General features: G+C 33.7%; 85 protein-coding genes, 1 tRNA gene and 1 pseudogene (2 of these 87 cut by a window edge). 52 read left to right on the top strand and 35 right to left on the bottom strand.

What is annotated here, in order from left to right:
- The 6 genes from Q7C23_RS02215 to Q7C23_RS02190 form a co-directional block, all read right to left on the bottom strand.
- Positions 1-18,355, bottom strand: partial view of a T9SS type B sorting domain-containing protein gene (locus Q7C23_RS02215; RefSeq protein WP_375030972.1) — the 5' portion only. The gene continues 71 nt to the left of window position 1, outside the view; 18,355 of the gene's 18,426 nt are visible here — the first part of the coding sequence; the start codon lies at positions 18,353-18,355; its stop codon lies beyond the left edge, outside the window.
- Positions 18,356-18,487: 132 nt separating this feature from the next.
- Positions 18,488-22,822, bottom strand: a complete 4,335-nt coding sequence (locus Q7C23_RS02210; protein ID WP_375030971.1) for a PorP/SprF family type IX secretion system membrane protein — start codon at positions 22,820-22,822, stop codon at positions 18,488-18,490.
- Position 22,823: 1 nt separating this feature from the next.
- Positions 22,824-24,296 carry a gliding motility protein SprC gene (gene sprC, locus Q7C23_RS02205; protein WP_375030970.1) on the bottom strand — a complete coding sequence of 491 codons (1,473 nt, stop codon included), beginning with the start codon at positions 24,294-24,296 and terminating at the stop codon, positions 22,824-22,826.
- On the bottom strand, positions 24,293-24,715 hold the full coding sequence (locus Q7C23_RS02200; protein ID WP_375030969.1) for a hypothetical protein: 423 nt from the start codon (positions 24,713-24,715) through the stop codon (positions 24,293-24,295). Before Q7C23_RS02200 ends, sprC begins: the two co-directional genes overlap by 4 nt.
- A 101-nt stretch (positions 24,716-24,816) precedes the next feature.
- A complete protein-coding gene (locus Q7C23_RS02195; RefSeq protein WP_375030968.1) occupies positions 24,817-26,109 on the bottom strand; it encodes a hypothetical protein in 1,293 nt (430 codons plus the stop codon).
- Between the two features lie 191 nt (positions 26,110-26,300).
- Entirely contained in the window at positions 26,301-26,753 is a 453-nt protein-coding gene (locus Q7C23_RS02190) for a hypothetical protein (protein WP_194656450.1), read from the bottom strand.
- A 435-nt stretch (positions 26,754-27,188) separates the two neighbouring features.
- On the opposite strand from Q7C23_RS02190, the gene Q7C23_RS02185 reads away from it, so the two are divergent.
- From Q7C23_RS02185 to recA, 4 genes are all read left to right on the top strand, one after another.
- On the top strand, positions 27,189-28,337 hold the full coding sequence (locus Q7C23_RS02185) for an ATP-binding protein (RefSeq protein ID WP_375030967.1): 1,149 nt from the start codon (positions 27,189-27,191) through the stop codon (positions 28,335-28,337).
- A gap of 7 nt (positions 28,338-28,344) precedes the next feature.
- A complete protein-coding gene (locus Q7C23_RS02180; protein WP_026982373.1) occupies positions 28,345-28,728 on the top strand; it encodes a DoxX family membrane protein in 384 nt (127 codons plus the stop codon).
- Between the two features lie 117 nt (positions 28,729-28,845).
- Positions 28,846-29,355, top strand: coding sequence for an acyl-CoA thioesterase (locus Q7C23_RS02175; RefSeq protein WP_194656448.1), 510 nt, complete (start codon positions 28,846-28,848; stop codon positions 29,353-29,355).
- A gap of 165 nt (positions 29,356-29,520) precedes the next feature.
- The gene (gene recA, locus Q7C23_RS02170; RefSeq protein WP_086065163.1) at positions 29,521-30,528 is read left to right on the top strand and encodes a recombinase RecA; all 1,008 of its coding nucleotides are present in this window, start codon (positions 29,521-29,523) and stop codon (positions 30,526-30,528) included.
- A 556-nt stretch (positions 30,529-31,084) separates the two neighbouring features.
- Here recA and Q7C23_RS02165 read toward each other — a convergent pair.
- Positions 31,085-31,840, bottom strand: coding sequence for a lysophospholipid acyltransferase family protein (locus tag Q7C23_RS02165; protein WP_375030966.1), 756 nt, complete (start codon positions 31,838-31,840; stop codon positions 31,085-31,087).
- Between the two features lie 285 nt (positions 31,841-32,125).
- Between Q7C23_RS02165 and trpS the strand changes: the two genes are divergently transcribed.
- The gene (gene trpS, locus Q7C23_RS02160; RefSeq protein ID WP_375030965.1) at positions 32,126-33,100 is read left to right on the top strand and encodes a tryptophan--tRNA ligase; all 975 of its coding nucleotides are present in this window, start codon (positions 32,126-32,128) and stop codon (positions 33,098-33,100) included.
- Between the two features lie 80 nt (positions 33,101-33,180).
- Here the strand turns inward: trpS and Q7C23_RS02155 are convergent.
- Positions 33,181-33,757, bottom strand: a pseudogene (locus Q7C23_RS02155) (DNA-processing protein DprA).
- Between the two features lie 309 nt (positions 33,758-34,066).
- On the opposite strand from Q7C23_RS02155, the gene Q7C23_RS02150 reads away from it, so the two are divergent.
- Both Q7C23_RS02150 and Q7C23_RS02145 read left to right on the top strand, forming a co-directional pair.
- On the top strand, positions 34,067-35,029 hold the full coding sequence (locus Q7C23_RS02150; RefSeq protein ID WP_375030964.1) for an SPOR domain-containing protein: 963 nt from the start codon (positions 34,067-34,069) through the stop codon (positions 35,027-35,029).
- Positions 35,030-35,155: 126 nt separating this feature from the next.
- Entirely contained in the window at positions 35,156-35,590 is a 435-nt protein-coding gene (locus Q7C23_RS02145; protein WP_375030963.1) for a hypothetical protein, read from the top strand.
- Between the two features lie 34 nt (positions 35,591-35,624).
- Here Q7C23_RS02145 and Q7C23_RS02140 read toward each other — a convergent pair whose 3' ends face one another.
- From Q7C23_RS02140 to Q7C23_RS02100, 9 genes are all read right to left on the bottom strand, one after another.
- Positions 35,625-36,386: a hypothetical protein gene (locus Q7C23_RS02140; protein ID WP_375030962.1), complete on the bottom strand. Its 762-nt coding sequence runs from the start codon at positions 36,384-36,386 to the stop codon at positions 35,625-35,627.
- A 165-nt stretch (positions 36,387-36,551) separates the two neighbouring features.
- Complete coding sequence (locus Q7C23_RS02135; protein ID WP_375030961.1) at positions 36,552-37,310, bottom strand: hypothetical protein; 759 nt, start codon at positions 37,308-37,310, stop codon at positions 36,552-36,554.
- A gap of 70 nt (positions 37,311-37,380) precedes the next feature.
- Positions 37,381-39,660 carry a helix-turn-helix domain-containing protein gene (locus Q7C23_RS02130; protein WP_375030960.1) on the bottom strand — a complete coding sequence of 760 codons (2,280 nt, stop codon included), beginning with the start codon at positions 39,658-39,660 and terminating at the stop codon, positions 37,381-37,383.
- 99 nt (positions 39,661-39,759) lie between these two features.
- Positions 39,760-40,329 (bottom strand): OmpH family outer membrane protein, encoded by a 570-nt coding sequence (locus tag Q7C23_RS02125; protein ID WP_375030959.1) that lies wholly within the window; start codon positions 40,327-40,329, stop codon positions 39,760-39,762.
- 247 nt (positions 40,330-40,576) lie between these two features.
- The gene (locus tag Q7C23_RS02120; RefSeq protein ID WP_375030958.1) at positions 40,577-41,425 is read right to left on the bottom strand and encodes a class I SAM-dependent methyltransferase; all 849 of its coding nucleotides are present in this window, start codon (positions 41,423-41,425) and stop codon (positions 40,577-40,579) included.
- Between the two features lie 53 nt (positions 41,426-41,478).
- Complete coding sequence (locus Q7C23_RS02115; protein WP_375030957.1) at positions 41,479-41,943, bottom strand: hypothetical protein; 465 nt, start codon at positions 41,941-41,943, stop codon at positions 41,479-41,481.
- Between the two features lie 172 nt (positions 41,944-42,115).
- Positions 42,116-43,987: a tRNA uridine-5-carboxymethylaminomethyl(34) synthesis enzyme MnmG gene (mnmG, locus tag Q7C23_RS02110; protein ID WP_375030956.1), complete on the bottom strand. Its 1,872-nt coding sequence runs from the start codon at positions 43,985-43,987 to the stop codon at positions 42,116-42,118.
- Between the two features lie 410 nt (positions 43,988-44,397).
- A complete protein-coding gene (gene ybeY, locus Q7C23_RS02105; RefSeq protein ID WP_072970009.1) occupies positions 44,398-44,817 on the bottom strand; it encodes an rRNA maturation RNase YbeY in 420 nt (139 codons plus the stop codon).
- Positions 44,814-48,167, bottom strand: a complete 3,354-nt coding sequence (locus tag Q7C23_RS02100) for a hypothetical protein (protein WP_375030955.1) — start codon at positions 48,165-48,167, stop codon at positions 44,814-44,816. Before Q7C23_RS02100 ends, ybeY begins: the two co-directional genes overlap by 4 nt.
- 164 nt (positions 48,168-48,331) lie before the next feature.
- Here Q7C23_RS02100 and gltX point away from each other — a divergent pair, with 164 nt between their 5' ends.
- Positions 48,332-49,837 carry a glutamate--tRNA ligase gene (gltX, locus tag Q7C23_RS02095; RefSeq protein WP_375030954.1) on the top strand — a complete coding sequence of 502 codons (1,506 nt, stop codon included), beginning with the start codon at positions 48,332-48,334 and terminating at the stop codon, positions 49,835-49,837.
- Between the two features lie 32 nt (positions 49,838-49,869).
- Here the strand turns inward: gltX and Q7C23_RS02090 are convergent, their stop codons facing one another.
- On the bottom strand, positions 49,870-50,847 hold the full coding sequence (locus tag Q7C23_RS02090) for a hypothetical protein (protein ID WP_375030953.1): 978 nt from the start codon (positions 50,845-50,847) through the stop codon (positions 49,870-49,872).
- A gap of 141 nt (positions 50,848-50,988) precedes the next feature.
- Between Q7C23_RS02090 and Q7C23_RS02085 the strand changes: the two genes are divergently transcribed.
- A complete protein-coding gene (locus Q7C23_RS02085; protein WP_375030952.1) occupies positions 50,989-51,975 on the top strand; it encodes an SPFH domain-containing protein in 987 nt (328 codons plus the stop codon).
- A gap of 18 nt (positions 51,976-51,993) precedes the next feature.
- Here Q7C23_RS02085 and Q7C23_RS02080 read toward each other — a convergent pair whose 3' ends face one another.
- From Q7C23_RS02080 to Q7C23_RS02060, 5 genes are all read right to left on the bottom strand, one after another.
- Entirely contained in the window at positions 51,994-52,248 is a 255-nt protein-coding gene (locus tag Q7C23_RS02080; RefSeq protein ID WP_072970013.1) for a DUF6327 family protein, read from the bottom strand.
- Between the two features lie 3 nt (positions 52,249-52,251).
- Positions 52,252-52,602: a hypothetical protein gene (locus tag Q7C23_RS02075; RefSeq protein WP_026982394.1), complete on the bottom strand. Its 351-nt coding sequence runs from the start codon at positions 52,600-52,602 to the stop codon at positions 52,252-52,254.
- 77 nt (positions 52,603-52,679) lie between these two features.
- Positions 52,680-53,006, bottom strand: a complete 327-nt coding sequence (locus Q7C23_RS02070; protein ID WP_375030951.1) for a YtxH domain-containing protein — start codon at positions 53,004-53,006, stop codon at positions 52,680-52,682.
- 91 nt (positions 53,007-53,097) lie between these two features.
- Positions 53,098-53,574, bottom strand: a complete 477-nt coding sequence (locus Q7C23_RS02065; protein ID WP_375030950.1) for a hypothetical protein — start codon at positions 53,572-53,574, stop codon at positions 53,098-53,100.
- A gap of 880 nt (positions 53,575-54,454) precedes the next feature.
- Positions 54,455-56,572: a glutamine--tRNA ligase/YqeY domain fusion protein gene (locus tag Q7C23_RS02060; RefSeq protein ID WP_375030949.1), complete on the bottom strand. Its 2,118-nt coding sequence runs from the start codon at positions 56,570-56,572 to the stop codon at positions 54,455-54,457.
- 107 nt (positions 56,573-56,679) lie between these two features.
- On the opposite strand from Q7C23_RS02060, the gene folB reads away from it, so the two are divergent.
- Together folB and Q7C23_RS02050 are read left to right on the top strand one after the other, a co-directional pair.
- The gene (folB, locus tag Q7C23_RS02055) at positions 56,680-57,039 is read left to right on the top strand and encodes a dihydroneopterin aldolase (RefSeq protein ID WP_375030948.1); all 360 of its coding nucleotides are present in this window, start codon (positions 56,680-56,682) and stop codon (positions 57,037-57,039) included.
- Between the two features lie 94 nt (positions 57,040-57,133).
- Positions 57,134-57,204: transfer RNA gene (locus tag Q7C23_RS02050), tRNA-Cys, on the top strand.
- 220 nt (positions 57,205-57,424) lie between these two features.
- Here the strand turns inward: Q7C23_RS02050 and Q7C23_RS02045 are convergent.
- The 3 genes from Q7C23_RS02045 to rnr are packed head-to-tail and all read right to left on the bottom strand — an operon-like array spanning position 57,425 to position 60,988.
- A complete protein-coding gene (locus Q7C23_RS02045) occupies positions 57,425-58,102 on the bottom strand; it encodes a LysE family translocator (RefSeq protein WP_194656427.1) in 678 nt (225 codons plus the stop codon).
- A gap of 13 nt (positions 58,103-58,115) precedes the next feature.
- Positions 58,116-58,784, bottom strand: a complete 669-nt coding sequence (locus Q7C23_RS02040) for a head GIN domain-containing protein (protein ID WP_375030947.1) — start codon at positions 58,782-58,784, stop codon at positions 58,116-58,118.
- A gap of 23 nt (positions 58,785-58,807) precedes the next feature.
- The gene (gene rnr / locus Q7C23_RS02035) at positions 58,808-60,988 is read right to left on the bottom strand and encodes a ribonuclease R (protein WP_375030946.1); all 2,181 of its coding nucleotides are present in this window, start codon (positions 60,986-60,988) and stop codon (positions 58,808-58,810) included.
- Positions 60,989-61,095: 107 nt separating this feature from the next.
- Here rnr and Q7C23_RS02030 point away from each other — a divergent pair, with 107 nt between their 5' ends.
- Together Q7C23_RS02030 and rpiB are read left to right on the top strand one after the other, a co-directional pair.
- Complete coding sequence (locus Q7C23_RS02030) at positions 61,096-61,329, top strand: DUF2007 domain-containing protein (protein WP_026982402.1); 234 nt, start codon at positions 61,096-61,098, stop codon at positions 61,327-61,329.
- 874 nt (positions 61,330-62,203) lie between these two features.
- The gene (gene rpiB / locus Q7C23_RS02025) at positions 62,204-62,635 is read left to right on the top strand and encodes a ribose 5-phosphate isomerase B (protein ID WP_194656423.1); all 432 of its coding nucleotides are present in this window, start codon (positions 62,204-62,206) and stop codon (positions 62,633-62,635) included.
- Positions 62,636-62,785: 150 nt separating this feature from the next.
- On the opposite strand, the gene Q7C23_RS02020 is transcribed toward rpiB, so the two are convergent.
- Positions 62,786-63,055 (bottom strand): DUF1294 domain-containing protein, encoded by a 270-nt coding sequence (locus Q7C23_RS02020; protein ID WP_375030945.1) that lies wholly within the window; start codon positions 63,053-63,055, stop codon positions 62,786-62,788.
- 174 nt (positions 63,056-63,229) lie between these two features.
- Here Q7C23_RS02020 and Q7C23_RS02015 point away from each other — a divergent pair, with 174 nt between their 5' ends.
- Together Q7C23_RS02015 and Q7C23_RS02010 are read left to right on the top strand one after the other, a co-directional pair.
- Positions 63,230-64,528 carry a Fic family protein gene (locus tag Q7C23_RS02015; RefSeq protein WP_375030944.1) on the top strand — a complete coding sequence of 433 codons (1,299 nt, stop codon included), beginning with the start codon at positions 63,230-63,232 and terminating at the stop codon, positions 64,526-64,528.
- 58 nt (positions 64,529-64,586) lie between these two features.
- Positions 64,587-66,710: a Tex family protein gene (locus tag Q7C23_RS02010; RefSeq protein WP_375030943.1), complete on the top strand. Its 2,124-nt coding sequence runs from the start codon at positions 64,587-64,589 to the stop codon at positions 66,708-66,710.
- Between the two features lie 56 nt (positions 66,711-66,766).
- Here the strand turns inward: Q7C23_RS02010 and Q7C23_RS02005 are convergent, their stop codons facing one another.
- Both Q7C23_RS02005 and Q7C23_RS02000 read right to left on the bottom strand, forming a co-directional pair.
- Positions 66,767-70,228: a T9SS type A sorting domain-containing protein gene (locus Q7C23_RS02005; protein WP_375030942.1), complete on the bottom strand. Its 3,462-nt coding sequence runs from the start codon at positions 70,226-70,228 to the stop codon at positions 66,767-66,769.
- A 127-nt stretch (positions 70,229-70,355) separates the two neighbouring features.
- Positions 70,356-70,535, bottom strand: coding sequence for a twin-arginine translocase TatA/TatE family subunit (locus Q7C23_RS02000; RefSeq protein WP_194656418.1), 180 nt, complete (start codon positions 70,533-70,535; stop codon positions 70,356-70,358).
- Positions 70,536-70,746: 211 nt separating this feature from the next.
- Between Q7C23_RS02000 and Q7C23_RS01995 the strand changes: the two genes are divergently transcribed.
- The 9 genes from Q7C23_RS01995 to Q7C23_RS01955 all read left to right on the top strand — a co-directional run bounded on the left by Q7C23_RS01995 (position 70,747) and on the right by Q7C23_RS01955 (position 80,683).
- Positions 70,747-71,247: a peptidase gene (locus tag Q7C23_RS01995; protein WP_375030941.1), complete on the top strand. Its 501-nt coding sequence runs from the start codon at positions 70,747-70,749 to the stop codon at positions 71,245-71,247.
- Between the two features lie 11 nt (positions 71,248-71,258).
- On the top strand, positions 71,259-72,743 hold the full coding sequence (locus Q7C23_RS01990; RefSeq protein ID WP_375030940.1) for a GH3 auxin-responsive promoter family protein: 1,485 nt from the start codon (positions 71,259-71,261) through the stop codon (positions 72,741-72,743).
- A 10-nt stretch (positions 72,744-72,753) separates the two neighbouring features.
- Positions 72,754-73,143 carry a hypothetical protein gene (locus Q7C23_RS01985; RefSeq protein ID WP_375030939.1) on the top strand — a complete coding sequence of 130 codons (390 nt, stop codon included), beginning with the start codon at positions 72,754-72,756 and terminating at the stop codon, positions 73,141-73,143.
- A 119-nt stretch (positions 73,144-73,262) separates the two neighbouring features.
- A complete protein-coding gene (locus Q7C23_RS01980) occupies positions 73,263-74,942 on the top strand; it encodes a hypothetical protein (protein ID WP_375030938.1) in 1,680 nt (559 codons plus the stop codon).
- An 8-nt stretch (positions 74,943-74,950) separates the two neighbouring features.
- Entirely contained in the window at positions 74,951-75,940 is a 990-nt protein-coding gene (locus Q7C23_RS01975) for a hypothetical protein (protein WP_375030937.1), read from the top strand.
- 5 nt (positions 75,941-75,945) lie between these two features.
- A complete protein-coding gene (locus Q7C23_RS01970) occupies positions 75,946-77,250 on the top strand; it encodes an MATE family efflux transporter (RefSeq protein ID WP_375030936.1) in 1,305 nt (434 codons plus the stop codon).
- Positions 77,251-77,257: 7 nt separating this feature from the next.
- On the top strand, positions 77,258-78,343 hold the full coding sequence (locus Q7C23_RS01965) for a glycosyltransferase (RefSeq protein ID WP_375030935.1): 1,086 nt from the start codon (positions 77,258-77,260) through the stop codon (positions 78,341-78,343).
- Positions 78,343-79,407, top strand: coding sequence for a hypothetical protein (locus tag Q7C23_RS01960; protein WP_375030934.1), 1,065 nt, complete (start codon positions 78,343-78,345; stop codon positions 79,405-79,407). The genes Q7C23_RS01965 and Q7C23_RS01960 overlap by 1 nt, the downstream gene beginning before the upstream one ends.
- Before the next feature lie 37 nt (positions 79,408-79,444).
- The gene (locus Q7C23_RS01955) at positions 79,445-80,683 is read left to right on the top strand and encodes an O-antigen ligase family protein (protein ID WP_375030933.1); all 1,239 of its coding nucleotides are present in this window, start codon (positions 79,445-79,447) and stop codon (positions 80,681-80,683) included.
- Here Q7C23_RS01955 and Q7C23_RS01950 read toward each other — a convergent pair.
- The gene (locus Q7C23_RS01950; protein ID WP_375030932.1) at positions 80,652-81,728 is read right to left on the bottom strand and encodes a glycosyltransferase; all 1,077 of its coding nucleotides are present in this window, start codon (positions 81,726-81,728) and stop codon (positions 80,652-80,654) included. The two genes, Q7C23_RS01955 and Q7C23_RS01950, sit on opposite strands and share 32 nt — an antisense overlap.
- A 181-nt stretch (positions 81,729-81,909) precedes the next feature.
- Between Q7C23_RS01950 and Q7C23_RS01945 the strand changes: the two genes are divergently transcribed.
- Together Q7C23_RS01945 and Q7C23_RS01940 are read left to right on the top strand one after the other, a co-directional pair.
- On the top strand, positions 81,910-82,893 hold the full coding sequence (locus Q7C23_RS01945) for a UDP-glucuronic acid decarboxylase family protein (RefSeq protein ID WP_347051453.1): 984 nt from the start codon (positions 81,910-81,912) through the stop codon (positions 82,891-82,893).
- 12 nt (positions 82,894-82,905) lie between these two features.
- Positions 82,906-83,673: a glycosyltransferase family 2 protein gene (locus tag Q7C23_RS01940; RefSeq protein ID WP_375030931.1), complete on the top strand. Its 768-nt coding sequence runs from the start codon at positions 82,906-82,908 to the stop codon at positions 83,671-83,673.
- A 195-nt stretch (positions 83,674-83,868) separates the two neighbouring features.
- On the opposite strand, the gene Q7C23_RS01935 is transcribed toward Q7C23_RS01940, so the two are convergent.
- Positions 83,869-84,240: an ORF6N domain-containing protein gene (locus tag Q7C23_RS01935; RefSeq protein ID WP_375030930.1), complete on the bottom strand. Its 372-nt coding sequence runs from the start codon at positions 84,238-84,240 to the stop codon at positions 83,869-83,871.
- A gap of 43 nt (positions 84,241-84,283) precedes the next feature.
- Positions 84,284-85,594 (bottom strand): phenylacetate--CoA ligase family protein, encoded by a 1,311-nt coding sequence (locus Q7C23_RS01930; RefSeq protein WP_375030929.1) that lies wholly within the window; start codon positions 85,592-85,594, stop codon positions 84,284-84,286.
- 135 nt (positions 85,595-85,729) lie between these two features.
- Between Q7C23_RS01930 and purD the strand changes: the two genes are divergently transcribed.
- Entirely contained in the window at positions 85,730-87,004 is a 1,275-nt protein-coding gene (gene purD, locus Q7C23_RS01925; protein WP_375030928.1) for a phosphoribosylamine--glycine ligase, read from the top strand.
- A 39-nt stretch (positions 87,005-87,043) separates the two neighbouring features.
- On the opposite strand, the gene Q7C23_RS01920 is transcribed toward purD, so the two are convergent.
- On the bottom strand, positions 87,044-87,274 hold the full coding sequence (locus Q7C23_RS01920; RefSeq protein WP_017496855.1) for a hypothetical protein: 231 nt from the start codon (positions 87,272-87,274) through the stop codon (positions 87,044-87,046).
- A 141-nt stretch (positions 87,275-87,415) separates the two neighbouring features.
- On the opposite strand from Q7C23_RS01920, the gene Q7C23_RS01915 reads away from it, so the two are divergent.
- Positions 87,416-88,345, top strand: a complete 930-nt coding sequence (locus Q7C23_RS01915) for a DUF6427 family protein (protein WP_375030927.1) — start codon at positions 87,416-87,418, stop codon at positions 88,343-88,345.
- Here Q7C23_RS01915 and upp read toward each other — a convergent pair.
- Positions 88,340-88,993, bottom strand: a complete 654-nt coding sequence (upp, locus tag Q7C23_RS01910) for a uracil phosphoribosyltransferase (RefSeq protein ID WP_375030926.1) — start codon at positions 88,991-88,993, stop codon at positions 88,340-88,342. The two genes, Q7C23_RS01915 and upp, sit on opposite strands and share 6 nt — an antisense overlap.
- 111 nt (positions 88,994-89,104) lie before the next feature.
- On the opposite strand from upp, the gene Q7C23_RS01905 reads away from it, so the two are divergent.
- The gene (locus Q7C23_RS01905) at positions 89,105-89,710 is read left to right on the top strand and encodes a DUF4254 domain-containing protein (protein WP_375030925.1); all 606 of its coding nucleotides are present in this window, start codon (positions 89,105-89,107) and stop codon (positions 89,708-89,710) included.
- 39 nt (positions 89,711-89,749) lie between these two features.
- Positions 89,750-90,763, top strand: coding sequence for a glycosyltransferase family 9 protein (locus Q7C23_RS01900; protein WP_375030924.1), 1,014 nt, complete (start codon positions 89,750-89,752; stop codon positions 90,761-90,763).
- A gap of 82 nt (positions 90,764-90,845) precedes the next feature.
- On the opposite strand, the gene Q7C23_RS01895 is transcribed toward Q7C23_RS01900, so the two are convergent.
- On the bottom strand, positions 90,846-91,898 hold the full coding sequence (locus tag Q7C23_RS01895; protein WP_375030923.1) for a 2Fe-2S iron-sulfur cluster-binding protein: 1,053 nt from the start codon (positions 91,896-91,898) through the stop codon (positions 90,846-90,848).
- Between the two features lie 128 nt (positions 91,899-92,026).
- Between Q7C23_RS01895 and Q7C23_RS01890 the strand changes: the two genes are divergently transcribed.
- From Q7C23_RS01890 to Q7C23_RS01785, 22 genes are all read left to right on the top strand, one after another.
- A complete protein-coding gene (locus Q7C23_RS01890; RefSeq protein WP_375030922.1) occupies positions 92,027-93,487 on the top strand; it encodes a DUF5687 family protein in 1,461 nt (486 codons plus the stop codon).
- Between the two features lie 84 nt (positions 93,488-93,571).
- On the top strand, positions 93,572-94,267 hold the full coding sequence (locus Q7C23_RS01885) for an ABC transporter ATP-binding protein (protein ID WP_375030921.1): 696 nt from the start codon (positions 93,572-93,574) through the stop codon (positions 94,265-94,267).
- Between the two features lie 172 nt (positions 94,268-94,439).
- Positions 94,440-96,971 (top strand): tetratricopeptide repeat protein, encoded by a 2,532-nt coding sequence (locus Q7C23_RS01880; RefSeq protein ID WP_375030920.1) that lies wholly within the window; start codon positions 94,440-94,442, stop codon positions 96,969-96,971.
- Between the two features lie 3 nt (positions 96,972-96,974).
- Entirely contained in the window at positions 96,975-97,385 is a 411-nt protein-coding gene (locus tag Q7C23_RS01875) for a polymer-forming cytoskeletal protein (protein WP_375030919.1), read from the top strand.
- On the top strand, positions 97,351-97,578 hold the full coding sequence (locus Q7C23_RS01870; protein WP_375030918.1) for an AtpZ/AtpI family protein: 228 nt from the start codon (positions 97,351-97,353) through the stop codon (positions 97,576-97,578). Before Q7C23_RS01875 ends, Q7C23_RS01870 begins: the two co-directional genes overlap by 35 nt.
- A gap of 566 nt (positions 97,579-98,144) precedes the next feature.
- Positions 98,145-99,296: a F0F1 ATP synthase subunit A gene (gene atpB, locus Q7C23_RS01865; RefSeq protein WP_375030917.1), complete on the top strand. Its 1,152-nt coding sequence runs from the start codon at positions 98,145-98,147 to the stop codon at positions 99,294-99,296.
- Between the two features lie 99 nt (positions 99,297-99,395).
- Complete coding sequence (gene atpE, locus Q7C23_RS01860; protein ID WP_053472986.1) at positions 99,396-99,587, top strand: ATP synthase F0 subunit C; 192 nt, start codon at positions 99,396-99,398, stop codon at positions 99,585-99,587.
- A 128-nt stretch (positions 99,588-99,715) separates the two neighbouring features.
- On the top strand, positions 99,716-100,216 hold the full coding sequence (locus tag Q7C23_RS01855) for a F0F1 ATP synthase subunit B (protein ID WP_026982438.1): 501 nt from the start codon (positions 99,716-99,718) through the stop codon (positions 100,214-100,216).
- A gap of 4 nt (positions 100,217-100,220) precedes the next feature.
- Complete coding sequence (atpH, locus tag Q7C23_RS01850) at positions 100,221-100,754, top strand: ATP synthase F1 subunit delta (RefSeq protein WP_375030916.1); 534 nt, start codon at positions 100,221-100,223, stop codon at positions 100,752-100,754.
- Positions 100,755-100,792: 38 nt separating this feature from the next.
- A complete protein-coding gene (gene atpA, locus Q7C23_RS01845) occupies positions 100,793-102,370 on the top strand; it encodes a F0F1 ATP synthase subunit alpha (protein WP_026982440.1) in 1,578 nt (525 codons plus the stop codon).
- 91 nt (positions 102,371-102,461) lie between these two features.
- Positions 102,462-103,322, top strand: a complete 861-nt coding sequence (gene atpG / locus Q7C23_RS01840) for an ATP synthase F1 subunit gamma (protein WP_375030915.1) — start codon at positions 102,462-102,464, stop codon at positions 103,320-103,322.
- Positions 103,323-103,598: 276 nt separating this feature from the next.
- Positions 103,599-104,273: a hypothetical protein gene (locus Q7C23_RS01835; RefSeq protein ID WP_375030914.1), complete on the top strand. Its 675-nt coding sequence runs from the start codon at positions 103,599-103,601 to the stop codon at positions 104,271-104,273.
- Positions 104,273-105,394: a hypothetical protein gene (locus Q7C23_RS01830; RefSeq protein WP_072970054.1), complete on the top strand. Its 1,122-nt coding sequence runs from the start codon at positions 104,273-104,275 to the stop codon at positions 105,392-105,394. The genes Q7C23_RS01835 and Q7C23_RS01830 overlap by 1 nt, the downstream gene beginning before the upstream one ends.
- Before the next feature lie 28 nt (positions 105,395-105,422).
- A complete protein-coding gene (locus Q7C23_RS01825; RefSeq protein ID WP_375030913.1) occupies positions 105,423-107,237 on the top strand; it encodes an OmpA family protein in 1,815 nt (604 codons plus the stop codon).
- An 83-nt stretch (positions 107,238-107,320) separates the two neighbouring features.
- Positions 107,321-108,052, top strand: a complete 732-nt coding sequence (locus Q7C23_RS01820; protein WP_375030912.1) for an ABC transporter permease — start codon at positions 107,321-107,323, stop codon at positions 108,050-108,052.
- Between the two features lie 2 nt (positions 108,053-108,054).
- Positions 108,055-108,885, top strand: coding sequence for an ATP-binding cassette domain-containing protein (locus Q7C23_RS01815; protein ID WP_375030911.1), 831 nt, complete (start codon positions 108,055-108,057; stop codon positions 108,883-108,885).
- Positions 108,886-108,893: 8 nt separating this feature from the next.
- Positions 108,894-110,435, top strand: a complete 1,542-nt coding sequence (locus Q7C23_RS01810) for an AAA family ATPase (RefSeq protein WP_375030910.1) — start codon at positions 108,894-108,896, stop codon at positions 110,433-110,435.
- A gap of 489 nt (positions 110,436-110,924) precedes the next feature.
- Positions 110,925-111,371, top strand: a complete 447-nt coding sequence (locus Q7C23_RS01805; protein WP_375030909.1) for a GNAT family N-acetyltransferase — start codon at positions 110,925-110,927, stop codon at positions 111,369-111,371.
- Positions 111,372-111,465: 94 nt separating this feature from the next.
- Positions 111,466-112,926 carry a lipopolysaccharide biosynthesis protein gene (locus tag Q7C23_RS01800; RefSeq protein ID WP_375030908.1) on the top strand — a complete coding sequence of 487 codons (1,461 nt, stop codon included), beginning with the start codon at positions 111,466-111,468 and terminating at the stop codon, positions 112,924-112,926.
- A 28-nt stretch (positions 112,927-112,954) separates the two neighbouring features.
- Positions 112,955-113,389 (top strand): dUTP diphosphatase, encoded by a 435-nt coding sequence (dut, locus tag Q7C23_RS01795; RefSeq protein ID WP_375030907.1) that lies wholly within the window; start codon positions 112,955-112,957, stop codon positions 113,387-113,389.
- A 165-nt stretch (positions 113,390-113,554) separates the two neighbouring features.
- Entirely contained in the window at positions 113,555-114,571 is a 1,017-nt protein-coding gene (locus tag Q7C23_RS01790; RefSeq protein ID WP_375030906.1) for a sugar phosphate nucleotidyltransferase, read from the top strand.
- A gap of 30 nt (positions 114,572-114,601) precedes the next feature.
- Positions 114,602-115,343, top strand: the 5' portion of a protein-coding gene (locus Q7C23_RS01785; protein ID WP_375031158.1) for a tetratricopeptide repeat protein. The gene runs 608 nt beyond the window's last position; 742 of the gene's 1,350 nt are visible here — the first part of the coding sequence; it begins with the start codon at positions 114,602-114,604; its stop codon lies off the right edge, out of view.

Genomic DNA, 115,343 nt, shown 5'->3' with positions numbered 1-115,343 from the left:
AGTAATCACCAGATGGCAATTCTTCACCGTTGTATTTTCCATCCCATTTTTGACCTACTCTGTAAGTAGCAACGGCTCTACCGTATCTATCAAAGATTTTAAATGTAAGGTCTTTGTATGCTAATGCTCCACAATCTGGACCAATCTCAGGATTAGCTCCACCAGGGGTGAAATAATTTGGCATACAGATGTTAACATATTCACCTGGTACATCTAAATAAACCTGACATCCATTTTTATCTCTAACAATTACTTTATAAACATCTGTTTTATAGATCTGATAACTATTAGAAGATGTAAATGCTTCACCGTTGAAACTGTATTCATAAGGTTTCACACCACCAGAAGCTTTCACGACAATTGTGTTGATCTCTTTGCTTTCCAGAGTAGCATCAATTGCTACTAAAGGCTGAACTGCAACAATAGTAATTGTGTTAGAAGGTTTTGTACAACCTGCAAATGTCACCTCTACTGAGTAATTACCTGAAGGAAGGTTTCTAAATACAGGATTTCCTGTTTGAGAAATTCCTGTTGACACACCATCTAATAACAATGTATAAACAACCTGAGGATAATTTGCTTCTGCGATATTACCTTCAAGAGATACTGTAATTGAATTGACCGGAAGATCGTTTTCACAAGTATAATTCTCTACTATCGTTGGAATCACTTTAACTGGCTCCGGTAGATTAATATACACTTCCTGCGTACATTCGTTGGCATCTTTCACTGTTACTACGTATTCAACACCTCCTGAAAGACCTAAGAAACTAAATGTATTAGCATCAATATCTGGAGCTCTGAAATCTATGGTAACTCCGTTACCAACTATACTTGCAGTATAAGGACCTTTTCCTCCTTCTACTTCAACATAAGCCGCTCCATCTTTATCTCCAAAACATAATTCCGGAACTTGTGATGCTGTAATTTCCTGAGCCACTAAAGGAATAGCATCATTAATTACTACAGGATAATCTTCATAACATAAACCTTTTTGAACTCTTACCGTGTATGGTCCTGGTTTCAGATTCTCGAAAAGAGGCACATCAAAGAATTGCTCAATTTCAGGCGTTATGGCATAAGTATATTCACCATCACCACCACCGCTGGCAACGATTGTTATTCTTCCGTTATTAAATCCAGCACATGTAACATCAAATGGTGTAACCTCTGCAGTTAGATTCAATTCTGGCTCTGTAATTTCAATTAATTCAGAAATCTTCTCACAATCTCCACTAGTTACTTCAACATAGTATTTACCAACCGGAAGATTAGAGAAAGTTCCAGGTGTCAACTGCGTTGGAGTTGGAGTAAATGGCAGTTTAGCTTCATTTAGCAATACATACACATAGTTTCCAAATCCGCCTTTTGCTGCAGCATAGATTGAACCTGTTGCTCCACCTTTACAAGGAACGTTGTTAGATTCTAATTTCTCGAATTCTAAAGCAGGAACCACAAACATAGGAACCTTACCAGAAAGTACACTTGCACAATTGTTTGAATCCTTAACGTAATATTGATAATCACGGTCTGCTGTCGTTTGTGGTAATTGAATATCAACATAACTAGCAAATGATACTGGGTTATATGTAATTCCGTCAACACTATAGAAGTAAGGACCCGTTCCGCCTGAAGCTGTTAATCTAAGTACAGGTGTAATTTGACAAGTCTCACTTCTCTCTATTGCTAATAACGCTTTAACTACATCTGGCTGACCAATTGTAATTTTGTTAGAATCACCTGAACAAGTCCAGTCATCTGAAACTGTTACATAGTATGTTCCAGCAGCTAAATCTGTAAATACTTTATCAAGCTGTGCGTCTCTTGTAATAACAGTACCATCTGCTAAAACTCCATGCAATGTATACTTATAATTCGCTGAACCTCCAGCAACAGTAGTTACTGTTATCGTCGCATCCTGATTGTTATAACAAGTAAGAAGCGTTTTATCAGCAACAATCGTCGCAGTTATTGGTGTTGGGTTATTCAAGATTACTGTGTCGAAATCTTCACATCCACTAACATCCTTAACCCAAACTCTATAAGTTCCAGCTATTAAATTCTTGAAATTATTTGCTGCACCATATGGAACAGAAACCGGACCTTCTAATTTATATTGATAGTCACCGATCCATCCTCCAGTTGCTAATGCTGTAATTTCACCATTGTTATTTGCCGCACAAGTAATTTCTTGTTTAGCAGCTTTAACATCTAATTCTGCATCTGGTCCATCAATTGTGAACTCAGTTGTAACCTGACAATATGGTGAGTTAACCAAATTCGCAACTACAGCATATTTACCTGCAGTAAGATTTGCAAGTTTTAATTCAACAGATGTTGAACGGCCAGTACGTACATTACCTAATTGATCTGTAATTACGTAATCAAATATACCTGCATTGTCTGCTGGTATAATTTCATCTACCAATGTTAATGTAATACTTCCGTTAGCAGCATTAAAACAAGTTATGTTTTTAACATCCGAAGCTACTATATCAAAAGTATTTGGATTATTAACAGTATGGAATCTCTCAACACTACATCCTGTTACCGTATTTGTTACAATAATTTTATAACTACCGATTTGTAATCCAGTAAATAATCCTGTTGGACTAGATGTAAGAGGATATACAGTAGGACTAACTCCTTCAATTGTGTATGTTAAAGTTGGTAATGTTCCGCTTGTAGCGATTGCAGTAACCTGAACAGACTCACCATCTCTACAGTTAATTAGCGTAACATCAAGATCAAGATCAGCAATACCTACATATGGATTAATTATAGCAGCAACAGATGAACCTTGACAATTGTTAGTGTCAAATACATTTACCACATAACTTCCACCTAAATTATCAACTTCAGTATAAGTATTTCTATCATCTTTTTGAACTGTTATACCATCTCTTACAAATTCATAGATAATATAATTGTTAGAACCACCTGTTACAGAGCCAGGAGCTACAGTAATAGTTGCACTTAATGGTGTATTCGTTCCAACATTACAAAGATATTGAGTAACTGTTGGTGCACCAACTGCAATAGGGTTTGGCTGCGCTACTACAGCAGTTGCAGTGTTAGAACATCCTTTTCCTGAAGTTACCGTTACAGTATAAGTACCGAAAGGTAAATCATTGAAAATTGGCGATTCCTGAGCCACTCTGTTTACAGGTCCAGCAAGACTGTACATGTAAATAGGATTATCATTTGTACCAGTTAAAGTTACAGCAATACTTCCGTCTGTTCCTCCATTACAAGATACAGGTGATGGTGTTGCCACAATTCCTGTTACAGGTCTTGGATCTTCAATTTTAACCGTAACTTCTTTTTCACAAGATGGTGTTGTTCCAGTATCTCTTACCTTAAAGGTATAAATACCAGGAGCTAAACCACTAAATATTGGAGACACACTAGTTGTTGTCCAGTTATCTCTCGTATAAACATAACTTACAGGAGCAACTGTTCCGCCGCCAGCAGTTAAGGTAACTGTTCCATCAGCAGCTGTACACGTTGGTGTTTTTGTAACCTCTGCAAGTAATGTTAATGGCTCTAAGATTGTAACAGGAGCAGTTGCTTTAACTTCACACTTGTTTTTATCTCTTACTGTTACTGTGTAATCTCCAGGAGAAGACACTATAAAGAAATTATCATCCTGGAATTCTACTCCGTCTAAACTATATTGTAACGGAGCAACACCCGTTGCGGCAACGTCTATTCTGTATCCGGCTGCACTATAACATTGACTAGCCACGCTTACATTTGTAATTGCCGGCATAGGGTCTAATGAAATATTTACCGTAACATGTTGGAAACAGCCGTTTGCATCTTTTACATAAACATCCCAAGCATCAAAAGCCGGAGCTATTTTCGTCGTCGCAATTGTTTTAGTATTCTCATCCTGATAATCTCCAGCTGTTGGAGTCGTTCCGGCAGGAACAAAAGCATAAGTATAATCAGGAGTTCCGCCAATAATAGTCGTTTCATCAATTGTCAATACCGCACCTGCAGTTTTACAGTTTTGGTTTACGTTAGCAATTACCAAAGCAGATAAATCTAATACTGGAGGCTGTGTAATAATAACATTACCTGAAATTATAGTACAGAATGGGTAAGCTGTTTCAGTAATACTTACTGTATAAGCTTTTCCTTCAATCAAATCAAAAGGAATTGTAAACGGATTCACCGTATTAGAATTTCCTGTTCCTGAAGCACCAGGTACGGCAACGCCACCATTTAAAATTTGGTAAGTATATGGACCTTTATAATCTGTAATATTGATCGCGATTTTTCCTTCATTACTTCCAAAACATTTTACCATCGAAGAAGCAGTAGCCACAACTTCTGCTGTATCGAATAATGGCACTTTGTACGCGTCAGAAATAATGAAACATCCTGTTGTTTTATCAGTCACTTTAAACTGATAAAGATGACCAGGCACTGTAGCTGTATAATCGAACGTATTTGTTCCGGCAGTAACTGGTATTGCTGGTGTGCTATAAGCTGCACCATCAACTGAAACCTGATATTCAAAATTATAAGGAACTGCACCTCCTGCAATAGTCACTCTGATCACTTCACCAGCATTATTACAAGCTGCTTTGGTAACTAAAGCTGTTTTTGCTGAAATTAATCTTGGGAAAGGACTAATTGGTACTATAACATCATCAATACATCCGTTAGCATCTTTCACATAATAAGTTAAGTTTTGCGCAGATCCGTTATCAATCACATTAAATTTATTTGTTGTTTCCCAAACTGTTCCATTTTCACTATAAGTGTAATCACCCACTGCACCTGTGCCTGCACCACCAGCACCAGTAACGGTAACTACAGTTGCATTTAAGGTATTTGCCGGACTTGAACATGTAAATGGGCTTGCAGAAGCGCTAGCCACTACTAAAGATGGGCTATCAATAACCACCGTAGTTGGAGCACCACAATTTCTTCCTGATGTAACATTTACTGCATAAGTACCCGCAGATAAATTACTAAATAATGGAGTGTCCTGAGTTATTAGAGCACCGCCCGCAGGTATAGTACGCTGAATAGAGTACGTATATTTAGGGTTATCATTTGATGGTGCTAAAGTAAATAAGATTGAACCATTGTTTACGTTTCCTTGTGAAGGAGAACAATATGGAGATGTCGGATCCGCAGTATATATAACCGGAGTTGGAGCTGTCATTATAACAGCAGGTACTGGATACGAACATCCTTTTGAATCATATACTACGAATGTATAAGTTCCAGGAGTTGCAGCATTAACACTGTAATCTACAAAAGTTGCACCAGGAGCAAATGGAATAGGAGCAGATACCGCACCAGTACCGATTTTAACGGTATAGCTGTAATCTGGGTAACCTCCAAGTGCACTTACTCTAATTGTTCCGTTAAGAATACCTGTACAATAAATGTCTTTTGTGTTTTCTGCTGAAGCAAAAAGACGTCCATTAATTGTAGTACTTACTGCAGTCGAAACACAACCGAAATTATCTCTCACCATAACTGAATAGGCACCTGGAGTTAATTTGTCGAATGTATTTGATGACTGCCAAGACTGACCATTATTAATCGAATATTCGAACGTTACCGGATATGGAACTGCTTTTGTTGCAGTTACAACCAATGTCGTAGAATTTGTATTATAATAACAATAGTCAGATGTCGCTGCAATTGTAGCCACAGGTAGAGGCGCAGTTACCAAAGTAAACGCAGCTGCTACCGCCACTGTACAGCTATTCGAATCTTTTACTGAAACAGTATATGGTCCCGTTTGCGTAAGATTTTCAAAAACACCATCTGCATTAGTCAAAATAGTTCCATTTGGCTGTATTAATGTATAAGTATAATCACCCCATCCACCACTTGCGGTTAATGTAACAGCACCAGAAGTTGTACAGCCTAATGGTGTAACAACAGGTGTTGCTAAAATTAACGCTGAAGCTGGCGATGCAATATTAAATGTTATTACAGGCGTAAAGCAATTTGTTACATTATCAAATATTTGAATTGTGTGAGCTCCTTTTGCTAATCCAGTTAAATTAATTGTTGAACTTGTAAAAGGACCAGCAAACGCCACGCCATCAAGTGTATAACGATATGTACCTGCGAAACCAGAAACAAGGAAACTTGCTTTTCCATCTGCTGCTGTTGAACATGTAATACCTGTCGTATACTGCTCTACTGCTTTAATATTGATAACATTAGCAATTCTAAATGGTTTTTGAACCGTACATTTATTAACATCTGTTACCTGGAATACATAATCAACATCTGGCAATAAACCTGTAAATGTTGCATTCGTTCCCTGATCTGAGAATGCTGGAGAAATCATCTGATACGTTTTAGTACCAATACCACCTATTACAGCTGAAATAGTAGCACTTGTATTTAATGTTGTACAAGTGATTACCGCTCCTTGCGTAATTGTGAAATTTGTAGGAGGTACTAGTTTCAAGATAGTAACCGAGCTACTAACTGAACAGCCATTAGCATCTTGAATGGTATATGCAATAGTCTGATCATTTTTAGTATCATCAACAGTATAGGTCGTTTTAGTTGTAAAAGCACTGCCTTTAAAGCTATATAAATAGTCTTTTGTACCGCCAGTAGCTCCTAAAACAACCGTTGCAGATTGTGCCACATTACCAGTACCACATTGAAGCGGCGTAATAATTGGTGTAACCAAAGCCAATGCAGAAGGCTGTAATAAAGTTCCTGTACCAGATGCTTCACAACCTAAGGCATCTCTAACTATATAGGTATAGGCACCTGCAGTTACAGGATAGATAGTTTTTGAAGTAAATGCCGAACCTTTAAATGAATAGGTAAATGGTCCCTGACCGCCAGTCGCAACTAATTCTACAGAACCTGTTCCTCCAAAACATTTTGGCTGAACATCTAAAGATGAAACTATGATTGGTTTAATTGGGTCAACAGTAACCTCAATAGTTTCTATTTGACACCCATTTGCATCTGTAATTCTGAATTTGTATACATCTGCATTTGCTGCCGCAACTGAGTAAGTAAATGTCGTTACACCGGCCGCTACAGTAGTTGTAGGTGTAATAACCGCATAAGCAGCACTTCCTTTCTTAACTTCATATTTAGCATAAGGTAATGTTCCTTTTTCTATTTTAACCGTTATCGTAGCATTTACAATAGTAGTACCAGGAGAACAGTTTAACACTTTAGTTACCGTAGCTGTTGCTGTAGGTGTAGGTGTAATTGGAGCCTGCATTAATGGTGTTTCACAATTATTAGCATCTCTAACTGTTACATCTACAGGGCCAGAATTTAATCCAGTAATTTTATATGGTAACGGCGTAGTAATTGGTTGGTAACTACCAGAATTTACCTTAATGTAATACGGAGGAATACCTGCAGTAACCTGACTTACTGTTACTGAAAATTCACCTTCTTTAGCACATTTGTCATCAATACTTAAAGCAAATACCGGACTTGGGTCTAAAGCAATCTGAACTGGTGCAGGTTCAATACATCCATACGCATCTTTTGCCCAAACAAGATAATTTCCTGAGTTAACATTAAATGTATTTGAAGTATAAGTTGATAAGAATGATGTCGCTAGTGGTTTTGTATCTCCAGCGCCAAAACCAATCGCACCATTATCAGTCACTATTTGGTATAAATAAGGTCCCGTTCCACCAGATGCCTGAGAGGTAACAATACCGGCATTTGGTTTACAGTTGTCATTTTTAAGTGATGAAGCAACTACTGTTAAAGGAGTTGAAGACTGTTTGATTTCAAATGTACCTGAAGAAGCCTGACACCCTTTAATAGCACCATTATATTCAGTATATGCGATATAATATCTTCCCGGAGCTAGTGTTCCCGGTAAAGCCGCCGGATAAGTTCTTGTAAATGGAGTTGTACTACCAGCAACATTAACTTTTATCGGAGCAGCCATAATCGGTAAATTATCCTGTTCTCTAAAAATTTGATATGCTACATCAGTTGTAGTTGCTAACCAACCTGAAACTCTAAATGATACGCTTCCATTATTGGCGCCACTACAAGTTACATTTGTTGGTGTAGCAGGACCTACTAAAGAAGATGCTGCCGGAATAGGACCGTTTGCCGATTTTAAGAAGTAGCATTGCGTTGCCTTATCATGTACCACAAACGTATACGTTACACCTGGTATTAAATTATTAAATGTTTTAACCGTTCCACCTACAACATCCGGACCAGAAAAGTTAAGTGAATATGGTGAAGTATTAAACTCCAAAATAGCAAACTCATAATCTGCACTAGGAATAACAACCTTAACAGTAACAACTGCGGTTCCTCCAGTGGTACAGTTTGACGGTGTTGTAGCAATATCTATATCTAAATCCTCCGGAGGAGAAGCCATAGTAATTTCTTTAGATGCCGGACAGCTATTCGCGTCTCTAACTTCTACCGTATAAATTCCAAAATCAATGATATCAAATTTATGAGGTGAACCAGTTGGTGCGTTAAAAGTATCTGAGTAACCAAAATTATTACTAATATGGTATACATATGATCCTGTACCACCTGTAACATTTTTAACTGTAATCGACCCAAGATTTGAACCTGTACCTCCTGTTTTATCACATTCAATATTTTCTTGTTCAGTTTCAAAAGCGACCGGATCTGGCGATACTACAAAAGCTTGTGCAACACCTGATTTCAAACAACCTTTAGCGTCACGAACCTGGTACGTATAACCTTTACCTCCTCCTACTGCTCCAGTAAGACCTGAAAAGTAACCAGTATCATTGCTTGTAGCCCAGTTATCAATTGTGTAAGTAAATGGCGGAGTTCCACCAGTTACACTAATTTGAATAGTTCCTTCTGCAGAAGCTGTACATAATGTACCCGTCGCTACTGCTGTCGGTGTTGGAGCAATTGGAGTCGTTACTGTAAATGGAACAGTCGATTCCTCTTCACATCCCGCAGATTTTACTTTAAAGTAATAATCTCCAGGCACTGAAGTGGTAAACACATTAGTACCAGCAGGTAAAATAGCGGTGTAAGTTCCTCCTAAGCCGTTTTTAACCTCATAAGTGTAGGTGCTGTTACCACCAGCTGCTGATAAAGTCACTTGTGCATTTACAGTAGTAAATGGTGGAATTACCGTACATGTTACATCTTTATTTGGAGTAACTGTTAATTTTAATTGGTTTGTTATAACTAAATCAAAAGCAGCAGATATACAACCATTATCATCCTTAACCGTTAATTTATATGTACCTGGTCCAGTGATCGTTTTAGTTGCATTCGAACTGTAATTACCATCTACTCCATATTGTTTTCCTGAACCTGCAAAAACGGTTCCAGACATGGTAATAGTAAGATTTCCTCCTGTATAACAAGTAGTTGCTATTGGATCAACTGTTGGAACAGCATCTCTGGTAATTTTAACATCTTTTGTTATTGGACATCCATTAGCATCTCTTACGTATGCAACATAATCAAGGCCATCAGCAACTGTATTTTTGTCAAATTTATTATCAGTAGTATATCCTGCAGGGTAAGTTGGTGCAGCAGCTCCTAATTTTACCACAGCGTAATATAATGTTCCTGTTCCTCCACTCGCGTTTACAGTGATCACACTGTTATTTCTGCTACAGAAAACCTTAGGACCGCTTGCGCTTATAATGGTAACTGCAGTAGGATTATCAAGTACTATAGTTTCAGAATCATTACATGTTGTAAGATTATTTGTTACAGTAAAAGTATATGAATCTCCTTTTAAGCCTGAGTATGTTATAACATCTCCAACTTTTGAAATACCTGTAGTAATTAATCCGGAAACGGCACCTGTTAAGCTATAAGAATAACCATTTGTTCCGTTGGTATTACCAGAAATTGTGAATTGAAGACTTCCGTCTGCTACATCTTTACAAGAAACATTCTTAATAGTTGAACCTGATTCCTGAATTGGATCAACAGGAGCTATAGTATACTCACCTGTTTTAGTACAACCATTAGCATCTGTAATTTTAACATAATACGTTCCAGGAAGTAAACCTGTAAAAGTATAAGTACTAGAATTTTGATTTATAGCAACTAAAGTTCCTGTTGGTGCAGCTGCAGCTGTATGACTTGTAATTTCATATTTTAATGGGAATGTTCCACCGGTAACATCCACTTTTAAATTAGTTCTTAATTTTGTAGCATCACAAGTAATAGCCGGAGCTGAAAAAGCTAAAGGTCCTGGAGGGTCTAATGCCACTACTGTCACTGAAGTAGGAACAGTACAACCATTTGCATCTGTAACAACAATATCTACCAATCCTGGCAGGTCTGTTGAAAAAGTTTTAGAAGTGATTGGACCAACTACTGTAGCACCCTGTGTATAAGTATACCTGTATTTATCTGTTCCTGAAAAAGCAGTTCCACCACTAGCTGTAACTGTAATAGTTGCAGCTTGTGCTACATTATTAGTTCCACAAGATAATTTAATTGTTACAAGCGCTGAAGCAGTCAATTTAACAGACGGACCATTAACTGTAACTGATTTACTAAGAATACATTTTGTCTTAGTATCTCTAACTACTATAGTGTAAGAACCTTTTATTAAATCTTTAAATTCATTAGATGATTGCCAGTTGCCTCCATTATCCTTACTGTATTCGTAAGTTCCGGAAACCGGAGTAGCTTTAACCGTAATTTTTCCAGTAGCTTCGCCAAAACATTTGACATGTTCTATAGTTGTTGTAAAAGCAGGTGTTACTTTTGGTGCAATCGTTTCAGTGAAACCTGTTATACACCCTTTACTGTCTAAAATTTCAAATACATATGAACCAGCAACACTAGCAGGATAAGTAAATGTTTTTACTCCAATTCCAACTGGTGTGTAAGCAACAGGGAAACCTGCACCATTAATGTTTACTCTGTATTTATAATCCGGATATCCATCAGCAATTGTAACTTCAATAGTAGCATCTGTACTAGAACTACAATCTAAGATTTTAGTTATTTTATGCAGCGAAACTACTACTGGTTTAGCAACTATTTGTTTCGCTAAATCAATAGAACATCCCGTAGAAAGATCTTTAACCGTAACAATATAATCACCAGGAATTAATCCTGTAAAAGTTCCGTTATTTTTAGGTGTACCGTTGTTAATGCTGTACACATAATTTGCTTTAGTGATTGGAGTTACTGTAATTGTCGCTCCACCTGTTGATCCCGCACATAAATCAGTTGCAGTAGCATCAATATCAGCAACCGGGTAAACTTTATCGTTAATTGTAAAAGTTCCATCAACCTTACAGCCTCTTAAATCTTCAACAACAAAAGTATAATCTCCCGCCTCTAAATTTTCAAACAATTTAGTTGTCTGAACAATCGCTGGACCTGTTGTAGGTTTTACCGTATAGGTAAAAGATCCCCAACCGCCAACTGCGTTAATAGTTGCTGTTCCTTTTTTATCACAAGTAACATGTGTTACATCTGTAACATTTAATTTCAATACTGCAGTTGGCGCAGCAATTGTAACAGGTTCTGAATCAGAACAAGTAGTTGCTGTATTGGTTACTACGATAGTATGAGTTCCTGAACTTAAGTTTGGTACCGAAATATCAAATGTAGCTCCTGTTGCAGGAGATGTTCCTGTTACAGCCGCTAATGCATCAACTTTGTAAGAGTAAGCAACATTATTACCCATTCCTGAAACCGTGAAGATTGCACTTCCATCAGCTGAGCCTAAACATGCAATGCTGATTTTAGATTTAACCGTTACAGCAATAACAGGCAACGCTATTATCTCAAGCTCTTTTTCGTAAACACATTTTTTAGCATCTCTTACTTCAAAAGTGTACGTCTTTCCTGCAGCTAAACCATTAAATTGATTACTGGTCTGATACGTAGTTGTACCAGGAGGTGTAGGAGATTTAATTCTGTATTCAAGACCTGCAGTTGGTACTGCAACTCCAGCAGCATTCACAACATTCGTGATTGTTACGCTCGCTGTATTACTTGGACAAGTAACTGCAGTAGGAGTAAGCGTCATTCCTGCTGGAGAATTCAATGCTACGATTGTTCCAGCAGAAACTGTTTTAGGACAACCTTTGCTATCCGTAATTTCAACTGTATAGTTTCCGGCTGCAATTAAATTTGGAAATATACCATCTGTATTTGTAGCTACAGTTGTCGTTCCATTTTTTAATACATAAGTAAAGCCTCCATTTCCACCAGATGCTGATGCTGTAATAGTTGCTTTCGTCTCACAAGTGTATGGAGTTGTAATCGAAGCCGAAGCCGTAATATCTGTCGGCTGATAAACTTTGAATTTATATTCCTTAGTACATTGTGTAGCATCTTTTACAATAAATGAATATTCAATTCCTGCAGCAGATCCTGCTAAAGTACCATAATGTGTTGTAGCTGTAAAAGGGCCTGTACCATTAAACTGGTAGGTAAACGGCGCAGTACCATTTTCTGCCGTAATATCAATATAACCATTCTTTGCATCAAAACAGGTAACGTTTTCTACTTTGTATGTTGCCGTTGGCTCTGCTTTTGTATTAACTATTTTTTCTACAGGGAAAGAACAGCCGTTTGCGTCTTTAATATCAAAAACATAAGTTGCTGCTGTTGCTGCAGAATATGTAAATTTTGGTCCTGTAATGGATCCACTTGTAAATAAGACAGTATTTGTTGCCTTATTTTTAACCGTATAAGTATAAGGACTTGTTCCTCCATCAATCGTAACTTCAATAGTTGCATTTGCAGCATTTCCAGATTTACAAGTTAATGGAACAGTAACATCAGCATTAGCTGTTATTGCTTTATCAATTTTTTGACTTACCGCAACAGCCTCACAATTGTTGCTGTCCGTAATTAAAAAGTCATATGTAATACCAGATGCCGTTGCAATATACGTAAATGTAGGCCCATCAAAAGGTGCACTAGGATTACTATATGTTACACCTCCATTTGTACTTACCTGATACGTATATTTACCTACTCCTCCTGTTATTTTTACAGTAATTGTAGCATTTGTACCAAAACATAAACCTCCATCTTTAACTACTTCTGCAGTAGGGTTTTCCGGTTTATCGATGATCAAATCAGTATCTCTGGCATCCTTACATCCGTTTGCATCAACACCGGATACAGTATAGGTTCCCGGAGGAATATCTGTTAAGATTCCATCACTTGGGAAAGTTTTAGTAAACGCTGAATTTTTATCTTTAATTGTAAAAGTATAAGCACCAGTTCCACCAACTGCTGATGCTGTAACCGTAGCACCAACCTTACAAGTTGCAGTCGAAGCTATAGCATTTACAATAAAGGCATCAGGCGCAGTAACTTTTGGTGTAATAGTAAAATTACAAGATGTTGCATTATTGGCATAACGAACACGAATATCGTAGGTTCCTTCTCCTCTATTATCAACTAGTACAGGAGAAACTTTAGAATTTTGCCAAACAACTGGATTCGCAGATCCGTTTAATGTATAGAAGAATCCATTGGTAGTGTCAAAGTTTTCAACAACAATGTTAAAAGAACCATTTGTATCACCTTTACATTTAACGCCGTTGATATTATCAACTTTAGCTGTAAATGCTTTTTTATCTTCTACTTTAAGGTCTAATATTTTATCAGCCAAACATGATTTTGGTATTTGACGAACTGAAATATCATCAATAACGATGTCGTTACCTCCATATAATATACTTCCGGAACGGATAACAAATGTCAAATCTGTATTAGGTCCTGGATTTAACGAAATTGTTGGAGGTGTTACCCACTTCTCTCTGTTTGGATCCGTTGTTGAAGCTGCTATAACACCACCAAGGTGCGAAGCTACCACTTTTCCTGAAGGATCCACTAATTCGAATAAAACTGACGGTGAATCTCCTAATATGCCTTTTCTTAATAAATTTGCAACCGCAATATTTACTTCAATCGGCTGATTTGGAATTACATCATGAATAGGTTTGCTGTATAAAATACCATTTGGCCCTGCTGCACTACCAATATTTACTAGTAGATATCGTCCATTCGCATCTCCCGTATTTGCTAAGTTGTTCGGGTTTGTGGTGTGATCTTTAAAGTGAAACCATGCTCCTGTATTATTACTTAAAAGATCATCTCCTCTCCAGAAAAAACTTGTTACAGAATAAGCATTGTCTTCTACCGATCTACTTGGCGTTCCATCAGGGAATTTACATTGATATGGGGCAAATTCTCTCTGGTCATTAAAACAATACGCAGCAGCAATACCAGGGGTTGTGGTTGGAGGACCACTTCCAAAATCTTCTTTTAATAAGTTACTATATGTTGCAGCCGTTAATAAATCGTACTCAACTTTAATTTTATAGTCTCCAACTGGAATATCTTTGAAAGTAGAAGGAGGTGTATTTGTATTTTCGGTATAAACGTAAGTGGTACCATTAAATTTACCTAAGAAATATTTATAGGCATAATTAACATTCGGATCCGTTTGTACTGTAACGTTTACTGTTCCTTTACCATCACAAGTATAAACCGGTGTAGAAACTGTAAAAACAGGATCTGTTGGTTTTTTCTCTAAAACAATACCCGGTATTTCAAAAATACAACCTGCAGCATCTTTGATATATAATGTATATGGTGTTGCTCTTGGGCTTACATATGCCTGATTTGATAAAACCCAGGTTTGTTTTCCATCAAAACTATATCTATAAGGGTTTGGTGCAGGAAATTGCACACCACCCTGAGGGTTGGTAATTCTTACTAATCCCTGATCTGTATTTCCTGCTGGTCCACAACCAGATAATTCAGCAACTCCTCCAGAAGCTGTTAAAGGGGATGTTGGTCCGGTAATGGTAATTTTTTTCGCTTCATCAAAACATTCCTCTGTGCCGTAAGTATATTTTACAACAACTGAATATTCGCCAGGATTTAAACCAGTAGTTGGCAATGTTGTATACGCACCATTGTTTACACTATAAGAAACCCCATATCCTGAATTTGCAGGTGTTACATCAATCGAAATTTCACCTTCTTTAGTATTGTAACATGTTACATTTTTCTGATTGATGTTTACTGTTGGTTTTTGGATATCAACAACTTTAATAGTTGGTAAAGTAACCTTACATGAATTGAAGTCTGTAACTACAATTTTATATTCTCCCAATGGAGGCAATGGTCTTTTTATAGGAATTATAACCGGCTCTGTAAGTTGTCCCAAATCCACACCATTCAGACTATAATAGTAAGATGGCGTTACTCCCGGAAGAGGTGTTCCTCCAGATGTTTGAACCGTAATTTCACCGTTACCACAAGCTAATGTTTTGGTAACAGTAGCAGTTGCTTTTAATACTTTATCCAGTATTTCAATATCTTCTTTTACAATTTTACAGCCGTTTTTAGGCGATAATATTTCTACATCATATAGTCCTGGCGCAAATTTTTGGTCAAAAACAATATAACCAGGAAAAGTCATTACTCCAGAATCTGCAACTATGGTATTTGTTCCCGCTTTTTTAACAATGAACTGATAATCGCCTTTTGTCAAGCCTTCTGCAAAAACACTCATAGAACCTAAACCAGGTGAACATAAAGGATCTGTTTTCTCAACTCTTCCACTAAAAACTTCTTTTTCAACATTTACATCAATATGAAATGGACAAAATGATGTTTCGCCAGCAGCAGGATTTTGTTTGATATATACTGTGTGACTTCCTTGACTAACATCGTTAAATACATTTGAAGTCTGATAGGTTCCATTTACATTATCTAAACTATAAGTATAATCAGAATTAATTGGAGGTGTAGTAACCGTTATGCTTCCTTTTGTATCACAAACTATATTTTGTACATCTGCTTTTGGTTCTAATGGATTTTGGAAAACACTAAAATAAAATGTGTTTACACAGTTATTACCATAAGTAATCACAACTCTAAATGCTCCTGGTCTGTTTGCTGTAAAAGTTCTTCCAGGAGTTCCAACATTGGTCCAGTTTGGTGCCGTATCATACGGACAGCTCGATGGAAAACCTGATGGAGGTACATCCGTTGTTTCCTGCCAAATAATACTGATAGCCTGAGTGATTTTAGTATCTAGTATTCTTGTATCATTTTTTCCGCATAAAAATATTTTCGGAAACTCAATATTATCTCTTGTACAAGTATAAGGTCTATTGGTAAGAGGATCAATGTTATTCGCATATTCACTAATTGGATTAACATTAGCTCCCGCAACTTGATCTTTTACATCAAAATTTTGTAGAATTCCTTTACAATCCGGATTACCACCTGTTTGAACAGTATATTTTCCTGCTTTTGTAACGGTAACTATTTGATTGTTTCCACCAAATACAACTCCGTTAGGGTCTTTCCAAACATAGGTATTATATCCGCTTGCCGCTTTAAGTTGTGCGCTTCCACATAAGAATACTTCTCTGTTAAAAAGACAGTCCTCAATACCAACCAAAAAGTTTGTAGAGCTTGGATCACCTACAATACAGCCAGTGTCAAAAGAGTAACTTCCATCACCATAAGGCTGACCATTATTGGTAGGGCTCTTATCTCCAAAGTATCTTGATGTTGCCGTGTTTTTAATTATATTAGAACAGGCATCAACCAATTCGTTACAATCTTTTACCACTCTAACTTTAAAACTTAAAGTAGTTAACGGACCAGACTTTATAACTAACTCATCAACAATTTTAAATACAATTGTTCTCGTTGCAGGATCATAAGATTCTTTTGTAACTCCTGTCGGTAAAGAAAGATCCGCTTCATCAAAAATTATATTTTGCGGCAATACATCTGTAATTGTAAAGCTTTTTGCATTATCATTACCTTGATTTCTGAAGCCTAATACATACCTGATTTCCTGACCTAAAGTTACAGGAAGTCCATCTAAATCATATTCAACTTCAACACCGTTTTCTATACGGACACCTTTTGCAACTTTTGTTAGAATGATTTTTGGTTCAATAATGTCGACCGCAAAAGTGGTAACATAAGCACCATAACCATCTCCGTCTGTACTAAGTCTTAATGTAGCACCTGTTTCATTGTTTGGAATAACCTCATTATCGTCATTTTTAATAAGAACGTTATCAATATCGATTCCCATCGTATTGATACTCTTGGGAGATCGATTTTGAACACTGGCACCATTATTTGTAATTGAAGCATCAAAGAAATTTCCTTCTAAATTTACTGCATCAGTTATTTTAGTATAAGCCGTTACTGTATTTGCTTTAATTTGAAAATCATCACCTTTAAGCTGATTATCACCTTCTAATGCTCCAACACCAATTTTTGCTGTTACAGGGAAACCGACAGGCAAAGTTTGAAAACCACTAACAGAATAATCAACCGTTTTTGTTGCAGTAGAACCTGGATCAACTCCTACATATCCATCAAAAACAGAAATATATTTGCTTGGAAGACTTGGACTTTCATAGATTACAACAAGCGTCCATCCTCCGGCCCCTCCTCCATTACGTTTTCCTCTTGCTGCTCTAACGTTTGCAACCGTATAAGTACCATCAGCGTCTAATTGGCCAGCAGCATTTTTTACATTTTGCAACAGACTAGTTACATCCTTAAAACAAACATAAGGAGAGTCTTTAAACGAGTCTGATACGTTTGATCCATTCTTTTTGTAACCGTCAAAAATTACTTCTTTAGTATCTGTTTTACTCGCTTCAAGTTCAACATAACTTCCGTTTGGAACTTTAAATTTTACTTTATTCCAGTCGCTTTCTCTTAAAGAACCTGCATATTTTTGCCCTACATCTGTACTTCTTTCATAAGGATAAATAGCAGACCAATACAAACCTGCAAATACAATGCTTTTACAAGAATTGTTTATGAACAAGTTAGCAGAAGTAGAGTTAAAGGTACTATTGTCATTATCGATGTCAGAGTACTCAACATAAAAATCATTGTTATTTCCCGTACCGTTAAAATCCAGATTTGCCTCTGTTGTTAAAGCAGCCAAATTGGTAACTGTTCCGGTATATTTTACGCCGTCTTGAAGTGGCGTACTGAAATTTGCTGGATTTTCAACATAACCGGACGGTGGTTTATTACCTGTATAAGGTCGATTATTTACTTTATTGATAGCGGTGTTACCAATTAAAATAATATCTCCTTTCACCTTTACGCTTCCGCCAGGAAGCCTTTGTGAAAATGCTGTTCCCACCTGTGCATTTGCAGTGCTAAAACACAAAAACAGCACAAGACCCAAAAAGGCTTTCCTGTTTTGTATTGCTTTCAAAAATAACGGCTGCAACATTTGTTTTTTAACAAACGGTGCCTCTGGCTTTTCAAACTGATTTTGGGTATCAGAAACCAGGTTTTTGATAAAAGTAAAAACAGTCTTAACTGATTTAAAAGTAGTAGGTTTTTCCATAGTCATCTTTTTGTTTACTTACATTTCATCCTCTAAGGGGCATTAGACAATAAAAAAATTAGTATTCTAAAATATTTATTTTAATGTGTCCTTCTTAACAATTAAGAAGGACCAACTCTTTAAACTTATTTATTAATTCTCCACTTTAACGATAGCCATTTTCCCGTTATATGGCTTGTTACCTTTTGCTTCTAATGCTTTAGTTGCTTCTGATAAACCGTCAAATTTCTCGTAATAGATATAATATTTACTTGTCGCTATATTGTAAAAGAAATTAACATCTGATCTTCCTGCAGCAACTGCTTTAGTCAGGAATTCATCTCTTTTTTCAACACTGCTGTGAACTGCAATAATCATATAATAACCATTTTCAGAATTTTTGATATTCTTGATGATCTGCATATTTGACTGATCTTCACCAAAATCAAAATCACTTGCCGTTAATGGTGTACTACTTACTTTTGTATTTTCCTTAATACGTTTAAGAGCTGCAACATCCTGATTGTATCTTCCTTCATCATTTTCATAAGCTGCACGCTTAATTCTACGTTTTTTCTCGATCTCAGTTTCCGCTTTGATACGTTCTAAATTCGCCAGTAACGCAGCACTATCTTGTTCCATTTGTAATTGAGCCGCTTTTAATTGGTTTATCTTTTCAAGATAAGCTTTGTTTAAAGCATCATTTTTATTTGGAACTTTTCTTAATCTTTGGTTATATAAATTGGTAAGCTTGATTAGCTCCTCTTTTGATGTTCTGTTTGCATCAGCAAGCTGTACTTTGAAAGCCTCTAACTGACTATTTTCTGCAGCAACACTTTTAAACGGTTTAGGTTCTCTGTAGATTCCTTTTTCACTTAAATCATTTTCTTCTCTAAGATCATCCAGGTCTTTTTGCTTTTTGGCTACTGTTGTTGTAAACTGTGCATAAAGCTCTTTTTGTGATGTAATTGCTGCATCTATAGCTTTTGATAAAGCCTCGATTTCTTTTGCCGAATCATCTTTTGGAGCTGACGCTGCTGCTGCTGCTGCTGCATCTGCTGCTAACTTAGCTTTCAATTCTGCTTCTTCAGCTAGTCTGGCTTGTAATGCTTCCGCATCAGCTTTAGCTTTAGCGTCGGCAGCTAATTTTAACTGAAGAGCGTCTGCATCGGCTTTGGCTTTTTCTTGTGCCTCAAGTTTAGCTCTCACAGCATCTTCCTCAGCTTTCGCTTTGTCATCAGCTGCTTGTTTTATTTTTAATGCTTCTGCATCCGCTTTGGCTTTAGCATCTGCCGCAAGCTTTGTCTGAAGTGCTTCTGCATCTGCTTTGGCTTTTTCATCGGCCGCTAATTTTGCTAAACGAGCTTCTTCTGCTACTTGTAATTGTTTTGCTTCCGCTTCAGCTTGCAATTTTGCAGTAGCTTCAGCATCCGCTTTTACTTTAGCGTCTGCAAGCAGTTTAGCTTGTAAAGCTTCCATATCTGCTTTGGCTTTTGCATCAGCAGCTAATTTCTCTTGTAGTGCTTCTGCATCCGCTTTAGCTTTGGAATCAGCTGCAAGTTTTGCTTGTAGTGCTTCTGCATCGGCTTTGGCTTTGGCATCAGCAGCTAATTTCGCTTGTAATGCTTCTGCATCCGCTTTTGCTTTGGCATCAGCAGCTAATTTAGCTTGTAATGCTTCCGCATCCGCTTTGGCTTTGGCGTCAGCTGCAAGTTTTGCTTGTAGTGCTTCTGCATCTGCTTTCGCTTTGGCATCAGCAGCTAATTTTGTCTGTAGTGCTTCTGCATCCGCTTTGGCTTTGGCGTCAGCTGCAAGTTTTGCTTGTAATGCTTCTGCATCCGCTTTGGCTTTAGCATCGGCAGCTAATTTTGCCTGTAATGCTTCTGCATCCGCTTTGGCTTTGGCGTCAGCTGCAAGTTTTGCTTGTAATGCTTCTGCATCCGCTTTGGCTTTGGCATCAGCAGCTAATTTTGCCTGTAGTGCTTCTGCATCCGCTTTGGCTTTAGCATCGGCAGCTAATTTTGCCAAACGCGCATCTTCAGCTTCTTGTAATTTTTTTGCTTCTGCTTCAGCTTTCGCTTTAGCAGTAGCTTCAGCATCTGCTTTAACTCTTGCATCAGCAATTAATTTTGCCTGCAATGCTTCCATATCAGCTTTCGCTTTGGCGTCAGTTGCTAGTTTTGCTTGTTGTGCTTCCGCATCCGCTTTAGCTTTGGCGTCAGCTGCAAGTTTTGCTTGTTGTGCTTCCGCATCGGCTTTGGCTTTAGCATCGGCAGCTAATTTTGCTTGTAGTGCTTCTGCATCCGCTTTAGCTTTAGCATCGGCAGCTAATTTGGCTTGTAATGCTTCTGCATCGGCTTTTGCTTTTGCATCAGCAACAAGTTTTGCTTGTAGTGCTTCTGCGTCAGCTTTTGCTTTTGCATCAGCAACAAGTTTTGCTTGTAGTGCTTCCGCATCAGCCTTGGCTTTTGCATCAGCCGCTAGTTTTATTTTCAATGCTTCGGCATCCGCTTTTGCTTTTGCTTCTGCAGTGATTAATGCTTGTCTTGCTTCTGCATCGGCTTTCGCTTTGGCATCAGCAGCTAATTTTTCTTTTAGTGCAGCTTCTTCAGCGGCTTTTGCTTTTGCATCAGCAGCTAATTTTGCTTTATTCGCAGCATCAATACTTGCTTTCGTTTTAACTTCGGCAGCAGCTTTAGCTTTCGCATCTGCTGTTAGTTTAGCCTGATACGCATCTGAATCTGCTTTAGCTTTAGCATCAGCAGCTAAAATAGATTGTAAATCTGCGGCCTCCGCTTTTGCTTTAGCATCCGCTTTTCTCTTCGCTTCTGCAGCATCGGCCTTGGCTTTTGTATCGGCCGCTAATTTTATTTTTAGTGCTTCTGCATCCGCTTTTGCTTTGGCATCAGCAGTTAGTCTTGCTTTTGCAGCCGCTTCAGCATCTGCCTTCGCTTTTTCAGCAGTTAATTGTGCTGATGTTTTTTGTGGTGTAGCCGGAGCGCTTGCTGCTTTTGCTTTTGCAGCATTTTCAGCATCAGCCTTAGCTTTTGCATCAGCAGCTAATTTTATTTTTAATGCTTCAGCATCGGCTCTTGATTTGTCTGCGGCTAATTGAGCAGCAGTTTTTTGTGGTGCAGGTTTAGCAGTAGTAGCTGCTTTTCTGGCAGCAGCTTCAGCATCAGCTCTTGATTTGTCCGCAGCTAATTGTGCCGCCGTTTTTTGTGGTGCAGGTTTAGCAGCAATAGCAGTTTTTCTCGCAGCACCTTCTGCATCAGCTTTAGCTTTCGCATCAGCAGCCAATTTTAATTTTTGGGCTTCTGCTGCATCGGCTTTAGCCTTATTATCTGCTATTAATTTTACTCGTGCTGCTTCAGCGTCTGCTTTTGCTTTTTCAGCAGCGGCCAGTCTTACTTGTTTTGCTTCTGCATCTGCCACAGCTTTTGCTTCAGCAGCTAATCTGGCTTTCTCTACTCCATCAACTCTTGTAACTGGTGTAGTCGTTTTCTTAGCTGGTACGGGTTTTGCTTTAGTAGGATCGATAAGCGAACCTTCATCATCATCGCCGTAATAGTAATTTTTACTTTTGAATTTATACGCAATTACAAATTCATGGGAACCACCTAAATTCGTGAGATTACCCATTCCTCTTTCGTAGTTGTATTCAACAGCAATGCTTGGTGAAATATTTACACCAAGCCCTGCTGATATTCCGTATAAAGTATTATATCCAGCCTGTGCCCATACTCCCTGTGGAATAGCAATCATGGCAAGTCCTGAAAGAACCGTTTTATCTTTTTTAATTTCTGTTTTTACAATTCCGGAAAATTTACTTCTGTCAAAAAAGCCATAGCTATCAAGATATCCAGTATACATAGCGTGTAATTCGATCGCTCTTTCCGGATCGTCTTTTACCACACCTGTACCAAAGTTGTAAAGAATAAGATTGTTTACCGATAATCCGAAATCAAGAAGTGCAGTACCATAATTGATACCAGGATTTACTGTAAGTAATGTATTTGAAGGATAATCACCGTTTAGAATAGTTGGGTCGTCAGAAACTATTTTCCCTTTATCTAAACCGCTTTTATACACTCCTGCGTTTAGTCCAAATGTTAAGTTACTATCTTCCTGTAAAACGATGTTATGAGCAAAATTGACTACTCCGCCAAAAACGGTCATCAGACCATAATTTTGCTGAAATAAGCCCACTGCAAAAGCTTCGTTTTCTCTGAAACGACCGGAGTAATTGAATAAATAAGTATTTGGCGCATCATCAAACTGAACCCATTGTCTTTTGTTATAAAAACTTACATAAGGATTTGATTCGCGAACAAAACTAAATGTTGGATTGATTAAATATCTATTAAACTTTAATGAATTTCTGATAGGTAATGAAAACGAAACAACTCCATTCTCAGAAGTTTCCTGGGAATAGAGTGAATTTGAAAAACCGTAAAATAAAGTTATGAATAGTAGGATTTTCTTCATATTATTTTATCACAGTTATTGATCCTTTTTTTTCACCTGTGTCTGCTTGAATGACATAGTAGTAAACTGGATTTACATTTTTAAAATCTTTAATAAACGAATTGACTTGGGGGTCATAATTACTTCCAACATCATCAAACATGATTTCTCCGTTTGAGCTAATAATTATCAACTTGGTAGTCGCTGTTCTATATGCATCAGGAATGTTCCAATATGGATAACTTCCACTTAAATTTACTATGTTAGGAATTACCGCTGTCGGTGGGGCTGGTCCGGTAACTTTAAAAGAAAACTCCTTTGTAGCAATACATCCTGAGGCCTGAGAAATTTTAGCTTTATAATTACCTACTGCGGCTACCAAATAGGTATTTGTCGTTGCGCCGCCAATAAGATTGTTATTTAAATACCATTCGTAAGACGGACTTGTTGCGTCAGTCGAAACAGTAACGTTTATCGTTTCACCTTCGTTAAGTGAAACCGTATCTGCAACATCAATACTGGCATTAAAACCATTACTGCTTAGATTTATAGATCCTGAAGCTTTACAACCACCAAAATCAACTTCTACAGAATATGTTCCTGATTCATTAGTTGTATAAGTACGAGTACTAACTCCGTTAATAGTTACACCATCTTTCTTCCATGCATAACTATTTCCAGAAGTAGCTGTTAAGACTGTTCCTGATCCATTAGCACAAAAAGGGTTTCCTAAACTAGAATTGATAGTTACTGCAGAGCCAGATCCGGAAGTAGTAACAATTACACGATTTGAATAAGAAAGAGATGTACAAGTACCGTAATTAGTTTCGACATAATACGTTCCTGGAGCAGTAACAGTAAATGATGGTCCACTAGTTCCGGCCATTAGAGTTGGCAGTACAGTAGGTCCATTGTCTTTATACCAATTGTATGATAAAGATGGGTACTTTAAAGGGGAATCATTTTCGGGACTAGTACGATCTGGGTCGATAGACAATACAAGACTACCTCCTGAACAAAAAGTAGCATCCCCAATAAAATTATTAATTGTGTATTGTTTATCATGAATTTTATAATAAACAGGGAACTGTCTTTTTGCTGTTGAAGAAAAGAAACTGCTGCTCGCAGGCTGTCCTCCTGAACTTTTAACTCTTAAACTGTACGTATCTGATCCAACAATATCTGATGGAATTGAGAACGTAATTGTCTTCTTATCTGGCGCATCATCAATCTCACCTACAAAAACCACAGGCGTAGGTGTAGTGAAGCTTCCTGTTTTGTCTGATAATTCAACTTCGAATGTTGTCCCTGCGGCATAACCTGAGTAAGTAAATGATGCTTTGTACGTTGGATTAGTAGAACCTCCAGCACAAATTCTGTCAAAAGTTAAAATACTTGGCGTTATAGATTGGGCATGCAAAGTTGATTTAGCACAGAAAAGGATACTAAATAAAAGGAAAAAATTAGTAAAAGTTAAAGTAGTTTTTTGAATCATATAGTACGAGTTCTTGCTAAGTCTATATCTTCAAAAAATAAAATATCGATAAATGTTTCCGAAAAGTCATATTTATAATTCTCAATAATATCCTTTGCAAGCGCAGAATAAAAAGCTGTTATAGATGAATTTTCTAGACATTTTGTAATAGACTGATCGTTCGTTTCAGTCGCTATAGAAAGGCTATCCTTGGGGATGGATAGCCCTGCTATTAACTGATTAGAATTATCATCTAATTTGCTGATACGTTTATCAGCTATATCATTATTTTGGTTTAAAACTATTGACGCTGTTTTATTGCGTTTAGTAGCAAAAGAAGCAGTTTTGCTGGCTTCTGTACTTTGTGCATGTAAACTTAACGCAATAGGAGATACCAAAAATATTGTATAAATAAAATACTTTTTTATAGTTGGGGCCATTATGTTTTGATCTTTATTTAGTCCGGTATTAGACGATACATAAATTGTGTCTGGGGACTTTATTAATAAAATTTACGCTCTAAAATAAAAATCGAAATCAATTATTTGTTGCCGCTCGACGCTGTGATTTTTCCTAATTGTAATCTGAAATCTGGTTTTTTAGGATTGTAGATGTCAATGAATGTTTCTTTGTTATCACTTTGTGACATAACATTGAAAAACACAGGGTTTCCGTACCAGCTTTCTAAATCTTCATTGTTAGAGTTGTATTCTGTAAAGATGTTTCCATTACATAGGTTTAAATACATTTCTTCAATTTTGATTTTCTTAAGATTAGCATCGTTAATCTCTGTTTTACTGTCTAATAAAACAGCAGGATTAAATCCAGAGATTACGCTTCTTTTCATTTCTAGTGAAGCAGTTTCAGCAACATAAATTGCCTCTTTTACCAAACCAGCCTGAATATCAGCTTTGATGTTCTCACTGTCGTTAAGCATTGTAATATTTGTGGCTACAACTAAAGTTTGTTTTTTTGTAAAATCAGTTTCATTTTTCTTTTCGAATGATTTTACTTCCATGCAACGTGATCCGTCTTTATTACTTGATAAATAAGAAGATCTTACTGCTAATGAGTTATATAAACGACATTGTACTCCTTGAGTAAATTTGTAATCGTCATTGATTGATTTATATGAAACTAATTTAGTAGCGTTAAAATCACCTCCAAAGAAAGCGAATGAGTCACCACCAGAATAGCTAACCATTATGTTTTCAACAGTAGTTTTACTTCCAACACCAGCAAGTGTTAAACCATTGAAAGTATCAGCTCCTTTTACTTTTTTTCCAGCAAATTCTACTCTTACATATCTTAAAATTCCTGAGTTTCCTGCAGCATTGTCACCACCGTAAGTAGTAAGCGTTGGATCAAGATCTAAGTTATAAGAACCTACATTTCCAAATTTATTGATTGGAGCATCACCAAGAATTACAAGACCACCCCAGTCTCCAGCTTTTTTCTGGCTGCGGTTTGATGTAAATACGATTGGGTCAGTTTCTAAACCGTCTGCAATAATTTGAGCACCTTTTGTAACTACCAATGTTCCTTTAGTTTCGAAATCACCAATAATTAAAGTTCCAGGCTCGATTGTTAAAACAGCATTGTTTGTAACATAAACATTTCCTTGCAAAACATAAATATTCCTCTTCAGCAATTTAGTGTTAACAGAAATATTTCCTGCTAAAATTTGGTTTGCTTCTCCATACTCTACTTTGTTAGGCTTAAATTCGGTCCAGTTGTTCAACCAATTAGTGTAGCCCATAATTCCTTTCTCTTGTTGAGCACTCATAGCAGTAACTGTCAAAAGTACGCAGATCATTTGAGTAATTTTTTTCATGATAAGGGGGTATTACGGTTAATAATAAATTTGGGTATGCGTAAATGATAAAAACTCATCCCGGGTTATCTGATATTATTCAGAACACATCGGGAACGAGTTGTTTTTTTTATATCTCTTTCAAAATAACGTTATGAAATCAAGCTCATCTACGTAACTATTTTGAAAAAGGTTTTAAAAAATATTTTTTATTACATTTCGTTCAAATCGTTGAACTCATGTAAAGATTTCAATGTGCTTTCGTAAAATAAAATAGCAGCGATCAAATTTCCTTTGTCTGAATAAGGCATCATTTTTCTCTGAAATTCTACTGTTGTATCTAAGAATGCTGTTGTACCAACTGCCTGTCCGTCTAACACTTTTTTGTGTTCAGAATCATCCGGAATACCTAAGTCGGCCATCGTAACGCCTGGTTTAGTCACCAAAGCAATGTAAGGGAGAGTTTTCACTAAAACTTTTATACGCTCAATGTATAATTCCAAAAGCTCACCTTTCTGCATACCACTCAGTTCTTTTTGATCATGGTATTTACGGATGATAGCTGTTGTACTAATTATACTTCTCGGAGCATTTTTTGCCTGCGCAGAAATGCCTCCGGTTGTCAATAAAAAAAGTGCACTAAATAAAATAATTTTCCCTTTCATAGATTCTTATTTATAGTTGTTATTGATGAAAACAAAAATATATAAATTAACTTAAATTGCAACTTTATTGATTTCTTTTTTCAAAAAAAATCCTTAAAAAAAACTTAAAATCTCGTCTTATGTCGAGAAAATCTGCGTTTTAACGAGCTTTTTGTTAAAATAGTTAAAACCAAAACTGTAAGATATTACACATAACAATTGTCAGGTTTTACAAAATTATAACCAAAAAAAATCCATAATTATCGCTTTTTCAAAAAAACTATTAACAAAATATTCTTAATATCTCTCTCAATTAATCCCTGTATTAACAAAAGCTAACATCAAAAACGAAAAAAATTAAGTTAAAAACGTAAATAAAAAACAGAAATAAAAAGTAGCCTAATAAACTTTTTCACGAAAATTTTTGACTATATCATTTTCTTATATCTTTGCTTCATGCAATTTTCACAAATTTTAGGTCAGGATTACATCAAAAGTCACTTGATAAAAAGTGCTGCTTCAGGACGAATTCCGCATGCACAATTATTCATTGGACCAGAAGGAAGTGGTACATTATCTACCGCCATTGCTTACGCGCAGTATATTTTATGCAACAACACCGGTAATGAAAACGAAAACGGCAACGATTCCTGTAATCTGAAGTTTCAAAATATTTCACATCCCGATTTGCATTTTATCTATCCGACAGTTACCACTGAAGATGTAAAAACAAAACCAAAGAGTCTGGATTTCATTCAGGACTGGCGCACTTTTATTCAGGAAATGCCTTATGGAGGTTTATTTGACTGGTATAAAATGTTGGGCGTTCAAAACAAACAAGGAGAAATTCGGGTAGAAGATGCTCAGGAAGTTTTAAAATCACTTTCGCTTAAATCATACGAGGGCGGTTATAAAATTATGATTATCTGGATGGCCGATAAAATGAATATCGCCGCTTCAAACAAATTATTGAAACTCTTAGAGGAACCATCAGATAAAACTATTTTTATTCTGATTTCTGAAAACGAAGAAGATATTATACAAACCATTCGATCTCGTTGTCAGGTAATACACTTTAATGGTTTACCTGAAAAAGTAATTACCGAAGCACTCGTTTCTCAGGAAAATATCGATTCAAACCAAGCCAAAAAAATTGCGCACCAGGCTCAGGGAAATTTCAACAAAGCACTTTCTTTATTAAAAGAAGATGATTCAGAGTATCCTTTTGAGCAATGGTTTGTCAATTGGGTTCGGGCCGCATTTAGGGCAAAAGGAAATGCAGCCGCTATTCAGGACTTAATTACCTGGAGTGAAGAAATTGCAGGTTTAGGTCGTGAAAGCCAGAAAAAATTCATTCAGTTTTGTATCGAAATGTTCAGACAGGCGCTTTTGCTAAATTATGAAGCTCCGAGTTTAGTTTACATTGAACCAAGGGTTGACAAATTCAAACTTGAAAATTTTGCTCCTTTTGTAAATGGGAACAACATTCACGACATTTTTAAAGAACTTTCAGATGCAATGTATCACATTGAAAGAAACGGAAATGCAAAAATAATTTTAACTGATTTATCTATAAAACTGACTCGTTTAATTCATAAAAAATAGTTTCCAAATGAATAATGTTGCCTCCATTTTACTGTTAGCTTTTTTAGCCTTAACTTTTTTACAATCAGGCTATGAAAAAATTTTTTACTGGAAAGATAATGTTGAATGGCTCAAAGGACATTTTGCCAAAACACCATTAAAAAACCAAGTACCGCTTGCCCTTGCACATCTTTTAGTTTTAGAATTAATTTCTGGAATTTTATGTGTTGTTGGCGCGATACAATTATTAACAAATAGTGGTCGTGAATTTGGTTTTTACGGCGCTATTTTTTCATGTATTTCTTTGTTAATGATGCTTTTTGGTCAGCGTTTGGCCAAAGATTACGATGGCGCAAGAACCATTGTAATTTATTTTATTCCGGCCGTTATGGCTGTTTATTGGTTGAATTAAAAAATATGTCACAGATTTCACGAATTAAAAAGATTTGAAAAAATCATTGAAATCTTTTAATCAGTGGCAAAAAATAAATTGTTTGCTATAGCAAACAGCAATTAAACTTCAAAAAAAATGAATCCAAAACATCCTTCAGAATCGCTGACTATATTAACTGATTTAGTTTTACCGAGCGAAACAAATCCTTTAAACAACCTTTTTGGTGGTGAATTATTAGCCCGTATGGATCGCGCTGCCAGTATTGCTGCCCGCAGACATTCACGCCGAATTGTAGTAACAGCTTCTGTAAATCACGTAGCTTTTAACAGAGCAATTCCCCTTGGAGCGGTAGTGACAATAGAAGCAAAGGTTTCCAGATCTTTTAAAAGTTCTATGGAAGCTTTTATTGATGTTTGGGTAGAAGACCGTGAATCCGGAAGCAGAACCAAAGCCAACGAAGCAATTTATACATTTGTTGCAGTGGATGATAGCGGAAGACCTGTCGAAGTTCCGGCAATTATACCGCAAACCGACTTAGAAATTCAGCGTTTTGATGCTGCTTTACGTCGTAAACAGTTGAGTTTACTGCTTGCAGGGAAAATAAAACCAGAAGAAGCTACAGAATTAAAGGCTTTATTTTTATAGTACATTTTGATACAATTTGGAACAATAAACTTCAAAAAAAAAGAAGTATTTTTACAAAATTACAAGCCTGATACAAATCTAAGTCAGTACGTTATTTAATTTCTGATTTATTTTGAGAATGAAAGAATTATAAAAATTTAGATGAAAGAAAAAGAAAAAAAAGAGATGAGTTCAGAGAAAGATGCCAAATTAAAAGCGTTACAACTTACGCTTGACAAACTAGATAAAACCTACGGAAAAGGTACCGTAATGAAAATGGGCGATAAAGCCATTGTAGAAGTTGAAACTATTTCTTCAGGTTCTCTTGGTGTCGATTTAGCTCTTGGAGTAAACGGTTATCCAAAAGGAAGAATTATCGAAATATACGGACCAGAATCTTCTGGTAAAACAACTTTAACTTTACACGCAATTGCAGAAGCTCAAAAAGCAGGCGGAATCGCTGCTTTTATAGATGCTGAACATGCTTTTGATAGAAACTATGCTGAAAAATTAGGCGTTGATATCGAAAACTTAATCATTTCTCAACCAGACAATGGGGAGCAGGCATTGGAAATTGCTGAAAACTTAATTCGTTCAGGAGCAATTGATATTGTGGTTATTGACTCGGTTGCTGCCTTGACACCTAAAAGTGAAATCGAAGGTGAAATGGGAGATTCTAAAATGGGTCTTCATGCACGTTTGATGTCCCAGGCTTTGAGAAAGTTAACGGGAACTATCAGTAAAACAAATTGTACTGTTTTCTTCATCAACCAGTTGAGAGAGAAAATTGGTGTTATGTTTGGAAACCCTGAAACTACAACGGGTGGTAACGCCTTAAAATTCTACGCTTCAGTACGTTTAGATATACGTCGTTCTTCTCAAATTAAAGATGGAGAAAACGTAATTGGAAACAGAACTAAGGTGAAGGTTGTAAAAAACAAAGTGGCTCCGCCTTTTAAAACTGCCGAATTCGACATTATGTACGGAGAAGGTGTTTCTAAAACAGGAGAAATTCTTGATTTGGCTGTTGAATTTGATATCGTTAAAAAAGCAGGATCATGGTTCAGTTATGGCGATACTAAATTAGGTCAGGGTCGTGATGCTGTAAAAGCTTTAATCAAAGACAATCCTGAATTGGCTGATGAATTAGAGGCTAAAATTAAAGCCCATATCAAAGAATTAGCAAACGCTTAAATCTTATATAAATATCCTTAAAACAAGGCTTTACATACAACCCGACAAGATTTAAAACTTGTCGGGTTTTTTATTTTAAAAATAATAGTAAAAATGACGCAACCTTTTTAAAACAATTCCATCTTATAGAGAGACATAAGAATTGGGTATCGTTATAAGTATCCAATTTGAAGGTTTTTAGAATAAATTTGGTTGATTTGTTTTAAATAAAAATCCGTTGGCTTGTTTGGTGCTGACGGGTTTTTATTCTTTCTAAAAAAATAATTTCATTTCAACGCAACCTTTTTCATTTTTTACTCTCTATAGTATTATGACGTTAACTTGAGTTCTAACCAAACTCTTTATTATCAACTCTTAAAGTCTTTTACTATGAAAGAAAAATTAGAAGTGTTGTTGAATAAAAACCGTAAAAAAACCAAACTAAAATTTAAAAAAGTATTACGCTTTATTTCAGAAAAAATTATCCATAGATAAGTTTTTGAATATAAAATGGGGGGTTTTAATTCAAAAGAAAAGCCGACTAATTCTAGTAATTAGCCGGCTTTTAAATTTTAAATTATGCTTTGTTTTTTACTTTTTGAAACTCAAGTAAACCTTTATAGATCACTTGTCTGACTTTATCCCGAAGTTCTTTTCTGCTTTCTCCTGTTAATCCTTTAGTTTCTATAAAAGGGAATATCTTTACTCTCATTTTCCCCGGACTACCACTTAAAAAGGTATACGAGAAACGTTCTTTATTATCGGCAAAAACAATTGGAACAATTGGAATTTGATGTTCAATCGCTAGGCGAAAAGCACCGTCTTTAAACTCATCCAATAAAATACTTTCATCGTCTGGAACTCCTCCTTCAGGAAATATACAAATACTAAGTCCTTGATTAAGTCGGCTTTGTGCTCTTTTGAAAACTTCATTTTTACTTCTTGAAGAATTTCTGTCCACCAAAATACAGGTTCTTTTATAGAAAAATCCAAATAACGGAATCTTTACCAATTCTTTCTTTCCCACAAAAACAAACGGATTTCTAACCACTGCCAAAGTCAGCATAATATCCGTCATTGAGGTATGATTGGCAACAATCATATAACTTTTATTCCTGATCAGCTTTTCCTGACGCTCTACCAGATAGTAGAACCCCATCCCAAAAAGGATAAATTTAGCCCAAATGCGGGCCATTTTAAAGAAATAGGGGTATCCGCTTTCAGAGATAATAGAAATCAGCAGAAATGGCAGCATAATCAATATCGGAATGGCCATTAAAACATAAAACCAAATGCGCCACAAAACCCAAAAAATAATTTTAATTCCTTTCATGGTTTCAAATGTAAGAAAAGCGAAACGAATTTTAATACCTGAATTTATTTAATGAATAATTTTACCGCAAAGCTCGCAAAGATTTTACGCAAAGTTCGCAAAGTTTATCTCCAAAACATTAATGATGTAAAGCCTATTTTTAAATAATATGATCTTTGGCTAACTTTCATTTGGGACCATCATCTAGTAAAAAAAACTTAGCGAACTTTGCGTAAAATCTTTGCGAGCTTTGCGGTTAAAAAAAACATCACGACCTTTGCTTTTTAAAGATCAAGAAAAACTAGAATGGCAAAAATACTAACTGGTGTTCAGAGTACTGGAACGCCACACTTGGGAAATTTATTAGGAGCAATCATACCTGCAATTGAATTATCGAATAATCCTGCAAATGAATCTTATTTGTTTATCGCTGATTTACATTCGATTACGCAAATTAAAGACGGTAAAACATTAAGAGAAAATACTTATAGCACCGCAGCGGCATGGCTTGCCTGTGGTTTAAATCCAGATAAAGTTACTTTTTACAGACAATCAGATGTGACGCAGACAGCCGAATTAACCTGGTACTTAAGCTGCTTTTTTCCATTTCAAAGATTGACTTTAGCACATTCTTTCAAAGATAAATCAGATCGTTTAGACGATGTTAACGCCGGACTTTTTACTTATCCGATGTTAATGGCGGCAGATATTTTGCTTTATGATGCTGAATTTGTACCGGTTGGAAAAGACCAATTACAGCATTTGGAAATAACCCGTGATGTTGCTTCCCGTTTCAACCATCAGATGGGTGAAACTTTTGTAATTCCAGAGGCTAAAATTCAGGAAGACAGTATGTTGATTCCGGGAACTAACGGCGGAAAAATGAGTAAATCTGCTAATAATATTATCAATATATTCCTTGACGATAAAACCTTGCGTAAGCAAGTGATGAGTATCGAAACCGATAGTACACCACTTGAAGCCCCAAAAAATCCAGATATCTGTAACGCTTTTGCTATTTATTCACTTTTAGCAAATGAATCACAAATCGCGGAAATGAGAGCGAATTATTTAGGCGGAAATTACGGTTACGGTCATGCCAAACAAGCTTTGTTTGAGTTGATTACCGAAAAATTTAAAACAGAAAGAGAAAAATACAATTACTACATAAACAACCTTGAAGAGGTTGATGCCTTGTTGAAAAAAGGTGCTAAAAAAGCATCGGTTGTTGCAGATGGTGTTTTGGCCAAAGTTCGAGAAGTTCTTGGATTTGGAAAGTAATTTTTTTTTGCCACCAATTACACGAATTTTAACGAATTAATTAGTGGGAATTTGTGTAATTTGTGGTAACTTTTTTAAATTCAAATCGCCTCAAACAATTTCCCTGGCAAAAGCCGAATAACTCCTTTAAGTTCCATATTCAAAAGCATTCCTGAGATTTTATAAATTGGAAAATCACATTGAAGCGCAATTACATCCAGCAATTCTTTTCCGTTCTTGAGCAGAAAATCATAAATCTTTTGCTCCTCCAATTCTAATTCTACGAACAATTGTTTCTGTACGGGTTTTGACTTTTTTTCAATGTCCCAATTCAACACATAAACTAAATCAGCAGCGCTGACGCGTTTCGACAATATTAATCAATTTTTTGTTTTTTAAATTAATATTTCCTGAAGTAAAAATCAAAACTGGCGAATCGATACAATGTTTGAGACGATCCGGGTAACTTTCATCCTGAAAAAAAGAAACATTTAGAGCGTTCGATTTAATGAATTCTAATTCCTTATTGGCCTTTTCAAAAACCGTCTTGTCTTTTAGATTCCGTAACAAAACCGAACCAACACCATCAATACCAGCAATTTGATTACTTTTAACTTTGAAAATAGCTTCAGGATTTCCAAAGTGAGTTAACAGTTTTTTGGCCATAATATCACCAATGCCATCTACTTTTAATTAGGCTAATAAATAAAATAATTCCTGGTCTGACATGGCTTCGAAAACAGTTATTTGAGAGGATAAAAAATATCTTTTAAAACAAATTATTTTGAAATTAAAAGAAGCGCAAATATATAAATTAGAAGTAAATTCTTATAAAAAATTAAAAGTTAAAGATTTCGTATCACTTTTGGTAAAAAGCTAATTTTATTTAACTAACTGAAAACGAATTGTCTATAAAATTATCAGAATTGTTAATAAAAATTGTGAATAAAATTTTGATAACTATATTGGATGTATAACTTTGTTACTATGAAAATCGAAACTTATATAGCACAGTTATTGTATCGTTATCAGTGTGTAACGGTTCCAGGGTTTGGAGCATTTTTAACCGAAATTCAATCGGCGCAGCTTAATTCAAGTACAAATTCGTTTACTCCACCGAGAAAAACGATCGCATTTAACAGTCTTTTGAAAAACAATGATGGTTTGTTGGCAAATCATATTGCGCTAACAGAAAAAACATCCTATGGATTTGCTGTAAGTGCTATTGCATTTCAAGTTTTAAGCTGGCAAAAGACGTTAGAGGAATCTGGTGTTTTAAATATTAAAAACATCGGTGATATTCGTCTAAATGCCGATAATAATATGGTTTTCACTCCAAGTGATCAAACTAATTATCTAACGAGTTCTTTCGGATTAAGTCCGTTTGTTGCTCCTATGGTAAAAAGAGAAAATTTTGAGAAAAAATTACAGGAAATTGAGGAATCTAAAGTATATCAATTACATGATTCGGAAGAAGAATCAAAATCTTCAAATTCTTTCCTAAAATATGCAGCAATTTTTGTTTTAGGTCTTGGCATTACAGGAAGCATCGGTTATCCTTTATACCAAAATCAGATCACTTCAAAAACGCTTATAGTAGAAAATGCGGTTCAGAAAAAAGTAGAGAACAAAATTCAGGAAGCTACATTCTTTATCGAGAATCCACTACCTGCAGTAACTTTATCTGTCGATTCTGCAAAAACAGAAGTTGTAAAAGTAATGCCTTATCACATAATGGCAGGTGCATACAGAAGTGAAGAGAATGCAAGAAAAGCTTATAACCAACTGGTTAAAGATGGTTACGAAGCGAGAATGCTTGGTGAAAACAAGCATGGCTTATTCCCGGTTTTATACGGAAGTTATGCCACAATGGCTGAAGCTGCAAAAGCACAAAAAGAAATACAAAAAGGTGAAAATCCAGATGCCTGGATTCTAGTCGAAAATCTATAAAATTTAAAAAGCCTAATCTTTCGATTAGGCTTTTTTTTGGCCTATTCTATTCCTAAAAAAACCTTTTACGTCAATATACATTCTCAGCGGCACATACTTTAGATTCAAATAAATCTACAAAAAATTATGTGTTACAAATTAAAATTATTCGTTGTTTTTGTCCTCTTTCTAAATGTGCAGTCGTTTTATTATCAGCAAATTATAACTTCAAAAAAAGCAGAAATTGCGTCAGAAAAAAAAGCTAAAAAATCATCTGAAAAATATCAAAGAAAGCTAAACGACGAACAAAAGAAACTAAAAAAAGAAGAAAAACAAGTTCAAAAACATCAAAAAGACCTGAAAAATTCTGAAAAGACACTTGATGCAACCAATAAAAAAATTGAAAAATTAGAATCGGCCAATCAAAAACTTGCTTCAAAAATCAATACTGGTTTAACTTCTGATGAAACAATTCAAAAACAACAAATAAAATTGAAAGAGAATGAAATTGAAATTCAGAAACTTAAACTCAAAAAAATAGAACAACAACAAAAACTTAAGAAACTAAAATCAGCCTATTAAAACAAAAGCCTGTTTCACATGAAACAGGCTTTAATTATTTGGCAATTATTTTAGCGTTTTGCGCAAGGATCACTTTACCTCCCTGATAAATAGTTAGTTTCGCCGGAGGCGCATTTTTTTCGCCAGCCACTATAAAGGCGCATTCATACGTATAATTTTCCTTCTTAAATTCGTATTGGTGGTTTCCTCCACTTCCTTCTACCACAAAATTTCCTCTATAAATTATTAGATCAGGCTTTTCACTCATCGCTTTCTCAATTGGCCAGGAAACATAGCGATAATTCTCATTTCCCAAATTATCAATTCTGATTCTGAATTTTTCTGTTTCCAGAACACAGACTGGTTTTAGAAAAAAGGCAATACTGGAATCCAACCCCTTTTTTTGATCGGAAATTAGTTTCTTTTTGAGCTCAATCTCTGCTTGTGACTGGTAATTTACACTGGTTAAACGGCCATCAAAATCCATCCACACATTGCCCTGATTCAGCATTATTCCGCGCCAACCCATATCAGACCAGTCTTTTGCGGGATCTGATTTTGTAATTTCATTTTTTAAAGTAGTATCGAAAATTTCATCATACCGTTTGATAAAATCAGATTTGTCCATAATATCAGGTATTGGATATTCGCGTTTTAAAGGATAAGCAACCATTTCTGCGATCGCCTCTTTCTTGTCGCTTTTAATCGTATCAATAAAACTTTTGACACATTTTTGATACTCAGGTTTTACAGTCTGAGCCGAAACGAAAGCACCCACAAACAGTAGTAAAACCAAAAACAGATTTACTTTTTTCATATTAAAAACACTTTAATTGATTATTAATCTGATTATTAAGTTCTGAATATAAAAGTAATTAATTTATGCTTTCAGATAAAAACTTTAAATTTATAACGCATTAATTCATCTCATTATTATTTTGATAAAAACCAAAAAACCTGTTCCACATGAAACAGGTTTTTGTTATTTGGTCACTATTTTTGCATTTTGATTGAGAATCTCTTTTCCATTCTGAGAGATTGATAAATAAGCTGGCGGAGAGTCATCTGTTCCGATTACGATAATATAACATTCATACAAATAAGCGTCTTTTTTAAATTCATAATGGCTGTTCCCTCCGCTTCCATCAGAGATCCATTTTCCATTAGTGATTATTAAATCTGGCTTTTGACTCATCGGGTTTTTAATCGACCAGGAAGCGTATCTGTAATTATCGTTACCTAAATCGTCAATTCTGATTCTGAATTTTGAAGTTTCCAAAACATAAACCGGAGCTTTAAAAGTGGCAATTGAAGGATGAAGTTTTCCTTTTTCGTCTGCAATTAATTTGTTTTTAAGATCTTTCTCCGCCTGGGATCGATAATTGATTGTGATTACTTTCCCGGTTGTATCCATCCATATATCTCCCTGCCCCAGCATTATACCGCGCCAACCCATTTCAGACCAATCTTTTGAAGGATTAGAGTTTATGATTTCTTTCTTGAGCGTTGCATCAAAAATTTGATCGTATCGTTTTATAAAATCAGCTTTGTTTCTAACGACAGGAATTGGGTATTCTCTTCCAAGTGGAAAAGAAATAAAAGCGGCCACTTCTTCTCTGTTGTTACTTTTTACATTGGAAATAAAGCTTTTGACGAATTTTTGATATTCTGGTTTTAAATCCTGACCCGAAACATTTTGAATGCACAAAGCAATAAATATAACGCAAATTATCTTTCTCATAATTTTCTATTTTACATAATGTTTGATTGGTAAATTCCAATTATCTAACACTAAGTTACAAAATACAAAATCAATTAATGCTGGCTTTGTACATTTTAAGTTCGTCCCAGGTAAATTCGTCGCCGTGTTCTTCTTTCAGGCCATTCAGGGATTCTTCCTGATAAAACTCAAAAGCTTCTCTTAATGCCAGGATTTTATCGTATGGCAAGACATCAGAAATATCAACTTTCTTCGCCTGAATTAATTTAACCAAGTGCATTTCAATAGTTTGAACGGTAAGTTTTCTGATTCTGGCAATATCCTGAATAGAGTTTTTTTCCAACCACAAATCATGCGTTTCTTCCACGGTAGTTTTCTTTACTTCTTTTGGCGCACTTTTATCTAATTTTCTGGCTGTATAACGAACTGTAGGCTCATCCAATTTAAAAATATCGGTATTCGACATATTAAATTCCTCACGGATCTTATTAACCTTGTCTGTTTTGTAGTTTTTAATCGCTGTAGACGTCAATTTCTCTTTACTGATGGTTTCACCTGCCACGACGATTTCTATAAGCAATTTGGCCTTCATTAAGCGTAAAACGGCTTTGGTCTGCAAATCGTCTAAAAGAGCCAGTTCTTCATAAAATTCCTTTACTTTTTTAAACTTCTGAATTTCAGCCATTTTCTGCAAAAGATCGGTTACCAGCTTATCCATCGGTTTGAAAAAGTAATCATAAGCCGCCACTACTCTTTCCTGCACAAAAACCAAATCGACAGTTTCTTTACTGAAAATCTTATTAAGCTGCTGAACGAATTTTTGAGAGGGGTCAACCAACGAATCAATCGTTTCTAAACGTTTATGTGCCCACACAGAATGTTTTGCTTTTTCTGAGTTTACGGCATTTTCATTATAGCTAAAACGATGGTTTCGCCATTCTTGAGCCAAATCAGTCCAATTAAAACTGTTAATCAAATAGTTATGAATGAAGTTTTTGGTTTCAAAGTGTAGTGAATTTTTTAGAACTTCTTCCGTAGCTTTATTCAAAGCATAGTCCATCACATCCTGATCGTTCGAAATACCATTCATTTGTAGCGGAGAAAGCAAAATAAGGCCGTTTAAGGACGTTAAGCGGGATAATGCCACATATGCTTGTCCGGGAACAAAAACTTGCGATACATCGAGCGCAGCTTTCTCAAAAGTTAGTCCCTGACTTTTATGCACCGTAATTGCCCAGGCCAATTTTAGCGGATAATGCGCAAATGTGCCCAAAACTTCTTCTTCAATCTCTTTTGTCAGCTCGTTTACTTTGTAGCGAATGTTTTTCCACTCGTACTTCTCAACTTCAATGGTTTTATTCTCTTCCGGAAAATGAACAAAAATTTCCTCCGGAGAAAGGGATTTGATAACGCCCATTTTTCCGTTGAAATAGCGCTTTTCAAATGACAAATCGTTCTTTACAAACATGACTTGTGCACCAACCTTCAACTTTAAATTTTCCTCCACCGGAAAGATTTTTTCAGGGAAATCCCCAACCACAAACGGTTGATAAGCATGTTCATTTCCTGCCAAATCGCCTATCGCCTGCTCGTTCATCGAATCGGCTTTTGCGTTATGCGTGGTCAATGTTATATAACCCAGATTATTCTTTAAATCGAAATCCGGTTTTACATATTCGTTCAAAATCTGAATATCCTGAGGTGTAATCTGATTGTTTCGAAGATTGTTCAAAACCGAAATGAATTTATCATCACTCTGGCGATAAATCTTAGATAATTCAATGTATAAAGGAGGATTTTGCTGAATTACATGCGAGTGGAAAAAGAATTTTCCCTTGTAATAATTACGCAAAGTGCGCCATTCTTCATCCCGAATTACGGGTGGTAATTGCAATAAATCGCCAATAAACAGCACCTGAACACCTCCAAAAGCACGTGTATTTCTGCGCACCGTCTGCATCATAAAGTCAATAGCGTCAAGCAAATCCGCACGTAGCATACTCACTTCATCAATTATTAACAACTCCATGTTTCTAATCACGTTGCGCTTAACATTGTTCATTTTGAAATGCCTTCGCAGCGACTCTTTATTTTCGAATTTTACCGTTTCCGTAAACTGTGAACTCTCTTCATAAGTCGGTAAAAAAGCTGAAAATGGAAGCTGAAACATCGAATGAATGGTCACACCGCCAGCGTTTAGTGCTGCAATTCCGGTAGGTGCCACCACAACCGTGTTTTTATGTGTAGTCGCAATGATTTCACGCAATAAAGTCGTCTTTCCTGTACCTGCTTTACCGGTCAGAAAGATAGATTTTTGCGTTTGATTAATGAATTGTAAGGTGTAAGCAGCAGCTTCTGAAACGTTTTGCATTGGGCGTGTATTGAAATACCAAAAGTATCGCGTTTTTATAAAAGAAAAAACCTAAATCTTGACAGATTTAGGTTTTTAATTTAGTTAGTTTGTTTGGTATTATTTTTTAGCTTCTTCTTTAGCCGGAGCTTCCGTTTTAGGTTCAGCTTTATATTTATCGTTTAAAGCTTTAATGATATCTTTTGTGATGTCATATTTCTCTTCAGCGTATAAAATTGATGCTGCATCTCCTGTACCGTAGATATAAGAATAACCGTTTTTCTTACCGTAATCTTTGATGAATTTTTTAACTCCATTGATTAGAGAATCCATTTCAACACCACTTTCTTGTTGCAATTGTTGAGATAATGCTTGTTGAGCATAACCAAGTTGTTGCTCTCTTTTTTGCAATTCAGCTCCTCTTTGTTGTGCCCAAGCTTGTCCGTTTGCTTGTGCCTGACTTTGAAAATTAGCAGCGTCTTGTTTAAAACGAGTAATTTCCGCTTGTAGCTGTCTTCCTTTTTCTTCTGCCTGAGCTTTGTATTTTGCTTCAAGATCTTTCGCTTCAGTGTACTCCTTCATTAAAACTGAAGTATCAACGTAAGCTGTTTTTACTTCCTTAACCTCTGTTGCTTTATTACACGAAACAACCAAAATTGAAAGTGCGATAATTACTAATGCTTTTTTCATTTTCTAAATTTCTATTTTTTTTAATGTATTGAAGACAAAAATATAAAAAAATAAATAGCACCAACATAAAGTTTAAAAAATGCTATAATTTTATGATATTGTTTTTATTTATGGAAAGAAAAATGTCAATAATTCAACACTATTAAAACTGGCTTTAATAGCTTTCATTAGAAACGTTTTCTCAAAAAAGACATAAATTCCCCTCAATTAAGGTGAAAAAATGGCAGAAACACGCTTAAATTGCGTTTTACTTGTTTTTTAAGACATAAATGTGGGATGAATACTCTTTTGAACTGCTCGCTTTTAAATTTGATTTTAATCCGACGAAAAAAGCACTAATATAATTCATTTTTCCAGTTTTGTATTTTTCGGATAATAAACTCACGTAAAAAGAATCAAATTTCATTGGAAGCACTTTTTCCAATCTCATATCTACTTTTTCAAAAAGTGATTGAATGGCTTTTTTTGAGAAATGCCAAAAATGAATTGGCACATCATAAGCTGCCCAAAATTCATTATAATATTTTGCGTCGTACGATTTAAAATTTGGAACCGCAACAATTAATGTTCCAGTTGGTTTTAGTAAACGCTTCAATTCCTGAATTTGAAGTTCTAAATTTGGAACGTGTTCCAAAACGTGCCACATGGTAATTACGTCAAAAGAATTATTTTCAAGTGCGTCAATTTCGTTCACAAAGGAAATTCCTTTTTGTATCGCAATATTTTTTGCTCGCTCGCTTGGTTCCACTCCAACTGTTTCCCAACCGTCATTTTTTGCTGTCAACAAAAAATCTCCTGTTCCAGCACCAATGTCTAAAATTCTTCCTCTATGAGGTTGTTCGGAATTAATTAAATTCAATTTATTCTTTAAAGCAATATTTTTTACAAAATGATATGCTTTTTCAAATAAGGACCTTTTGTTATCTGTATGCGAAATGTAATCTTCACTTTCGTAATATCTTCCCAGATTTTCTAAAGCGGGTTGTGGAGATGTAATCAGCATATCTAAAGTTTCATCATAATACAACTCAAAAATTTCTTTCGAAACAGAATGATCTTTTACAGTGAGAAAATGTTTTTTGTTTAAAACGTCCATTTTATAATTAGTAGGTATTTGGTTTATTTTTAGGGTTTATTTTTTTATATCTTTTAGTGTTTCCAATTTATCTTCACACCCGACATCTTTTCATTTTCAATTCTAATTGCTGTCAAAATTGTAAAACCGTTTTTAATATAAAACGGCATTGGAGATCTATAATATTTTTCATTTTGTTTCACTTCATTTTCATGATCGATAACCCAACCATTCAAACTCGCATTGTTCTTTTTTAATTCATTTATTAAAAGCGAACCATTTCCTTTTCCTTGTATTTGGTGGTTCAAAATTATAGCAAACCAATCTTCTCCTTCTCTCAAAAAAGTAAATGCCCAGCCGTTAATTTTATTTGAATCATCAAGCAGCAAATAATGTTTTGTATTAGAAAGTCCGTTTAAATACAATTCAAAATCTTCATTATTTTTCAAATGCAATCGTACCGGATATTCTTCGTTCCAAAGTTCACGCAAAACCGCTTTCTCGTCTAAAGACAGTATTTCCTTTTCTACAATCTTCATAAAAATAAATTTTAGATTTTAGATTATTCAAATAGTTTCACGTGGAACAATTGCTTTTTTGTTTCAAGTTTTTCTTGTTTCAAGTTTCAGACTAAATCCTCAAACTAAAATTGTTTCAGGTTTCACGTTCCAGAACTTGAAACTTGAAACCTGAAACAAAATAAACTTTTCTTTATCTTCCCATGTAGATCAAAAGTACCGAAATATCACTCGGTGAAACTCCACTGATTCTTGACGCTTGTGAAATGGTAACAGGTCGAATTTTACTTAATTTCTGTTTGGCTTCAATCGACATCGATTTGATTTTATTGTAATCGAAATTCTCCGGAATTTTCACTTCTTCTAAACGAGTTAGTTTATCCGCATTATTTCTTTCCTTTTCTATATAACCAGAATACTTGACCTGAATTTCTGCTTGTTCCAGAATTTCCTGATCAACGTCATTTGCTTCGATATACTCTTTTACTTTTTCAAATTTCATCATGTCCTCCAAATCAATTTGTGGACGAGAAAAAACTTTAAACATTTTATCACCTTGTGTAATTGGAGCAGTTTCTTTTGCTTCTAAAATTGGATTTGTTTCAGCAACCGAGACACTCGTCTCTTTGAAGAAGGCAACCATTTTCTCAGACTCGTTTAATTTCTTTTCCATTCGGCGCAAACGAGCTTCAGAAGCCAAACCAATTTCATGTGACATTGGCGTCAATCTGAAATCGGCATTATCCTGACGCAACAATGTTCTGTATTCTGCTCTTGATGTAAACATACGATAAGGCTCCTCCGTTCCTTTCGTAATTAAGTCGTCGATCAATACTCCAATATAAGCTTCGTCACGTTTTAAAATTAACGGCGCTTTTTCGTGCACTTTTAAATGCGCATTTATTCCGGCCATCAAACCTTGCGAAGCTGCCTCTTCATATCCTGTCGTTCCATTAATCTGTCCGGCAAAATACAACCCTTCCACTAACTTTGTTTCCAAAGTATGTTTCAATTGTGTTGGTGGAAAATAATCATATTCGATTGCATAACCTGGACGGAAAAATTTTACTTTCTCAAATCCGGCAACTGAACTTAAAGCTTTAAATTGAATATCTTCTGGAAGCGAAGTTGAAAATCCGTTCACATAAACTTCACAAGTATTCCATCCTTCCGGCTCAACAAAAAGTTGATGACGTTCCTTATCAGCAAAACGATTTATTTTATCTTCAATCGAAGGACAGTATCTTGGACCAAGACTTTTGATTCTTCCGTTGAACATTGGTGAACGATCAAAACCTTCTCTCAAAATATCATGAACATCCAAAGACGTGTATGTCATGTGACAAGATCTTTGATGCGTCAATGGAGTTGTCAAATCAGAATAAGAAAACTTATCCGGCTTTGCATCTCCTTTTTCCTCATTCATTTTAGAATAATCCAAAGAACGTCCATCCACTCTCGGAGGTGTTCCTGTTTTCATTCTACCCGATTCAAATCCTGCTTTCACCAAATCTTCGGTAATTCCGGTTGCGGCACTTTCTCCTGCTCTTCCTCCTCCAAATTGTTTTTCTCCAATATGAATCAAACCATTTAAAAAAGTTCCGTTTGTCAAGACGACAGATTTAGATCGAATCTCTACTCCCAACGAAGTTTTGATTCCTTTTATCTTTCCGTTCTCGATAATCAAACCTTTTACCATCTCCTGGTAGAAATCCAAATTTGGAGTACCCTCCAACATCATTCTCCATTCTTCAGCAAAACGCATTCGATCACTTTGAACTCTCGGCGACCACATTGCAGGTCCCTTTGATTTGTTCAACATCTTAAATTGAATTGCGGTTCGATCTGAAACAATTCCAGAGTATCCTCCCAACGCATCAATCTCACGCACGATTTGTCCTTTTGCAATTCCACCCATCGCTGGGTTACAAGACATCTGTGCAATGTTCTGCAGGCTCATCGTAACCAATAAGGTTTTCGATCCCAAATTTGCGGCAGCGGCCGCAGCTTCAGATCCAGCATGACCTGCACCAACTACTATAACATCGTATTCTTCTAAAAACATTTTATCTTTTATTCTCCGGGAAACCGTTTAAGTTGGCTCTCAGAATTAAATTCTTTATTCCTTTGTTCCACGTGGAACATGCTGAACAGATTTCAAGGTTCAGGTTTCAAGTTTCAGGCTCTCACCATACAAAAGTTCCACGTGGAACATTTATTAATTTCCCCTTAAAACTTCAAATCAAAACTTCAAATCAAAACTTCAAATCAAAACTTCAAATCAAAACTTCAAATCAAAACTTCATTTTTAAATGTTCCACGTGAAACGTTGAAATTTTCGTTTTCAAAATTAAACATGTTTCACGTGGAACGTTCAGATTCTTTTATTATCAAAATCAAACATGTTTCACGTGGAACAGCTAACTCTTTTTAACAACTTGAAACTTGAAACCAAATAAACCTGAAACAAACCTCCTACTGTTCCACGTGAAACATTGCTATTTTTTCATCTTCTTTTGAACGCATTAGTTCAGCATCTTTATCTGATTTATCTTTATAACCACAGTAATGTAATATACCGTGAGCCAAAACGCGTTTCAATTCCTCTTCAAAAGAAACATTAAAATCCTTTGCGTTATCTTCTACTCTTTCTACAGAAACAAATATATCTCCGTTTAATTCGTTACCAACTGTGTAGTCAAAACTGATAATATCGGTTAGTGTATCGTGATCTAGATATTCTACATTTATCTTGTGAAGATATTCATCGTCACAAAAAATATAATTTATCTCTCCTTCGTTTTTATTTTCAGAAACGATTACAGCACTTAACCAATCAGAAAAGGCTTGTTCGTTATCTAAAGTGAATTCGGTTTCGTAATTAAAATTGATCATTTTGTATTAAAATATTCTTGAACCTTTTGATTAAAATTCGAGCGCAAAGGTAGTGATTGTCTGTTTAAAATCTCTACACTGTTTAAATATTCCAAAAGTGAACTTGGTAAAGCATTCGAACGATTAGAAAATTCAGCTTTGTTTGTTTCAGATTGACGCTTCGTATCCTGACCTTGTTGCTGAACTGCATTGTTCAGTTTTAATAATTCTTGTTGAATATTTAAAATCCTTTGAAGGTTTTCATTCTTAAAACCTTTATTCAAAAGTTGCTTTTCAGATTGCTTCATTTGATCAATCACAGATTTACCTTGAGAATCCAAACCTTGTTTCGCTAATTCCTTTTGCAAAGCTTCACGAAGTTTTACCTGTTCCTTATATATTTCCATAATTGCTTCTGCATCTCCTTCTCCATCATTACCTTCTTTATTTTCCTTTCCTTTTCCTCCATTTTTATTTCCTTGCCCGTCTTTACCTTGTCCTTCTTTACCCTGCTGTTTGCCTTCACCACTTTTACTATCCTGTCCTTCTCCAGGTTTATTTCCTTGCTTCATACCTTCTTTCATTTTATCACCTAATCCTTTTTGTTTTTGAATAATATCTGGCAGTTGCATTCCTTGTCCTTCTCCCGGTTTTGGTTTTCCTGATCCTGGTTTCGCCATAGACATCTGCATGTTATTTAATAAATCACTTAAAAAATCAGCTAATTTATTTGCAGATGAAACAGCATATTGTTGATGCGAAACTCCTTTTGGAACCTGAACGTCTGTCAAAGATTCGATAGCTTTATCAACATTATATTGTACGTTGCCAATTTCCTTCGTTACATCTTCAGCTACTTTTGGATTTCTCAAAGACAAAGCAAACAAACTATCATCAACATGTTTGAACTGTTGTTTTAAATTCTGTTGCACTTTAATATTTTTAGTATAAGCCGAAGAACCTAATTTCATCGATTTAAATTGTTTCATCACATCTTCCTGAGATAAAGAATACGCTAAAAGATTATCAAGAACCTGACGAAGCATTGCAACATCTTCTTCTAATTGTTCCTGATCGCCACCCTCGATACTCGACTCCATTTGTTGTGCCATGCTCTTCATTTTTTGAGCAGCACTTTTTTGTTTTGGCTTAGCAGAAGAAGTATTCTTTTTACCTAATTCTTCAGAAGCTTTTTGTAAATCAGAATCAACATCTTTTTCTTTTGAAGCATCAGAAGGAATATCCAAAGGTGCTTTTAATGTTTTATTTTCTTCTTTTAAATCCTTTAAATCTTCCTGAATTTTGTCAAAGGATTTATTGATTTCATCTTGTTTGTCTTTGGTGTTTTCACTTTCCTTATTAGAAAGTTTCTCTTGTTGGTCTGCTAACTTATTTAATTTTTCAGCAACCTGATCTGCTTTCTTCTCAACATAAAAACGTTTTGTCAACTCCACCAATTGTTCTAAGTTGCGAGATTGGTTCTTGCTGATCTGTTTGAATTTTTCCATCTTATCAAACAAATCTTCACTATTCAATTTATCATTCAAGTTCTTTAATTCATCTAAAAGTTTTTGGTTTTTCTCCAAATCTTTCTCTGCATTATCTAAACGCTTTTGCAAATCTTCAGCCGTTTTGTCTTTCTTTTCGTCTTTGAATTTATCTAAATTCTGATTCATTTTCTCAGCAAACTGTTTCATCAATTCGTCTTGTTGTTTTTGACGTTTAATAAAATCATTGATTTTTTGCTGATCTTTAAACTCTAAATTATCTTTTTCTTTTCCGGTATTTTGAATCTTATCCATTTCAGAAAATTGCTTGTTCTGATTCTTTAAAGATTTTTCAAGACTATTGATGTTCTGATTTTGCTGCTGCAATTCCATATCCTGAACTTCATCTGTAGTAGAAACTCTGTCTGAAAAAACAGAAGACTTTGTACTCTTAAAATGATGTGGCGCATCATTATCGAAAACCTCAAAATAGTATTCATACGATACTCCTTCTTCTACAGCAAGATTACTTGGAAAGTTAAAAACGAACTGATCAAATACGGCTTGCTTTACAGGAATGGTTCCACGCTTTGCAGTGTTTGGTTTGTTACGTTCGTAGTATACAATCTGTAATTTTGATAATCCATAATCATCTCCCAGTCTCCCCAAGACATAATTCTTATCCAATTTTAAACTGTCCGGTGCAGGTGAAACTGTGATTGTTGGATGCTGATCTTTGATAACAGACAGCTGGTAATCCAATTTTTCGTAGTTTTTTACCTTATTATTTGAAGTAAGAATTTGATATTCTGTATTTTGACTGATGTTTCTAGCCAATTTAAACTCGTTTTCGGCTTTATTAAACTTAAAAATCGCATTTTCATCCTTCCAAACAATCTCCTGAGTTGATTGTGTATTCATTTTCCAGGTTACCAAAGTTCCTTCTGGTACAATTGCATTTCCTGTTCCTTGGATAGTTTCTGATTTCTTTTTTAAGTAAGATGGAAAATTCAACACCATTTCGAAGTTGGCAATTGATGGAACTGTAATAACTTTTAATTCATATTCATCTGATGAAACCGAATTTCCTTCAAAAGAAAATTGAACATTATCTACTGGTTTTTCAATCTTGAATTCGAACTTTCCTGGTTGAGATGATTCCATAAAATAACTTTCATCTCCAATATGAATCATCACATTCTCCGGAACAACTTTCCCAACCGATTCCATTTTGATAACGAAATCTTTGTTTTGTTCTGTTTGTAAATTTGAATTTAAAACCACAAACTTGAAAGGAGCTGGTGGTAAAAATGTAGCATTGAAATGTACTACTCTATTAAAGCTTTGTGAAATAATAGTACTGTTTCCAGAAATATAAAACACTGCAAAAAGTAAAATTGGAATCAAAGCCAATGGCAAATATTTCTTGTTAGCTTTAAAATTTATTGCATTTCCAAACGGAATTGGTTGCAATGAATTCGCTTTTTGTTCAATTGAAGCCAACATTAATTCTGAACTTTCAGCTGAATTTTCATAAGATGATAATTGCAAAAAGTTCGTAAGCTTATCACTCACTTCTGTAAAATGGTTACCAATAATTTTGGAAGCCTGATTATAATCAATTCCCTTTTGAAGTTTGAACAACTTAAAAATAGGAAACAAGATAAATCGGAACAAAAGGAAAACTTCTACTCCAATAAACATCCAAAATAAAACCGTTCTTCCCAAAGGTTTTAACCAAAGAAAATACTCAATAAAAAGCGTAAACAGAAAATACAATAATCCGAATCCGATAAAAAGAAGCCCTCCTTTTATTAATTCATTAGTATAATATTTCTTTATAAAAGCTTCTAACTTTTGATATATAGCAGATGTCGTTTTCAAAATAAAATCTCTTTTGATTATAACCTATAAAAGTAGTAATTATAACGATAAGTCTGAAAGTCAAAAGTCGAAAGTCAAAAGTTCTCTACGTAACCAAAAACCTTTCAGACTTTCGACTTATGACTTTTGACTAATATTGTATCTTTGCATCAAAATTTAAACAAATGTCAAAGCAAGTTCGCGTGCGTTTTGCACCAAGTCCGACTGGACCATTACATATTGGCGGAGTTCGTACTGCCCTATTTAATTATTTATTTGCCAAAAAAAACAATGGTGTTTTCTATTTAAGAATTGAAGATACAGATCAGACTCGTTTTGTTCCTGGTGCCGAAGCTTATATTATGGAAGCATTAGAATGGTTGGGAATTGCTCCTGAAGAAACCGTTGGTAAAAATGAAAAATTTGGTCCGTACAGACAAAGTGATCGTAAAGAATTGTACCAACAATATGCTGATCAATTGATCAATTCGGATTGGGCGTATTATGCTTTTGATACTCCGGAAGCTTTAGATGCTTTAAGAAAAGAGCAAGAAGCTGAGGGAAAAACATTTATTTACAATCATACTATTCGTGAAAAGTTAGATACCTCTTTGGTAATTTCTGCAGAAGAAGTTGCTAAAAGAATTGCGAATGGAGAACATTATGTGATTCGTTTTAAAACTCCGGTTAATGAAACTTTACATTTAAAAGATATCATTCGTGGTGATGTAAAATTTGAAACCAGTTTACTTGACGATAAAGTATTATTCAAAAGTGATGGTATGCCAACTTATCACTTGGCTAATATTGTAGATGATCATTTGATGGAAACTTCACACGTAATTCGTGGAGAAGAATGGTTGCCATCGATGCCACTTCACGTTTTATTGTACAGAGCTTTTGGTTGGGATGCTCCGGAATTTGCACATTTACCTTTGATTCTAAAACCGGTTGGAAACGGAAAATTATCAAAAAGAGATGGTGACAAATTAGGTTTTCCTGTGTTTCCATTAGAATGGAAAACAGAAGAAGGTGTTTCATCTGGTTACAGAGAAAAAGGATTTTTCCCGGAAGCCGTTATCAACTTCCTTGCTTTGCTAGGCTGGAATGACGGAACGGATAAAGAATTATTTTCTTTAGAAGAATTAGTGGAATCTTTTGATTTAAACAGAGTTCACAAATCGGGAGCAAAATTTGATCCGGAGAAAAACAAATGGTTCAATCATCAATATTTAATCAAACAAAATGATGCTGATTTAGCGAAAGACTTCACTCCTATTTTGGTAGAAAAAGGTGTTGATGTCTCTAAATATGATGTTACGAGAATCGTCTCCCTGATTAAAGAAAGAGCACATTTCGTATCTGAATTTTGGGATTTAACTGATTTCTTTTTCCAGGCTCCTACATCGTATGATGAAAAAGCAAGTAAAAACTGGAAGGAAGAGACACCAGCTCTAATGCAGGAATTGATTTCGACTCTTGAATATATTGATGGATTTGATTCAGCAAATATTGAAGCAATCGTAAAAGACTGGTTAACGAAAAATGAAATTGGAATGGGTAAAGTAATGCAACCTTTCCGTTTGAGTTTGGTTGGAGCCTTGAAAGGTCCTCACCTGTTTGACATTGTTGAAATCATTGGAAAAGAAGAAACTATTTCTAGAATTCAGAAAGCAATAGCAACTTTATAAAAACAAAAAAGCTCCCAAATTGGGAGCTTTTTTTAGATTATTTTTAAATCGGCCATTACTTTAAATTCGCCTTCTGTTAATTGGTTTGACATATTTGCTCCCCAATTCATAGCACCTGGCATATACAACCAAAGAATTTCATTCGTTTCACAATCAACAATAATTTTAAAATATATTATTGTTGATTGTGAAACGATTGACACATTCGACTTAACAATTCCATAAGGCGCTGTATAAACAACCGCAGTATTTTTTGCTTTATTAATTAATGCATCACTCAATTCAGATTCCGAAACAAATTTTAAATCTCCACCATAATTTTTTATTGCAGCTTCTTTAGTTCTACCCTTCGCTAACATATTATCCTCAACTAATAATGTTTTCCCTTTTAATTTAGAAACATTTTCCTTTGCCATCCTTTCAGCATACTTGTCAAAATTTAAAACTTTATCATTAGCAATAATCCAATTTACGTTCGCTTGAAGAATTAATAATGAGTATTTGTAATCTGCCTCAGATAAAGACTTATCATTATTTAAATTTCTTGATGGTAAATAAATTTTAGAATCAGCTTTACCAACATTACTTTCTATTCTTGTAAATGCAACAGCAGGAATACTTTGATTAGTTTTAATTCCCCAATAACCTTTATCATTTAACTGAATTAATCTTAAAACAGCATATTCCTTACTTTTGGCTTTTTGCAAAGCTTCAATTTCAGTGCTGGTTTTAAATTCCATTTTATCAGTAAACGTCCAGTATTTCTGAGCATAAATTTTAAAATCTGCATTAAAGTCAACAATGAATTTTTTGTAATCAGCTAATTCTTCAGCCTTTTTAGGTTTGCTTAATTTCTTCAAAACATCTGGATCTTCTTCTAAAGTTTCAACAATTAATGGTCGTGTTTTTAATTGTTTTAGTTCATCTGGATCTCCGTAGAAAGTAACGTTTATCTGAGCTTTCGAAACGAAAGAAGTTAATACTAGAATGTAAAATAGAATTTTTTTCATAAATTTTGTTTTTGGTTTAATTTGATCCAAAAATAGAATAAATTTTAACAAATAAAATCTTCTAAAGAAAATATATAGATAATAAATGTTATTATATTATTCGTAATTTTAAACGATTAATAAATACTAAACTATATCACCATGAACACAGCATTAATTATCCTTTTAGTCTTCGGATTCTTTATTTTCATGTCTTCTTTTTTTACCGTGAAACAGCAATCGTCTGTTGTAATCGAAAGATTTGGTAAATTTTTAAGCGTAAGAAATTCAGGTTTACAACTTAAAATCCCGATTGTCGACAGAATTGCCGGACGTGTAAATCTTAAAATTCAACAGTTAGATGTTATCATCGAGACGAAAACCAAAGACAACGTTTTTATCAAAATGAAAGTTTCGGTTCAGTTTAAAGTGATTCAGGAAAAAGTATACGATGCTTTTTATAAACTGGAATATCCACACGATCAGATTACGGCCTATGTATTTGATGTCGTTCGTGCCGAAGTTCCAAAACTAAAATTGGATGACGTTTTTGAAAGAAAAGATGATATCGCCATTGCTGTAAAAAGAGAGTTGAATGAAGCCATGACTACCTACGGTTATGATATTATCAATACTTTAGTTACTGATATTGACCCGGATATCCAGGTTAAAAATGCGATGAACAGAATCAACGCCGCAGACAGAGAAAAAACGGCTGCCGAATTTGAAGCTGAAAGTTCAAGAATCAGAATCGTTGCCAAAGCAAAAGCTGAAGCTGAAAGTAAACGTTTACAAGGACAAGGTATTGCAGATCAGCGTCGTGAAATTGCAAGAGGTTTAGTAGAAAGTGTTGAAGTTTTGAACAGTGTGGGAATCAATTCTCAAGAAGCTTCTGCATTAATTGTAGTTACACAGCATTACGATACATTACAGGCAATTGGTGCAGACGCCAATTCAAATTTAATTTTGTTACCGAATTCTCCACAAGCCGGAAGTGATATGCTGAATAATATGGTTGCATCGTTCTCAGCATCGAATCAGGTTGGAGAAATGATGAAGAAAAACAATAAAAAGATTGAAAAACCTAAAAAGATTGAACCACTTCAATCTGGTTATGAAGATGATATTCAACCCGAAATAAAAGAATAATACAAATAAAAAAGAGGCTTAATTGCCTCTTTTTTTATTGAATAACCAACTGATAATATGTGGTAAAATGGATTGCAAAATCTTAGGATAGTTGTTCGAAAAATAATCTTTATAAGAAGAAAAGAATCCATTAACAATTTTCTGCGGTGTAATTCCTTCCTTAGTCCTCTGAAAACTTAAGACCAATTTTTGATAATTAATCTCCTTTTCTAATTTCAGAATCTCCAAATCTCTTTCGATTTCAGCGTATGATGCGTATTTTTTTGGTTCCATAAATTAGTCGTTAAAAAAGATTTCTGAGAATTTTTCTAAAATTGGACCTTCCACAAACTTATCTTTAATAAAGAAAAGTAAAATGGTAAACAAAAGATAGATCCCTCCTACCGCTAAAAATCCAAGTGCCGTACTTTCGAATAATGCTCCAAAAGCGTAAGCTGCCGCAAAAGATCCAAAAAGTAAAACCATACTAAAACACAATAAAATCAGAGTAAACTTGAAAATTAAAGTGGTCGATTTCATCGCAACCTTAAATCCCCAAAGTTTGTAATACGCTAAATGACTGTCTAAATAAACTTTAGCCTGATCCTGAATGTTTTCAGTATTTTCTTTTAACTCCTCAAAAGCCATAATTGTAGTTTAAATTAAAAAAAGAAGCACAAAAAATTACTTTTAAAAGTAATCAAAATTTGTGCTTCTTGTATTTATTATTTTTGAAGTTTAGCGTTCTGTGCTTTTAAATCAGCTAGTTTAGATTCTAAAAACGTAATTACCTCTTCTGTTTTATGACTTACATTCGAAAGCAATTCATCAAAAGTACCATCAAGGCCTTTAGTAGCACCAGTGAATTTTTCACGAAGAACTTCAGAACTTGCTGATAATGAATCTTTCAAATTATGTGCTGCATCATCTATACCTTCTTTTAATTTCGCTCGGGTATTTGATCCTTTATCCGGAGCAAATAAAATTCCAATTGCTGCACCTGCAGCGGCGCCAGCTAATATTGCCGCAATAGTATTTAAGTTCTTTGACATAATGTTAAAATTTAAATGATTAATAAAGGTACTGCTTTTTTGAAATATAAAATATTGATTAAATGATATTTACTATAATTTAACAATACAATTAATACATGTATGCAACTGCTTCGTATTTTCCGTCATTTTCAACTATGCTAACAAATGGATAACCTTTTGAAGCTGACTGCGTTTTGATCCTCAAAGCAGTTTGGTTTTGATTTGCAATTGGCGGTTCGCCTTTTGTCTTCGTCAATATTCCTGAAAAATTAGCCGCTTGTTTTAAACCTATTGTCTTTTCCTGAGGTAAAACAGTTACCATTTTGTAATCTGATTTTGAATCTACTACTACTCTATCAGATATTTTTTTAGTCTGATTTGTTTGTTTATTGGTAATTTTTGAAACAGCGTACTTGGTAATTTTATGTTCTTCCGAGCTTCCGTTAAACGAATAATGAATTAAATCATTTTCATGTTTGATAAAATTAACATCCAATTCCTCTCCATTGTGTTTTGAAATTTGATGTGTTTGAGAAATTGCAATGTTTGCAAATAAAATAGCCAGAGTAAAAAATACATTTTTCATGATAATTAAATTTAAGGATTAAAAAATTTCTTTGATCAAAAATGAAAATCAAAATTTATAAATCACAAAACCAATTTCATGAAATTTGAAAATTATGAAATGATTTGAAAAATACTTTTACTGAAGTATTATCAAAAACATCAACACAATTAGAATTGACCATAAAACCAATTTTTGGAATACATACTTAGAATAAAATCTAAAAACAAAAACGTAATTTTTGAATTTTTAGATAAACTCAGATTTGATTCCTAAAGTGCCATTTTTAAAATTAAAAAATTTCAGATTTGACCTTTGGATAAAAATAGCAACTTTATAAACAATTGTATGTTAATAACCCGTTAAACTCACAAAAATGATGTCTAAAACTTAAATAAAGCTTAAAAATCAACAATTATTCAAAAGATGAGTTACGAGATGAAAGAAGTAAAAAAAGGCCTTAAAATTAAATTATGAAGGTCACTTTTAGTTTAAATTATCTATTAAAAAATTTAATTTAATAGTTTTTATATATAATAAATATAATCTTGTAAATTTTAAGTATTGATCGTTAAAATTGATATAATAAAATTTACTTCTTAATTTTGGCAAAATTCACAGCTTTTTTAAAAGAAGATTGAAAATAGCAACTTTATAAACATTCTGTTGTTAATAAGCTCTAAAGAGGACTAAAATAAGACCTAAAACTAAAATAAGACGCTTATTGTAATTATTTTTTGAAAGATGAATTCTATATCGGAAGAAGTAAAAAAATCGTTTAAAATCAATTTATGCGCATCACTTTTAATATAAAATATTTATTAAAATTTAATTTTAATAGAAAATACAAATAATAAAAAAAGCGCTTATAAAAAGCGCTTTTAAATAGATTTTAATGATATTATTTCTTTACCATTTCAGAAAGAATTTCAATTTCTCTCTCTGAAGCATTTTTTGGAGGATTTGAATATAATTTTAAAATTTCATCTTCAAACTGAGTTTTGAAACTTTCATTTTCTAAATCTCTTAAATTTAAAAGTGCTTTTGATCGAACATAAGTTGATTCACTTCTTAATGACATTGTATATAATTTTTTGATATCTTCTTCTTCAAAATCAGCAGATTTCAAATGAGAATATTTCAAAATAAACTGAGCAAACAATAATGAAGCTTTATTATTATTGATATTTTTCTTTAATGAATTTTGCAACAATGAAAAGGTAGAAACATTTTTAATACTCTCTCCTATTGCACTTTCAATTGCAATACGTTCTGGTTTAGTTTCAACTTTAAAATATTTATTAATATCTTTTAAAGAATTATTGATGCTATTTTCTTCTTTTTTACCTTTTTCTTCCCAGGCATCTTTCAATCCAACAGTTTTGTTAAATACTAATTTTGAAGGAGTTGAATCTTTATCAACAGTAAAATACCCTAAACGTTGAAATTGAAATTTATCTTCATTTTGAGCTGTTGCTAAACTTGGTTCAACAAATCCTTTGATTATTTCTAATGAATTTGGATTCACAAAATCCAGAAAATTTTTCTCTTTATAACTGTCAGGAGCTTCATCTGTAAACAAACGATCGTACATACGAACTTCTGCTTCAACAGCATGCTGAATAGAAACCCAATGCAACGTTCCAGACACTTTTCTTTGGCTTGCTTCTGTCCCACTTCCGCTCAAAGAATCGGTATCATAAGTAACGTGAATTTCTGAAATATTTCCTGCTGCATCTTTTACAACACTTTCTCCTTTAATGATATACGCATTTTTAAGACGTACTTCTTTTCCTAAAGTCAAACGGAAAAACTTCGCTGGAGCTTCTTCTAAAAAGTCTTCTCTTTCAATGTATAATTCACGGGAAAAAGGTACTTTTCTGAAACCTGCATTCTCATCTTCCTGATTATTCTCTGCTTCTAACCACTCCTCTTTTCCTTCAGGATAATTTGTAATTACCAATTTTACAGGATCTAAAACAGCCATTACACGAGGTGCAATTTTGTTCAGATCTTCGCGAATACAGAATTCTAAAACCGATACATTTATTAAATTATCACGTTTTGCAATACCAATTGTATTCGCAAAATTACGCAATGAAGCAGCAGTATAACCACGTCTTCTTAATCCAGAAATGGTTGACATTCTAGGATCATCCCAACCGTTAACATGCTTTTCTTTAACTAGTTGCTGTAATTTTCTTTTACTAACAACAGTATGTGATAAGTTACGTCTTGCAAATTCTCTTTGCTTTGGACGAATCTGATTTTCATCAATAATCTGGTCTAAAAACCAATCGTATAATTCACGGTGAGGCAGGAATTCAAGTGTGCAAAAGGAGTGTGAGATTTCTTCTAAATAATCACTTTGTCCGTGTGCCCAATCGTACATTGGATAGATTTTCCAATCGTCACCGGTTCTATGATGATGTCTGTGTAAAATTCTGTACATGATAGGATCACGCATCAGCATATTGGTAGATTTCATGTCTATTTTTGCACGAAGAATATGAGTTCCAGCTTCAAATTCACCGTTTTTCATTCTTTCGAATAAATCTAAATTTTCTTCTACAGAACGGTTTCTGTACGGACTATCTGTACCAACAGTAGACGGAGTTCCTTTTTGAATTGCCATATCTTCAGAAGACTGACTATCCACATAGGCTTTATCTTTCTTAATTAATAAAACGGCCCAATCGTATAATTGTTGAAAATAATCTGAAGCATAACGTTCTTCTGCCCAGGTATAACCCAGCCATTCGACATCTTTTTTAATAGCGTCAACAAATTCCTGCTCTTCTTTTTCTGGATTTGTATCGTCAAAACGTAAATTTACAGGAGACTGATAATCAATTCCTAAACCAAAATTTAATGCAATAGAACTCGCGTGTCCGATATGCAAATAACCGTTTGGTTCTGGTGGAAAACGAAAATGAAGTTTAGTTTGCGAAAGACCTGATTTTAAATCTTCCTCTATGATTTGTTCAATAAAATTGAGTGATTTCTCTTCTGATGCCATTATTTTATAGTAATTTTAGCAAAGATAAAAAAAAGGTTTCAGGTTTCAGTTTTAAAGTTACTTAAGTGGCGTTAAACGTGAAACTTTAGACTTTAAACAATAAGAAAATGGGAGTTATAAAACTAAAAAACATCCGCACTTTTTCCTACCATGGGTGTTTAATCGAAGAAGGAAAAATTGGATCAGACTATACTGTTGATCTAAAAATTAAAACCAATTTACAGAAATCGGCACAAACAGATCATCTTCTTGACACTGTTGATTATGTACATTTGAACAAAATTGTTACCGAAGAAATGGCAATTCGTTCGCATTTATTAGAACATGTGGCCAAAAGAATCAATATTCGTGTACTTGCTGAGATAGAAATGATAGAAAAAACAACAGTTTGGGTTTCTAAAATAAATCCTCCTATTGGTGGTGATGTTGAATCAGTTACTATAAAAATGACGGAAATTAGAAAGTAATTCTTTCCCGCAAAAAGCTAATTTTTTAAAATAGTTACTTTTAAAGTTTTGAATTTTAAAGATTTTAGTTACTTTTGCCATCCGTTCAAGCAATGGCGTCGTGGCCGAGCGGCTAGGCTGGGCTCTGCAAAAGCTCCTACTCCGGTTCGAATCCGGACGATGCCTCAAGAAGAGATACAGAAATGTATCTCTTTTTTTTTTCATTTTTTCGCAATCTTGTCATTTCTCCTTCGTCGAAATGACATAACGGAATTCCGGTTCGTTGCTCTCTGAATGTGATTTCTCCTTCGTCGAAATGACAAACTAGATGTTAAAATGTAATTTTAAATACAAAAAAACCTCTGAAATTCAGAGGCTTTAATTTATATCTTTCAGTTGTTAACAACTACTTCTCAATCTTCTCAAAAGCATTTCTAACCATTTCTTTTTCTTTTGGAAACCAGCCCTGGATCATTAAAGCAAATCCAAAAACCATTAAAACAATACTTATAATTTTCTTTATTTTAAGAATATTATTGGGTGTCATTTTAGATTTTAATTGTTTGGCTAATACTATTTTAAGACAATCAACCAATAAATAAGTTATAATAACTGATGTAAAAAAAGTAATCATTCTGGAATTTTGCATCTCTAATTTTGGTCCGACAGAAATGATAACTGCCAGCCAAAATCCCAATACTCCAATGTTGATAACGTTCAGTAAAAAACCTTTAACAAACAAGCTTCCATAGTTTCTTTTGATAATATCACGATCAATTTCTTCATCGTTTATTTTTTCTTCTTTCTTTAATCTTACGAAAGAAATTAAACCGTAAGCCAGCATAATAATTCCGCCAAAAATAAAGAGTGCCGGTTTATCTTTTAAACTCTGAATTAGTCTGTAACTTCCTAAATACGCAATGGCTATAAAAAAAATATCACCTAATACTACACCAAAATCAAAGACTATTGCTGCTCTGAATCCTTTTGTAATACTGGTTTCTAGTAATATAAAAAATACTGGACCTACCATAAAACTTAAAAAAAGTCCCCATGGCAGTCCAGCCAAAATATCATTTATCATTCAAATAGAATTATTATTTCACTTCTTCGATTTTACCTCCAAAAACCGTTTTTTGATTAATTTGTCTAGGTTTTCCGTAAATGTAAATAGAGCCTCCTGCGCTCACTTTTGCATCAACAAGCGTAGTAGCATTCACATCTGCTTTTCCTCCCGCAGAAACGCTTACTGTAGTTTGAGAGGTAACTAATTTACTGGCTAATAAAAAACCACCAGCTCCCAGACTTGCATCCTGGTTAGAAGCTTTACCTGTTAAAGTAATTTCTCCTCCTGAAACTGAACTTACTTTTAGTTTATCAACATCCAAATCTACATTAATTTTACCACCTTCCTGAGCACTTACTTTAAATGAAGTTGCTTTTATAGCTTCTGTACTTGTAACAAGAGCTCCCTCATTAACATCAATAAGTTCTATGTGTTTGTAGTACAAGGTAATATCTAAATCATCTCCCGATAATAATTTAGACATAGTCATTCTTATTTTCAAGATCCCTTTTTTGTTGATAACCTCTACTTCTGATTCACGAGCTCCTTTAATAACTACTTTATTGTCAGAAGACGCTACTAATTTAACATGAAGTTTATCAAAAACTTTTACTTCATCAAAATCTCCTACTTCTTTCGTTACCTGTGCAAATGACATTTGTACAAATAAAATTGCCACACCAATTAATAACTTTTTCATATCTCTCTATTTTAATTTAACAACTATTCTGCTCTTCTTAAAAAATGAAAATCCAGTTGTTTTTTAACTAAATCGGCATTTTTTACTTTAACATAAATTTCATCTCCTAATTGCAATATGCTGTTTGAAGTAGCTCCAACCAAGGCATATTGCTTTTCATCGAAAGTATAATAATCGTCTTTTATTTCTCTGATTCTAACCATTCCTTCACATTTGTTCGAAACAATTTCAACATAAATTCCCCATTCTGTAACTCCTGAAATAACTCCCAAAAATTCTTCATCCTGGTGATCCTGCATGTATTTAACCTGCATGTATTTGATACTGTCGCGTTCAGCATTGGTTGCTAAACTTTCCATATTGGAACAATGTAAACACTTTGTTTCGTAAATTTCTTCGTTTACAGAAGCTCCTCCATCTAAATAAAATTGCAGCAAACGATGTACCATAACATCAGGATAACGACGAATTGGTGAAGTAAAATGGCTGTAATAATCAAAAGCTAAACCATAATGGCCAATATTTTCTGTTGAATATTTGGCTTTACTCATACTTCTAATCGCAAGAGTATCAATTAAGTTTTGCTCTTTTTTACCATTAACTTCTTCCATCAAAGCGTTCAATGATTTTGAAATATCGCCTTTGTTTCTGAAATCAATTTTATAACCAAATTTAGCAATTACGGTTTGCATCGCAATTAATTTATCTTCATTTGGTTCATCGTGAATCCTGTAAACAAATGTTTTCTTTTGTTTACCAATATATTCTGCCACTTTTCTATTGGCCAAAAGCATGAATTCTTCAATCAGATGATTGGCATCTTTTGAAACTTTAAAGTATACTCCTTCTGGTTCTCCTTCTGCATCTAAATTGAATTTTACTTCAACTTTATCAAAAGAAATAGCACCATTAGCCATTCTTTTCTTTCTCAAAATTTTAGCTAATTCATCCAATTTTAAAGTTGCTTCCACAATTTCATCTGAAACCACATAAGATTCTCCGGTAATTGAAATATCAACCGGAATTGTATTGTCTTTTGTTTCAATGATATATTGCGCTTCTTCATAAGCAAATCGCTGATCTGAATAAATTACTGTTCTACCAAACCATTGGTTAATAACCTGCGATGTTGGAGAAACTTCAAAAACAGCAGAGAACGTATATTTCTCTTCATTAGGACGCAATGAACAGGCAAAATTAGATAAAACTTCAGGAAGCATTGGCACTACTCTATCAACCAAATAAACCGAAGTTGCTCTTTGATACGCTTCATCATCTAAGATTGTTCCTTCTTCCAAATAATACGAAACATCAGCAATATGAATACCTATTTCGTAATTTCCGTTTTCTAACTTTTTGAAAGACAAGGCATCATCAAAATCTTTTGCATCTTTTGGATCGATCGTAAATGTCAGTGTATCACGCATATCACGACGTTTTGCAATTTCAGATTCCTGAATTGAAGTATCAATCTTTTGTGCATATACCTCTACTTCTACCGGAAAATCTGCCGGTAAACCATATTCGGCTAAAATGGCATGAATCTCTGTATTGTGTTCTCCAGGTTTCCCTAAAACTTTAATCACAGATCCAAACGGACTATCAGCTCTTTTAGGCCAATCTTCAATCGTAACTAGTACAACATCTCCATTTTCTGCTTCTCCAATTTTATCTTTCGGAATAAAAATATCCGTATACATTTTAGGATTTGCTGTCGATACAAAAGCAAAATTTGCCTGAATATCTATTACACCAACAAACTCTGTTTTATTTCTTTCAATTACTTCAATTACTTCCCCTTCCGGTCTTTTCCCTTTTCTTCTATTATAAACATAAACTTTTACTTTGTCTTTGTCTAATGCACAATTCAAATTATTAGTCGGAATAAAAACGTCTTCACTAAAATCCGGACAAATAAAATAGGCCGTTTTTCTGCTCGTCATATCAATTGTTCCTTCGTAATAATCCTGACTTTCGGCTTTTACTAAATATTTACCAGGTTCGGTTTCTATAATTTTCTTTGAAGCAGCCAGAATTTTTAAATCTTTTATAATCTGGTTTCTGCTTTTTGTATCGTCAAGTTCTAACTTTGCTCCTATTTGTTTGTAGTTGAATGCTTTATTTGGGCTTTGCGATAAAATTTTTACTATCTTACTAGAGAAATCTTTCTCATTTTTTATCGGCTTTCTAATTTTCTTACTCATATATCTTTTCTTAAAAAGTTAAAATTACAAATAAGATATCAGATTATAGATTTTAACAAATAAATTATTAAAAAAATAACTTTCGTATCTTTATTAAAAGACCTTGTATGGAAAGCTTTAAAACCATCGCCATATTCAATTATCAGCACGAAACTGTTGTTCTGAAACACTTATTAGAACAAGAAGAGATTCCGTATTTTTTTGAAAACGAAATGACGCTCTCTGTGGCTCCAATGTATTCGGCTGCATTGGGTGGAATCAAACTCAAAGTTCATCCCAACGATTTCGAAGAAGTTCAGCAAATTCTGGACAATCTCAATAGTCCACTCAAAATCGTTTAAACCGCTCTATTTTTTCAATTTCAATTTTTTTTTTTCTTTTCAAACTTTCAAAGTTGTCAACATATATTAAATACAACAAAAAGAAAAATTTAATTTAAATTAATTTATGGTTGTTATTATAGCTTGTTAATATGTGCAATAATTTTATTTTTAAATGTATTGAAATGAAGTTTTGCTTAGTTATATAGAGTTATCAACATACTTATATTTAGCTAAAAGATTAATTTATAAGACTTTTTGTATTTTAATTAACAACGGTTGACAACCAAAAATGAATTCATTTTGTAGATAAGTTCATATGTTGATATTTGTTGAAAATGGCATTTTTGATATTGATAACTTTTCTAAAAATTCCTCAAACTTTATTAGGTTTTTTGATTCGGGTTTTGGATTAGGTTTTTTTATGACACGACCAAAAAAAACTTCTAATTTTCTATCTGAACTTATTAACAAATAATGTTAATTTAAAGTTAACTGAATATCAACGAATTAGCTTTTGGTATTAACATTCTAAAATTTTAACAAAATCTATGTTTATTTCTAATTGATCTTCAGCTAATTATAGAGATATTTAAATTGTTAATAACGCTAAGTTTTTGATATAAAGCTTGTTGGAAATGGGGTGTATTTTTCCACAAAGAACACAAAGTTTTTACGCAAAGTTAATAAAGTTTGGATCTATAAATAAGTGTTAATCTGTGTCAAAAAGGTCGTAAAGTTTAATGCATATACTAAGCAGTTTTTTCGGCACGAATTCACGAATTTTATAAATCTAAAAATTCGTGAATTCGTGGCTATAAAATTTAGTTTCCTTTTTAAACATGTTTGTAATTCTTTGGTTAAATTTGCATAACACAACTAAATAGTATTTACAATGAAAATTTCGATAGGAAACGACCACGCGGGACCAGATTATAAAAAAGCAATTGTTGCCATGCTTAAAGCAAAAGGATATGAAGTAACGAATTACGGAACAGATTCTGAAGATTCTGTTGATTATCCAGATTATGGCCATCCGGTTGCAAATGATGTATCTGAAGGAAAAGCTGACTTTGGAATTGTTATCTGCGGAAGCGGAAATGGAATTGCAATGACAGTGAACAAACATCCAAAAGTAAGAGCGGGTTTATGCTGGACTAAAGAAATTGCGTATTTAACACGTTTACATAATGATGCAAACATTGTAAGTATTCCGGCGCGTTTTACGTCGGTTCCGCAAGCGGTAGAAATTGTTGAAACGTTTTTAACAACGGCTTTTGAAGGTGGAAGACACCAAAACAGAGTGAATAAAATCGCCTGTTCGTAAAAAATCAAAAAAATCGGGTGCTTCGCACCAATAAAAATAAACACACCGGGCGGATTTTAAAAATTCATCCGGTTTTTTATTTATAGTCTTAAAATCAGATTATTAAATTTAAAATTTAACCTATTTTGGAGTTATTAACAATCCAATTGTTTAAATCTTATCAGTTATTATAAGATAGATTAAAACGATCTGAATCAAAAAAATTGCGGAAAACTTCACAATAAAAGAGGTTTTACTCGTTTTATGTTTAAAGAGTAGCATGGCGAGTAATAAACCAATTGTTCCTCCGATAGCTTCCAGGAAAAACAAGGTATTTTCAGGAATTCTACGTTTGTTTTTTCGGGCTAGATATTTGTCATAAGCGGCAAGAATAAAAACGAAGATGTTTATAAATAAAAAATACAATAATAAAATTTCCATTGGCTTAAAATTAGAAACAAAGATATTATTTTAGCCGAATTATATTACAAAAAAGATTATACAATGTAGCTTTTATTAAGAGAGCTATAAATATTATAAATTTAAAAGAAGTAAATAATGCGAGATTTTACGAGAATCTCGCATTATTTATTATTTTAGCATAAAAATAACTTTATGTTAGAACGTCCACCGATATCTAAATACGATAATAATACTATAAGCTTACTTACTCAGCTTACGATGTCAGGTGAATTGAAAGAAATCAATGATGAATATTTATATTGGGATAAAGTTAAATATAAAACTAAATCTATTGAACCTGAACAATATTGGAATGCCGTTAAATTATCTCGATCATTAAACAAGCAAAATATTTTATTTGGAACATATTCTTTTAACTTTAATGTTACTGATTATATTCTTAGACTTTTACATCATTTTGATTTACATATCGGAGGAAATTTAGGAAGTAATATAGGTATAAATGATACTGACAAAAATAAATTTCTCCTAAGTTCAATAATGGAAGAAGCTATTTCAAGTAGTCAAATGGAAGGTGCAAATACCACTAGAAAAGCGGCAAAGGAAATGATTCAAAAAGAACGTAAACCGAAAAATAAATCAGAACAGATGATTATGAATAATTATTTCACAATGAGATATATTGTTCAACATAGAAATAATAATTTAACACCAGAGAATCTTTTATACATTCATAAACTTATATCTAATAATACATTAGAAGATATTGAAGATGAGGGCAAATATAGAGAGAAGAACGATATTTTTGTGGTAAACTATTCAAATAGTGAAGTAGTACATACACCACCAACTAGTGAAGAGATAAAAAAATTAATTAATGACTTGTGTTTGTTTTTTAATGAAGAACAAAAGACGTTTATTCATCCAATTATTAAAGGAATTATAATTCATTTTATGATTGGCTGGATACATCCATTTTCTGATGGAAATGGTAGAACAGCAAGGGCTCTATTTTATTGGTATATGCTAAAAAATGGTTACTGGCTGACAGAATATTTAACGATTTCTACTATTATAAAAGATACAAAGGGACAGTATGAAAAAGCTTTTTTGTATTCAGAAATTGATCAAAATGATCTTACTTACTTTATAACTTATCATATAAAAACAATGGAGAAGGCATTTACAGCCTTGAAGGAATATATTGGTAGAAAACAAAATGAAGTAATTCAAGCAGCAAAATTTATTAAAATACCAAATGTGAATGAGCGCCAGGCACAAATTTTAAAAATTTTAAATGAAGATTCTGATAGGGTTTTAAGTAGTAAGGAAATAGAAAATAGATTTGGAATTTCAAATTTTACGGCTAGAACAGATTTAAATAACCTTGAAAATTTAGGTTTTTTAGAAAAAATACAAGTTAATAAAATAAAGCACAATTTTATTAAATCAAAACAGTTTAATAAAATTTTAAAATCTTATAAATTGTAAAAATTGCGAGATTCTCGTGAAATCTCGCAATTTTTATCTATATATTAAAACAATATAAATGACTAATATTCAATTCATTGCCAAGTCTGTACAGACTGCACCGATTAACATTCAAAACACGGTAAAATTATTAGAGGAAGATTGTACGATTCCGTTTATTTCCCGTTACCGAAAAGATACAACCGGAAACCTGGATGAAGTTGTAATTGAACAAATTGCGAAACTTCAAAAAGAGTACGAAACGATTGTAAAACGTAAAGAAGCCGTTCTAAAATCAATAGAGGAGCAAAAGGCGCTTACACCAGATTTGAAACAAAAAATAGAACAAAGTTTTGATTTGCAGGAAATTGAAGACTTTTACCTTCCCTACAAAAAGAAGAAAAAAACAAAAGCCGATGTGGCGCGTGAATTTGGTTTAGAACCATTGGCGAAAATTATCATGTCGGAAAGTAATGTTGATGTCGATTTTATTTCAACGCAATACATCAATGAAAATGTAATTAATGAAGAAGCCGCAATGCAAGGCGCACGCGATATTGTCGCCGAATGGATCAACGAGAATATTTACGTTCGTAAACAGTTGAGAAGATTGTTTCAAAGAAAAGCAACTATCGGAACTAAAGTTGTAAAAAAGAAAGCTGAAGAAGAAGGAGCACAAAAATTCAGTCAGTATTTTGATTGGGAAGAGCCTTTGACAAAAGCACCATCACACCGTTTATTAGCGATGCTTCGTGCTGAAAACGAAGGTTTTGTGAAGATGAAAGTTGATGTTGATTTGGATGAAGCTTATGATGTTATTGACGAAATTATTATTAAAAAACAAAATAGCACAACAGCACATTTGCAGTTAGCGATTGAAGACAGTTATAAAAGATTACTGAATCCTGCGATTGGAAATGAAACTTTACAGGAAGCAAAAGCAAAAGCTGATGCGAATTCGATTCAGGTTTTTGCCAACAACTTAGGACAGTTATTATTGGCTCCGCCGTTGGGAGAAAAACGAATTTTAGCAATCGATCCAGGATTCAGAAGTGGTTGTAAAGTAGTTTGTCTGGATGAAAAAGGGGATTTATTATACAACGAAACCATTTATCCGCATGCACCTCAAAATGAGGAAGCAATGGCAATCAAGAAAATCCGTTCAATGGTAAATGCGTATCAAATTGATGCGATTTCTATTGGAAATGGAACCGCTTCGAGAGAAACGGAATTCTTCATCAAGAAAATCGCGTTCGACAAACCGTTGCAGGTTTTTATTGTTTCAGAGGCAGGAGCTTCGGTTTATTCGGCATCAAAAATTGCTCGTGAAGAATTTCCTAATTATGATGTTACGGTTCGTGGATCGGTTTCAATCGGAAGACGACTTTCAGATCCTTTGGCCGAATTGGTTAAAATCGACCCGAAAGCGATCGGCGTAGGCCAATATCAGCACGATGTTGATCAAACGAAACTAAAAGAAGAATTGGATAATACGGTAATTCGCTGCGTAAACTCGGTTGGAATCAATATCAACACCGCAAGTAAACATTTACTAAGTTACGTGAGTGGAATAGGAGAGAAGCTTGCCGAAAACATCGTTCAGTATCGCTCAGAAAATGGTCCGTTTGAAGATAGAAAACAGTTGAAAAAAGTACCTCGCTTAGGCGACAAGGCCTATCAGCAAGGTGCGGCTTTTATCCGAATTTCGAATGCTAAAAATCCTTTGGATAATTCGGCAGTACACCCGGAAGCTTATCCGGTTGTGGAGAAAATGGCAAAAGATTTGAAACTTTCGGTAAACGACTTAATTGCAAACAAAGAGAAAACAGCGCTTATTAAAGCCGAAAACTATATTACACCTGAAATTGGTTTGCTTACGCTAAAAGACATCATTAAAGAACTTGAAAAGCCAGGACTAGATCCGAGAAAGTCTGCCAAGGTTTTTGAATTTGATGCAAATGTAAAATCGATCAAGGATTTAAGAACCGGAATGATTTTACCGGGAATTGTGAATAACATTACCAACTTTGGTTGTTTTGTTGATATCGGAATTAAGGAAAGTGGACTGGTTCACATTTCTCAATTAAAAGCGGGATTCGTAAGCGATGTCAATGAAGTTGTAAAATTGCATCAGCATGTTGATGTGAAAGTTACTGAAGTTGATGAAGACAGAAAGAGAATTCAATTAACGATGGTATTATAAATACAAAAAAGTCCCGAAATTTCGGGACTTTTTTTATGGTTGTATTTCTTTAAAAACTATTTTTTAATTACTTTTTTGATAGTTTTTCCATTGTCGTTTGAAATTTCAAACAGATAAACTCCTGAAGCTAAATGTGAAATATTTATAGTATTTGATGTTGTTTTTAATTCTTTTAAAAGAATAAATTGACCATTTACATCTAATATTTTCAATTTGGCATTATCTAAAGTATTTAATTCAATTGTTACGAAATCCGTTGTTGGATTTGGATATAATTTTAAAGAATTTTCTAAATCGAAATCTTTCGTTCCAAGCGTTTTAACTTCATAACACGTACTTGTTGCTGTACAGCCGTTTTTAGTAATTTCGACTGCGTAACTGCCTGTTTTTTTAGGTGTAAAAGAAATTTTATTTTCGTTTAGAATTGGAGTAAAGGTTCCGTTATTACATTCAAGCCATCTGTATAGTGCTCCGGATTCAACAACAGTTAGTATACCTACATTGTTTGTAACAGTTGCATCAATGCCTTTTACCGTGACAATTTGAGTTGCGGTTGCGATATTGTTACTAGCATCTTTTATCGTCCAGATTACTGTTGTATTTCCTAATGGAAAAGCTACAGGAGCATCGTTTGTTACAGAAGCTACAGAACAATTGTCAGCAGTAACTGGAGTTCCTAATACAACATTTGTTGCCGTACAGTTTGTGTTTGTACTTACAGTTATTGCAGTTGGAGCAATTATAATTGGTAAAGTTGCATCTTTTACTGTCACGATTTGAGTTGCAGTTGCAGTATTGTTACTTGCATCTTTTACCGTCCAGGTTACGGTTGTATTTCCTAAAGGGAAAATAGCAGGGGCATTGTTAATAACTGAAGCCACTGAACAATTGTCAGCCGTAACAGGATTACCTAAAATAACACCTATTGCCTTACAACCGCTAGTAGTGTTTACAGTCATATTAGTAGGCGCAATAATTGTAGGATTTTCAGTATCTGCGATTGTAGTTATGCTGAAATTCTCTGTGAGTGTTGTTAAATCGGCATCTGTGATTTTACAAGAATAATAACCAGCAACTAATCCTGTAATTTTAGATGTTGTTGCTCCATTAGACCAGAGATAAGTATATGGCGTTTTTCCTCCAGAAACAGATACAGAAGCATATCCTTCAACGAGTCCCGAACAGTATGCATTAGCTTTTGATTGTGTAACAATTAATGGTGAGGCAATATAATTTTCTGCTACACCGATTAAAAAGGCTGACCGATTATTTCCTCGATATGCAGTAAAGTCACCACCAATTAGCAATTCATCATTTGGTTGTAATAATATTGAATAGATACCTGCATTTTTATTATTATTATTGAAAAATGTAATTCCTGTGCCAAAACCGTTGTCTTTACTTCCGTCTGTATTTAAACGGACTAAATTATTTTGAGTTAGTGCTTGAGAACTATAAGAATAATTACCAACAATTATTTTCCCGTCATTTTGTAGGACTATAGAATAAACGAAGTGATCTTGAAACGTAAGTCCTATATCAAAGGAATTGTCTTTACTTCCATCTGCATTTAAACGAATTAAACTGTTTTGACTTATTCCCTGATAACTTGAATAGGCACCTCCTACTAGTATTTTTTCATCTTGTTGTAAAGTTATAGAATAAATATTGCTACTAAATCCAGACCCTATATCAAAAGAAGTGTCTTTGGTTCCATCTGCATTTAAACGAATTAAATTTTCTTGATCCAAACTTCTGAACATTTCAAAGTTTCCTCCCACCAGTATTTTTCCATCGGATTGTAATACTATTGTTTTGACTACGTCTACAGCGTCAGCCATACGATTATAAAATCCAGACCCTATATCAAAAGAAGTGTCTTTGGTTCCGTCTGTGTTTAAACGAATCAAATAATTCTGAGAAATTCCTTGATATTTTCTAAAATTACCGCCTACTATTATTTTACCGTCAGGTTGTATAGTTATAAAATTAACTGTATTGTCAAATCCTATACCCACATTAAAGGAGGAATCTTTAGTTCCATCGGTATTTAAACGAATTAAGCAATTTTGAGCAGTTTCTTGGTATTTATTAAATTTACCGCCTACTATTATTTTACCATCGTTTTGTAATGCTATAGAATTAACAGAACCATTGAATCCAGATCCAATAGAAAAGGAGTTATCTTTACTTTTATCTGAATTGAGACGCATCAGATTATTTTGAGAAACTTCTTTATAGCTCGTAAAATTTCCACCTAATAATATTTTCCCATCGTTTTGTTTTACTATCGAAGTAACGGGAAAATTTAATCCAGTTCCAATGCTTAAAGACGAATCCTTAGTTCCATTGGTGTTTAAACGAGTTAAGTGTTTTTGAGTAATTTCTTGATTATTTGTAATATCCCATCCCACTAATAATTTTCCATCAGATTGAAGTGTTAAGGTTTTAGATTTAGTTGGGTCATTATTAAATTGAGTACCAATGTCGAAAGAGTTGTCCCTAGATCCATCTTTATTAATACGGATTAAGCCGTTTACACTAATTCCTTGATAGCTGCTAAAATTTCCCATAATAAATATTTTTTCATCAGACTGTATAGCTATTTTTCTTATCCCATAATGAATGTGACTTGGATTATTACTGGATATTTTATTAAAGCCGCTTTTAGCGTCGAAAGAAATATCTTTGCTTCCATCGGCATTTAAACGAATTAAACCATTTTCAGTAATTCCTTTATAACTGCTAAAAGTTCCGGCGACTATTATTTTACCATCAGATTGTAGCGCCATTGATTGAACATTATTATTTTCAAAACCATCTCTTCCTATGTCAAATGAAGTATCATGGCTTCCATCTGCATTTAAACGAATTAATTCATTTTGAGGATAGCTAAAATTTCCTTCTGCCAGTATTTTACCATCAGGCTGTACTATTAAAGATTCTACATATCTATAAGCACTAATTTGTGTTTTAAAGGAAATATCTATATCCCCATTTGAATTTAACCGAACCACACTTCTGATACCAGAGCCATTAAAGCTTTGAAACCCACCTCCAACTAGTATTTGACCATTGGGTTGTAGTGCTAAACAATATACTGTATCCGCTCCAGTTCCTATTTTAAATGAAGTGTCTCTGCTGCCATCAGTATTTAAACGAATTACACCTTGTTGAGCATCTCCCTGATATTTACTATATAAACCACATACTAATATCTTACCATCGGGTTGTAAAAGTATATTTTCAACATCATAGTCAAATCCAACCCCAATATCAAATGAACTGTCTTTGCTTCCATCAGTATTTAAACGAATCAATCTGTTTTGAATAGTTCCTTGATAGCAAGTAAATCGACCACCTACTAATATTTTACCGTCAGGTTGTTGCTTTACAACGGTAATATCATTATTAAATCCCGGATAAGTTCCAAAAGTTTGTGTTATTTCTGTTGTGTTTTGTGCAAATAGTATAACGGATTGTAAAAATAAAAATAAAAAGAGTAAAGGTTTTTTCATAAAAAAGATTTTCATCAAATATAGAAATATTTAAATACAACTTTTCTTATATAGAAATTTCTAAAACAAAAAAATCCCAAGCTACAATTGTAACTTGGGATTCTATAAATTTTAAAAGTTGTAATTATTATTTTACTTCTTCCTCTTCTTTTTTGGCAGCAGCAGGCTGGTCGTCTTTGGCAGCGTTTTTAAATTCCTTAATTCCGCTTCCTAAACCTTTCATTAATTCTGGAATTTTTTTACCTCCAAAAAGTAATAACACAATACCTACTATTACAAGGATTTCTGTAAGACCTAATCTTCCCATGATTGTATATTTAATGCCGAAGCAAATTGTTTTTCTAATTGTACCGCAAAGGTATATAGAAATATACGAACAAAAAGTGTTTTTGGATTAAAATATTTAGCCTTACCAACGTTAAATATTTTATAAAATCGTAAATTATGCAGATTCGATCAAATCCAGCCGGCATCAACAAGGCGATTAATTATTATATTTGCTCATATAAAGAACCGAAATGACCAAGAAGAAACATAATTTCAGAAGAAAATTATTCACCAAAAACCGACTGGTAATTTTGAATGAAGATACTTTTGAAGAAACGTTTTCGCTCAAACTCAATCTAATGAATGTTTTTGTTGTGTTGTCTTTAGGAAGTATATTCTTAATTTTAATTACCACTTTTATAATTGCTTTTACGCCTTTACGCGAGTTTATTCCGGGATATTCTTCTTCTAAATTAAAAAGAGACGCAACAAGATTGGCGATAAAATCAGATTCATTAGAAACAGCACTGAAGAAAAACGAAGCCTATATTCATGGAATTCAAAAAGTTTTAAGAGGAGAACTGGACTATGCAAAATTCAATAAGGATTCGATTTTAGCAGAAGTTGATGAACCTTCAGAAGTAAATATGAAAGCTACTGAAGAGGAAATGAAATTAAGAGAAGAGGTGGCAAAAATAGAGAAGGAGTCTGGCGAAAAAACGCCTGGTAAAAACAAAAGTGACAAGAAATAATAGTATAAAAAATGTCGATTAAATCTGTAGCAGCAAAATTATTTGCCAGCAAAATATATTATAAAACTCAGGCTTGGGCCAATAAACCAGTAGAAACACAACAAGAAGTTTTTAAAGGTTTAATAAATAGCGCAAAAGAAACTCAGTTCGGAGCTGATCATCATTTTGATAAAATAAAAACAGTTCACGATTTCAGGAAACGTGTTCCGATTCGCGATTACGAAGATCTAAAGCCTTATATCGACAAAGTTCGAATGGGCGAAAAGAATATTTTGTGGAAAGGAAAACCGCTTTATTTTGCGAAAACTTCAGGGACTACTTCGGGCGCAAAATATATTCCGCTGACGAAAGAATCAATGCCGTTTCATATTGAAGCTTCTAGAAATGCCATTCTGCATTATATATATGAAACCGGAAACGCTGATTTTGTAGACGGAAAAATGATTTTCCTTCAGGGAAGTCCAATTTTAGTTGAAAAATACGGAATTAAATTTGGAAGACTTTCCGGAATTGGAGCACATTTTGTTCCGAAATATCTCCAAAAAAACCGAATGCCATCCTGGGAAACCAATTGTATTGAAGATTGGGAAACTAAAATTGATGCTATTGTTGAAGAGACCATCGAACAGGATATGACTATTATTTCTGGTATTCCGTCTTGGGTTCAAATGTATTTTGAGCGTTTGCAGGAGAAAAGCGGTGGCAAAAAAATCAGCGAATTATTCAAAAACTTTAATTTGTTTATTTATGGCGGTGTGAATTACGAACCCTATCGCGCGAAGTTCGAAAACATGATTGGCAGAAAAGTCGATAGTATCGAATTGTTCCCGGCTTCTGAAGGATTTTTTGCTTATCAGGATTCTCAAAAAGCAAAAGGAATGCTGCTGTTATTGAATTCCGGAATTTTCTACGAGTTTATTAAAGCAGATGAATTTTTCGAACCAAATGCAAAAAGTTATACTATTGGAGAAGTTGAGGTTGGCGTAAATTATGCTTTAATCATTTCTACAAATGCAGGACTTTGGCGCTATAATATTGGTGATACAGTGCAGTTTACTTCTTTGTTTCCGCATCGTGTGATAGTTTCAGGCCGAATCAAACATTATATTTCTGCTTTTGGAGAACATGTTATTGCGAATGAAGTTGAAAATGCAATGAAAGAAGCCACTGCAGGAACCAAAATTGTTATCAACGAATTTACAGTAGCGCCACAAATAAATCCGTCAAGCGGATTACCGTATCATGAATGGTTTGTTGAATTTGAAAATGAACCTGAGAATATGGATGCTTTCGCCGAAGCAATTGATAATTCAATGCGAAAACAAAACATCTATTACGATGATTTGATTACCGGAAGTGTTTTGCGAAAAGTGGTGATAACCAAAGTTTCTAAAAACGGTTTTCAGGACTATATGAAATCACAGGGAAAATTAGGGGGGCAAAATAAAACGCCTAGATTATCTAATGATAGAAAGATTGCGGATAATTTGAAATAACTAAAGGACATTGGAAAATCATACCCCTTATGAAAAGATAAAAAATCGTGAATGTGACTTTATAGTTCAATATCGTTTTTTTTCTCCAGAACAAGGAGGAAGACCAATGGGAAACCCCATGCAGGGATATCGTTCTGATTTTATGTATTCTGGGGATGAAAAAGCCAGACAACAATGGATGATTTGGCCAGAATTTTTAGACCACGAAGACAATATAATTTTAGACAAATCAATACAAGTTCCAACTTCAGGAAAGGCAAAAATGTGGATATTAAATAAAGCAATTATAGAACTTCATAAAGGACGCATTAAAATTGGATTAAAAGCGTTTTTCATGGAAGGACGATATATAGCAGCAGAATGTGAAGTCATTCAAATTGTGAATCCTAATCTGAAATAAATGTTATAATTAAATCACATTTCTAGTTTTCAACTAAAATAATATTAATATTTCCTACTTTCGTTTGTAGAAAGTCAGAATGATCTTCAATATTTTGAAGATTTTTAAATTAAAAAAGCATGAAAGAAACCAAACATATATCAAGATCAAGAGCGCAGGAATCATCTGCGGCTATTGAGAGAATGTACATTACAATGCGTCACTTATTCAACCGAGGTTTTTATAAGCCAATGGGAGTTTCGGGTGATGGCTTGCGCGAATCATTACTAGCATTGCGTCCGGAAATTTACGGAAATATAGGCGAAGAAAAAGTAGAACTAAACGGACTTTTGTACGTTATAGAACGTCTTCCGATAGGAATTGAACAATGCCGTTTTATCAACTTAACTTCAGATGAAGGGTATTCGAAATCGCATTTTCAGGCCATTGTTCCGCCAAAAAGAAGAAGAAATTGTTATAGAATCGATGAAGAACAAATGAATGTTGAAATCACACGCGGACGTTCAGACATCTACGATATTTTGACGCATTTGACTTTTATTTTCATCGAATCACATAAAATTAAAAACAGAGTTTTATTAGATGATGGAGGGGAGGTTTCACGCGATTGGCTGAAACTGGAGCAAGCAGTAACGCAAACCAAAAAATTGGCTTTAATTGAAAAAGAAAAAGCAATCTCGCATGTTGCCAATATTTTAGGAAGAACATTTGAAGAGGTTTTAGATATTTACGATGCTTTCGGATCTGAGAATGCTCCGGATCGTTTCCTGCACGTTATTTATTGGTTAGGAAAATTAGCCATCGAAGAAGTAATCGAAAACAATAAAAGAACAATTACATTCAGTCCGGTTTTAAGAGAACGTTTAGGACACCACATTCACGGTGAAATCTGGGCAACCAACATCAAGGAGGTTTTAAAGACTAACAATCTTTTAAAGCGTCCAATTCACGTGATAAGTGCAAACATGCACAGTGTGATGAATTCGATTTTTGCAACACCTTTGTTGAAAACGAAATTCAAAGACAAGTCAGATTTCTTTATTTATGAAGAGTTGAGCAAATCTGGTGCAAAAGAGATTAGAGGTGTAGTTGAAGAATTAGCTTTAAAAAACGGAATGATTTCCTTACCTGATACATCAGGAACGAATATCGATGTTCAGATTTTTGACACAGCCAAAATTGACTGGGCAAAAACAGGATTTTCAAAAGCGGTTATTGAAGAAGCCGCACCAGTGATTATTGTAATGGATTATGCGTTTGGAGAACAAGCCTACGAAACAATCGATGAACTTTTGAAACCGTATAAAAAAGAAACGTTATTGAATGTTCAATCGGTTTCGATTATGGGAAAAGCCGGAATTTTGGAAGGCGGAAAAGGCGATATCATGATTCCGACAGCACATATCAACGAAGGAACCGCTGATAATTATTTCTTCGAAAATGAATTAACAGGCGCTATGTTTAAAGGAAACGACATTGCCGTTTTTGAAGGCGCGATGGTTACTGTTTTAGGAACATCATTACAAAACAGGGATTTGTTGAAATTTTTCCATGAATCAACCTGGGGTGTAATTGGTCTTGAAATGGAAGGTTCTTATTACCAAAAAGCGATTCAGTCGGCGTCAAAAATTAGAAAAAGTGTACCGCACGATATTAAGGTTCGTTATGCGTATTATGCCTCAGATAATCCTTTGGAAACCGGAAGTACACTAGCTTCAGGCGGATTAGGAACGACTGGTGTAAAACCAACCTATTTGATTACCATTAAAATTTTGGAACAAATTTTCAACGTAAAATAAAACAATAAATGAGTACAAAAGTACCCCAAAATTCAGATCAGGAAATAGATATTTTTCAGCTTTCAAGAAGCATAAACAGCTTTTTTGATCGTGTAAACAGTTCTATTTTTAGAGCAATTCAGTTTTTTATTCGAAACTGGATTGTGGTACTGGTTTTGGTTATACTTGGAGGTACGCTCGGATTTTATTTAGATTCCAGTAAAAAATCATATAACAACCAGATTGTTGTAACGCCAAATTTTGAGAGTGTTGATTATTTATATGCCAAAGTCGATTTGATACAGGCCAAAATTGTTTCCGGAGATGTAGATTTCCTTAGAAATACAGTTGGAATTGCAGATCCAAAAGCTATTCGAAAAATTGAAATCAAACCTATTGCAGATGTGTATAAATTTATAGAAGACAAAGAACAAAACTTTGAACTTATTAAATTAATGGCTGAGGTTGGCGAAGTCAAAAAGGTTTTAGAGGATAATGTTACGAGCAAAAATTACACTTATCATACTATTTCTTTTCTTTCAAATGGATTAGTAAACGAAAAAGAAGTTGTAGAACCTTTATTGAAATATTTGAATAATTCGGCTTATTTTAATTCAATTCAAAAGATAGGGTATAAAAACCTGGAACTTGAAATCGCTCAAAATGACACCATAATAGCTCAGATCGATCATGTTTTAAACGGACTTTCGAGTACTGCAAAAAACAGTACTAAAAACGATAAACTGGTTTATTACAGTGAGAATTTGCAGCTAAATGACATTATAAAAACGAAACAAAAGTTAGTTGCAGAACAAGGAAAAAACAGATTTAGATTAATAAGTTTTGATAAAACAATTAAAGATATTAATACAACTTTGAATATAAATGAAAATAAAACAGTCAACGGAAATTTTAAAATCTGGCTGCCAATTTTCTTTATTTTCCTTTTTGTTCTGGTGAGTCTGTTCCGTAAATTTTACCGTAAGCAACTCGCAATCTCACGTGCAAATCAACATTAAAACAATTGAAAACCAATTCTATCCTTGAGAGACTTTCACAAAATATATTTTTAAGGCAAAGTTTTAATACTTTGTTTTTAAGAATCTTAGGAGTTCTTTTGTTGTTTGGTTTTACTGTGTTTTTAACAAAATCCTATAGTCCGAAATTAGTCGGACAATATGACTTTGCCAGATCATTTCTTTTAGCTGTAGGAACGATTTGTTTGTTGGGATTTGATCAGTCCATATTATATTTTAAAGGAAAATTAGCAAGTCTCAATGCACTCGAAGAGCTGAAAAAAATCTATCTTAAGATGATCGCGATGCTTTTTATGACTTCTGTTTTGGGCCTGATTATAATTTTGGCGATAGATGAAAAAGTAATCAACACTTATTTTGATGATCCTGAAGTGTATTCTATCTTTTTAAAGGGAGCTGTAACGTTATTTTTTTACGGATTGTCAACTTTAAATGTTGAAGTTATCAGAGCTTTAGATAAGCTATATATTGCAGAATTATTTAGAAATGTCATCAAATATATTCCGCTGATTGTTGGTTCAATCGTTTTGTTTTATTGGCATAAAGAAACTTATTTGGTTGATGTATTTTTAATCGGATTTGTATTTCTTGCTCTAATTAGTACTATTTTAGTTTTTAGTTATTTCAATAAAACTAGCACGGTAAAAACGATTGAAGGGTTTTCGCATAAAGAAGTCTTCTTAAAATCCTATCCTATTGCAATTAGTGGTATGGCCCTGTTTTTATTAATGTGTTTTGATATTATGTTTCTGAAAAAATATCGAAATGATGAAACAGTTGCTTTTTATTCGGTTGGTGTCAAGTTGATGACGATTATTTCGGTTGTAATTTTAACTATAAATATTACAGTTTCAGCTAAAATTTCAGAATATTTTGCCGGCCAGAATAAGCCAGAATTAACAAAAATAGTACAGAACTGCGCCCGTTTAATTTTCGGAATTACACTTCCGGTAATTATTTCAATCAGCGTTTTTTCAGAATATATTTTATCTTTTTTTGGACATCAGTATGTGGCGGCCAAAGAAGCATTTTTAATTTTAGTTATCGGTCAGGGAATTTGTTCTGCGTTTGGTTCAGCATCTGTTTATTTGAATATGACAGGAAGACAACATATTTTTCAGATTATTTTGATTATTGCCGTTGTACTTAATTTTGTTTTAAATCGATTTTTAGTTCCGGACTACGGAATGACAGGTGCAGCGATTGCTTTTGTTTCGAGTTCTTTTTTTTGGAATGTTGCAGTAGCAGTAGTTGTTTATCAGAAAGATAAAATAAAAGTTTTTTTGAATTGATTGAGAAATGAAAGTACTGCAAGTAATTAATAATTTAGACACAGGAGGGGCTGAAAAGTTGCTTTTAGAAACAATTCCGCTTTATAATAAAAAAGGAATTGAAGTCGATCTATTGCTTCTAAACGGAAAAATGACTCCTTTTTTAGAAACTTTAAAAGGGATTAATTGCTGTAAAATTTATGCTGTAGGAACATCTGTTTATAATCCATTTCACGTTTTTAGAATGATTCCTTTTCTACAAAAGTATGATATTGCACATGTTCATTTATTTCCTTCTCAATATTGGATTGTGCTGGCTAAAATGCTTTCGTTCTCTAAAATAAAAATAGTTGTAACAGAGCATAGTACAACAAATCCTCGTATAGCCAATTACCTTTTGAGTATAATTGACCGGTTTATATATCAATTTTATGCTAAGATTATTTGTATTACAATCGATGTTTATCAAATCATAATCAAACATTTGAAGCAACAGAAATCTAAATGTGTAGTAATTCAAAATGGTGTTCAGTTGCAAAAGATTTATGATGCTCAGCCGTATACTAAAAAAATGGTTTCCAGTTTATTTACAGAACAGGATATTTTGTTAGTGCATATTGCGAGTTTTAATAAGCATAAGGATCAGAAAACAGCAATTAAAGCTTTAAAATATTTACCAGAAAATGTGAAGATTGTATTTGTTGGTGACGGACCTTTAAAAATAGATTGTGAAAACTTTGCAAAAGAACTTAAATTAATGGATAGAATTGTTTTTTTAGGAAACAGAACAGATGTACCAAGACTTTTAAAAACAGTAGATATTTCTATTCTAAGTACAAATGGCGAGGGATTTAGTTTAGTTGCTATTGAAAGTATGGCTGCCGGAATATCTTTTATTGGTTCAGATGTTCCGGGAATGATAAATGTAAAGGATGCCGGTATTTTGTTTGAAAAAGGAAATGCAGAGGAACTTGCTTTTTATATTAGAAAATTAATTGATGAAAAGGATTTTTACGAAAGTATGGTTAAATCAGGTAAGAGGCGCGCAGAACAATTTGATATTGAGTTTATGGTTGATAAACATATACTTTTGTACAAAACAATACTAGAATAATGAAAAGAATGGTCAACAAAAACACAATGGCATTTTGGCTGATTGCAGCTGCAAATCTTGTTGTGGCATTGTTATCTTTTTATATTTTACCCCCCCGTTTTTTTTATGATGCAGCTATTATTGTTTATGATAACTATAATGAAATAGGTTATTTTGGAAGTTATCCGCTTACAATTCTATTTTACAAAATCACATTTTTACGTTATTTACCGTTTCCATTAATTGCACTTTTACAGTTTCCAATTCTAATCTATATTTTATATAAAATTGGAATTCCCAAAGATTTCGAAAAACTAACGATAAAGAATGTTTTGGTTTATTTGGGAATTTTTATGATCGCCGTTTATATAGCGATGCCTTCGAAAGAATTTATTACATTCTTATATGTTGCACCAATAGTATTTATGTGTCGAAATAAACAGTTCTCATTTCGAAATACCATAATAATAACAGTTGGGTTATTACTGTTTTTTGGAGCTTTATACAGGCCTTATTTTGCTTTGATTCCTATTATAGCCGGAGGTATGTATTGGGTTAGTTTTATTAATTTTAAGAATAAAACCATAAGTACAATTTTTTATGGTCTATTGATAGTGTTTTTTTTATCGCTGAGTTACGGAATACTAAAAGGAGAATATTTTTCTGAAATGAGCCGTGAAGTTGTAAATAAAGCCCGATTAGGATCGTCTGATGCAAATTCAATAATTATTCCTCCGGTAAAACCAGATACCTGGTACGGAGAAATTATAGCTATTTTTTATGGATTTTTTTCAGTGAATGTTCCGGTAAACGGTTTAAAACACATTCTTTCTCCTCAAATTATTGTTTTCGTAATCTGGCAATTATTATTGTTTTATATTCTTTTAGTCCGATTCTCAAAATGTTTAAAAGAAAGGAAAAAATACAATTATGAACTTTTAATTATGTTTATTTTGTTTTCTTTTTTTATCCTCCAGGGTGTTTTTGAGCCTGATTTAGGATCATCAATTCGACATAAAATAGGCGTCTTTCCATTAATTTATTTTGCATTATATTATGAGTATTTCCGAAAAGAACTTCAATAAAATATTCCATTTTTTTTTGTGTCTGATCGCCGTTGCGATGATTTTCAGAAAGCCATGTTCAGTGCTGATTGTTTTGTTTGCTGTATTTAATTTGATTTTCGTTAGAAAACTAAAATACACTAAAACATCCTTGATTTTAGCGACTTGTATTGCATCACCAATTTTGATGGAGATATTGCTATTCTGGAACAATGATTCTTTTGCAAAAGGATTAAAAGCAATTGAAAAAAGTACTTCATTGTTAATTTTTGCTTTGTTTATTATTGGAAATTATCAACGGCTAAACTTTCTAAAATTAGTGCAGACTTATGTGATTGCGACAACGTTAATCATGTTATTTTTCTTCATCAGATTTAATATTATAGATGCTGAATTGATGAATAAATATTTAAACGGAATTCATTTGTGGGAAATGGGATATCAGTTTGCAAACAGCATTGGAATTCACGCTCCGGCATTGAATATGCATTTGGCTTTTGTGTCGGTTTGTGCACTGTATTTTATTTTTGAAAGTTTCAGAAATCATGAAAAAAAAGTACTTAAAAGGGGTCGCTTTATTGTTTTTTTACTGTCGTTTTTCTTTGTGCTTTTTGTGAATACCAGAATGGCGTTGATCAATGTTTTAGCCGGATTTTTGATTGTTTTCTTTTTCGAAATCAGATCAAAATTCAACACAAAAAAAATTGGTTTAACTGTTGCGGTGGTTGTTGTTTTATTAGGTGGAATTACATTTTTATTTGTTCAGAAAGATCCATACATGAAGGAAAAGTATTCGACAACAACATTTGCTTATATGGATAAAGTGGGAAAATTAGACGAAATCGATCATCCTGAAATAAAGGTTTTCAATTCACTGGTAACAAGGGTTTCGATCTGGAAATCGGCTTGGGAATTGTCTGTAAAAAATCTTCCTTTTGGAGTTGGGGCTTCAGATGGAAAACCAGAGTTAAACAAATATTATAAAGCAACCAATCAGCAATTTTTAGCCAAATATGAATTTCCAACACACAACCAATTTCTGGATTTTTTACTAAAATTTGGAATTCTGGGGCCGATAATCGTTTTTCTGTATATTTTCACTATTGGCTATTTAGGTTATGATTTGAAAAATGCAATGATTTTGTCATTTTTCTTAATTTTTTTCACCTCAAATCTAACCGATGATTTTTTACTCCGTTTTGATGGAATCGCCTTTAGCGGATTTTGGTTTTCTGTTTTCGGAAGCTATTGGCTACAGCAAAAACTTATTCTTGATAAAGCTCCAGAAGCTGTTTAAAGTTTTTATTTTTATCGAATAAATCCTGGCATCTTACGAAAGCATTTTTACCAAATTCTTCTCGGGTTTCTGGATCTTTTAATAGTGTAAAAAAGTTTTCCAATTCAGAAATATCAGTAAAAAGAAAGCCGGTTTTATTGTGTAGAACGGCATCTTTGTTTCCAATAATATTAGTAGCAATTACGGGTTTTTGCAATGCCATAGCTTCAAGAACAGCAATTGGCAGCCCTTCCCAAAGAGATATTTGCATGTAAATGTCAATGTTATTCAGTTCTTGTAAAACCGTTTTTCGATCTAAAATCCAGCCTGTAATTCTGATGTTTGGAGCTGTGATTAAAGGTCTTAATTCGCCATCTCCAATCCAGACAAAATTAAAATCCGGAAATTTTAAAGCAATTTGATTGAATGTTTGAGGATTCTTTTGGAAGGTAATTCTTCCCATTAGGCCAATCGTTAATTTTTCATTTTGATGAGGTGCAAGATGTTCGCGGACATTTTCAATATCAATCCCGTTTCGGACTAATTTGGCATGGCCAATTTCTCTGGCAATTTCAAGTTCTGTATCACCACAGGCAATAGTTGTTCCGCTAAAAATACGTTGAAAGGTTTTCTCAATTCGCCAATAGAAATTGGAGGTTGTGTTTGAAATATCAGTTCGTAAAAAGGAATAACCGTGTGGTGTATAAAAGAGTTTTGTTTTTTTGAATAAAAAAGAACAAGCAATGCGACCCAAAATGCCAGCTTTTGAGGAGTGAAGATGAACAACATCGGGATTTATTTTTCGAAGCGCCCTGGTTAAATTGATAGTTGATTTTAAATCCTGAACAGGAGAAAATTCCCGAACCATATTTATTTCAATTAAATTAACTCCATCTGAAAATTCAGATTTTATTTTAGCCGGATCGATTTCTTTTCGATTGCCACTGTAAATGATAGTGGTTTCTGTGTTTTTGTTTCTTTCAGTATCGTCAAAGTAAGTCGATAAATCACGAAAATAACTATAAACGCCGCCGCCCAGAGCTTCTATAATATGTACAACTTTCAAAACAGGGGATTTAATTAGGGGTAAAAATAGATAAATGTGTTTAGAAATTATCTAAAAACGTGAAACTTCTTTTAAGATATGATTTCAAGTCTAATTTAAAGGACGGATATTTTATTACATTTGTGCCTCTATCTTTGGTTTTGCTATTAAATAAAACCTGAAAGGTCCAATTAAATCAATTATGAAAAGAATACTTATTACCGGAGCAGCAGGATTTTTAGGGTCGCATTTGTGTGACCGATTTATTAAAGAAGGCTATTTTGTCATTGGAATGGATAACCTGATTACGGGAGATCTTAAAAATATTGAGCACTTATTTAAGTTAGAAAATTTCGAATTTTACCATCATGATATCACCAAGTTTGTTCACGTTCCTGGTGATTTAGATTATATTTTGCATTTTGCTTCGCCAGCAAGTCCAATAGATTATTTAAAAATTCCGATTCAAACTTTAAAAGTGGGATCGTTGGGAACACATAATTTGTTGGGATTAGCAAGAGTTAAAAAAGCAAGAATTCTGATTGCATCAACTTCTGAAGTCTATGGAGATCCATTGGTTCATCCACAAACTGAAGAATACTACGGAAATGTAAATACTATTGGTCCTCGTGGCGTTTACGACGAAGCAAAGCGTTTTCAGGAATCGATCACAATGGCGTATCATACTTTTCACGGTGTAGAAACCAGAATCGTACGTATTTTTAATACTTACGGCCCAAGAATGCGATTAAACGACGGACGTGTAATTCCGGCTTTTATTGGACAAGCTTTGCGTGGAGAAGATTTAACGATTTTTGGGGATGGAATGCAAACACGTTCTTTTTGTTATGTAGACGATCAGGTCGAAGGTATTTTCAGATTATTACATTCTGATTATGTATATCCGGTGAACATTGGAAATCCAGACGAAATTACAATTAAAGATTTTGCTGAAGAAATCATCAAATTAACGGGAACGAACCAGAAAGTGGTGTATCATCCATTACCAATAAATGATCCTTTACAGCGTCAGCCAGACACTACAAAAGCAAAAGAATTATTAGGTTGGGAAGCAAAAGTAAGTCGTTCTGAAGGAATGAAAATTACGTATGATTATTTTAGATCATTGTCGCCCGAAGAACTTTCAAAAGAAGAACACAAAGACTTTTCAAGCTATATAAAATAATCGCAAGCGTTAATGAGTGAATTAGTTTCTATTATAACGCCAACTTACAATGCTGAAAAGTTTATTACAGAGACTTTAAAATCAGTTCAAAATCAAACGTACCAGAATTGGGAAATGATTTTGGTTGATGACGCGTCGATGGATAAAACTGTAAAGATTATTTCTGATTTTGCTGAAAAAGATAGTAGAATAAAACTGTTTAAATTAGAAAAAAATTCAGGAAACGGTTTTGTACGAAATATAGCTTTAGAGAAAGCGGTAGGAAAATATATTGCTTATTTAGATGCTGATGATTTATGGTTTCCGAATAAATTAGAAAAACAGATTACGTTTTTAAAGGATAATAATTTGCATTTTACTTTCAGTTTTTACGACTGTATTGATGAAGAAGGAAATTCTTTAAACAGAAGAGTAGAAGCGCCAGTAAATTTAACTTACGACGAACTGTTTTTCTGTAATTACGTTGGCAATTTAACCGCCATTTATGACGCAGATTATTTTGGTAAAATTGTAATTGAAGCCACACAAAAAAGGCAAGATTGGCGTTTGTGGCTCACGATTTTAAAACAAATTCAGGTTACAAAACCCGTTCCGGAACCTTTAGCCTTTTATAGAATTAGAAAAAATTCTATTTCATCTTCAAAATTCAAACTAATAAAACATAACTTTTGTGTTTACAGAGAATTTCAAGGATTTAATTTTGTGTTTTCTGTTTTGTTGATGGTACGATTTTTATTCACGCAGTTGATTATAAAACCTCGATATATAAAGAAGATTTAAGTTTCTCTAAGGTCACAATTTGTGATCTTAAAGAATAATACTTAATAATTGGAGGTCACAATTTGTGACCTCCAATTATTTTTTATATCCAATTTTCACTCTTTCATTTTCGTTTTCTTTTTTCTCTGTCAATTCATCCAGATAAGAAAAAACCAATTCAATGTTTTTATCATGATTCTGTAATTTCTTTTGAATCTAAAGAATATCGACTTTGATTTCTGTTGTATCTAAAAGCATTTGTCTCACTTTTGTGAAAATTCGCATAATTTGAATATTGGTCTGAATGGCTTTGTCGCTTTTTAATACACTTGACAACATTAAAACGCGATGTTCAGTGAAAGCTGTTGGAATTTTACGTAAACCCATTTTTTCAAATTCTGATTTATTAAGTTCAAACATAAAATCTTCTGGAAATCTAGATATATTCCTTTTAACTGCTTGGTTTAAAATTCGTGTCTCAACTCCATAAAGTAAGGCCAAATCACGATCAAGCATCACTTTTTGACCGCGGATAAAATATATTTTGTTTGAAATAGTTTCTTCTGAAAGTAAAGATTGATCGTCCATAAGTTTTTAATTAGTAAAAAACAAATGTAAGATTTTATTTATATTATAAATAAGATTTAAATTGCTTTAATTTACCGCGATTGGTTCTTTCTAAAACCTTTTTTCGGGTAAAAGTGAAGTTTAAATTCGGCTCAAGGTATAATGAAATGGCTTCTTCTATTTTTTGAATTTGTTCTGGATCTAATTCTTTTTCAGAAACATATTCAATCTCGAAAGTATCTAATTTGGTTTGTTTGATGATAAATTCTTTGACATTTCCATCATCTTCAATTATGCTTTTGGTTACATAATAAAAAGTCAATCCCGGAGATTTCTTTCCGCTTGGCAAAATGGCAACATCATTTGTTCTTCCAATTAATTTCTTTAGAATTGGTTTCTGTGGCGTGCTTTTTTCATCTAAAATTCCGATATCACCAATTTCATATCTGATAAAAGGATTTGCTTTGTTGAAAAGAGAAGTAATTACAATTCGGCCCTCTTCCCCGTAAGGGAGAACTTTATTATTTTCATCTAAAATTTCTACAAAAAGTGTTTCCACATTCACTTGCCATTCGCCTCTTGGATTTTCAAAAGCAATTAAATCCAATTCTGAGGCGCCATATTCATTGATAATTGGGATGCCAAATTGTTTTTCCAGGAGTTTTTTATCCGATTCAAAAAGCATTTCCGAAGTAACAAAACAAGCTTTTAATGTCGGACAGATTTCTTTTAGAATGATGTTTTTTTGTTCTAAATATTTGGCAAATAAAACAATAGAACTCGTGTAACCGTTGAGGTAATCGAATTTTTTGGTTTTGAATTTCTGTAGAAATTTTTCCAGAATTTCATCAGATAAATCGAAAACCGGAAAACGAAAACGGCGGCTTAAAAAATCTTTAAAACGTTCTTTTTGATAGCCAACAAAATCCATCGGAATTCCATAAAAACGAGCTTGGTAGGAATGATTAAAATCAATGCCGAACCAGCCAAAACGCATAATATTCGAAGCCCAGGTTAAGGCATGCGAATATTTGTCTTTGGCAAAAACAAAAGGAGTTCCGCTTGATCCGGATGTTTTGTTGAGGTAAACATTCTTTAAAGTATATCCTTTTGAAAGCCTTTCTTTGAGTGGTTTCTGTAGATTTTGTTTGTTCAGAATGGGTAAATCTTCCCATTTAGGAATATTTTTATCTCCCACTAATTCTTTATAAAAGGTGTTGTTTTGCAAATGAAATCCAACAATTTCTTCTTTTTTATCTTGAAGGAAAACGGCATAATCTTCTTCAGATAAATTCACAATTCGGCCCAATTCGGCTTTTGCTTTCTTTATTGGAAAACCATTTAATTGAAGCGAAATATCGAAAAGAGAAATCATTTTTGAAGAGTATTTTTCATCAAAAATAATATTATCCGAGTACTAACAGAGAAGAATCACGAACTTTTTAAGATTTAATTATTTTTTACGTGTAAAAGCAATTATTTTTGCACCACAACTAAATACAACTATACCATGACAATTTTATTATTGGGATCAGGCGGAAGAGAGCATGCTTTTGCGTGGAAAATGATTCAGAGTCCGCTTTGCGAAAAACTTTTTGTTGCACCAGGAAATGCAGGAACGGCTGGAATTGCTACAAACGTTGCAATGTCTCCAACCGATTTTGATGCCATAAAAGCATTTGTACTAAAAGAAAATGTAAAAATGGTAGTCGTTGGACCTGAGGATCCGTTGGTAAAAGGTATTTACGATTATTTTAAAAACGACGAAAGTTTAAATCATATTCCGGTAATTGGACCATCAAAATTGGGTGCTCAATTAGAAGGAAGTAAAGAATTTGCTAAAGAATTCCTGATGAAACACAATATTCCAACAGCAGCTTATGACAGTTTTACTGCCGAGACTGTTGAAAACGGATGTGCTTTTTTAGAAACTTTACAACCACCATACGTTTTAAAAGCAGATGGTTTAGCAGCTGGAAAAGGAGTTTTGATTATTCAGGATCTTGAAGAAGCAAAAACAGAGTTAAGAAATATGTTGGTTCACGAAAAATTTGGAGCAGCAAGTTCAAAAGTAGTTATCGAAGAATTTTTGGACGGAATTGAATTAAGCTGTTTTGTGTTGACTGACGGAAAAAGCTATAAAATCCTTCCAACAGCAAAAGATTACAAGAGAATTGGTGAAGGAGATACAGGATTAAATACAGGTGGAATGGGGGCAGTTTCTCCAGTTCCTTATGTTGATGCTGTTTTAATGGAAAAAATCGAAACACGTATCGTTAAACCAACTATTGAAGGTTTTCAAAAAGACGGAATCGAATATAAAGGATTTGTGTTCATTGGTTTGATCAATGTAAAAAACGAACCAATTGTTATTGAATATAACGTAAGAATGGGGGATCCGGAAACTGAGGTTGTAGTACCAAGATTAAAATCTGATTTGGTAGCATTGTTTCAGTCTGTGGCAGATCAAAAGTTAGATACTTTCGAATTAGAAGTTGATCCAAGAAGTGCCACTACAATTATGGTTGTTTCGGGCGGATATCCTGAAGAATTTGAAAAAGGAAAAGTAATTACAGGATTAGAAAACATTACAGATTCTATCGTTTTTCACGCGGGGACAAAATTAGATAACGAAAATGTCGTTAGTAATGGAGGACGTGTATTAACGGTAACATCATATGGAGACGATTTCCAACAAGCCATAAAAAAATCTTACCAAAACATAGATAAACTAAGCTTTGATAAGATGTATTTTAGAAAAGATATTGGATTCGATCTAATATAAATAAATCCTCTAACCCTTTTTCGGAGGGTTAGATATTTTTTATTTTAAAAAAGAGTGAGCCGTTGTATCTTGGTTTTCTGTTCCGGCATCATCAAAAATGCGTAATTGTTTAATCCAATAAACGATTGCGCATGAACAGATGATCATAAAAATCCAGTTAATTGTGTTTGCACCAAACCAGGTTACAAGTTCCAAACGACGTAAAAAGTCTAGTGGAGCAAATAAAATGTTAACGAATAAGTATTGTATTCCTTCGAAAAAAGCTGTCATAATTTAAAAAATTATATGTTATTTATTGTTTTGTAACGCATTGAAGACAAAATTCAGGTAATAGAATCTTTTTTCAACTTGTTGGGTTTTTCCTTTTAAACAAGTATTATATTTACAATCACAAAAGTATAAAATATCCTTATGATAACAAGTGTTTTTAAAAAATCTACACCATTAAATTATTCTTTGGTCGTAATTTTAATACTGGTTTTCTTTTTTCTGTTTCAAATTCAGGAACCATCATGGATGAGTTCTTATTTTTTGGCGTTTCAAAAAATAAGTTTATTATGCTTTATTTCAGCTTCTTTTTTTCTGATAAACTTTATCGTTAAAAAGAACGGACTCAGTAAAGACAATGGTTACGCGATATTTTTCTATTTATTATTTATCTTATTTTTCCCGACGATATTTAATAACCCAAACGTTATCTACGCCAACTTTTTTCTGTTATTGGCGCTGAGAAGATTGATTTCACTTCAGTCATTAAAGGCCTCAAAAGAAAAGATATTTGATGCTTCTTTTTGGATTTTAGTAGCTTCTTTGTTTCAATTTTGGTGTATTCTTTTCCTTATTTTGGTTTTTATATCAATTGTTTTTCACGTTTCAAGAGATTATAGAAACTGGGTTTTACCCTTTATAGCACTCCTGGCGGTCGCAATTATCTTTTTATTGGTCTCCTTAATTTTTCATTTTAATGTCATTGAATTTTTTGAAAAACGAGCCGTAATTGATTTGAGGATTGATTATTTTAAGAACAATTACGAAAACGGAGCACTTTCAATATATGTTGCGGTAGCTTTATTTTTTGTAGTTTCGATCTTGACAACCTTATCCAACAGACCTCAAATTGTACACACATCGTATAAAAAAGTGGTGGCCTGTTTTTTTATTGCAGTCTTTGTTTTTATTCTTTCACCTAACAAAAGCAATGATTTATTGATTTTCAGCATTACGCCTTTAACCATCATGGCAGCAAGTCATGTTGAATACGTACAGCAAAAACTAAACAATGAAATAGTGTTTTACGTACTTATTTGCTGTAGTTTATTTACGTTTTTTTCTCAGTTATAATTTACTTCCATAAGCAAGATCACCCGCATCACCGAGTCCGGGAACAATGTAGTTTTTCTCGTTTAACTTTTCGTCTAAGGCAGCAACCCATAAGTGACAGTTGTCAGGTAGATTTTGTTCAAGATAGGCAACTCCTTCCGGAGCAGCGATGACTACGACAATATGAATTTCTTTTGGAACCGCATTCTGAACTAATTTTTCATGAACTGCAACAATAGATTGTCCCGTTGCCAGCATGGGGTCCAGAAGTAAAACTGTCTTATCATTTAAGTCTGAAAGCGCTTGATATTCAACTCTAATTTCAAATTCATGATCGTTATTCGGATGATATCTGCAGGCCGAAACAAAGCTGTTTTCAGCATGATCAAAATAATTTAAAAAGCCGTTATGAAGGGGTAATCCAGCTCTCAAAATGGAACACAAAACCAAATCACTTTCAATTTCTGTAGTTTTTTTGATCCCAAGTGGTGTTTGAATTTCTACCTCTTTATAAGATAAATTTTTGCTTAATTCATAGGCCATAATTTCGCCAATACGTTCGATATTTCTTCTAAAACGCATACTGTCGTTCTGAACATTTACATTTCTGATTTGACCTAAAAAATGGTTTAATACGCTATTGTTTTCAGATATATAATGAATTTTCATGAGGAGTTTTTAGAATTATCAATGATTTGCGATACTAAAATGAAAAAACAGCCGTTTTTTTCACACTATAAAAGTATAAAAAGTATCTTTGTCTCTCTAATAATTAAAGACATGTTTTCAAAATTAGCTTATTCTGTTTTCGAACAAAGTATCAAAGATTATCACCAGTTTGATAACGTTGATCAGCCTATAAACAATCCTTATCCAAAAGATAAATTTGAGCATTTATTATATCTAAAAAACTGGATTGATACGGTTCAGTGGCATTTTGAGGATATTATCCGTGATCCGCAAATTGATCCGGTTGCTGCTTTGACTTTAAAAAGAAGAATCGATGCTTCAAACCAGGAACGTACAGATATGGTTGAATATATTGATAGCTACTTTTTGCAAAAGTACAGTACTGTACAAGCAAAAGATGGTGCAAAAATCAATTCTGAAAGTCCTGCCTGGGCTTTTGACAGATTGTCAATTTTAGCTTTGAAAATCTATCATATGCATGAAGAGGCTACTCGCGCAGAAGCTTCACAAGAACATAGAGATAAATGTCAGGAAAAATTAAATATTCTTTTAGAGCAAAGAAGTGATTTATCTACAGCGATTGATGATTTGTTGGCTGATATCGAAAATGGAGCTAAATTCATGAAAGTGTACAAACAAATGAAAATGTACAACGATGATGATTTGAATCCGGTATTATATCAAAATAAAAAATAATTGGCAGAATTGTCCAATAAAATTAAGCATATAGCCGTCATGAGACTATCCGCAATGGGAGATGTCGCCATGACGGTTCCTGTTTTACGCGCCTTTGTAAAACAGTATCCAGACGTTAAACTGACTGTAATTTCCCGTCCGTTTTTTAAACCTTTTTTTGACGGAATTCTGAATCTTGATTTTTTTGCTTTTGATGAAAAAGAAAGACATAAAGGCTTTCCGGGGCTTTTAAGATTATATAAAGATGTCAAAAAGTTTAAAATTGATGCTTTCGCCGATCTTCATAACGTTTTAAGGTCTAAAGTTGTGAGCTTACTTTTCGCTTTAAGCGGAAAAAAAAGAGCAACAGTCGATAAAGGAAGAGAAGGCAAAAAAGAATTAACCCGAGCAGAAAATAAAATATTCAGGCAATTGCCAACCATGCTTGAAAGGCATGCTAAAGTGTTTGAAGAGCTTGGTTTTCCTTTAGATTTATCTCAACCGGAATTTCCAGAGAAAGCAAAATTAGATTCAGCTATTTTAGAAATCATTGGAAATCAAAATCAAAAATTGATCGGAATTGCCCCTTTTGCACAATACGATTCTAAAGTGTATCCGATAGATTTAATGACAGAAGTTATTTCAACTTTAGCACAAAATCCAAACTATAAAATATTGCTTTTTGGGGGAGGAAAGAAAGAGATTGAGGTTTTAGATTCACTTTCAAGACCCTTTGAAAATGTAATTAATATGGCTGGAAAAATTAAATTTCAGCAGGAATTACAACTCATAAGCAATCTTGATGTTATGCTTTCTATGGATTCAGGAAATGCACATATTGCGGCTATGTTGGGCGTAAAAGTAGTTACACTTTGGGGCGCAACACATCCGTACGCAGGATTTTTGCCATTCAATCAAAGTTTAGAGAACGCTTTAACTTCAGACAGAAATCAGTACCCAAAACTACCAACATCTGTTTACGGAAATAAGATCGTTGAAGGGTATGAGGATGCGATGAGAAGTATTTCTGCAGAGCTAATAATTGCTAAAATAGAAGCTCAGCTTTTAAATTAAAGTTTAGATAAGTTCCATAAAAAAATCCAAATTCCAACTTTACAATTGGGATTTGGATTTTTTTTATTGGAATTTTCAGATTCTAAACATCATCATAATCCACATAAATAGATTCTGATGTTGGATGTGCCTGACAGGTTAAAATTAATCCTGAAGCAATTTCTTTATCTGTTAAAATAGAATTTTTTGTCATCTCTGCAGTTCCAGAAGTTACACGAGCCAAACAGCTGCTGCAAATTCCGCCCTGACAAGAATAAGGAGCGTCAATTCCTTGTTTTAAAGCTGCATCTAGAATAGTTTGTTTTTGAGACATTTCAAACGAAACTTCATCATCATCAACTAAAACGGTAATTTTTGTATGTCCTTCAAGCGAAGTTTTGATTTCATGTTCCTGAGAGGAAGAAGTAAAAAGTTCAAACTTAATAGCCGAATCTTTTACGTTTTTCTCTTTCAAAATACCAGAAACGGTGTTGATCATTTCTTCTGGCCCACATAGGAAGAACTTATCAAATTGAAGTTCTTTATGTTTATTATTCAACACAAAATTTACTGCCGATTTTTCGATTCTTCCAAACAATGCATTTTCGGCTTTAGCCTGACTAAATACATAATGCACGAAAAAACGGCCAACATATTTTAATTGTAAATCGTGTAATTCCTGATGAAAAATAGTTTCCTCCGGAGTTCTGTTTCCGTAAACCAATACAAATGAACTTTTTGGTTCGCTTTTTAAAACCGATTTTATGATAGAAAGTACTGGTGTAATTCCACTTCCTGCTACAAAAGCAGCATAATTTTTTTGTCTTTCAGCATCTGGTTCAAAGGTAAATTTTCCCTCGGGATGACCTACTTCAAGAACATCTCCGGCTTTCAATTTTGTATTGGCAAATTGAGAAAACAAACCGTTTTTAACCGCTTTTACAGCAATTCGCAATTCACCGCTTTCTGGTGCAGAGCAAATAGAATAAGCACGTCTAATTTCTTGATTGTCAAGTGTTAATTTTAAATTTATATATTGTCCTGCAATAAATTTATAGTCTGGTTTTAGTTCCTCGGGAACATTAAAAAGTACAGAAACGGCATCTTTGGTTTCACGTTTTACCTCTTTAATTATCAGTTTTAAGAATGAAGGCATGATTGTATATTTTATGCAAAAGTAGCAAACGGCGATTAATTCGCAGACACTAAAGTATTATTTTTAACTTTTTTTGTAACGTTTTCTTACATTTGGTCTCTTACTACAAAACTCAAAACCAATTAACCATGATTAAAAAGTTTATTTACCTCGAATGGAAAGCCTTTACAAGATCGGCTTCATTTGGAGCAAACCTGGCAATGAAAATTTTATTAGGTTTTTTAATGATTTATTTTTCACTTATTTTTATTGGAGCAGGAGTTGGAGCATTTTACATATTAAAAGAAATGAATCTTGAACCATTAGTAACGATTAATAAATTTTTGATTTATTATTTCTTATTTGATTTGGTAATTCGTTTACTGATGCAGTCAATTCCAGTATTAAACATCAAACCATTATTGGTTTTACCTTTCAAAAAACCAACGATTGTTCATTTTTCGTTAGGAAAAACAGCATTGTCTTTTTTTAACTGGGTTCATGCACTCTTCTTTGTGCCTTTTTCGATCGTGCTGGCATTAGAAGGTTATGATGTTATTGGAATTATATTGTGGCTTCTGGCGATTTTCTCTTTAATATACATTAACAATTTTCTAAATATTATTCTAAGCAATATCGACAAATTGTTTGTTGTTTTTATTGGAATAGCAATTGGTTTAGGAGCAGCACAGTATTATAAATTATTTGATATTACCGTTTTCACAACACCTTTTTTCCAGGGGCTGTATGCGCAGAAGGGATTGTTTTTAATTCCGGTTTTAGTTTTGATAGAGTTGTATCAGTTTACATTTAAGTACTTTAAAAATAATTTATTTTTGGATGCCGGACTTTCTAAAAAAGAAGATATAGCAACAACCGAAAATCTGGTTTGGCTGAATCAATTTGGAACATTAGGAACATTTCTTAAAAACGATATTAAATTAATCCGAAGAAATAAAAGATCGAAAACGACATTGATCATGAGTTTTTTCTTTTTGTTCTATGGATTAATCTTTTTCGGAAATACACATCAACCCGCTGTGATGTATATATTTGCCGGAATCTTTGTGTCAGGCGGTTTTTTATTTGTCTTTGGGCAGTTTGTACCAAGTTGGGATAGTTCGTATTATCAATTAATGATGACACAAAATATTCCATATAGAGGTTATATTACTTCAAAATGGTGGCTTATTGTTATTGCTACTTTTATCTCGACGATACTAGCCTCATTTTATCTTTTTTACGGTTGGGAAGTTTACCTGACAATTGTTGTTGGTGCAATTTATAATATTGGGGTTAATTCACATTTAGTGCTTTTAGGTGGAGCCTTTACTAAAACACCAATCGATTTGAGTAATGCCGGTGGTGCCTTTGGAGATAAAAAAGCATTCAACATGAGCGCGATGTTATTGACTTTGCCAAAATTATTATTGCCTTTGGCACTTTATGGAATTGGACTTTATTTAGGAGATAAAACCCTCGGATTATTTTTAGTTGCCGGAGCGGGAGTTTTAGGTTTTGTATTTAGAAACACCGTTTTTTCTCTAATTGAGAAAAGATATAAAGTCGAAAAATACAGTACAATAAGCGCTTACAAACAAAAGAATTAATTAGTCAATTTTAAAATGTGTCAATTAGATAATTTATTTCTACTGACAAAATCTAAGATCAACAATCTAAAATCTAAAATCACCATGATACAAGTAAATCAACTTTCAAAAAAATATAACGGGACTACAGTTTTAAATATTAATAACCTTGAAATTCCAAAAGGGCAGAGTTTTGGATTAGTAGGGAATAACGGAGCGGGAAAAACAACTTTTTTCAGTTTGTTATTAGATTTGATTCAGCCTTCAACCGGGCATATTACAAGCAATAATATCCAGGTTAATGAGAATGAAAACTGGAAATCTTTTACAGGTTCATTTTTAGATGAAAGTTTCCTCATAGGGTACCTAACTCCAGAAGAATACTTTTATTTTATTGGCGATTTACGTCATCAAAACAAAGCTGATATTGATGCATTGTTAGCGCAACACGAAGAGTTTTTTAATGGAGAGATTTTAAACAACAAAAAATACCTTAGAGATTTATCGAAAGGAAACCAGAAGAAAGTGGGAATAATTGCGACACTTATCGGTAATCCTGAAGTTGTAATTCTGGATGAACCTTTTGCAAATTTAGATCCAACAACAGTTAGTCGTTTAAAAAAGATTATTAAAGATTTGGCAGAAAATCCAGATGTTACTGTTTTAGTTTCAAGCCATGATTTGCAGCATACTGTCGAGGTTTGCGATCGAATAGTAGCATTAAATAAAGGAGAAATAGTGAAAGATATTCAGACTTCAAAAGAGACTCTTCAGGAGCTGGAATCGTTTTTTGCCGTTTAAGTTTCTATATTTCAAAAAGAAGCGTATTTTTACACGTCATTATACTAAAAAGCCTTTTTAGAAGTTAATGGATTTAAACTCTTTTCTATTGAAAAAGAATACTCTAAAATATTGTTTTCCGTTCGTGTTTTTATTTTTTTTGATAGCTTGTTCTACCAAAAAAAACACGTTTTTGTCTAGAAATTCTCATGCTTTAAGTACAAAATATAATATTTTGTACAATGGAGGCATTGGTCTTGATAAAGGCTTGAAGTCTATTCAGGCAAATGATCAGGATAATTTTTGGAAGATGCTGCCTATTGAAAAAATGCAGGTTGACGAAAATTATGCAGGAGAAGAAAAAGCTAAAAATCCCGATTTTGAATTAGCTGAAACAAAAGCTACAAAGGCGATTCAGAAACATTCCATGAATATTGGCGGAAGAGAAAAAAACACGCAGATTGATGAAGCGTATTTAATGCTTGGGAAAGCAAGGTATTATGATCAGCGTTTTATTCCGGCTCTGGAGGCATTCAATTATATCTTATATAAGTACCCAAACAGCAGTAATATTTACACGGCAAAAATTTGGCGCGAAAAAACCAATATGCGTTTAGGAAATGATGCGATTGTTGTAAAAAATATTAATCTGTTATTAAAAAATACCGATTTAAATAAGCAAACATTTTCAGATGCAAATGCATTATTGGCGGAAGCTTTTTTGCATCTGGAGAAAAAAGATAGTGCTGTAGCGAAACTTAGAATTGCTGAAAATTTTTCGCGTATAAACGAAGACAAAGCGCGTTATCGTTTTATTTTGGGACAAATGTATCAGGAAATCGGAGTACGAGACAGCGCGATTTATTTTTATAATGCTGTGATCGACATGAACCGCAAAGCGGATCGAAAATATATGATGCATGCTTACGCGAAAAAAGCACAGATGTTTGATTATGAAAATGGCGATCAGGATATGTTTATTGAAACCTACAATAAATTAGTAGATGACCGCGAAAACAGACCATATTACGATATTCTATTTTACGAAATGGGTGTTTTTTTCGATCACTATAAAGAACAGGAAAATGCGCTTGAATTTTATAATAAATCTTTAGCCAGAAAATCTAAAGACCCTTATTTGGTAGCTTCGACTTACAGAAACATTGGAAACATGTATTTTAAGAATACAGATTATACGATGGCTGCCAAATATTATGATAGTACATTAGTAAAATTAGATCCAAAAAGCAGGGAGTTTGCGTTTATTGAAAAAAACCGAAAAAACCTGGATAATGTCATTAAATACGAAGCAATTGCAAAACGCAATGACAGTATTATAATGGTATATGGCTTACCAGAAGCAGAGCGAAAATCTTATTTCGAAAATTATATTATTGAGCTTAAAAAGAAAGATGATGCAAAACGTATTGCAGAGAAAATAGAACAGGAGAAATTAGCAAATGTAGAACGTAACTCAAATGCCGGGAACTTACCTACTGCTATAAATCCGCAAGCACCTGTACCTACTGATTTGCCGGGTGGAGGAGCAATGAATCCTCCTGGAGCAAATGACCAGGCGAGTACTTTCTATTTTTACAATCCAACAACGGTTGCTTATGGAAAATTGCAATTCAGAAAAATGTGGGGAAATCGATCTTTAGCTGGTAACTGGCGTTTGGCTTCTTCAAAAACAATTGTAAATCCGGTACTAAAAGATTCCTTAAGTATGCGTCAGGATTCTCTTAATGCTTTGCAGGATTCTGTTGTCGTTGAGAAGTATACCACGGCATTTTACGAAAAACAACTTCCAACAAGTCAGCTTGTAATGGATAGTATTGGTAAAGAACGAAACTTTGCTTATTACCAACTGGGTCTTATTTATAAAGAAAAATTCAAGGAGTACAATTTAGCGAGCGACAAATTGGAGCAATTATTGAAAAATAATCCCGAAGAAAAATTAGTGTTGCCGTCAATGTATAATTTGTATAAAATATATCAGATTACAAATCCGGCTAAGGCAGAAAAAGTAAAATCGGATATAATAGGAAATTATCCAACTTCAAGATATGCCCAACTTTTAAATAATACCAATACAAATGATTTGGCATCGCCAGATAAAGAGTATAAAAAGTGGTATAAATTATATGAAGAAGAACAATTTGATGTTGTTTTAGATAATATTGATAATTTGATTAATCAATATGCCGGCGATGAAATTGTTTCTAAGTACGAATTATTGAAAGCCAATACATTAGGAAAGGTAAACGGACTGGCTGCTTATAAAAAAGGCTTAGAAACGGTTGCAGATAATTATCCGAACAGTGATGAAGGTAAAAATGCCCGTGAAATTTTAGAGAAACAAATCCCATCTTTAGAAAAGCTTGATTTTACGGCAGTTGATGGAAAAAACTGGAAAATAATTTATGCTATTCCAAAAGGAGATACTAAAACAGCCAAACAGATTGAAGAATCGATTAAAGTATTTTTACAAGTTGAGAACTTCGAAAAACTAACAACTTCGTTAGACAAATACAATAAAACCGAAAGTTTTGTAGTTATCCATGGAATAAAATCTGAGGCATATGCCAGAGATATTTCGGGAGTTTTGAGAGATGACAAAAAGTACAAAATCACACATCCTGCAATTATTATATCAAGTGATAATTATAAAGTGATTCAAATCAAAAAAAATCTTGAAGTGTATTTAGCGCCTAAAAATCCATAAACCATGTTTGAGAAAGCAAAAAAAAACGGCACAGAACTCTTAGGAAAGACAAATAGAATAGTAGAAGGCACTTCTATTATAGGTGATATTGTTTCGAAAGCCGATTTTCGATTAGATGGAGAATTGATAGGGAATTTTACTTCGCAGGGAAAACTGGTTATAGGACCATCAGGAATTGTAAAAGGCGAAATTATTTGCCACAATGCAGACATTGAAGGTGAGTTTCAGGGAAAACTAAAAGTTTTAGAAGTCCTTAATATTAAAGCCACAGCCCATATTCAGGGAGAAGTACTGGTAGGGAAACTGTCTATAGAACCAGGAGCAGAATTTACTGCAACCTGTTCGATGCTCGCAAACACAAAAGAAGTAACTTTGAAAGATGGAAAAGGAGCCGAACAAAAACCAAAGGAATAAGTGGATAGCACTTATTAATATTCCCATTCAAATGGGTGTTATTATTTTTTTGTTTTCTTATTTAGGAACCTGGTTGGATGAAAATCACCCAAGTCCCAAAATCTATTATACTAAAGTATTAGTCATGGTTGGTGTTTTTCTGGCTTTATATAATGTATTTCGCCAAGTAAACGAAATCAATAAAACAAAGTAGTTTTACTTTTAAAAGAGCTTTAAATAAATGTTGCATCTTTGCATAAAATTATTTCAAAATGCTTTTTAAAGATAAAACAATTTTACATTTATTCTTTTTTGCTTTAGCATCTTATATAGTGCACAAAGCAGTTTTTATATTTTTTGACCTCCCAAATCAAAATTTTCATTATAGTATAGAATCGTTGTATTTGATTTTTTTTGCATTTGCAGCTGTTTTTTTTATGATACTATTAAAGTTCAAAACAAGTCATTTTGATAACATCGGAATGCTTTTTATGGGCGGAACTTTTATTCAAATGTTTTTTTTCTATTTTGTTTTGAGACCTATTTTGACAGATAAGCTTCCAAACATGGCAATTGAGAAAATCAATTTTTTTATAACATTTATTTTATTTTTGTTATTTGAAACGCTTTTAACTATCCGATTATTAAATGAAAAGCGTTAAAATAGCGATTCTGTAAAACAAGGTTTAAAAATAATTTTTCATATCCTTTTGAATATTAATAAAAAATGTACCTTTGCACCAAATTTTAGAAACGTAAAAAATCAGATTTTTAACAGATATGGTGATTTCAAACAGACCACTCAGATTTATTCTTGTAGCTTTAGTAGCATGTCTTCCGGTAATAAGCTTTGCTAATTCGGAAAAAGACGCTGCACATACTCAGACTGAAGTAGCTCATGAAGCTGCTGCAGAAGGCCATCATGCAGAGCCAACTGATATAAAATCTAAAATTAAAGGCTTTATTGGTCATCACGTTTTAGATTCACATGATTTTACTTTGACTCAGGATGATGAGACAGGAAAATATTACGGCTTTCCTTTGCCTGTAATTATTTGGGATAATGGTTTGCACATTTTTTCTTCGTCAAAATTCAACCATGGACATAGTGTAGCTGAATCTAATGGAAACTTCTACGCAATTAATCACCACGATGGTAAAATCTATAAAACAGATGCAGCCGGAACAATTACTGAAGATGAAAAATTAGGGCACCCAACAAATGTTCGTCCTTTAGATTTTTCAATTACAAAAACTGTAGTTTCTATTTTTGCAGCAGCATTATTAATGTTTTTGTTATTTTCAAGCCTTGCAAAATCTTACGCTAAAAATGGGGGTATTGCTTCAGGAGTTGGAAGAATTTTCGAACCATTAGTAGTTTATATTCGTGACGAAGTTGCGATTCCAAATATTGGAGAGAAACATTATAAGAAATACATGAGTTATTTATTGACGATCTTTTTCTTCGTATTGTTTTTAAATATCTTAGGTTTAACTCCACTAGGGATTAATGCTACAGGTAACTTAACAATTACATTTGCTTTAGCGTTACTTACTTTCTTAATTACAAATCTTTCAGCAAATAGAAATTATTGGGGTCACATTTTCTGGATGCCAGGTGTGCCAAAACCAATGCGTATTATCTTAGCTCCAATTGAATTGTTAGGAGTTTTCATCAAACCATTTTCATTAATGATTCGTTTGTATGCAAATATCTTCGCAGGTCACATTGTTTTAATGAGTATCATCGGATTAATGTTTATCTTTAAAAGCTGGATTGGAAGCAGTTTATCTTTTGGATTATCATTTGTACTTTCTATCCTTGAAATTTTAGTTGCCTTTTTACAAGCCTATATTTTTACAATGTTATCTGCACTTTACTTTGGTTCTGCTGTAGAAGAGCATCACCATGAAGAGGAAGCTCATCATTAAAATTTAGATTATCGATCTCAGATAGAAAGATTGTCAATCTAAATCTGAATTCAAAAATCTAAAATCAAATTGAATGTTTAATTTTTAATATATATACATATGAACGGTTTAAATTTCATAGGAGCAGGATTAATCGTAATCGGAGCTGCATTAGGTATTGGTAGAATTGGTGGTTCAGCAATGGACGCTATTGCTCGTCAACCAGAAGCTTCAGGAAAAATCCAAACAGCTATGCTTATCGCAGCTGCACTTATTGAAGGTATTGGTTTCGCTGCGTTATTCGCTGCTTAATTAAAACACAAAAAAGAAATAGTTGCAACGGTTGGTTGCAACTATTCTTTAAAAATTAAAACATTAAAATTGCCTTATATTAGGAGCAATTTAAAAAAGGCATAATTTAAAATTTATAATTATATATAATGGATAAGTTAATAAATCAATTCGAGTTCGGTTTATTCTTTTGGCAAGTATTAATATTTGTTGGATTAATTCTTTTGTTGAAAAAATTCGCGTGGAAACCAATTCTTGATGCAGTAAATGATAGAGAGCAAGGTATTAAAGATGCATTACTTTCTGCAGAAAATGCAAGAAAAGAAATGGAAAATCTTCAAGCGGACAATCTAAGAATTTTAAACGAAGCTCGTGCAGAACGTGACGCGATGTTGAAAGAAGCTCGCGAAATGAAAGAGAAAATGATAGCTGATTCTAAAAACGAAGCGCAAGCGCAAGGTCAAAAAATGATCGAGCAGGCTAAAGCTGCTATCGAAAGTGAAAAAAATGCTGCTATGGCTGAATTGAAATCACAAGTTTCAACTTTATCATTAAGCATCGCTGAAAAATTATTGAAAGAGGAATTATCTAACAAAGAATCTCAAACTAAATTAGTTGAGAAAATGTTAGGTGACGTAAAGTTAAACTAAGATTATGGCAAGTACAAGAGCAGCAATTCGTTATGCAAAAGCAATTCTAGACTTAGCAAACTCTAAAGGTGTTGCCGAAGCTGTAAATAACGATATGAAATCTATTGCTTCTACAATTGAAAGCAATTTAGAATTGAGTACATTTATTCAAAACCCAACAACAAAAGTTGAAGTTAAAGAAAGTGCTCTTTTAGAAGTTTTTGCTAATGTAAATGGTGTAACTAAAGGTTTATTTCATTTATTATTCGAAAACAAAAGATTCGAAATTCTGGAAGCAATCGCAGTAGAATACAGTAGAGTTTTTGATGAAAGTAATGGAATTGAGGTAGCGAAAGTTACAACTGCTATTCCTATGGATGCAGCTTTGGAAGCTAAAGTTTTAGCAAAAGTTTCAACTTTATCAGATAAAAAAATAACAATTGAGAATATAGTAGATCCATCTATCATTGGAGGATTTATTTTAAGAATAGGTGATCAACAATACAACGCTTCTGTTGCAAACAGATTACAAGTATTAAAAAGAGAGTTAAGTAATTAGTTTTATTACACATAAAAGTGTCTAAATTATAAATTAAGATGGCGGAAATCAAACCTGCTGAAATTTCAGCAATATTAAGAAAGCAAGTAGAAGGTTTTGAATCTGGTGCTACGCTAGAGGAAGTAGGAACGGTACTTCAAGTTGGAGATGGTATTGCTCGTATTTACGGGCTATCGAATGTACAATATGGTGAGTTAGTTGAATTTGAAAACGGACTTGAAGCTATTGTATTGAACCTTGAAGAAGACAATGTTGGTGTGGTACTTTTAGGACCATCAACTGGAATCAAAGAAGGATCAACAGCAAAAAGAACACAACGTATTGCTTCTCTTAAAGTAGGTGAGCAAATGGTAGGACGTGTAGTAAACACTCTTGGTTTTCCAATTGATGGAAAAGGACCAATTGGAGGAGACTTGTACGAAATGCCGTTAGAAAGAAAAGCTCCTGGAGTTATCTTCCGTCAGCCAGTTACTGAGCCATTACAAACAGGAGTAAAAGCAGTAGATGCTATGATCCCGGTTGGACGTGGACAACGTGAGCTTGTAATTGGTGACCGTCAAACAGGTAAATCAACTGTTTGTATCGATACAATCTTAAATCAAAAAGAATTTTACGATGCAGGAAAACCTGTATTCTGTATATATGTTGCAATTGGGCAAAAAGCTTCAACTGTAGCAGGAATCGCTAAAATGTTAGAAGAAAAAGGAGCAATGGCTTATACAGTTATTGTTGCAGCTAACGCTTCTGATCCAGCTCCAATGCAAGTTTATGCTCCTTTCGCAGGTGCTGCAATTGGAGAGTACTTTAGAGATTCAGGTCGTCCAGCACTTATTGTGTATGATGATTTATCTAAACAAGCTGTTGCTTACCGTGAGGTTTCTCTTTTATTAAGAAGACCACCGGGACGTGAGGCTTATCCTGGAGACGTTTTCTACTTACACTCTCGTTTATTAGAGCGTGCTTGTAAAGTAATTGCTGATGATGGAATTGCTAAAAACATGAACGATTTACCAGATTCTATCAAGTCTATCGTAAAAGGTGGTGGTTCATTAACCGCTTTACCAATTATCGAAACTCAGGCTGGTGACGTTTCTGCATACATTCCAACAAACGTAATTTCGATTACAGATGGTCAGATTTTCCTTGATGGAGATTTGTTCAACTCTGGAGTTCGTCCTGCGATCAACGTAGGTATCTCTGTATCTCGTGTTGGAGGTAATGCACAGATTAAATCTATGAAAAAAGTATCTGGAACTTTAAAATTAGACCAGGCTCAATTCCGTGAATTAGAAGCTTTCGCTAAATTTGGTTCTGACTTGGATTCTGTTACTTTAAACGTAATTGAAAAAGGTAAAAGAAACGTTGAAATCTTGAAACAAGGTTTGAACGATCCTTATACAGTAGAAAATCAAGTAGCTATTATTTACGCCGGTTCTAAAAACTTATTAAAAAGTGTTCCTGTAAATAAAGTAAAAGAATTTGAAGCTGATTTCTTAGCTTACTTAAACAGTAAACATAAAGATACGCTTAACGCGTTGAAAGCTGGTAAGTTAGATGACAACATTACAGATGTTATCGAAAAAGCAGCAAAAGAAATTTCAGCAAAATATATCTAATTAGATAATTCGTTAATTAGGTAATTAGAAAATATCTTAGGAAACTTTCTAATTATCTAATTTTCAAATTGTCACATTTTTTAATCGACAAATGGCAAATTTAAAGGAAATCCGTAATAGAATTACTTCCGTTTCATCGACGATGCAGATTACATCGGCTATGAAAATGGTTTCTGCTGCAAAGCTTAAGAAAGCACAAGATGCAATCACTGCGATGCGCCCTTATGCCGAGAAATTAACGGAGTTGTTACAAAATCTTTCTGCTACACTTGATGGTGAAGTTGGAGGTGATTACACAACACAACGTGAAGTAAAAAAAGTATTGCTTGTAGCTATAACTTCAAACAGAGGTTTATGTGGTGCATTCAATTCTAATGTAATTAAAGAGATTAAAAATCGTGCTGCTTTTTACGCTGGAAAACAAGTTGATGTTTTTCCAATCGGTAAAAAAGGAAATGATGTACTAAGTAAAACTTTTAAAGTTCACGGTCATCATAATGCCATTTTTGATCATTTGACTTTTGAAAATGTTGCGGAAATTGCAGATAATTTGACTGAAAAATTCTTATCTGGAGAATATGACAGAATCGAATTGATCTACAATCAGTTTAAAAATGCTGCGACTCAAATTGTTCAGACAGAACAGTTTTTACCGTTAGCTCCAATTAAATCTGATGTACCTGTTTCAGCTGCAGATTACATTTTCGAACCTTCAAAAGAAGAAATCGTGTTGACTTTGATTCCTAAATCATTGAAAACACAATTATACAAAGGTATTCGCGACTCATTTGCTTCAGAACACGGAGCGCGTATGACAGCTATGCACAAAGCAACTGACAACGCTACTGAATTGAGAAACCAATTGAAATTAACTTACAATAAAGCACGTCAGGCTGCTATTACTAATGAAATCCTTGAGATCGTTGGTGGAGCAGAAGCATTGAACGGATAAGACGTATTTTAAGAAAATAGCTAAAAAGAGCCAACTTATTGTTGGCTCTTTTTTTTTGACATTCATTTTTAGTTTCCAATAAATTAATAAAATCCATGAAAACTTTTTTTGGTTTTTAGAGAATTTATGAGAATTAACTTATTTGGTAATTAAATAGTTACAATTTGATTTTAAAAATATATATATTTATGCCTTTATAATTAGTAACTTTTTAACACTTTCTGCGTATAACATTTAACAACCAAAAAGTTATTAAAAATAGTTTAACCTAAAACAATGGCAAAAGAAAGTTTCAATTGGAAAAGTCTCTTCATTAATGATGAGACAAATAATTCAGAGGGTACAACGGCAACTCAACCATCGACGCCCATTTCAACAACTACTGACAAGAAGTTTCCGAATCAAGCTACAGAAGCATTTCCAACAAATTCGTTGACAAATCCTTTTTTAAACGAAATTTTTGAAGTTTACGATAAAGGTTTTGAGTCATTGAATGAGTCTGGTTTTGATTTTTTCGAACTTTATAAATCTGTTATGGCGGTTGGGGTAACAAATCCGCAAAGTTATCAGATGGCTTTTACTATGGGTAAATCGATCAAATCTGACCTGACTAAAGAATTCCTTTTACAAAAAGGCAGTTTTTATATCGCAGAAATTGAAAAGGTTTATACCAAATACGATACAATTGGTAAAACAAAAAAAGCCGAGCTAGATAATACGATTACTAAAGAAAAATATAATTTATCTAAAAGTATTTCTGATCTGGAAGCGAAAATTATTGAACTTCAAAAAGAGTTAGAAGCCAAGAAAATTGAACTTCAAAAAATTGATCCTGTTAATATGGAACAGCTATCAGAAATTCAATTAAAGATGGATGCCAACAATTTAGCGAAACAAAAAATATTAACCTCAATCAATACTGTAATAACAGGAATTAATCAATACTTATAATGGATAAATACGAACAAGAAAGAAGTACTCTTTTGACATTGCCAATCTTAAAACACTTTGACGAGTCTAAAGGAGAAATTGCTTTAAAATCAGGTGCGCTTAAAAAAGGTGAAAAGTCATTATTTTTGGCTTTGGCACTTGGTTTATTAGGAGTTGGTGGTTATTTAATCTGGACTTATATTATTCCGCCATTATTTACAATGTTGGGTCAGGCCATTGCTTTGTCTGCGACAGGAGTATTTTTGGTTTTTTTGGTTATGATGGCTCCGGTTATTATGAAAGCGCTTCGTTTTGCGACAAAAAATATTCATAAAGCGTTGATTCAGAGTAATCCTTTTAATGAGTTAGAGGAGCAAAAACAAAAAATGATTAAAAATCGTGAAGTTTTTAAGAACACAAAAGCGAAGTTAAAAGGTCTTAAAAATGAAATGGAAATTGAAGCCAATAAATCTGAAAAAGAGGCTAAAGAATTTCAGGAAGATGTTTTAAGCTTACAACGTCAGTCAGAAAAATTGAAATCTGCGATGGATGAAATGGTAAAACAAAATGGGGTTGCCGCAAAGGATACTGATGAATATGTAGCCTTGCAAAGCGAATTAGCCAGAAAGCTAAGCGATTCTCAAAGAGTTTCAACTCAATACGAGCAAAGCAAAAGTTTTATCCAAAAATACGGTGTTCGTGCCAATGTATTAGGTAAAATGGACCGTAAATTGACTTTAGCAGGAACAGCAATCGACATTAAAATTGCTGATTTTGATGTGACAGTTAAAATGCTTCAAAAGGAATATGAATTTGCGAAGAATGCTAAAGAGGCAACAGAAAGTGCAAAAAGCGCCATGTTATTCACCAAAGATTGGGAATTAGAATATGCACTGGAAGTTGTAACATCTACAATTGCTCAGGATATTGCGAAAACGTCTGAAAACTTAATTGACATTGATGCACTGACTTCTAAATATTCTGTTGATAATGATGAGCTTTATTCAAGGTTAGATTCATTGGCAGATGAAATTAAAACAGGTGATAATACAATTCCGGATTCAACAAAATATACAAATCCAAATTACAAAATGACCAAAGATGATAAAATGTCTGGTGGTGGTTTTGGAGATATTTTTTAATACAATTAAATTAAATTTTTAAATAAAAATGGGAAAAATTTTAAGAACAGAAAAGTTAACTACTCTTTCTGAATTATTGATCGTTATTGTTGGAATTGGAGTAATTTTAGGTGGAGTTTATTATTTATCTCCAGGGATTAAGACTGCAGTTTCAAAACAATTAAACGGAATTGAGCTGAACCAGACAGATGTTAATAATGTTACCAATGCCGAAAAAATAGCACTTCCTTCAAAAGAAATATCTACAGAAGTTGCAGACAAACCATTAGTGAAAATTGGTGCTTATGCGTGGAATGCTCAATCAGGAATTATTGTTTCTAATGGTGGTCCAAAAACAACAAAAGGATCATTGATGGAAAAAAACGGTGTTAATTTGGAAATTATCCGTCAGGACTGGTTGTCAGAATTGCGTAATATGCAAATGAAATTTATCGAAGAATTTGATAAAGGAGAAGCGTTCCCTTCTTCAGATAAAAGTGTTTTTGCTGTGATGATCATGGGTGACGGTGCACCATTTTATATTAGCTCTGTTCAGAAATCATTAGACGAAAAATACGGAAAAGACAAATACCACTTACAAGTTATGGGTGTTGTAGGTATGAGTTATGGTGAAGATAAATTGATTGGACCTCCAAGCTGGAAATCGGATCCAAAAACGATGAAAGGTTCTGTTATTTCTGCTGTTCTTGGAGATGGTGACTGGGTTACTACTGTAAACTATTGTTTTGCAAACGGATTAAAAGTAAATCCAGATCCAACAACGTATGATGCAGATGCTGTAAATATTTATCCATCTGAAAATGATGATTATATTAAATCGGCTGAAGAATTAATTAAATCTCAGACAACGGGATGGACTGTTACTTTGAAAGAAGTAGTAAACGGAAAATTGACTGGAAAATCTGTGAACAGAAAAATCGACGGTTGTGCTACCTGGACACCTGGAGATAAAACAGTTTTTGATAAATTGACTGGTTTTGTTGATATTGTTTCTACAAGAGAATTCAATAACCAAATGCCAACTGCTCTTATTGGAGTTAAAGAATGGGCAGAAAAAAATCCTGCTATCGTTTCTAATATTTTGAAATCGGCATTGACGGCTTCAAATCAAATGAAAAATTATGAAGACTGGAAAGTAAGAGCTTCAGAAGCAGTTGCTGATACTTATAAACTTGAGACGCCTGAATATTGGTACAAAATGTTCAAAGGACAACAAGGAACAAAAGCTGGATTGACTTATAATATGGGTGGATCTAAAGTATTTAACTATGCTGATGCAATGCAATACTTTGGTTTATCTGATGGTGTTAACAGATATAAATCGGTTTACAACCAGGTTTCCGGATATTTGACAGAGTTGAATCCTTTTGGATTTAATGAGAATGTAGGAGCTGTTGTTCCTTACGATCAGGCAGTAAACTTGTTTTTCCTGAAAAACATCAACGATATCGAGTCTACCTCTGCAGATAAAGCAGATTATAGTGCTGAAGCAAAAGAAGTGGTGGCTTCTGGAGAATGGAAAATTAATTTTAATACAGGAAGTGCTGAAATTTCAAATTCATCTAGTAAAGAAGTAGAAAAAATCTACAATCTTTTGGTGCAGGCTGAAAACACAAAATTAACTATTGTGGGTCATACTGATAATGTTGGAAATCCTGATTCTAATTTAGCTTTGTCAAAAAGCAGAGCAGAAGCAGTTGTAAATTACCTGAAACAAAAAGGTATTCCTGCAAGTCGTTTCCAAGTAGTTGACGGAAAAGGTCAAAGTGATCCGGTTGCAGATAATAATACTGCTTCAGGGAAAGCATCAAACAGACGTGTGGTTATCACTTTATTAAAATAAAAATACTAAAAGGCTATCTTAACGGATAGCCTTTTACAATAACTATGGTAAAATTTTTAACACCCTTTGAAAAAATATCAAAAATGAACAAAACCCTTATTTTAATAGGCTGGTTAGTTCTTTTGATTGTTATTTGGTTTGCGACAACAGCTGGCGAAAAACATCTTTTTCCTTCTCCTTCTCAGGTTTTAAAAGGTTTTGAGGATTTGTATAGAGAAGGTTTAGTAGTTCATATTTTCAATTCATTGTCTTTATGTTTTATATCGATTTTTTTAGCCACAGTAATTTCTTTATTATTTGCTTATGCCTGGCCAATTCCGTTATTGAAGCCAGTTGCTGAATTTGTTACAAAATTTAGATTTTTGCCTTTTACCGGACTTTCATTTTATATTACAATGGTGGTGCATGATGCAAGAGCAATGCAGGTGTGGATTTTGGTAATTTTCCTGACGACTTTCCTAACAACCTCATTAATTGCCGTTATCAAAGACATTCCACAGGAAGAATTTGATCATGCAAAAATGCTGAAATGTACTCGGTTAGAGGTACTTTGGCAGGTTATCATTTTAGGAAGGGTAGATTATGTAATTGATGTCATCAGGCAAAATCTCGCCATCACATGGATGATGCTGGTAACAGTTGAATCGATTGTGGTAGCTTCTGGCGGATTAGGGTTTTTAATTAAAAACTCGGATAAATTCATGAATACCGGACGAATCATTGCACTTCAAATTATCATTTTATTAATAGGTCTTGGCTTAGATGCAGGAATAAATTTCTTAAGAAAAGCACTATTTAGATATTCAAAAATATAATCATGAAACACGAATATAAAGAGACGCTTTTATACGTAGAAAATCTTAGTGTTGCCTATGATGATACGGTTATTATAAAGGATATAACGCTGATAGAAAAAGACGTAATCAGAGATGGAGTACATTGTACAGGACAAGTTGTAGCTTTTGTTGGAAGATCAGGCAGAGGAAAATCAACTTTTTTTAAAGCATTGACTGGTTTGATTCCGGCGAATTCCGGAAAAATTCTAATTAGAGATTTTGAAAACAAAGAACCTAATGCCGCTAAATCGGTAAAGGAAGGTGACATTGGTTTTGTAGATCAAAAATATACGCTGTTCAGACATAAAACGGTTACGCAGGCATTGCGATTTTCGTTAAGAAAAACAACATTGTCGAATACTGAAAAAGAGGAAAAAATAAAAAAATACCTTAAGGAATGGGGATTAGAAAACTGTGCAGACAAATATCCTAACGAACTTTCTGGCGGTCAAAGACAAAGGACGGCGATTATAGAGCAATTGTTTTCATCGGATCAATTTATTGTTTTAGATGAACCTTTCTCAGGATTGGATGTCGGAAATATTGAAGAAGTAAAAAAGTCTTTTGAACTTCTTAGTAGCTCTTCTGATTTTAATACCGTTATCTTTTCAACACATGATATTGAATTGGCAATTGAATTGGCGCAGACTATTTACGTTATTGGTTATCCAACTATAAATGGAAAAAAGGAGCATTACGGAACAATCGTAGCCAAATATGACCTAAGAGATATGGGCTTAGCCTGGAAAGATTATTGTGATGATCACTTAAAATTATCAAAAGAAATTATTCATCAAATGATGATTTCTTAAATTAGCTTATGTCAAAAAAGAACAATCCAATATCGATTATTGAAGAATCATTTTTGTCTCTAAAAAAATATTTGGAAACAAATATAAATTCTAATGAAGCCGTTTTTACGGCTTCATTTATTAGTGACCTAAAAAAAGAAACAACGAGTATTCTTGAAACGTGCAGTGTACTAAATCAGGACACAGATTTTATTCAAAAAATAAATCAGGCTGTAAATCCTGTTTCCTCAAAAGGTTTATTGTTTAAAGCAGAACATTTTTTTCTTTCAGACATTATAGATCTTTATGAAAGAGAACCTACAAAAAAAAGTGAAAAGCAAGAGTTTGTGCTGGCGTATTATTATGATGCGTTACGCAACAAACATTTCGCAGATGCAAGTTCAGCAAATGAATTGAATCAATTGAATCAATTGGTTTTTACACAGGAATTCAAAAATCATCTTTTAAAAATAAAAAAAGAAAACAAGATAATTGGTTCAAACTCGTATCAAAATCAATATTTACTTCCTGAAGTTTTATCCGAAAAAAAGCATAACAAATTAGAAGAGATTTTATTGAAGTATCAAAACTTCATTCATTTTGCGTTTGATAAAAAATTTGAAAACGTAAAAGCTTTTCAGAATTATATGGGTTTGAATTTAGACAAATCAAAAATTGACAAAAAGCAGATAGATCCTCTTCCGGAAGAAGACACGCTCGAAAAAGTACTAAAAGAATTAAACGAATTAGTCGGTTTAGTAGAAGTTAAAAAAGACGTTTCGGAACTGATCAATTTACTGGAGATACAAAAAAAACGTTCTGCCCAAGGATTAAAGAATGTTGAAATAACTTTGCATACTGTTTTTCTGGGCCCACCCGGAACCGGAAAAACTTCTGTCGCAAGACTTTTAAGCCGAATTTTTAAACATTTAGGGTTTTTATCGAAAGGTCAAATGTATGAAACAGACAGAGAAGGTCTTGTAGCCGGTTATGTAGGACAAACAGCAACAAAAGTAGATGCCGCAGTAGAATCAAGTCTTGGAGGAGTTTTGTTTGTTGATGAAGCGTATGCTTTATCTCAGAATGCATTTGGAAATGATTACGGAGCCGAAGCTGTAAATACGCTTTTGAAAAGAATGGAAGATCATCGAGAAGATTTGGCAGTTGTAGTTGCGGGATATACTGAACCAATGAAGATTTTTATAGAATCTAATCCCGGACTTCGTTCTCGTTTTAATAGATATTTTCATTTTGATCATTTTACACCGGAAGAATTACTTCAAATTTTTGAATCCTTTTGTTCAAAATCTGATTTTATAATTTCTGATGATGCAAAAGAAAAACTAACAGATACTTTTGATTTACTCTACGAAAGTAAAAATGAGAGTTTTGGAAATGCCAGAGTAGTTAGAAATCTATTTGAAAAATGTGTTCAGAATCAGGCAAATAGAATTGTAAAATTAAAGAAAATTACCAACAAAGTATTAAAAACATTGACAGAAGAAGATATTCCGGAACCAAAGGAAACGGAGCAAAATGTTAACTTAGAAATGAAAAATAAAGAATCTTAAAAACAAAAAGAGCTGACATCCCCAATTGTCAGCTCTTTTAAAATATAGTAGTTTTTATCTTTTTCTATCTTGAAATATAAGTTATAAAATGGTGATTCCTGGAATTACTCAAAAACCAAGAATCAATACCATTTTATAAATTTACCAGGCAGATATCCATCTGCAGTGCTTTGTCTTTTATGGGAACAAACTAGCTTTATCAATCCCAATGCTCTGTTTTTTTGAGGGTTACAATCCAGCAGAATCAATCCCTTGTGCTTTGTCTTTTGTGGGAACAAACTAGCTTTATTAGTCCCAATGCTTTTCTTTTTTATAAGGGTTGTATTTCTAGCTTTTCTCAATCCCTGTGATAACAAATTTAAGAACAGACTATTAATTAATAGTTACATAATTATTAACTTTTATTTATAGATTTCACATGTCCATTATTTTAACTAATATTTAGGCAATGAAAAAAAATGAGTATTTTTGGTCTCTATTTTTTTCACAATGAAACTACAAATTCAGGAATTAACCACAATAGAAGAAATGCTGGCTCAAATTGATACGATGCGATTTCTTTATCCAAACCTTTCGATTGAAAAATACAGAACGTTTCTTTTAGAGATGGTGCCGCACAATTATATTCAGATTGGTGTTTTTGAAGATGGTGTTTGTCTTGGAATAACCGGTTGTTGGTCAGCAACAAAATTGTGGACCGGAAAATATCTGGAGATTGATAATTTTGTTGTGAATCCAGAACATCGCTCCAAAGGAATCGGAAAATTACTGACAGATTATATCGAACAAAAAGCGATTGACCAGGACTGTAGCAGTATTGTTCTGGATGCTTTTACAGGAAATTTTGCCGCACACCGTTTTTACTACAATCAGGGCTATGGGCCAAAAGGTTTTCATTTCGTTAAAATTTTGGATGAAAATAAACTAACACAATAAAAAAGTATCTTACTTTTTTTATTGAACCTTCAAAATCAATATTAAACCAAAGAATTGGTTATTTTTGTTTTACAAACCTTATTATTAAATTATTTTGGGATTATATAAAAATCTATTCAAGCAAACTGCGATTTACGGACTAGCAACGGTATTACCGCGAATGCTGAGTTTTTTATTAGTAAGATTGTATACCGGTATTTTACCAACTGCAGAATATGGTGAAGTTTCAATTGTTTTATCCTGGATGGTTTTCTTCAATGTCGTACTTTCTTACGGGATGGAAACGGCCTTTTTCAGATTTTACAGCGCTGAAGAGGACAAGAAAAATGTAATTGCTACTTCTACAATTTCGATATTTTGGTCTTCGATAATTTTCTTGTTTGTTGCCTTAATTTTTAGAAATACGTTGGCAAGCCTTGCCGAAGTAGATGCTCAATATGTTACTTACTCAGTTTGGATTTTAGTTTTAGACGCTTTGGTTTTGGTGCCATTTTCTAAACTTAGAGCCAACCAGAGACCAATGGTTTACGCTGCTATTAAAATTGGAAATGTTATTATCAATTTATTACTGAATATTTTCTTTTTAATGTATTTGCCAAAATTGGCTGCTTCAAATCCTAATTCAGTTTGGGATAATTTATATGTTGAAAATTTCCAGATTGCTTATATTTTCATTGCAAACCTATTGGCGAGTTTGGCCACTTTTGTGGTGCTTTCGCCAAATTATCTTTCACTGGGAAGAAAATTCGATCCTGTACTTTGGAAAAAAATGATGAAATACGGTTTGCCAATTTTAGTTGCCGGACTTGCATTTGCTGTTAATGAACATTTCGATAAAATTCTTTTAGGATATTTATTACCTGAGAATTTAGCAAAGTCTGAAGTTGGAGCTTATTCTGCCTGTTATAAACTTGGTTTATTTATGGTTTTGTTTGCAACAGCCTTTAGATTAGGAATTGAGCCTTTCTTTTTCAGTCATGCCAAAAATGAAAACGCACCTCAGACATACGCTGTAATTACCAAATATTTTGTGATTCTGGGATCCTTAATTTTATTGGGTGTAATTGTTTTTGCAGATATTTTAAAGTTTTTGCTGCTTGATAATAAATCCTACTGGGAAGCCATGAAAGTAGTTCCTTTAATTATTTTGGCAAACTTCTTTTTAGGAATTTACAACAACTTATCGGTTTGGTATAAACTGACGGACAAAACAAAAATTGGTGCTTATATTTCAATTGTTGGTGCAATCGTAACGTTGGTTTTAAATTATTTTTTAATTCCAAAATACAGTTACTACGGTTCTGCAATTGCTACCATTTCTGCTTACGGAAGTATGATGTTGATATCTTATGTTTTAGGAAATAAATATTACCCGATACCTTATGATATGAACAAAATAGGAGCTTACCTGGGAATTTCAATAGTATTTTCGGCTATATCTTTTTATGGATTCAGAGAAAATTATTTTGTTGGGATTCCGTTATTATTAGGCTTTATGTATTTTGTTTATCATAACGAAAAAGAAACAATCAAAGGAATTATGAATAGAAAGTAATATTACTTTTTAAGCTTTTTAAATAAAAATGAAAATACAAATTATAAATAAATCACAGCACGACTTACCAAACTACGAAACAATTGCTTCGGCAGGAATGGATTTACGTGCTAATTTAACAGAATCAATTACGCTTAAACCTTTAGAAAGAACGATCGTAAAAACAGGTCTTTTTATTGAATTACCAATTGGATACGAAGCACAGGTTAGACCAAGAAGTGGATTAGCTGCTAAAAAAGGAGTAACCGTTTTAAATTCACCCGGAACCGTTGATGCCGATTACAGAGGCGAAATAGGGGTAATTTTAGTAAATTTATCAAATGAAGAATTCGTAATCGAAAACGGTGAACGAATTGCACAATTAATAATCGCGAAACACGAAAGAGCCGAATGGATTGAAGTTGAAGAATTATCAGAAACTTCAAGAGGCGCCGGCGGATTTGGTAGTACAGGCGTGAAATAGTTTGCAGTCGCATTTTCATTCTCAGTTTTGAACTTTGCGACCTCAAAAATCACAAAATAACTTAGCGAGCTTTGCGTAAATTCTTTACGGCCTTTGCAGTTAAAAATTAAAACAAGAACCAACTCAGGAAGATTTTAAATCTTCTTATAAAAAATAAATATAAAAATGAAAATAATAGTTCCAATGGCCGGCCGCGGCTCAAGACTTAGACCACATACTTTAACTGTTCCTAAACCATTAATTCCGGTTGCAGGAAAATCAATCGTGCATCGTTTAGTTGAAGACATTACCAAAATCTTAAAACAGCCTATTGAGGAAGTGGCTTTTATCTTAGGCGATGAAGCTTTTTTTGGAGATGATGTTGTTGAAAGTTTAGAGGAATTAGCAGAAGGTTTAGGTGCAAAAGCATCAATCTATCGTCAGGACCTACCATTAGGAACGGGTCATGCGATTATGTGTGCCAAAGAATCTTTATCTGGGCCTGCAGTTATTGCTTACGCAGATACATTGATCAGAGCTGATTTCGAATTGGATCCGGCGGCGGACGCTGTAATTTGGGTAAAACAAGTAGATCAGCCAGAAGCATTTGGGGTTGTAAAATTAAATGGCAATAATGAAATTATAGAATTGGTTGAGAAACCAAAAGAATTTGTGAGCGATTTAGCTGTTATCGGAATCTATTATTTTAAAGAAGTAGGTGATTTGAAAAAAGAGCTTCAGGGAGTTTTGGATAATAATATTCAGAATGGCGGAGAATATCAGATCAATGACGGTATTAAAGCAATGATGGCTAACGGAAAAGTTTTCAAAACCGGAAGCGTTGATGAATGGATGGATTGTGGAAATAAAGATGTTACCGTTGAAACCAATTCAAGAATGCTTGGATTTTTGCATAATGATGGAGAGCATTTAGTAGATTATGATGTGAAATTGGAAAATTCAACTATTATCCCTCCTTGTTATATTGGAGAGAATGTTGTGTTGAAAAATGCAACCGTAGGACCAAACGTATCTTTAGGAAAAGGATGTCATGTAGCAGACAGTACTATAAAAAACAGTTTAGTTCAGACGTTTTCTCAAATAAAAAATGCTAACTTAGATAATGCGATGATTGGAAACCATGTTAGTTATGATGGTAAATTTACAAGTATCAGCATTGGCGATTATTCTGTTTTGGAATAGATGGAAGTTTAAAATAAAATTATGTAAATGATGAAAAAAGGAGTTTTTGTAATTTTATTTTTCGTTTTGCTTGGCAATCCAGCATCGGTTTTAGCACAGACTGAACCGGAAGATATTGCTATGGCAACCGATGAATATCAGGACTCTTTTTATGAATCATTAAAACAAAAAGGAATCGAAAACTATGATAAAGCCATCGTATCATTAGAAAAATGCATTAAGCTAAAACCTAATGATGCAGTAGCTTATTTTGAATTGGGAAAAAATTACTTTTTCCTGAAACAATATAGTAGTGCTCAAAGTTCGTTTGAAAAAGCAACACAGCTAGATCCGAAAAATAAATGGTATTGGCTTGGAATTTATGATGTAAGTTATGAAACCAAGAACTACCCTTTGGCAATCGAAACAATTCAGAAAATTATTCCGTTTGACGAAGAGTACAAAGATGATTTGATTTCGTTGTACATGTTAACGAATCAATATGACAAGGCGCTTGCGACAATCAATGAAATGAACGATAAATTCGGAAAATCGGATGATCGTGAAAGATATAAATTACAGATTTTATCGCAGGGAAAATATCAAAATTCTGAGATTGAAAATTTAATTGCGCAGATAAAACAAAATCCGAAGGAAGAATCGAACTATGTCGACCTGATTTTTTTATATTCAAAAAATGAGGAAACAGATAAAGCTTTGAATGTTGCAAAACAGTTGGCGAAAGAAATTCCGAATTCGGAATGGGCTCAAGTTAGCTTGTTCAAAGGATATT

Source organism: Flavobacterium sp. LAR06 (assembly GCF_041946075.1).
Taxonomy (GTDB): Bacteria; Bacteroidota; Bacteroidia; order Flavobacteriales; family Flavobacteriaceae; genus Flavobacterium.
Note: the sequence above shows the minus strand (reverse complement) of the source record. Positions and strands in the feature narration are given on the sequence as shown.

Excerpts from the sequence above, each read along its gene's own strand:
- Q7C23_RS02210 (WP_375030971.1), bottom strand. The coding sequence starts at position 22,822 with ATGAAGAAAATCCTACTATTCATAACTTTATTTTACGGTTTTTCAAAT.
- sprC (WP_375030970.1), bottom strand. The coding sequence starts at position 24,296 with ATGATTCAAAAAACTACTTTAACTTTTACTAATTTTTTCCTTTTATTT.
- Q7C23_RS02200 (WP_375030969.1), bottom strand. The coding sequence starts at position 24,715 with ATGGCCCCAACTATAAAAAAGTATTTTATTTATACAATATTTTTGGTA.
- Q7C23_RS02195 (WP_375030968.1), bottom strand. The coding sequence starts at position 26,109 with ATGAAAAAAATTACTCAAATGATCTGCGTACTTTTGACAGTTACTGCT.
- Q7C23_RS02190 (WP_194656450.1), bottom strand. The coding sequence starts at position 26,753 with ATGAAAGGGAAAATTATTTTATTTAGTGCACTTTTTTTATTGACAACC.
- Q7C23_RS02185 (WP_375030967.1), top strand. The coding sequence starts at position 27,189 with ATGCAATTTTCACAAATTTTAGGTCAGGATTACATCAAAAGTCACTTG.
- Q7C23_RS02180 (WP_026982373.1), top strand. The coding sequence starts at position 28,345 with ATGAATAATGTTGCCTCCATTTTACTGTTAGCTTTTTTAGCCTTAACT.
- Q7C23_RS02175 (WP_194656448.1), top strand. The coding sequence starts at position 28,846 with ATGAATCCAAAACATCCTTCAGAATCGCTGACTATATTAACTGATTTA.
- recA (WP_086065163.1), top strand. The coding sequence starts at position 29,521 with ATGAGTTCAGAGAAAGATGCCAAATTAAAAGCGTTACAACTTACGCTT.
- Q7C23_RS02165 (WP_375030966.1), bottom strand. The coding sequence starts at position 31,840 with ATGAAAGGAATTAAAATTATTTTTTGGGTTTTGTGGCGCATTTGGTTT.
- trpS (WP_375030965.1), top strand. The coding sequence starts at position 32,126 with ATGGCAAAAATACTAACTGGTGTTCAGAGTACTGGAACGCCACACTTG.
- Q7C23_RS02150 (WP_375030964.1), top strand. The coding sequence starts at position 34,067 with ATGAAAATCGAAACTTATATAGCACAGTTATTGTATCGTTATCAGTGT.
- Q7C23_RS02145 (WP_375030963.1), top strand. The coding sequence starts at position 35,156 with ATGTGTTACAAATTAAAATTATTCGTTGTTTTTGTCCTCTTTCTAAAT.
- Q7C23_RS02140 (WP_375030962.1), bottom strand. The coding sequence starts at position 36,386 with ATGAAAAAAGTAAATCTGTTTTTGGTTTTACTACTGTTTGTGGGTGCT.
- Q7C23_RS02135 (WP_375030961.1), bottom strand. The coding sequence starts at position 37,310 with ATGAGAAAGATAATTTGCGTTATATTTATTGCTTTGTGCATTCAAAAT.
- Q7C23_RS02130 (WP_375030960.1), bottom strand. The coding sequence starts at position 39,660 with ATGCAAAACGTTTCAGAAGCTGCTGCTTACACCTTACAATTCATTAAT.
- Q7C23_RS02125 (WP_375030959.1), bottom strand. The coding sequence starts at position 40,329 with ATGAAAAAAGCATTAGTAATTATCGCACTTTCAATTTTGGTTGTTTCG.
- Q7C23_RS02120 (WP_375030958.1), bottom strand. The coding sequence starts at position 41,425 with ATGGACGTTTTAAACAAAAAACATTTTCTCACTGTAAAAGATCATTCT.
- Q7C23_RS02115 (WP_375030957.1), bottom strand. The coding sequence starts at position 41,943 with ATGAAGATTGTAGAAAAGGAAATACTGTCTTTAGACGAGAAAGCGGTT.
- mnmG (WP_375030956.1), bottom strand. The coding sequence starts at position 43,987 with ATGTTTTTAGAAGAATACGATGTTATAGTAGTTGGTGCAGGTCATGCT.
- ybeY (WP_072970009.1), bottom strand. The coding sequence starts at position 44,817 with ATGATCAATTTTAATTACGAAACCGAATTCACTTTAGATAACGAACAA.
- gltX (WP_375030954.1), top strand. The coding sequence starts at position 48,332 with ATGTCAAAGCAAGTTCGCGTGCGTTTTGCACCAAGTCCGACTGGACCA.
- Q7C23_RS02090 (WP_375030953.1), bottom strand. The coding sequence starts at position 50,847 with ATGAAAAAAATTCTATTTTACATTCTAGTATTAACTTCTTTCGTTTCG.
- Q7C23_RS02085 (WP_375030952.1), top strand. The coding sequence starts at position 50,989 with ATGAACACAGCATTAATTATCCTTTTAGTCTTCGGATTCTTTATTTTC.
- Q7C23_RS02080 (WP_072970013.1), bottom strand. The coding sequence starts at position 52,248 with ATGGAACCAAAAAAATACGCATCATACGCTGAAATCGAAAGAGATTTG.
- Q7C23_RS02075 (WP_026982394.1), bottom strand. The coding sequence starts at position 52,602 with ATGGCTTTTGAGGAGTTAAAAGAAAATACTGAAAACATTCAGGATCAG.
- Q7C23_RS02070 (WP_375030951.1), bottom strand. The coding sequence starts at position 53,006 with ATGTCAAAGAACTTAAATACTATTGCGGCAATATTAGCTGGCGCCGCT.
- Q7C23_RS02065 (WP_375030950.1), bottom strand. The coding sequence starts at position 53,574 with ATGAAAAATGTATTTTTTACTCTGGCTATTTTATTTGCAAACATTGCA.
- Q7C23_RS02060 (WP_375030949.1), bottom strand. The coding sequence starts at position 56,572 with ATGGCATCAGAAGAGAAATCACTCAATTTTATTGAACAAATCATAGAG.
- folB (WP_375030948.1), top strand. The coding sequence starts at position 56,680 with ATGGGAGTTATAAAACTAAAAAACATCCGCACTTTTTCCTACCATGGG.
- Q7C23_RS02045 (WP_194656427.1), bottom strand. The coding sequence starts at position 58,102 with ATGATAAATGATATTTTGGCTGGACTGCCATGGGGACTTTTTTTAAGT.
- Q7C23_RS02040 (WP_375030947.1), bottom strand. The coding sequence starts at position 58,784 with ATGAAAAAGTTATTAATTGGTGTGGCAATTTTATTTGTACAAATGTCA.
- rnr (WP_375030946.1), bottom strand. The coding sequence starts at position 60,988 with ATGAGTAAGAAAATTAGAAAGCCGATAAAAAATGAGAAAGATTTCTCT.
- Q7C23_RS02030 (WP_026982402.1), top strand. The coding sequence starts at position 61,096 with ATGGAAAGCTTTAAAACCATCGCCATATTCAATTATCAGCACGAAACT.
- rpiB (WP_194656423.1), top strand. The coding sequence starts at position 62,204 with ATGAAAATTTCGATAGGAAACGACCACGCGGGACCAGATTATAAAAAA.
- Q7C23_RS02020 (WP_375030945.1), bottom strand. The coding sequence starts at position 63,055 with ATGGAAATTTTATTATTGTATTTTTTATTTATAAACATCTTCGTTTTT.
- Q7C23_RS02015 (WP_375030944.1), top strand. The coding sequence starts at position 63,230 with ATGTTAGAACGTCCACCGATATCTAAATACGATAATAATACTATAAGC.
- Q7C23_RS02010 (WP_375030943.1), top strand. The coding sequence starts at position 64,587 with ATGACTAATATTCAATTCATTGCCAAGTCTGTACAGACTGCACCGATT.
- Q7C23_RS02005 (WP_375030942.1), bottom strand. The coding sequence starts at position 70,228 with ATGAAAAAACCTTTACTCTTTTTATTTTTATTTTTACAATCCGTTATA.
- Q7C23_RS02000 (WP_194656418.1), bottom strand. The coding sequence starts at position 70,535 with ATGGGAAGATTAGGTCTTACAGAAATCCTTGTAATAGTAGGTATTGTG.
- Q7C23_RS01995 (WP_375030941.1), top strand. The coding sequence starts at position 70,747 with ATGACCAAGAAGAAACATAATTTCAGAAGAAAATTATTCACCAAAAAC.
- Q7C23_RS01990 (WP_375030940.1), top strand. The coding sequence starts at position 71,259 with ATGTCGATTAAATCTGTAGCAGCAAAATTATTTGCCAGCAAAATATAT.
- Q7C23_RS01980 (WP_375030938.1), top strand. The coding sequence starts at position 73,263 with ATGAAAGAAACCAAACATATATCAAGATCAAGAGCGCAGGAATCATCT.
- Q7C23_RS01975 (WP_375030937.1), top strand. The coding sequence starts at position 74,951 with ATGAGTACAAAAGTACCCCAAAATTCAGATCAGGAAATAGATATTTTT.
- Q7C23_RS01965 (WP_375030935.1), top strand. The coding sequence starts at position 77,258 with ATGAAAGTACTGCAAGTAATTAATAATTTAGACACAGGAGGGGCTGAA.
- Q7C23_RS01960 (WP_375030934.1), top strand. The coding sequence starts at position 78,343 with ATGAAAAGAATGGTCAACAAAAACACAATGGCATTTTGGCTGATTGCA.
- Q7C23_RS01955 (WP_375030933.1), top strand. The coding sequence starts at position 79,445 with ATGATTTTCAGAAAGCCATGTTCAGTGCTGATTGTTTTGTTTGCTGTA.
- Q7C23_RS01945 (WP_347051453.1), top strand. The coding sequence starts at position 81,910 with ATGAAAAGAATACTTATTACCGGAGCAGCAGGATTTTTAGGGTCGCAT.
- Q7C23_RS01940 (WP_375030931.1), top strand. The coding sequence starts at position 82,906 with ATGAGTGAATTAGTTTCTATTATAACGCCAACTTACAATGCTGAAAAG.
- Q7C23_RS01935 (WP_375030930.1), bottom strand. The coding sequence starts at position 84,240 with ATGGACGATCAATCTTTACTTTCAGAAGAAACTATTTCAAACAAAATA.
- Q7C23_RS01930 (WP_375030929.1), bottom strand. The coding sequence starts at position 85,594 with ATGATTTCTCTTTTCGATATTTCGCTTCAATTAAATGGTTTTCCAATA.
- purD (WP_375030928.1), top strand. The coding sequence starts at position 85,730 with ATGACAATTTTATTATTGGGATCAGGCGGAAGAGAGCATGCTTTTGCG.
- Q7C23_RS01920 (WP_017496855.1), bottom strand. The coding sequence starts at position 87,274 with ATGACAGCTTTTTTCGAAGGAATACAATACTTATTCGTTAACATTTTA.
- Q7C23_RS01915 (WP_375030927.1), top strand. The coding sequence starts at position 87,416 with ATGATAACAAGTGTTTTTAAAAAATCTACACCATTAAATTATTCTTTG.
- upp (WP_375030926.1), bottom strand. The coding sequence starts at position 88,993 with ATGAAAATTCATTATATATCTGAAAACAATAGCGTATTAAACCATTTT.
- Q7C23_RS01905 (WP_375030925.1), top strand. The coding sequence starts at position 89,105 with ATGTTTTCAAAATTAGCTTATTCTGTTTTCGAACAAAGTATCAAAGAT.
- Q7C23_RS01900 (WP_375030924.1), top strand. The coding sequence starts at position 89,750 with ATGAGACTATCCGCAATGGGAGATGTCGCCATGACGGTTCCTGTTTTA.
- Q7C23_RS01895 (WP_375030923.1), bottom strand. The coding sequence starts at position 91,898 with ATGCCTTCATTCTTAAAACTGATAATTAAAGAGGTAAAACGTGAAACC.
- Q7C23_RS01890 (WP_375030922.1), top strand. The coding sequence starts at position 92,027 with ATGATTAAAAAGTTTATTTACCTCGAATGGAAAGCCTTTACAAGATCG.
- Q7C23_RS01885 (WP_375030921.1), top strand. The coding sequence starts at position 93,572 with ATGATACAAGTAAATCAACTTTCAAAAAAATATAACGGGACTACAGTT.
- Q7C23_RS01875 (WP_375030919.1), top strand. The coding sequence starts at position 96,975 with ATGTTTGAGAAAGCAAAAAAAAACGGCACAGAACTCTTAGGAAAGACA.
- Q7C23_RS01870 (WP_375030918.1), top strand. The coding sequence starts at position 97,351 with ATGGAAAAGGAGCCGAACAAAAACCAAAGGAATAAGTGGATAGCACTT.
- atpB (WP_375030917.1), top strand. The coding sequence starts at position 98,145 with ATGGTGATTTCAAACAGACCACTCAGATTTATTCTTGTAGCTTTAGTA.
- atpE (WP_053472986.1), top strand. The coding sequence starts at position 99,396 with ATGAACGGTTTAAATTTCATAGGAGCAGGATTAATCGTAATCGGAGCT.
- Q7C23_RS01855 (WP_026982438.1), top strand. The coding sequence starts at position 99,716 with ATGGATAAGTTAATAAATCAATTCGAGTTCGGTTTATTCTTTTGGCAA.
- atpH (WP_375030916.1), top strand. The coding sequence starts at position 100,221 with ATGGCAAGTACAAGAGCAGCAATTCGTTATGCAAAAGCAATTCTAGAC.
- atpA (WP_026982440.1), top strand. The coding sequence starts at position 100,793 with ATGGCGGAAATCAAACCTGCTGAAATTTCAGCAATATTAAGAAAGCAA.
- atpG (WP_375030915.1), top strand. The coding sequence starts at position 102,462 with ATGGCAAATTTAAAGGAAATCCGTAATAGAATTACTTCCGTTTCATCG.
- Q7C23_RS01835 (WP_375030914.1), top strand. The coding sequence starts at position 103,599 with ATGGCAAAAGAAAGTTTCAATTGGAAAAGTCTCTTCATTAATGATGAG.
- Q7C23_RS01830 (WP_072970054.1), top strand. The coding sequence starts at position 104,273 with ATGGATAAATACGAACAAGAAAGAAGTACTCTTTTGACATTGCCAATC.
- Q7C23_RS01825 (WP_375030913.1), top strand. The coding sequence starts at position 105,423 with ATGGGAAAAATTTTAAGAACAGAAAAGTTAACTACTCTTTCTGAATTA.
- Q7C23_RS01820 (WP_375030912.1), top strand. The coding sequence starts at position 107,321 with ATGAACAAAACCCTTATTTTAATAGGCTGGTTAGTTCTTTTGATTGTT.
- Q7C23_RS01815 (WP_375030911.1), top strand. The coding sequence starts at position 108,055 with ATGAAACACGAATATAAAGAGACGCTTTTATACGTAGAAAATCTTAGT.
- Q7C23_RS01810 (WP_375030910.1), top strand. The coding sequence starts at position 108,894 with ATGTCAAAAAAGAACAATCCAATATCGATTATTGAAGAATCATTTTTG.
- Q7C23_RS01805 (WP_375030909.1), top strand. The coding sequence starts at position 110,925 with ATGAAACTACAAATTCAGGAATTAACCACAATAGAAGAAATGCTGGCT.
- dut (WP_375030907.1), top strand. The coding sequence starts at position 112,955 with ATGAAAATACAAATTATAAATAAATCACAGCACGACTTACCAAACTAC.
- Q7C23_RS01790 (WP_375030906.1), top strand. The coding sequence starts at position 113,555 with ATGAAAATAATAGTTCCAATGGCCGGCCGCGGCTCAAGACTTAGACCA.